This window comes from Paenibacillus sp. P4_A9 (genome assembly GCF_056402415.1).
Genome location: NZ_JBFUHL010000020.1, coordinates 1 through 89,741, shown reverse-complemented (window position 1 = coordinate 89,741; position 89,741 = coordinate 1). Strand labels below are relative to the sequence as shown.

The following is an 89,741-nucleotide window of genomic DNA, read 5'->3' as shown; positions in this document are numbered from 1 at the left end:
GATTGGAGCCGATTATGAGTACTTTTGATGTGCATTTTTGGCCAGATGATAAAAAAATTAAAGTAAGAGCTGGTACCACGTTGTTGGATGCAGGGAATAGAGCCAAAGTACATATCCGGACGCGTTGTGGTGCGAAGGCAGCCTGTTTAATGTGCAAGGTAAAGATCAATGATCAAAGTGGACTTGCGCCGTTGAATACGAATGAACAATTAAAGCTTGGCTCCCTAGCAGCTGAGGGAATTCGATTAGCATGCCAAGCGCGTGTAACGGGTGCTGTTCAGGTAACGATTCCTGAGGATCCTTTAAAGGCAGCTATTCGTGCTCAACTTGCTAGACAAAATGAGGAAGACGATTTTTCATTTTAGACAAGATAGGATGGTTGAATTGTGATTATTAAAGGAAGACGAACCCAAGGTAGAAGCTCGCTTCTGGCGCTTATCTTGGTTATTTTGCTTACAGGCTGTGCGTACCCGCAAGAACTAAGGAAAGAGAATCAAATCAATCCTGCTGAATTTATTACCGTCGTACAACAGGCCGTAGATAACTACCACGAGAAAACAGGCGTGCTTCCCATTAAAAATAGTGAGATGACAACGCCGCTCTATGAGAAGTATGTGATCGATTTTCCTAAACTGAAAAAAACGAATCTGTTGAGTACGGTACCTGCAAATGCTTTCGAGAGCGGCGGTGTGTTTATTTACGTACTCGTAGATGCAGAAACGAAGCCAGTCGTGAAGCTAATGGACTTATCCGCCTTTCAAAGTGTGGAAGATGTTCAGAAGAAAGTGAATGATTACATTGCGAAGCATGGAGGGAACATGCCTCAGGGGATTTCGCAGAATGAAGCATTTGCTTATGTAGATTTCAAGCTGTTGGGAATGAAAGAACCCGATATCAAATCAGTCTATAATCGGAAAAATGCGATTACATACATCCTGAACAAGCAAACGGGCGAAGTAGCCATTGATTATGCGATGGATCTCAACACGTTTATTCAGAACAATGCTTTAGGAAACTCGTTAAAGCCAGACCAAGATTTGCGGCAGATTCTCGTAGATAAATCCTATTTCGTGCCGATACGAAGCGTTTCATATACATGGAAAGATAATCAACCGATGCCTCAAAAGTAGTCATATAATCAACCTCTTACATCCTTGTAAGAGGTTTTTTTGTCTTTATAGAATAAGCGCAACCGACTCATCATATATTCTTTCGAAAGCCGTATGTGCTTCATAAAATATGAGCGAAAAAAAGTTGGGACGCATCTATCATATTTCTATCGAAAGTACATATATTTTTACTAGTCCAAATGAATGTACGAGTAGTCAATTGTTACCGTCATTAGCGTCAGTTGACGACCAAACTGTAGGAGGGATTCTCTTGGAGAAAGTGGATATCTTTAAGGACATTGCAGAACGAACGGGAGGGGACATTTACCTGGGGGTTGTCGGCGCAGTCCGGACAGGGAAATCAACCTTTATTAAGCGTTTTGTGGAATCTGTAGTGCTTCCGAACATTCAAAGCGAAGCGGATAGGATCCGGGCTACCGATGAACTCCCGCAGAGCGCTGCTGGCCGCACGATTATGACAACGGAGCCGAAATTCGTACCGAATAYGGCGGTTCAAATTTCTGTGGCTGAGGGGCTGAACGTAAACATTCGCCTTGTTGATTGTGTCGGATATGCAGTCGATGGCGCCAAAGGCTATGAAGACGAGAACGGACCTCGGATGATCAATACACCATGGTTCGATGAGCCGATTCCTTTCCAAGAAGCGGCTGAGATCGGGACACGGAAAGTCATTCAGGAGCACTCCACATTAGGTGTCGTGGTTACAACAGATGGTACGATTTCGGATATCCCGCGATCTTCGTATGTGTTAGCTGAAGAAAGAGTTATTAATGAACTCAAAGAGGTCGGGAAACCGTTTGTTGTGATCATTAACTCTCAGAAGCCAAACAGTGAGCCTGCACTTGAGCTGCGCAGCGAGTTGCAAAGCCGGTATGATGTTCCTGTTGTTACGATGAGTGTAGCTAGTGCTGGAGAAGAAGAGATGGTCTCCGTGCTTCGTGAAGTCCTGTATGAATTCCCGGTTCATGAAGTGAATGTGAACTTGCCTAGCTGGGTAATGGTTCTGGATGAGAATCATTGGCTGCGGACACAGTTCGAAGCATCCGTTCGCGATACAGTACAGGATATCAGGCGCTTACGTGATGTCGATCGTGTTGTCAGTCAATTTGCTGAATATGAGTTTATTGACAAGGCTGCATTAGCAGGGTTGAATATGGGGCAGGGTGTGGCAGAAATAGATCTGTTTGCACCAGATGAGCTCTATGATCGAATTCTCGTCGAGGTTGTTGGAGTCGAAATTAGAGGGAAGGATCATCTCCTCCAACTCATGCAGGAATTCACGCATGCGAAGCGAGAATATGATCAATTCGCTGAGGCCCTTGAAATGGTCAAAACAACCGGTTACGGGATAGCGCCTCCAACCTTAGCGGAGATGGCGTTAGATGAGCCGGAGTTAATCCGTCAAGGCTCCAGGTTCGGCGTTCGATTAAGAGCTACAGCGCCATCTATTCATATGATTCGTGTAGATGTCGAATCCGAGTTTTCGCCGATCATCGGAACTGAGAAGCAAAGTGAAGAGCTTGTGCGCTATCTGATGCAGGATTTCGAGGATAATCCGCTGAAGATTTGGGAGTCCGATATTTTCGGAAGATCACTGCACTCGATCGTTCGAGAAGGCATACAAGGAAAGCTTGCCCAAATGCCAGATAATGCAAGATATAAACTTCAGGAAACACTTGGACGTATTATCAATGAAGGCTCAGGCGGCCTGATCGCGATAATTTTGTAGGAAAGTGTGGACAAAAAACACTCGAAAGAGTGTTTTTTGTCGTTTCATAGCAGAAAGCTCCACATAAAATGGAAATAGCTACTTGAAATTGCTCACTGAGTGTATTACTATGAATTTATTCGTCTGCTTTCAAAGTTCATTTTGCTTAGAAAATCAACGATTTTTCAGCGGTTTATGTATAATTTCTGGGAAAACGGTGAAAACAGGAAGTAACGGAAGTGAGAAATCTTGGGGGGAGGTGAATGGCATGAATAAATCTGAATTGATCAACAAGGTTGCTGAAACATCTGAGCTTTCCAAGAAAGACGCAACAAAAGCAGTAGATGCTGTTTTTGATGCAATTTCTGAAGCATTGCAAGGTGGAGATAAAGTGCAATTGGTTGGATTTGGTAACTTCGAAGTTCGTGAACGTTCTGCTCGTAAAGGACGTAATCCACAGACTGGTGGAGAAATTGATATCCCAGCAAGCAAAATCCCAGCTTTCAAACCTGGTAAAGCACTTAAAGATGGCATTCAATAATTTGTATTTATACATAGGATTGAACGTTTCATAATTATAAAGCCGTGGCCGCGATTTGCGGGTAACGGCTTTATTTGTTTTACCTGAAAATGGCTTTACAATTTGAAATTCTCCTACTATAATTACAAAAGTGAAAGCGTTCTTCTTGGTTGTAAACGGAGTATGGCGGGGTATGGCGCAGCTCGGTAGCGCGCACCCTTGGGGTGGGTGAGGTCGCACGTTCAAATCGTGTTACTCCGATTATGAAAAAGACATCGGTGTTCGATGTCTTTTTCTGTTGAATAGAAAGGGTATGCCTATACTTTTCAACGCGTGATAGAATTTTTGTAATTCGTAGGGGGAACAAGGTTGAATAAGTTGAAACTGAAAGAACTGGTGAAGTCGCAGGATTGGACGATGTTCGGAATCATCGCCTCGATCTACTTGATCTGGCGAATAGGTACGGTTGGGAACTGGAGTACAGAATGTTGGATATTGCTATGTATCTGTTTATTAGGTGTGAGGAAGGATCAGATTGACGTAGATTGGAAACGCTTCTTTTTGATAGGAATTCCACTTTTGGGTATTTTTTATTATTTTTATGGGACAGGCAACGGATTTTGGTGGAAAATTGCGAACTGGATGTTTGAAAATAATCGCCACCCATGGCGCTGGGATAGCTATATGAACGCCATTCCGCTGAATACAGGCGGATGGGCAAGGTGGATTTCTACACCCTTTCTAGATAGAGCTATGGTGTGGGTCTACAACTATGGCTTTGTGCTTTCACTTTGGATTTGTATTGTTAGAAGCTTCTGGACACGCAGCGTCAAAAAAATGTTATCGTATGCGCTCTCCGGGCATATGTTGCAATTTCCGCTCATTTTGCCTTTCTATAACCTTATCCTGCTTCATGAAGTTTGGTATGTGAATAATCAACCCGACTTATTACATCGGACGTTTGCGGATGAGAATTCCTTACTCGTGGCCGTTATGAATTGTTTCCCAAGTATGCACACCTCTATTTCGTTTGCGATGCTCCTTCTCGCGTTACGTGAAAAGGATCGGATTTTCAAATACATGATGGTCACCTATTGTTCGGCGATTATTTTCTCAACCATGTATTTGCAGATTCACTGGGTAATCGATGTTTTCGCGGGAATGCTATTTGCCTATGGAACAGTTAAATTGACGGATCTCCTTATTCGCTTAGGCTCTCATCATGCAATACCTGAAAAATTCAAACATTTTTATCGAAAACGCACTAAATCAGCTTCTGCTGAATTATCCATCTAGCACATGTTGACTTCCGGTTACTTTTTTTGGCATCATTAGAAGTAGAAATGAAGGATAGGGAAGAACGGAGGATGGATATGGAACAATCGAAATCGAATCAGTCAAATCAATCGAACTCGAACTCGAACGGTAATGAGTATTTCGTGATTAAAGCCAAAGACAATGGCGTTCATGTGATTGGATTGACACGTGGACAGGATACACGTTTTCATCATACAGAGAAGCTGGACAAGGGTGAAGTCATGATTGCACAATTCACTGAACATACATCCGCGGTAAAGGTCAGAGGTAAGGCTTTGATTATGACCAAATTTGGCACGATCGATACAGAAGAATAATAGTAAATTGACAAAAGCAGGCATAGCCTGCTTTTTTTCTATGTACAATGGTGTATAGGACTTGTTACTATGATAACCTGTCGGTTATTTGGCTCCTGCATATGCTTAGGAGGTGTTGAATGTGAAATGGTCAATGCGCATCGTGATCACGCTAGTAATTACCGTTGTAGTCGTGATCAGTCTATCCACGCTGCCAAAGATGGATCTTTCATCAGGCTTAGGTTCCGACTACAGATGGTCCAATAATCACGGTGGTCAGCTTACGGAAACGAACTTGGCAGATCTCCTGGTACAGATTCCTCTGCAGCTGCGAATACGAAAAGTGGAGCTAAGTTCGTCTCGATTGTCACTCGATTTGAGTTTGCCCAAAAATGCTGATTCCATTGCTGTATATCGCGATTTGTATACAGTTGCACAGACAATGCTAGTTAATACCAAGAATGTAGATCAAGTGTGGGTACGTGTCATAGATTATTCAGGCGGTGCTGAAACAACTTCATCCCAACTTGTTCTCGCCATGGTAGCCCAGCGTGAATTTGGCAAAGATATGGAGAAGAAGCCAACTGAGCTTAGCTTGATTCAATTGGAACAAGAGTTGCAGAACCGCTTTCGCATCACCTACACCTCCAAATGGCAACAAAAGTACCCACTATAATTAATTGTGCTTCTATTAACGGGTTATGCTATAATAATTTGGATTGAGACATTGAAGTTCATAAATAGAGATGTGGCATACGGTTACGGAGGCTTTTGCATGAATTCTTATCGGATCCCTGAGATCGCTAAGCAATATACAGAGTATGATATGATCCAAATTCACACAGACTTGCCGGATTTTCCTGAATTGCGCACACGTCTGTTGTTTGCATTCTTGAATGAAAATAACAAACTAAGTTCATTAAGTGAATTATTTACTTTAGCAACAGCGCTTGTACAGTTAGGACTCGATACCCATGATCTTGTAACAGTATCTAATGAGGTCAAGGAGAAAAAGGCTTCTAGGTCAAGACAGCTAAAGGTGCTTGCAGGAGACTATTTTAGTGCCAGATTCTATCATCTTCTAGCTAAAACGGGACAGATCGAAATGATTAAGCAGCTCTCGAATGCGATCTGTGAAGTAAATCGTTTAAAGTTGAGCAGCTATACGAAAATGAAACAACTGAAACTGACGGCAGAAGATTACATTCACCACACGGTGGAAATCAAATCTCAGCTGTTTTTGTCTTTCTCAGAGGTCATGTCAGAGAGATATAATCAAGCATGGCCTGATATTTTGAGAGGCTACGTGAGATGTGAACTCCTATTCGATGAAATCTTCCGCATGGAGACTACTGAAAATTTTAAAGGCAGCTGGGGATATTGGCATATTAACCAGAATGGCACGAGAGACGAGAGGAAGCAGTTACAAGCTGAAGAAGCGGATACGACGAAGGTTCGTACGCTTTTAAATAAATACAACATCTCTACGCAACTGTATCAGTTGCTACACGCACAAACGAAGCAATTGCTAGATCGTGTTAATAAGCTTGAATCGGTTAAACTACAAAGTGAACTCTTTCACATGGGAGAGCCCTTTTTACGATTTACTGGGGAGCAGCCCAAAGTGTTAGAAGAAATTTAAGGGGACCTGGGCAATGAGTTTAAGCAAAACAAACAGCGACAACAAAAAAGCGAAGAGTAAAGAAGAGTTTGTACATGGTGTTTTTGAAAGTATAGCTCCAAAATATGATTTGATGAACAATATTATTAGTTTTAATAGACATAAAGCATGGCGTAAATTTGCAATGAAGAAGATGAATGTGCAGCCTGGGGATACAGCCATAGACTTGTGCTGCGGTACATGTGACTGGACGATTAGTCTTGCTCAAGCTAGTGGTACAGGAAAAATGGTTGGACTAGATTTCAGTCAGAATATGCTGGACTTTGGTGCGGCAAAAATTAAACAATTGCGTTTAGATCAGCAAATCGAGCTTATACAAGGAAATGCGATGAGTCTTCCGTTTGACGACAATTCTTTTGACTTTGCCACAATCGGGTTTGCCCTGCGTAATGTTCCCGATCTTGAGCAGGTCATCCGAGAAATGCAACGTGTCGTTAAGCCTGGGGGACTAGTTGTGTCTTTAGAGTTATCTAAACCAACATGGCAGCCGTTTAAGTCGATATACTATGTGTATTTCCGGCATATCATGCCGTTCCTTGGTAAGTTAATAGTTAAGAAATATGAGCAATACAAATGGTTGCCGGAATCATTAATTACGTTTCCTGATCATAAGCAGTTAGCGGCTATCTTCTCGAAGAATGGCTTAGATCAAGTACAAGCTTATCCACTCTTTGGTGGTGTGGCCGCGTTACATGTAGGCACTAAAGGTAAATCGAAATCAGGAGTGTAATTAGCATATGTTTACTAAACTAAAGATTTTTCTCGAAATGATTAAGTTTGAGCACAGCGTGTTTGCACTGCCATTTGCTTTCATGGGGGCAATTCTTGGCTCCGTTGTTTTGCAAGGACATTTACCTAGCTGGGCTCAGATAGGGTGGATCACTTTAGCCATGGTAGGAGCAAGAACCGCCGCGATGGCTTTGAATCGTGTAATTGATCAAGCCATTGATAAACGAAATCCACGTACAGTGAATCGGGCCATTCCTGCTGGGCTTATTTCAATCCCACAAGTTATTATCTATATCATCATCTCTTTTGCAGTTCTTTTTTGGGCAACCTATCATCTAAGTGCCTTATCGATGAAACTGCTGCCTATTGCCGTATTCTTCTTGGTGATTTATTCGTATACCAAAAGATTCACATGGACATGCCATTTCGTGCTCGGTTTGACGCTAGGCCTTGCCCCGCTTGGCGGCTGGATTGCCGTTACAGGTCAATTCACATGGTCGTCCATCATCTTTTTCTTAACTGTAGCATGCTGGAGTGCTGGTTTCGATCTCATTTATGCTTGCCAGGATGCAGAATTTGATCGCAAGGAAGGTTTGCACTCCTTTCCAAGTCGATTTGGTATTAAAGCATCTTTACATACAGCGCGGGTGCTTCATGTATTAACAGCAATCGGTTTAGTTTCCCTATTTTTTATAACGCATCTTAGTTGGCTGTATCTGGTTGGGCTTGTTATCGCTTATATCTTGTTATTTAAAGAGCATAGGCTTGTTTCACCTCAGGATTTATCCAAATTAAACACAGCTTTCTTCACGATGAATGGCGTATTAAGCTTAGTCATGTTCACATTCACATTACTTGATGTACTAGTGAGCCAACACTCATGAGCAGCGGAAACTGGGTCATTGGAATTTCAGGCGCTAGTGGAGCTCAATACGGTGTGCGATTATGCGAAGTGTTGTTGGATCTTGGCTTAGATGTGCATCTTATTATTACGGATGCTGGCTGGCGAGTGCTGCAGGATGAACTGGATTGGAACGCAACGAAGCGTCAGGATGTGTTGGAGAAGCAGTTCGGGGGACGGACAGGCTCTTTTGTGTATCATCCAGTTGCGAATATAGGAGCAACAGTCGCAAGTGGTTCTTTTCGCACCAAAGGGATGGTTGTGATTCCATGCTCGATGGGCACATTATCAGGGATCGCTCATGGTTCGTCCGATAACTTACTTGAACRTACCGCGGATGTCATGCTGAAAGAAGGAAGAAAATTAATACTGGTGCCAAGGGAAACACCCTTACATGCTATACATTTAGAAAATATGCTTACCCTAACAAGAATGGGTGTGCGAATGATACCCGCTATGCCAGCCTTCTATAATCGTCCGCGCTCAATCGATGAGATGGTTGATTTTTTGGTAGGAAAAGTGATGGATAGTATGGAGATTGAACATTCTTTGTACCGTAGATGGGGAGATATTGATGAGCAACCTAGACCCTAAAATCCGAATCGGTCGAATCAATTATACAAATGTGTGGCCGATATATTATTATTTTCCAGAACTGATGAATAGTTCTGACGTCGATATTATTGAGCAAGTACCCACATCACTTAATCAAGCAATGGCTGAGGGCCGCATTGATATGGGGCCAATTTCTTCCTTTTCATATGGACAATTTTTTGAGGATTATATGCTATTTCCGGATCTTTCTGTAAGCTCTTATGGCGAAGTCAATTCGATCCTGCTTTTCCATGACAAACCACTGCGTGAAATCGTGAATGGGAAGATTATTCTTCCAACAACGTCAGCGACTTCTGTGAATTTACTTAAAATCATTATAGAGAAATTTTATAAAGGTAAGCCGACTTATGAATATGCGAAGCCAAGCTTAGACCAAATGATGGAAGGAGCGGACGCTGCGCTTCTCATTGGGGATGATGCCATTAAGGAAAGCTGGCGGAATCAGAAGTATATGATTACAGATCTTGGTCAAGAGTGGGCCAAGTGGACTGGGAAGTGGATGTCGTTCGCTGTCTGGGCGATCCGCAAAGAAACGATTCGTAGCTATCCAGAGCTAGTGGGTTCCATTTTTGAAGCATTTAAAGCGAGTAAAGAGAAAGCCCATCAGGAGCCGCAGAACATGATCGAGGAGGCAAAAGCTGCCGTTGGCGGCACCTCTGAATTTTGGAATCATTATTTTCATACTTTGTGTTATGATTTTGCAGCTGAACAGTGGGAAGGGCTTAATTCGTATTATCAGTACTGCTACGAACTTGGTTTCCTGCCCAAACCAGTTCAAATAGGCATTTGGGAAGAGAATAAAGTGGCACGGGTGACCGAATGAAAAACTTAATGGATATTTATTCTAGAAAGAGAAGAGATATTTCAGCGATTGAAAAAGAACTTGAGGAAAGCGTAAATAACGATCATACTTTACTAAGAGAAACGTCGATACATCTGCTTAAAGCCGGAGGAAAGCGAATCAGGCCTGTTTTTGTTCTGCTTTCTGGTGAATTTGGTAGTTATCAACTTCAAACGATAAAAAATGTTGCGGTGCCATTGGAACTTATTCACATGGCCTCTCTTGTCCATGATGATGTGATTGACGATGCTAATACGCGGCGTGGACAATTGACGGTTCGTTCCAAATGGGATAATCGCATTGCTATGTTTACAGGCGATTATATTTTCGCTAGAGCTCTAGGTGTCATTACTCGGATTCCGAATCCAATCGTGCATCAAATTATGTCAAAAGCCATTGTTGAAATGTCCATTGGAGAGATGGAACAAATTCGTTTCTTTTTCCAATCGGAACAAACGATTAGAGATTATTTACTGCGAATTCGGCGGAAAACTGCTTTATTAATTGCGATCTCATGTCAATTGGGTGCGATGGCATCTGGTGCACCAGATTGGGTGAGCACTAAATTGTATAATTTTGGCTATAATGTAGGTATGGCCTTCCAAATTAGAGATGATATTCTGGATTTAATCGGGACTGAAAAGCAGATCGGGAAACCGCCTGGGAGTGATGTCAAGCAAGGGAATATCACCTTGCCGGTGTTGCTCACCATGCAAGACCCCGCTTTAAAGCCTATGATATTGACAGAACTTGATCGAATACATAAACTGGATGGACAAACGGATGTTAGTCGATTCCTAGAAATGATACGAGGCAGTGCTGGCATCAAGGAAGCCGATCGTCTTTCTCAGGTCTATATTGATAAAGCGATTTCGTCACTCCACAAGCTGCCGGATATCCAAGCGAAAAAGGATCTCATCGAAATCGCTCATTTTATCGGGAATCGATCTTATTAACGAAAACGGTAAGTGGACGCTTACGAAGTCAGTTTTCTGACGAAAACTTTAAGGAGGTAGTCTTTCAATGGAAAAAACATTTCTCATGGTTAAACCTGATGGCGTACAACGGGGACTTGTCGGCGAGATTGTAAAACGGTTTGAACAGAAAGGTTTCCAATTGATTGGCAGCAAGTTGACGGTCATTTCCCGAGAGCAAGCCGAGGTTCATTATGCGGAGCATAAAGGAAAAGATTTTTTCGATAGACTCGTGAATTTTATTACATCAGGACCTGTCTTTGCGATGGTATGGCATGGCGATCAAGTTGTTGCTTTGTCCAGGACTATGATTGGTAAAACAAATTCGCTTGAAGCCGCGCCTGGAACGATTCGCGGTGACTACGCCGTACATACGAATCTCAATCTTATTCATGGTTCCGATTCGCCTGAAAGTGCCGAACGTGAGATTAACAATTTCTTTCAGCCTAACGAAATTTTTGAGTATTCGAAGAACATTCAAGAATGGATCTAATCCGATTAAACGAAGAATCTGGTATCTAAATGGATACGGGTTCTTTTTTGTTGTTTTTTGAAGGATTTTGGTAATTCCACACAGAATGTATCAGAATAGAATATGATCAAGGTGGGTGGACAGCATGGAGGATCAAGATTTTTTATTGTTTATCAAAAAAATAAAGGAACATACGGCCATAGATCTTGCGCTGTACAAGGAAGCGCAAATGAAACGACGATTAACTACCTTGCGGATGAAGCGGGGTTACAATACATTTGTTGCTTTTTTCGATGCGATGATGAAGGATAAAGAATTATTTTATGAGTTTTTGGATCGGATGACGATCAATGTTTCAGAATTTTGGCGGAATCCGAACCGATGGGAGCTCGTGGAAAAGAAATTTATTCCCGAGATGCTAGAACGAAATCGCCGGTTGAAAATTTGGAGTGCAGCTTGCTCCACAGGAGAAGAGCCGTATACGCTAGCAATGATTTTAGCTGAGCAAGGGGCACTTAGTGAAACGAACCTACACGCTACGGATATAGATGACGGTGCCTTGGAGAAAGCTCGTAAAGGTATGTATTTGGATCGTTCGGTGCGTGATGTGCCACCTAATTATGTGAAGAAATATTTTAAACAAGATGGCGTTATGTATCATGTTTCCGATGAACTCAAAAAAACGATTAAATTTCAGAAGCAGAATTTGCTTGTCGATACATTTGACAGCGGTTTCGATCTCATTGTTTGCCGCAATGTGATTATCTATTTTACAGAAGAAGCGAAGCATTTGCTGTATCAGAAATTCGCCAAAGCTTTAAAACCAGGCGGACTCCTATTCGTTGGCTCGACAGAGCAAATTTTCTCCCCTGGTCAATATGACCTTGAGGCAACTGAAACATTCTTTTATCGGAAAAAGGGTGTATAAGAACTTCCATATCTTCCAATACTAAGATGTAGCAAAGCAAAGTGAGGTAATTGCCACGCTTTGAACAATGCAAACACGCTTAGGGGGCTATCATGGACAAACGCAAGGTGATTACCGCTTATCGCAGAGGAATGATTTCTATTCAAGAATGTGCTCAAATTCTAGGAGTCGATTCTTCACAAATTACGGGTCTAATGAATGATCCTCAGCTTTGTGAGCCTCCGAGGGTCGTCCAGAAGCAGCCTATGCACGGGTAATACTAGCTCCTGTCTAGATGATGACACGCTTACGCGGAAGGGATTGTCCCTGACACGTGAAGCGTGTTTTTGCATTTGTGTTGTTGCCAAACCTGTGTAGCTATACTATAATGACAACAGATAATCGCGCGTCAAAGCGCTAAAGTGCTTAGTGCTGCAGCTTTTTCATCGTGGCACACAAAGTAAGTATGCTCGGTTTTTCCATACTATTATGTTTATATACGGAGTTCGATTTTCTTCGTAAAATTCTTAGGGGGTAACGGATTGTGAGATATTTAACAGCTGGTGAAACGCATGGACCGCAGCTCACTGCGATTATTGAAGGGTTCCCAAGTAATGTAACCCTGAACTTTGAAGATTTAAACCATCAATTACATAGACGTCAAAAAGGCTACGGTCGCGGTCGTCGGATGCAAATTGAGAAAGATACAGCGACAATTGCAGGCGGCGTGCGTCACGGCAAAACAACTGGTGCTCCAATTGCACTCGTTGTCGTGAACAATGACTGGAAGCACTGGACATCCGTTATGGGTATTGAACCCGTTGAAGAAGATAACGAAGGCAAGCGCCGTGTGAACCGTCCTCGTCCTGGACATGCGGATTTGAACGGCGGCCTTAAATATAATCAAAAAGATTTGCGTAACATTTTGGAGAGATCAAGTGCTCGTGAAACAACGATGCGAGTGGCTACTGGAGCTGTCGCACGACAATTATTAGCTGAGTTCGGGATCAAAGTGGCTGGACAAGTTATCCGTATTGGGGATGTCGAAGTAGAGCGTCAAGAGCTTCCTGTCGATGAACTCATTCGTATTACTGAAGAATCTCCAGTACGCGTTGTTGATAAAGAAGCAGAAGCGAAAATGATCGCTGCGATCGACGCTGCCAAAGAAGATGGCGATACCTTGGGTGGTATTGTTGAAGTTATCATTGAAGGCGTACCTGTAGGACTAGGTAGTCATGTCCAATGGGATCGCAAATTGGATGGTAAAATTGCACAAGCTGTACTTTCCATTCAAGCCTTCAAAGGTGTTGAATTCGGTATCGGTTTTGAAGCAGCAGAGCGCAGAGGCTCAAATGTTCACGATGAAATCTTATTTACGCAAGAAACTGGCTTTAGACGTAGAACGAATCGTGCAGGTGGATTCGAAGGCGGAATGACAACGGGCGAGCAAATCATCGTTCGTGGTGTGATGAAGCCAATCTCGACCTTGTACAAACCGCTGCAAAGCGTTGATATTGATACGAAGGAAGTATTTACAGCGCAGGTTGAGCGTTCCGACACTTGTGCAGTGCCAGCAGCAGGCGTGATCATGGAGAACGTGATCGCTTGGGAAGTGGCCAATGCTTTCTTAGATAAATTCGGCGGAGACTCCATCGAAGAAATCCGTGCGAACCTAGCGAATTTCCTCAAGCAAGTGGAGAACTACTAAGATGAGAGAACTTACCGTAGAGCTTGGAGAACGGTCTTATCCCATTTATATTGGACAAGGCATTCTTACCAATATCGCGGCACTGTTCGATCGCGCGAAGCTCAGCCGCAAGTCGCCACTGCTCCTCGTCACCGACGAGTCGGTGGCGGCACTGCACTTGGAGCGCGTCTTGACTCTGCTCCGTGAAGGCGGCTTCGCCGCGACAGCCTGCGTTGTGCCCGCAGGCGAAACCTCCAAATCCCTCGCGCAGCTCGAGGGAATCGTCACTGCCGCCCTCCAGGCGGGCCTTGATCGCAATTCTGCGATCGTTGCCCTCGGAGGAGGCGTGGTCGGCGATCTCGCCGGCTTCGCTGCGGCGAGCTTCATGCGCGGGATCCGCTTCGTGCAGATCCCGACGACCATCCTTGCCCACGACAGTTCTGTCGGAGGCAAGGTAGCGGTCAATCACCCGATGGCGAAGAACATCATCGGCGCATTCCACCAGCCGGAGCTTGTTCTGTTCGACATCGACTTGCTATTGACGTTGCCAGAGCGCGAAGTGAAGGCAGGCCTGTCTGAAGTGATCAAGCATGGCTTGATCTGGGATGCGGCCTTTACACAGTGGTGTGATGACAACGCAGACAAGCTGTTAGCTTTAGATCCAGAAGCGTTAAGTTACGCGTTATACATAGGTTGTCAGGTAAAGGCTATCGTCGTATCACAGGATGAGCGCGAGAATGATCTCCGCGCGATTCTTAACCTGGGTCATACGATAGGTCATGCCTTAGAAGCCGTAGCTGGCTACGGTGAGTTGCTGCACGGTGAGGCCATTGCCATTGGTATGGTCGGTGCCTCGAAGCTTGCTCAGCAGTTCGGCTACAGTGTGGATATTCATACCGTGACCAAAGGTTTGTTCTTAAAATATGGCTTACCCGTGAGCATCCCGACGCATTTGGATACGGATCGCATTATGAGTGCCATGATGCATGATAAGAAGTTCAAAGAAGGTACGATGGTGTACATCATCCCAACCGAAATTGGCAAAGTCGAGATCCGCAAGGATGTAACAGCGCAGCAAGTCAGAGAGATTGTTGACCTTCTAAAAGGGGAGAAATAACCGATGTACTTAAGGGGAATTCGTGGCGCGACAACAGTTCAACAGAATGATGCAGATGAAATTCTTGCTGCAACGAGTGAGCTTCTACAAGCGATTGTAGAAGCAAATGATTTCCGTCCAGAAGATATCGGATCGGTCTTCATCACGGTAACCGAAGATATTACGGCAACATTCCCGGCAAGAGCGATTCGTACGCTAGTTGGTTGGGAGCTTGTTCCACTGATGTGTTCCTTGGAAGTGCCAGTTGAGAATGCATTGCCCAAATGTATTCGTTTGATGGTACAGGTCAACACGACCAAAACCCAAGCGGAAATAAACCATGTATATTTAAAAGAAGCCAAAGCACTTCGTCCTGATATTGTTAAATTGACAAATGAAGCTACCCGGTAGTATAGTGAAATTAGATGAGTTTAGGTTAGTAGAGCAGAGTTTAGTCGAGTAGAGCAGAGCCGAGTTGAGATGAGAAAAAGTAAATAGCTGTCGTGTGATGATAAGCTCGTTCCCACAGGGGATCGTCTATTTCCTCATACCTAGCCATCATTTTCTTTTTTTCACATTCATCCTGATCGTCTACTGAAACTAAAGTCAACCTCTACCCTAGGTAGAGGTTTTTTTGTATTCGAATAGAGTTTTGAGCGCCGCTACGTGTGAGTAGCTCACAAGCTGAGAGGGGATGTTTCCATGTATACACCTGAATTGCAAGAAGTCATTCGTTTGTCCAAAGATTATAATCTAATCCCAGTGGTGCGTCATTTACTAGCTGATACTGAGACGCCAATCCGTGTATTCCAACATTTATATCAAGAGCCTCGTGCATTTTTATTAGAAAGCGTAGAGGGAGGAGTGAAATGGGCCCGTTACTCATTCTTAGGCAGTGATCCCTTCTTGATGATAACGGCGAAGCATGGAAAAACAACGGTCGAAACGCAATCCGAGAAAAAAATCACAGATGAGAAACCGATCGAAGTATTGAAGGCTTATCTTCGCTCCTACTCTAGCCCTCAGCTAGCGGATCTACCGCGATTTACAGGCGGAGCTGTTGGATTCTTCGGATATGACTTACTGCAATACTATGAGAAACTACCCGCTCATCAAATCGATGATTTACAAATGAACGATATTCAATTCATGTTCTGCGATCAAGTCATTGTGTTTGATCATTTCAAACAACAGATTAAAGTGATCGCGAACCTACATGTGCCTCAATTCGCGACCGATGCGGATATTGCGACAGCCTATCAAGCAACCTGTGAGAAAATCGATGCGACAATCGAGAAGATCAAACGTCCGTTGAGTTCGGATACGATGACACACAATCCAATCGTCTCTGAGCCTGAGCTAGGCGACATTCGCTCTAACATCACGAAAGAAAAGTACATTGCCAATGTCAACAAAGCGAAGGAATACATTCGCGCCGGCGATATTTTCCAAGTCGTGCTCTCGCAGCGTTTTGAAATGGAAACAACGGTTTCTCCTTTGCAGGTATATCGCGTACTCCGTACGATGAATCCTTCTCCTTATATGTATGTGCTGAAAATGGACGATGAGATTATCGTTGGAACGTCTCCTGAGCTGTTAGTACGGGTTGAAGAAGAAAAAGTAGAAACGCGGCCGATAGCCGGAACAAGACCAAGAGGGAAAACACCGGAGGAAGACCAAACATTAGAGCTGGAATTGCTTGCCGACGAGAAAGAGCGTGCAGAGCATCTGATGCTAGTTGATCTGGGACGTAATGATATCGGGCGTGTTTCGGAATTCGGAACCGTTAAATGTGATACCTTTATGGATGTTGAACGCTATTCGCACGTGATGCATATCGTTTCGAACGTATCTGGTAAAATTGCCAAGGATAAGGACTTCTTCGATGCTTTCCTTTCCTGTATGCCTGCTGGAACGGTGTCTGGAGCGCCGAAACTCAGAGCAATGGGGATCATTGCAGAACTTGAACCAGAATCTCGCGGTTCGTACGCAGGAGCAATTGGGTATCTTGGGTTTTCGGGGAATTTGGATACCTGTATCACGATTCGTACGATCGTTTTCAAAAAAGGTAAAGCCTATGTGCAAGCTGGAGCAGGCATTGTATGGGATTCCGTTCCTGAGAACGAATATCAAGAAACCGTGAATAAAGCGACGGCTTTGCTGAAATCAATTCGTATGGCAGAAGCCATGTTCAGTCCTGAGCCTAGACCTGTTAGCGATATTAACAAAGATTATTTTGTTAACTCATAGAAGAAGGAGGCATGGAAGAACATGAGTGGATTGATTACGATACAGCAAGCACTTGCTAAAGTCATCGGTGGCAGTCATTTGTCCCGAGAAGAGGCCCGTAGTATTATGTCCGAGATTATGGAGGGAGCAGCTTCTCCTGCGCAAATAGGCAGTTTATTGACGGGTCTCCGCATTAAAGGGGAAACATTTGAAGAGATTACGGGCTTTGCTGAGACGATGCGCAGTAAAGCTGTGCAGGTGAAAGTACACCAAAGTGATCTCCTTGATACATGCGGAACGGGCGGAGATGGCGCAGATACGTTCAATATCTCAACTACAGCTGCCATAGTTGCATCAGCAGGCGGTATCCGAGTGGCCAAACACGGGAACAGGGCAATGTCGAGTAAAAGCGGGAGCGCTGATGTCTTAGAAGCGCTAGGCGTGAAGATTACACTGAGTGGCGAGCAAGCTGCGAAGTGTTTGGAACGAACGGGTATTTGCTTCATGTTTGCGCAAGCCTATCATCAATCCATGAAGCATGTCGCTGCTCCTCGTAAAGAGCTTGGATTTAGAACGGTTTTCAATTTGCTTGGACCGTTAACTAATCCTGCGGGCGCAGATCGCCAAGTACTTGGCGTCTTCGACAGAACCAAGACAGAGATGCTGGCACAATCCCTTCAAGCACTTGGCTTGAAGCGTGCGCTTGTTGTGGCCAGCGAGGATGGGTTGGATGAGTTCAGTATCTCCGCACCTACCAAGGTGACTGAGCTGAAATCTGATATCATCACGACCTATACGATAACGCCAGACGATTTAGGTCTTCGTGCACATAGTATCAAAGATGTAGCTGGGGGCGATGCTTCCCTAAACGCTGAAATTATTCGTCATATTTTTGCAGGTGAAAAAGGACCTTATCGTGACATCGTGCTTGCGAATGCAGCCGCTTGTTTCTATGTGACTGGCCATGTAGGCACGCTTCAACAGGGTGTTAAATTCGCAGCTGATGTGATTGATTCAGGACGTGCGGAGCAGAAATTGAATGATTTAATCCAATATACAGGAGAATTATGCCATGTTTCTTGATAAAATTGTTGCTACGAAGCGTGTAGAAGTGGAAGCAATGAGCAGCTTTTCGATCGCGGAGGCTGAGAAGCGGATCTCACAGCTTCCGCCTTGCTTAGGCTTTGAGCGGGCGCTGACGACGCGGAAGAACCGCGCGATGGGGCTTATTGCGGAAGTGAAGAAAGCATCACCTTCCAAAGGCTTAATTCGCGAGGATTTTGAACCTGTCGCTTTGGCTCAGGCTTATGAACGCGCAGGCGCGGATTGTATCTCGGTTCTGACGGATGTTTCTTATTTCCAAGGAAGCAATGACTACTTACAAGCCGTACGCAAAGCGGTTAATGTTCCTCTATTGCGGAAGGATTTTACAATTGATCCTAAGCAAATCTATGAAGCAAGGCTTCTTGGAGCAGATGCTATTCTGTTGATTGCGGCTATTCTGACGACGGACCAAATGAGATCGTATCTAACCCTTGCGAAGGACCTTGGCTTGGATGCACTCGTTGAAGTACACGATCGTGAAGAACTAGAACGCGCGCTTGAACTGGATACTCAACTGATCGGTGTAAATAACCGGAATTTGAAAACCTTCGTAACCGATCTAGGAACAACGGAAGAATTAATCCGCTTTATGCCTAAGGGTAAAACAGTGGTGAGCGAAAGCGGCATTTCTACCGTTGAAGATATGGCTTATGTAGGTCAAGTAGGTGCACAAGCTGTATTGATTGGCGAGCATTTCATGCGTCAACCAGTCGTTGAGCAAGCTGTTCATGATCTGATGGGTGAGTTGGTCGAAAAGGCGTAGTAATAGGGAAGAAAGAGGCGAATTTGATGGCTGTGGGAACGATTCCAACGGTAAAAATTTGTGGACTTCAAAGCGTTGAAGTGTTAAAATCAATCGTACATTTGCCGATAGCTCATATCGGCTTTGTTTTTGCACCGAGCAAGCGACAGGTTACGCCTGAGAAAGCTGCTGAGCTCATTGATTACTTGAAATCTGAGGAAGCGAATGGTCATACAATACCGCTTACTGTTGGAGTTTTTGTCAATCCAACGCAGGAGCAGTTGATGGAGATCTTAGCTGTAGCTCCTTTGGACATCGTACAACTTCATAGTCAGGAAACGCCGGCATTTTGCGGCTGGGTTCGTGAACATTTTGGGGTACAGGTGTTTAAATCGGTTTCCATTTCCAAAACGGAAGATTCCATGCCCACACTAGACAGTGTGGCTGCTCAGCTCGATCCATATATTGGAACCGTTGATGCGATATTGCTGGATACGTTTGACCCTATATACGGGGGCGGATCTGGTACCACTTTTGCATGGGATTGTATTCCTGTGTATCAAGAGTGGGCTCGAACCACAGGTATTCAACTGCTCGTTGCTGGTGGACTTCGACATGATAATGTAGATCAATTAGTGAATGCTTATGCTCCAGATGGCGTTGATGTATCGAGCGGCGTGGAGACAGATGGCGTGAAAGATATTGCGAAAATAACCGCGTTTGTGGAAAGGGTGACCCGTAAGTGACACAAGTACCTGATCAGCATGGTAGATTTGGCAAGTTCGGTGGCCGTTATGTGCCCGAGACATTGATGAATGCCCTACATGAGCTTGAAGAAGCTTATGCGCGATATAAAGATGATCCTGAATTTATTGCTGAGGTTCGTTATTTGCAAAAGCAGTATTCCGGCAGACCTACTCCGCTATATTATGCAGAGCGCTTAACTGAGCTGCTCGGCGGAGCTAAGATTTATTTGAAACGTGAAGATTTAAACCATACAGGTGCTCACAAGATTAACAACACCATCGGACAAGCGGTTCTTGCTAAACGTATGGGGAAAAAGAAAATCATCGCGGAAACTGGAGCAGGTCAGCATGGTGTTGCTTCTGCTACGGTCGCGGCTTTAATGGGCTTTGAATGTAAAGTGTTCATGGGGGAAGAAGACACGAAGCGTCAGCAATTGAATGTATTCCGCATGAAATTGTTAGGCTCGGAAGTTATTCCTGTTACTTCGGGAACGCGCACGTTGAAAGATGCTTGTAACGAAACACTGCGCTACTGGGTAAGTAACGTGCAAGACACGTACTATATTCTTGGATCAGTTACAGGACCACACCCGTATCCGATGATGGTTCGTGATTTCCAACGCGTGATCGGGGATGAGTCCCGTGAGCAGATCTTAGAAACAGAAGGCAGATTGCCGGATGCGGTTGTTGCTTGTGTAGGTGGAGGCAGCAATGCGATGGGGATTTTCTATCCATTCGTTCAAGATGCTTCGGTGAAATTGATTGGCGTGGAAGCAGCTGGACGCGGCGTTAACACAGAAGAACATGCAGCAACGATGACCAAAGGAACGCCAGGTGTATTCCAAGGTTCACTCAGCTACCTGCTTCAGGATGAGTATGGTCAGGTATTGCCGGCGCATTCAATCTCAGCAGGTCTTGACTACCCGGGAATTGGTCCTGAACATGCGTATCTCAAAGATTCAGAGCGTGCTTCTTATTATCCAATCACGGATCAGGAAGCGTTAGATGCTCTTCAATTGCTGAGCCGCACAGAAGGTATCATTCCTGCTTTAGAGAGCGCACATGCGATAGCACACACGTTGAAATTAGCACCAACAATGTCCAAGGATCAAATCATAATCGTAAGCTTGTCCGGACGCGGTGATAAAGATGTGGAATCCATTATTAGTTATCTTGGCGAGGGGGTATAGGCGATGAACCGTATTGACAGTCGTTTTGCAGAACTCAAAGCGCGCGGTGAAACCGCAATGATTCCCTTTCTAACAATTGGTGACCCGTCGATTGAAGCTTCCTTAGAGCTTATTCTGGAAATGGAACGCGCAGGTGCAGATTTAATCGAGCTTGGTGTGCCGTATTCGGATCCACTAGCAGATGGGCCAGTTATACAACGCTCCTCCGAGCGGGCTTTAAAACGCAAAATATCCATCTTTGATGTCATCGATGTGGCTAAACAGGCTAGGAATCGAGGATCACAGCTTCCATTCATCCTGTTTACATACTATAATCCGGTTCTGCAGATTGGTCTTGAGCGGATTTTCAAGGTGATGCAGGAGAATGAAATCAGTGGCATAATTATTCCTGATCTTCCGTTAGAGGAAGATAGTGAGACTAGAGCTATTGCTGAGCAATACGGCGTTCATTTGATTCCGCTAGTAGCACCAACATCCAATGAACGTGTTCAACGGATTGCAGCAGGTGCGCGCGGTTTCGTTTATTGTGTATCTTCACTTGGTGTAACAGGTGAGCGTGCTGAATTTTTTGGCGGGATTGAGGATTTCCTTGCAACCGTTCGTGAAGCCGCGTCAGTGCCCATTGTTGTGGGCTTCGGCATATCATCGCGTGAGCAGGTTGAACGCTTTGAGAAGCTTTGTGATGGTGTTGTCGTAGGGAGTGCGATTGTTCGCACGATTGAAAACGCATTGCCACATTTCGAAGCAGATGCTTCACATCCGGAAGGCCTTGCACAAGTAGGTAACTTTGTAGGTCAATTGAAACGTTCGAACTACTAATTGATGAGGTGACTTCATGAAACCGAAACAAACGATTATACATTTACCCGTCTACCAACCAGGAAAACCAATTGAGGAAGTAAAGCGTGAACTTGGGCTTACGGAAGTCATTAAGCTTGCTTCCAATGAGAACCCATTCGGGTCTTCTCCGCATGCAAAGGCAGCGATTGAGACGGAAATAGCGAATATTAGTCTTTATCCAGATGGTGGGGCTGTGCAGTTAACAGATGCGGTAGCAGCTTCCCTTGGTGTAGAGACAAATCAGCTCATCTTCGGCGCGGGCTCGGATGAAGTCATCCTCATGCTAGCGCGTGCTTTCTTAGTGCCAGGTGATGAGTCTGTAATGGCTTCCCATACGTTCCCACAATACAAGCACAATTGTGAGATCGAAGGTGCTATTTCCATTGAGGTACCATTGAAAGATGGTACTCATGATTTGGATGCAATGGCTGCTGCCATTACAGAACGCACGAAAATTGTTTGGATTTGTAATCCGAACAACCCAACGGGAACGATGAACACAGATGCTGAAATTAAAGCATTTCTGGCCAAAGTTCCTGCTCACACCATCGTAGTCCTTGATGAGGCCTATTGTGAGTACAACACTACAGGTGAATTCCCAGATAGTATTGAGCTTATTGGTCAATACAAGAATGTTATCTCCTTGCGCACTTTCTCCAAAATCTATGGGTTGGCGTCCCTTCGCATTGGTTACGGAATTGGGCATCCGGATGTTATTCGTTCCATCAACCAGGTGCGTGAGCCCTTCAATACAACTCGCTTCGCACAAGCTGCTGCACTAGCGGCGATCAAGGATCAGGATTTCATCGCGAGCTGCCGCGAAGCGAATACAGCGGGTCTACACTACTTAGAAGAACAATTCAAACAACTTGGGCTGCAATCGTTTCCTGCACATGGGAACTTTATTATGGTGGACGTAGCTCGTCCAGCAGCAGACGTATTCAACGGCTTATTGCGTCGAGGGTTAATCGTTCGCGGTGGACATATGCTTGGATTCCCTACATCGCTGCGTGTCACAATTGGTTCAAGCGAGCAAAATGCAAAATTCATTGCGGCTCTAACGGAAGTTCTTGCAGAGGTTCCTGTTCAAGCCTAATTCAGAGGATAAAGGTTGATTCCTGTCATGACGAAAATAGCAATATTCGGAGTAGGGCTGATCGGTGGATCACTAGCCTTATGTTTCAAAGGAAAACCAGACTACACCGTTGTCGGTCATTCGCCCAATCCGAATTCGGTTCAGAAGCTTCTGAAACGGAATGTTGTCGATTATGCAACAACAGATATGGCCGAAGCTGTGGATGGGGCTGACTATATTTTCCTATGCGTACCCGTGGGTAATCTGGAAGAATATGTTCAGAAGCTGATGAAGCTGCCCTTGAAACAAGGCTGCATCATCACGGATGTGGGGAGCACGAAGGCATCGATCACAGAAAGCGCAGCAGCACACTTGAAAGAAGGTTACTTTTTTATCGGCGGCCATCCGATGGCAGGCTCTGAGCGGCATGGGGTAGAGGCAGCTTCCTCGCACTTGTACGAGAATGCTTTCTATGTGTTGACACCTGCTGAAGGCACGCCACAGGCTGAAGTGGATCGTCTTTCAAGTCTGCTTAGTCAAACTAAAGCACAAATCGTTCAAGTCGACGCTCGCGAGCATGATGATATCGTTGGGGCTATCAGTCATTTGCCGCATATCATCGCAGTAGCGCTCGTTAACCAAGTAAGAGTGTATAACGAGAGTAATCCCTTGTATCAAAACTTGGCAGCTGGAGGCTTTCGAGATATTACCCGGATTGCATCAAGTGAGCCGACGATTTGGCGTGATATCCTAGTCAACAATCGTAATGTTTTGCTTAAGCTGCTGAAGGATTGGAATGAGGAGATTTCCCGATTCGTTCAGCTGATCGAGCAAAGCGATGGAGATGGCATTGCGGAGCAGTTCCGTATTGCAGGTGAATTCCGCAACAAGTTACCGGAACGTCGAAAAGGTGTTCTCACTTCCCTTTTTGATATTTATGTGGATGTTCCCGATCATCCTGGTATCATAGGCTCAATCACATCGCTGCTTGGAAATGAACGAATCAATTTGAGCAATATTCAAATTATAGAGAGTCGTGAAGATGTTCCTGGCGTTCTCAGATTATCCTTCCGTAACCAAGAGGAAGCAGATCGGGCTTCCGAGTTGCTAGGGAAAGAATATGCAGTGCATGTTTAATTTCGAATATTATCAATAATATGTGGGCTTTCTGCACGTTGATATCTATCAACGTGGGGAAGGTCCTTTTCTTTTATTTTTGTAAACGGATTCACAGGTCAAAAGGCTCATGCTATAATGGGTCTTATTGTTTATTTCTAAGACTATTTATTGTTATGGGGCGGTTGATCTGAAATACCGAATGCTGATAGTAAGCTTGTTAGCGGTCATGATTGTCATTCTTAATTTTTCACCTATTTTGGCTAGTGCGAAAGATGTGTATTATTCCAGTGAGGTAGCCGTTCTTGTCTATCACCACATTGACGAGCATGAACAGAGCTCAGTCACAATCACGCCGAGGCTGTTTGAGCGGCAGCTAGTATCGTTACAGCGCAAAGGCTTTCAATTCATTACCTTGGATCAATTTAAGGACTTCAAGAGCAATGGAAAAGCAATACCAGATAATGCGGTGCTCGTCACATTTGACGATGGCTACGAGAGCTTTTATACGTACGCATATCCTATTCTACAAAAACTACATATCCCAGCAGTGAATTTTGTCATCACGAAGGATCTGGATGATCCCACAAGGCCTAAGTTGGTGTCTCTATCCAAAGATGAGATTAGACAGATGCGTAGAGATGACCCCTATATTGAATTTCAAGGGCACTCTGATGAGCTTCATGCGATGAAAGATGGGAAACCAATGCTATCCAACAAGCTTATCCTCAATGGAGCGCTAGAAACTGAAGCTGAGTTTAAGAAGAGGGTTGTACAAGACACCCGCAATTGTATTGCCAAGCTCAAGGAGTTAAATGCTTCCAAGGATGTTGATTCCTACGCCTATCCGTACGGTAGTTACGATGATTTGACGATGTCCTACTTGCAAGAAGCAGGCATACAATATGCTTTTACTACGAAAGCAGGAATAGCTTCAGAATGGACGGATCCGATGCAAATTCCGCGAATCAACGGAGGAAGTCCCTTTGTTCGACCGTATTCCATTAGCAATTTGATTAAGCAAGCGAAGAGAGAGCAATCGCAATTTATAAGCTCCAAATGATTTCAAGTAAACGGTTTCAAAAAAGTGTTGACAGAATGAAACCGTATACATATAATAAAAGTACAGTATGGTTTCTCTCCACTCCTATCCGATAATCGCACCATAAGTGCAACCGCCGATTCGGCGGTTTTTTTTTGTCTTCTATTTGGTACAAACATACATATAAACCGAAAACGGTAGAACGTCGATAGTCATCCAGCACTAGAGATATGAACTTTATCCAACAATTTGTCGAATCTAGCAGGAATCTCGTGCCCAATCAAGAATAAGTAATAGGCTTATTATTTGCCAATTTCGGCATTCACATTTTTTTTACAAATACAACGCAACTTTTCACTCCAACAGAAGTAAAACATGTATGAACAGTTGGAGTGGTACCCGGTTTCGCGAGGAGGGTCGCCACGTAATGACCGATTCCCAATTGATCAGAGAAATCAAGGATGGAAATGTTCAGCTTTATGACGAGCTTATGCGTCGTTACGAGCGTAAAATCCTTGCATTTATTTATCACATGCTAAAGAGCACGCAAATGGAAGCAATCGCGGAAGATTTATGTAATGAAACATTTTATAAAGCATATCGCAGTCTGCATTCTTTCAGAGAGATCGAGGCATCTTTTTCCACGTGGTTATATACGATTGCCCGTAATACCGTATTGAGTGAGCTGCGCAAAAATAAAAGTGTCCAGGTGTCGTTGGAGCAAAGTGGTCTTACACCACATGCTTCCTTTGATGCGATGCCAGAGCAGGCCATGTTGAGGAACGAAAAGGTGTCCATGGTTCGCGATGCAATCAATAGCTTACCTGAAAAGCAGAGGTCAGCTTTGATCCTACGTGAATATGATCAAATGGATTATCAGGAAATTGCCAACATTTTAGGTCAAACCGTGAGCTCAGTGAAATCACTCTTATTTAGAGCGAGAGCATCTGTCAAGCTGCACCTAGATCCTTATTTCAGTGAACCGATATTCGAAGAATCGAAGGGATGACAAGCGATGAAGTGTAGTGAGATCCAGGAATTATTTGGAGTCTACTGGGATTTACCGAATGATGACCTGCGTCGTGCCGCCGTGGATAAGCATTTAGAAACGTGYGACTCCTGTGGAGAGGAATTTCAGATATGGGAAGAAAGCATGATTCTCATCCGGACGGCTGCAACAGACGAGGAGTTTACTGAATTTGAGCCTGTCGTTTCCTCTAAAGTGATGAGCCGGATTTACGAGGATGAATCATGGCGGATACCAGTTTCGGAACGGATGTATTCGATTTCCTATAAATTAAGACGTAACTTGACGGCAGTAATAGCTTTCTGCTTAGCTCTATTTGTTTTTAGCTTTTTGTTTGCTATCGTATATGATGGTTCGCCACAATCAACGATGGCTTCCGCGGAGAATTCACTCTACGACTTAGAAGCACCTCAAGCACTAAAATCTAGCGGTACAGAATCAATGAATGGTCATAAACTTGGTGATGCAGTGGCTAGTTTGAATCCAAGCTTCATGGAACCTTTACGCTTTCATGTAGGGCCAATTCATTCTTATCCGCACTACTTATTAGTCGTATCACTTCTTGGCTTAGTAGCAACCATTATTATCATGAATTGGTTATCACGAACGAAAACTTAATGCTCCTAATGGAGCATTTTGCATTTCTAGCGCTGGAGGTAAAGGAATGACAACAATAGGGTTCATACGCCACGGAAGCACAGAGTGGAACCGGCTAGGCAAGCTGCAGGGGCAGTTGGACACGGATTTGACAGACGAAGGCAGAGAGCAAGCTAGATTGCTAGGTCTGCGTTTGGCGCAGGAAAACTGGGATGGGATCATGAGTAGTGATCTTAAACGAGCGAGTGAAACTGCACAAATTATCTCTACCTTGTCTGGCATTCCGCTTCTGAGCTTAGATAAGCGCTTGAGAGAGCGCAAATACGGGTTGGTCGAAGGAACTACGGTCACAGAACGTGAAGAGCGCTGGGGAGCCGATTGGAAGCTCCAGGATCTGGGTCAAGAGTCGGATAACGAGCTGTGGGCTCGATGGATAGAGCTTGAGACGGAGATTTTGAAGACATACCCGAACAAGAAAGTGTTACTTATCTCTCACGGTGGCTTTATAGTTCAAGTGCTTCGTGTCTTGAAGTTGAATCAAGAGGAATTTCTGCAAAATACGTCATTGACCCTACTTTTGCGTAAGGCAGATCAATGGGATCTCCAGTTATATAATTGCTTAACCCATTTGCAAACGCCATCGGAAACGATGGTATGAAAGTAAGCATGACTCGTAAAGAGTCATGTTTTTTTGTTTTTCACGGAATATTTTCGGGAAAAAATCCCATAATGGTTACTAGAAACATTGGAGTAGAAAGCTCCGCCAGATGGGAGATGTAGGATGGAAATGAACCTAGCGGATATGCTCAGCTATGCCGATATCCATGAATTAGGCCGAATTGCACATACCTACGAGTGTGAGTGTAATGGTCATTCTAAGAATGAATTGATTCAATCGATCCTGAGCACGGCCATGCGCAAAGACATATTCGAAAAGCACATTCAAAGTCTTAGTTTGGAAAACATTCGATTTCTCAATTCCTTACTTTCCGATCCTCGCAATGCGTTTAGTATGGAGGAACTCATCGCTAGAGTTCAACTGTCACGATTTCAGAAGGAAGAGTCGTCAGAAGTTTGGAATCCGCGGGATATGATCCTCAAATTCAAGAAATTAGGTTGGCTTTTTAACGGGTATTCACAGCAAACGAAATTCCTGTTTCATGTTCCATCGGACTTAAAGCGTAGATTTAGTGATGTGCTGGCGAATCAATTCAAGCAAGTTTTGGTGAAAACAGAGGAGCCTACGGTCTATCGTGATGAGCAATTACTTCTAGTCGACGACATTTTTCATTTCTTAACTGCAGTTGCCCAGCAGGAACTGCCATTGACAACAGAAGGATTTATGTACAAAAGGCAGCTTCAGCAGCTCCTTAGTATTTTATCTGTGCAAGAGGTTATGGTGTCCAAAGGGACCTGGAGATTCGGTTACGGACGCATGTTTAAGGAATATCCAAATCGGTTTTCATTTATTTATGACTATTGCTATTACCACCAATTGATCAGTGAACATGACCTGGTGCTTCGTTTAACGGAGGCAGGTAAGTCACGATTACTGGAAGGAAAGAAAGAGTCACTAACGGATGTGTATGCATTTTGGATAAGGCTTTACAAGAATCCGATACCGAATATCCAAAGTATATCAGTTTGGATGGATCGACTCTGTGATCAATGGGTGACGATGGAGTCTATCGTTGATTTATTTAGTAAATTAGTTAAACCATTTTACTATGATAGCTCAGAATCGATTGTGGAGCAGCGTATAGTACAAATGATGATGCACTTGGGCTTGATTCGAATAGGAGAAGATCACACACATGGTGCTGTCATCCAGGTCACAAAACTAGGCTCTAAAGTCATTCGAGGGATCAGTATTGCTGAAGAAGACAAAGTAGTGATCTTCTGAGAACTAGGTATTAACACATTCCCGTTCAAACGGGCTTTTGAATGAAGCGTTGAATTAGCGTCTGAATATGATGTAAGAGGAGCATAACAACGGGTTGGCGTACACCAAAATGCAGACAGTTATTTTTGCGAAAAAGAAGCTCCTGACAAACCGCGGACAACATTTGGAGGTAGGTCTCATGGGAAAAATGAATGTATCTAACGATGCGCTGCTGGCACTTTTCGCGGAAATGATTTGGGATAATGCCTTACGCAAATATAGAGAAGAAAATCTTTATAAAGAAATTGACAGCGCCTTAGCTAAGGGAGATCAGGTATCCTTTCTGGCGCTAACTTCTGAACTAAGGATTTTACAATCACTAGGGTAATCATAGCTGCGCATGAAAAAGCAACAACGAAGACATGTGGATTTCAGTCCCATGTCTTTTTGTCTGTTTCCATTCGTTACAAAATGACAAATGATATCTTACAACTGGATTGACAGTCAAGAGAGGACGGATTAAAGTACAAGTTGAGCTAATGCTACATAGCCGATGTTGTTTTGGTAAATGATAGGRAGGCGTTAAACCTTGAAGTTTAATGATATTGCTGCACAAGAATGGACGGAATTGAAACCTTACTTAGATACGTGTCTTCTGCCGGTTACGGGATTGACAGGGTGTGAAGATCCGATGCAAGTAACCTCAGCATTGGAGCAGCTCCGGGATGTCATGGAAGTCATCGAGATTCCTTACAAGGGCAGAGTCGTCACCTATCCAGCTCTTCATTACATAGCTAGTTCAGGTACAAGTGAGCAATTGAATGAAATCGCTCATCAATTGAAGAAATCCGGATTTCGTTACATAATCGTGCTATCCATACATTCGGAAGCTATCGCTTGGAAATCCGCTGAAACGGATTTGCTGATTGTTGTCGATAAAGAGCAGTGGGCTCAGCAATCCGAGGCAATTAAATCAGGTATTTCTAAACAAGTACAGCAACTATGGTACCCTGTAGATTAACTTTGGTGATGTCGCGTATTAATGGAAAAAAAATGTGCAAGATAAGGGTAGTAATGGATGAATGTGGTTTGCAAAAAGTTGTGACAATTTCGTTAAAATTTGTTCAAAAGCGAAGATTTCAATTCAATAAAAGGAGTTATGAATTCTTGACGACCTAGTAGACGTAGGCTATTATTAGAAATGTCCTAGTAATGTAGTGTAATGTCGAACGACACGTGATAGAGGTAACTGATGTCCGAGAGGGATCGGACTTCGGACAATGTAGGAGGGTAGACCTGAGAATGAGTGATCATAACAATCACAATGAAGAACAGCATGGGAAGAAACCCGGGACCAAACGCGAAATGTCTCGTCGACAATTTCTTTCTTATACCCTTGGTGGCGCTGGTGGATTCATGGGAGCCGGAATTATCATACCGATGATTCGGTTTGCCATTGATCCAGTCCTTCAGTCAAAAGCAGCATCGGACTGGGTTAAAGTTGTCGAAGAAAGTAAAATTACAAATGTTCCACAAGCATTTACGTTTCAAGTCCATCAGGTAGATGGCTGGTACGAAAGTGATGCAGAGCTGGTAGCATGGATTTCCAAAGACAGTAAAGGTGCTCTCTTTGCGTTAAATCCGACATGTAAGCATCTTGGTTGTACCGTTAACTGGAACGATAACCCTGCTTACAAAGATCAGTATTTCTGTCCATGTCATGGTGCGCATTACACGCAAGACGGCAAGAACCTTGCTGTAGCACCTAAACCACTAGACGAATACACAACTAAAGTTGAGAATGGTTTCGTGTATGTTGGACAACTGCATGCTAACAGTAGAGTATAAGGGGGCGTCACGATCAGATGTTTAAAAACGTATACAACTGGATTGACGAACGTCTTGATATTACGCCTATGTGGAGGGATGTAGCGGATCACGAGGTGCCAGAACACGTTAACCCTGCTCATCACTTTTCTGCATTCGTTTATTGTTTTGGCGGATTGACGTTTTTCATCACAGTCATTCAAATTTTGTCAGGTATGTTTCTAACGATGTATTACACACCTGATATTATCAACGCATATGCAAGTGTTGATTACTTACAACATAAAGTAGCTTTCGGTGTTATCGTCAGAGGTATGCACCACTGGGGAGCTAGTTTAGTTATCGTAATGATGTTCTTACATACCCTGCGCGTGTTCTTCACAGGATCTTACAAAGCTCCACGTGAAATGAACTGGGTAGTAGGCATGCTCATTTTCTTCGTTATGTTAGGTCTTGGTTTTACGGGATACCTGCTTCCATGGGATAACAAAGCTTACTTTGCAACTCAAGTAGGTATGAAAATTGCAGCATCGGTACCATTCGCTGGTCCGTACATCGAAACATTGCTGCAAGGCGGAAGCATTGTTGGTGCACAAACACTAACTCGGTTCTTTGCTATTCATGTGTTCTTCCTGCCTGGCGTTCTGCTCGCTTTGCTTGCTGGACACTTCTTCATGATTCGCAAACAAGGTATTTCCGGACCGCTATAATTTAGGGAGGGGCGAATAGCGTGGCGCATGGTCATAAGTCTGATGAAAAAATCGTTTACGTTGGGGATTCCCGCGTAATTAAGAAAACGCAAGAGCAACGACTCATTCCTAAAGATTACTCTGCTTACCCAGGTAAATCAGAAGCCTTCATTCCTAACTTCTTGTTAAAAGAGTGGATGGTTGGTGTCGTTGTCTTGGTTGGTATGCTAGTACTAGTTATGTCCGACCCAGCTCCGTTAGGTTATCCTGCGGATCCGAAGAACACAGCATTTATTCCGATGCCGGACTGGTACTTCTTGTTCATGTATCAATTGCTGAAGTATCCATACACATCGGGTGATTACGTTGTTCTTGGAGCGGTTGTAGTACCAGGTTTACTATTTGGCGGTTTATTGCTGGCTCCATTCTTGGATACAGGTAAAGAGCGTCGCTTCTATAGAAGACCAATTGCTTCAAKCCTAATGATTCTATCTTTGATTGCTTGTACATTCCTAACGTACACATCTTGGGCACATTACCAAGTTGAGCTTGAAGAGAAAGGCATTATTCCAGAGCACATCAAGCGTGAAGAAGAAATGCACGCTAACAAAGGTGGCGCAGCTGGCGAGGGTGCGAAGAAAGAAACGAAAAAAGCGGCTGCAATCGTTGCTGCAGATGATCCAGGTGCTGCAATTTATGCGAAAGCAACTTGCTTATCTTGTCACGGCGCGCAACTAAAAGGAATGCCTGCTTCTGGTGTACCTGCTTTGTTAGGAACTGGCGATACGCATACGAAGGAAGACATTATGGGTATCATTAAAAATGGTAAAGGCAACATGCCTGCCATGTATAAGCCTAACATTGATAAAGGCTTAACAGATGCCGAAATCGATAAATTGGCTGATTGGTTATCCAAACAAAAAACTCAATAAAAACGGAACCTGGTCGCGAAAGTGATCAGGTTTTTTTTGGAAATATTCAAGTGTCTGCGTGTCAATCTTGATTCTTAAGGAGGAGCCTACATGTCCGTTTCCTATTTGTGGAGCAGAGACTTCTTACTTAGTAAGAAAATGCTGTGGTTGCTTTTCATTAGCAATTTGCTTGGGACTGTTTATGGCTACGAATGGTACTGGCTACAGATGGTAGACACAATTGCAGAAAGTCCAGTATGGTATGTGTTCTTCGTACCTGATAGTCCGACAGCAAGCTTGTTTTTCACACTTTCAGTTGGTTACTTGATCTTAGATCAATCCACAGCAAGACCATCGACTAAGCTTTCTAAGGCTATACGCGGCTTCATTGAAGCGCTCGGACTCATCACTTCATTTAAGTATGGGATATGGGCAGTTACAATGATCTGGGCAGGAGCCTGGCAGGGAGCAGCTGTTGGATGGGATGGATGGATGTTAACGGCTTCTCATTTGGCTATGGCCGTGGAAGCGCTGTTATTTGTTCGCTGGTTTTCTTTCCGACTGCTTGCCATTGTACTAGTGGCGGCCTGGACGTTCTGGAACGATTTCATGGACTATGAGCGTGGTGTCTTTCCGAGGTTACAGCAAGAGCTACATCCTTATTTGAGTACGATTCAGTTTTTTACCATATGCTTGAGTATCATTGGAATCTGGATTGCTATTACATCTCTGCTAGTGAGAGAGAAAAGATTGTTGAAAGATAACGCTTGATGGTCTAAAGTGGGACGAACCTCCATATGATGATGGTGAAGGAGGGGATGTCCCATGTTTTTCGTTAGATCGATAAGAGGGATAGCGGTAACATTCTTGCTTGGCGTTGTACTTTGTTTACTTGCGGCTTGCGGAGCAAACCAAAGTACAGTCGGACAAGCTAGTAAACCAATAGACCCAGCACAATTAGAGCGGATCAACTTTTTGAATCAAATCGCTGAAGAAATGTACACGTTGACCATGTCTGGCCAAGTTGCCGAGGCAAGAAATAAGTTGATTCAACTATCAGATCAAATTCCGAAAATTTCTTTTGAAGGAATTACGTCTGTTGAGGGCTTGAATGCATTGACAGAAACGGTCACTGGGGCAAAGCGGGTATATAATGCTGTCAATTACTCTCCTGCTGAAGGACAACTTGCTGTCGCCAAAATTCGCCTTGCGACTGATGCACTCTCACATAAAAACCAGCCGATGTGGCTGCAATACTATAAGGTGCTGCAAAATGATACTGAAATGCTAAGTTCGCACGTAAAGGCAAATAAGCAGCAGGAAGCGATCGAGGAATTTGGTAAGCTGTCACAGCATATCGCCGTTATTCATCCTTCACTTATCATTAGCCGAGATCCTTCTTCCGTCGAGAAGTTAGATTCACTAGTCGTTTTTATCCGAACAAATGTGAACGCAAAGCCAATGCCGATAAGACAGCTAGAAACTGGAATTGCCAATTTGAATCAGGTAGTGGATGAACTCTTTATGAAACATAAAGATGCACTGGCTTACGTGCCCTTCACAGATCCAAATCAACCAATTATCTGGTCGCTCAGCATGGGTGTCATTATTGTAGGTGTTTTATCCTATGTTGGTTGGCGTATGTACCAATCGGGCAGAGATATCGTACCTGTTAAGCAAATAAAGGAAAGCGAAAATAGATAACAGAATATAAAAAGCGAGTTAAGTAAGCTCAGAGTGAGCTGCTTAACCCGCTTTTTTGCATGTCCAGATAGAAGGGCATTAATGTGTTTTGAACCCTTCACCAATGACCTCATGCACATCACCAACGATGATGAAGGCGCGTGGATCAACCGCATGGATGATCTCCCGCATCCGCCTGGTTTCATGACGATAAACAACGCAATAAACAACTTCTTTGGTGTTACCTGAGTAAGCGCCTCTAGCAGGGAAGAGTGTCACTCCGCGATCTAAGACTTTGGTTATGGACTCGGCTAGAACACTCGGTTGTTCACTGATAATGGTAAAAGCTTTCGCGGCATACGCGCCTTCCGATATGTAATCAATAATCCGTGAAGTAACGAACACGGCAACGAGTGAATATAGCACTTTCTCTTTTGGTAAATAAAAGAGTGAAGAGCCAATGACCGCGACATCAATTACGAGAATGACTTGTCCGACGCTCCAGCCTCTTTTTTTATGACCGATGCGAGCTAAGATATCAGATCCACCGGTAGTTCCGCCGAAACGGAATACGAGCCCTAGACCAGTTCCAAGAGTAAGGCCCGCGTAGAGTGTTGCCAGAAAATAGTCCTGTGTGGTGTGAAATGGGACCAACCAACCCATATGAATCAGCCATTCCATCACCCAAAGAAAGAATGAAAGGCAAACTACGCCGAAAATCGTATACAGCATGGGTCCTTTACCGAAATTTCGCCATCCTAAGTAAAATAAAGGGATATTAAAGATCAACGTGGAGAGGGAAGGTGGGACATTTAGCACATATTTGAGCAAAAGGGAAATACCCGTTAATCCACCTTCCATCAGCTCATTCGAAATAACAAAATAGTGCAAACCAAATGCATAAATCGCGGTCCCAATCAGGATTCCCATCACATTCAGGAATTGATCGGCGAACCTTTCTTTGAAAATCATGCTTTTTCCTCCATGCCTAAGATACTTTTCTGTCTAACAAAAAATTTGTCAACTTTTCTCGTTTAGTTTAACATAAGGAGGATAACCTTTGTGAAGATGATGGAAAGAAGGATGCCAATGTCAGAGCGTACACTTAAAGACCTGCAACAAGAGGTTGATACTTATATTTCCCAGTTCAAGGAAGGATATTTCAGTCCCCTGTCAATGTTGGCGAGAATGTCGGAAGAAGTCGGTGAATTGGCGCGTGAGGTGAATCATTCTTACGGCGAAAAGCCGAAAAAGAGTACAGAAGCGGACAACTCGATCGAACTGGAGTTAGGTGATATTTTGTTCATCACGATCTGTTTTGCTAATTCACTTGGCATTGATCTGACCGAAGCTCATGATAAAATTATGCACAAGTTTAATACCCGTGACGCAGGGCGTTGGACTAAAATTAACACCGAAACAATCTGACCTTCATAAACTAAACCATCCCCACTAATCGGGAAAACCGCTTATGGCAAAGGAGGATGGGCAGATGAATGGAGAAAATCAAATACAGAAAGCATACGAATCCATACTTGGGCATGATTTTGAAAAGGCCATTGAATGGTTTGAAAAAGCGATAGCTGAAGAACCAAACAATGCTGCCTATCACCACAAATTATCCATTACTTTCGCAAGGAGTAATAAACTCATCAAAGCGGTGGAACATGCGTCAAGAGCAATTGAACTAGAACCGACGAATGAGGCGTTTCGCTTTCATTTACAAGTGTTAAATGCACGTGAGTTGGTTGAACAAGCTAGAAGACAACTCAATAGTCAATCGGCGCACGCGGAACGTGCTATTTTCCTACTGAAAGAAGCGATTGTTCTTGATCCATTAGCGATTGAAGCGTATCTTATTCTAGGTGAAGCCTTCGCCTTGCGAAAAGATTATACGAGAGCTTATCAAACCGTCATGGAGGCAGTCCGCTTAGAGCCGCATCACGAGCTAGCCAAGCAACATGCAACGATCTATCAGATGAAGATGAAATCAGAAATGGGTCCGAAACAAAGATAAAGGAGATCGTCACAATATGGAGCGTAAAATACGAGTAGCAGTCATCGGTGCAAGTGGAAGAATGGGTCGTGAGGTCGTGAAGACCGTTCTGCGAGAATCCGATATGGAATTAGTAGCAGGGGTAAGCCGTACCTCCGGCCCAATCGATCTGGGGAAAATGGTTGGAATGGATGAATGTGGTATTCTAATGGGTAATGACATCGAAAAAGTACTTACAGAATCCAAACCGGATGTATTAGTTGATTTTACAGGACCGCAAACGGCGATTTCACATACAAATCTTGCGATTCGCCTCGGGATTCGCCCTGTAATGGGGACCACAGGTTTCACCCCTCAGGCTATTGCTGACTTGGACATGCTATGCCGAGATAATAATCTGGGCGGATTAATTGCACCTAATTTTTCAATCGGGGCTATTCTGATGATGAGATTTGCTGCCCAAGCTTCGAAATATTTCCCGAACCTTGAAATTATTGAATACCACGGCGATCAGAAGCTAGATGCTCCATCTGGAACAGCAGTGAAGACGGCTGAGCTTATTTCAGAAGTACGTGAAGAAATTAAGCAGGGGAATCCGAAAGAAGAAGAAACAATTGAAGGTTCACGCGGTGGGTATTACAATGGATTCAGAATACATAGTGTGCGTTTGCCAGGTATATTTGCACAACAGGAAGTTATTATGGCTGAACAAGGTCAAGCGCTGAAAATTCGACATGACTCTTATGATCGTGCGGCATACATGCCAGGTGTGGCGATCGCGGTTCGTAAAGTTATGACATATACGGGAATGATTTATGGATTTGAGCATTTTATAGATTAAAGACCCCTAGGAGAGTGGAAGTCAGATGTTAAACATCGCACTTATTGCCCATGATCGAAAAAAAGATGAGATGGTGAATTTCGTTACTGCCTATGAGCATGTTTTCGAGGTGCACAAACTATATGCGACGGGTACGACAGGCACGCGCATTATGGAAAATACGCAATTAAGTATTCACCGTTTTATGTCTGGGCCGCTTGGTGGCGATCAACAGATAGGTGCGATGGTTGCTCAAAATGAAATGGATTTAATCATCTTCTTGCGCGATCCATTAATGGCTCAACCGCACGAGCCTGATATTATCGCTTTACTGCGCTTGTGTGACGTACAGGGGATTCCGTGTGCCACGAATATTGCATCAGCAGAGCTTCTTGTAAGAGCGCTAGATCGTGGAGATTTTGCATGGAGAGAACTCGTACATAAATATAAACCAGGTGTAGATTCGAATGAGTGATCGACTGGATATTCTCATATTTGGTGCCCATGCGGATGACGCTGAGATTGGGATGGGCGCAACCATTGCCAAGCATACCGAGCGTGGACTGCGAGTAGGACTCTGTGAACTGACATATGCGGAGATGTCTTCCAATGGGACCGTTGAAGCCCGACTTGAAGAGGCCGCTGAGGCTGCGAAAATTCTTGGGGTAACAGCTCGCACGAATCTTGGATTACCAGATCGTGGTTTGTTCGTCACCGCAGCTAATATCGAACGGATTACACAAGAGATCAGGAAGTTCCGTCCTAGAATTGTTTTCGCGCCATATTGGCAAGACCGCCATCCCGATCATATTGCGTGTTCAACGCTGGTTCAGGAAGCTGTTTTTAATGCGAAGCTGCGAAAATATTTACCGGACACAGAAGCAGTGAATGTCGAGCAAGTCTTTTTCTATTTTATAAATGATGTGTATGAAGCCAATGCAATCGTAGATGTAACAGATACTTATGATAAAAAAATGGCAGCTCTGCGTGCGTATCGGTCACAATTTGTTACGGGTACTAACACCGTTGCGACGCCACTCAATCAAGGTTATGTCGAACGTGTAGAAGCTCGTGATCGACTCATGGGTCAAAAGCGTCAACTGACGTACGCGGAAGGGTTCGTTTCCAAACTCCCCTTGGTGATAGAACATTTTGATTGATCGGAAAGAGGTGTGGAGATGAAAGACAAATTAAAGATTGGTATTACCTGTTATCCGACTCTAGGTGGATCAGGAGTTGTTGCGACAGAGCTAGGGAAGCTGCTCGCTGAAAAAGGACATGAAGTTCACTTTATTACACACAGCATGCCGTTTCGCTTGGGTAAATTTCATAAAAATATTTATTATCATGAAGTGGAAGTCAGTCAATATTACGTCTTCCGTTATCCGCCCTATGATCTTTCACTCGCTAGTAAATTAGCTCAGGTTGCCAAAATGGAGGAGCTTGATTTACTCCATGTGCATTACGCGATTCCACATGCGGTTTGTGCCTTGCTTGCGAAGCAAATGGTGGGTACGAACCTGAAGGTTGTCACAACGCTCCACGGAACAGATATTACCGTTCTCGGGCAGGATCAATCTATTTCGGATCTTATTCGTTATGCAATTAATGAGAGTGATGCCGTAACAGCTGTATCCAAGGATCTGATTAAAGAAACACGTGAATTGTTAGCCATTGATCGTGATATTGATTTGACCTATAACTTTGTTGATAAACGGGTGTACTACCCGCGAGATATATCGAAGCTAAGAGGCGAATTCGCGAGACCGGATGAGAAAATCCTCATCCATATTTCCAATTTCCGACCTGTGAAACGCGTTCAGGATGTTGTGGATATTTTCGCAAAGGTCAGCAAGGAAGTGCCGTCCCGACTTTTATTTGTAGGGGAAGGACCGGATCTTTCGAAAATAATTTCGAAGGTGAAGGAGCTAGGACTTTCGGATAAAGTAACATTCTGTGGAAAACAGGACGATGTGGCTCAAGTGATTTCCCTTGCAGACGTCATGCTGCTTCCTTCTGAGAAAGAAAGCTTCGGACTTGTCGCGCTAGAAGCGATGGCTTGCGGAGTGCCAACAATTGGATCCAATGCCGGCGGAATTCCTGAACTGATTACACATGGTGAAACTGGATATTTAGCTGAAGTGGGAGATACGACGCAAATGGCCGCTTACGCGATCAATCTGCTGAAAAATCAAGTGCTGTATGAACAAGTGGCACAAAATTGTTTGAATCGCGCGCGGTATACATTCTGTAACGATATAACCACACTTCAGTATGAAGAAATTTATTATCGTGTATTAGGGAGAGAGCTCCCTGAATCACATCGGATTTCAGCATCTTCTTGTCAATAATGATGCTTGTTGGATAGGAGAATTAAGTTGGACGGAAGTAAGGGAATGAATGATCCAGGTGCTTCGCAAGTATTGATGAGACTAATGGAAGCTGGATATGAGGCTTATTTGGTCGGAGGCTGCGTGCGCGATGCTGTACTTCAGCGGCCTATTAAGGACGTCGATATCGCGACTTCAGCACTGCCTGAGCAAGTAATTCAGATTTTTCAGCGCACAGTGCCGACGGGTCTTCAACATGGGACTGTTACAGTTCTGGTAGCTCAGGGAACCTATGAGGTAACTACCTTTCGTAAGGAGGCAGCGTACGAAGGCTTTCGCCGTCCTGCCTCTGTTGAATATATTTCGGATTTAACCGAGGATTTGAAACGAAGGGATTTCACAATGAACGCTATGGCCATGGATGGGGCTGGCGTTCTGCAGGATCCTTTCGGCGGACAGAATGATCTGGCCGCTGGTATACTCCGCTGCGTAGGCGTTGCGGAGGAACGGTTCGGCGAAGATGCGCTGCGCATGCTTCGCTGTATTCGTTTCGCCTCGACCTACGGTCTTGAGATCGAGGCTAGCACTTGGAAAGCGCTGCTGGCGAATGCGCCATTGCTGCGCCACATTGCTATGGAGCGCGTGCGCAGCGAGCTGCAGCGCATGGTCGAAGGCCCAGCCCCTGCGAGGGCTGTTCGGCTATTGCTGGCGAGCGGCCTTCTGGCCCACCTCAAAAAGCAGCTGCCGCTGCCTTTTGAGGCTTGGCTCGCCTGGAATGACGCGCTGGACGCTGTCAGCGCGCTAGAGGAGCAGCATGACCGCTGGGCCATGCTGCTAATGCTCCTGGAGGTGCCAGCGGACGTAGTCCGCGCGGCGCTCCAGGAGCTGACCTTCTCCCGCGCCGATGGCGCAGCGGTCGCGGAAGTGCTTGCCCTGCGCGACGCTGTCGCCGCGCAGGCAATGGCGGATGACCCGGCTCCGCTGGAGCGGGTCTGGAAGCTTGGCGCGGTGCGCCGCGGCGAAGCCGCAGCCCGCGCGTTACTGCGGCTGCTGCGCGAGCTGCCGCAGGTTGATGAGAAACGCGGCGAGTTAGCGCGCTTCTTGGTTAGCGCCGCGCCGGAGCTGCTGCGGCGCGGGGAGGCTTGGCTGAAGGAGGTCCCCTGCTTCAGCCTGAAGGAACTCGCCATATCCGGCCAGGATGTGGCTGGGGCACTGGATCGGCAGCCGGGCCCATGGATGGGCTTGCTACTGCAGGAACTGCTCGAGCGTGCCGCGCTCGGGGAAATCCCGAATGAGCGCGAGGCTCTAATTCACGCCGCGCAGGCTGCGAAGTAGCAGCGCTGTGCGGTTTTTCTTTTGAATGGCCTTTGAAGCCATTGAAGTTAACTTGAATTAACCTTCAAGTTCCATCGCATTCTCACCTCTCATCGAATAACTGGAAAAACTACAGTAATATTTCCTAATTCTCTCTTGGAATCGCGAATAACTGGAGAATCTCCAGTTATTTCAAGATTTTCTTGCGAAAAAGGAAGAATTGGTCAGAAATAACATCATAAAATCCAGTTATTTTTAATTTCACCACTTTTTCAGCACAAATAACTGTATGAAATCCAGTTATTTGTGAAAGGCTGGCGGCATGGGGGTAGCTTGTACGCCTTAGGGGCATTTCGACATAACTCCTATTCGTAGGTTGATTCTTTTTCTCCAGAAATCAAGCGCGCTACTATGTGGGCTGCTATAGATCAAACTAAAAGATTGCGAGTGAAATCGTATGAATGAACGAATTTTAGAACTTTTTGGGCAATCTCCGGAAACGTATGTATCCGGTGCGGAAATCAGTCGGAGGATAGGTGTGAGCCGAACTGCGATTTGGAAGCACATTGAGGAGCTCCGAGCGGAAGGCTATGCATTCGAAGCAGCTCCGCGTAAGGGCTATCGTCTGATTAGTAAGCCAGCGAAGTGGCAGGTCAGCGAGCTGATGAACGGAATGAAAACGAAGGTGCTGGGCCAGAAAATACATATCTATGATGAAGTAGACTCCACTCAGACGATCGCGCATAAGCTGGTGGCTTCAGGGGCTTCTGAGGGCACGATTGTGCTTGCGGAGAGGCAGACAGCTGGGAGAGGCCGTATGGGGCGCAGCTGGCATTCTCCGTCGGGTAAGGGGATATGGTTAAGTCTTATTTTAACACCGCGAATTCCTGTCTATTTTATGCCGCAGCTAACCCTACTTAGCGCTGTTGCCCTTTGTCGTGCGATTCAAAAGATGTGCCATGTCGAAATAGGCATTAAATGGCCTAATGATCTTCTGATTCATGGGAAGAAGGTTAGTGGTATTTTGCTGGAAAGCAGTGGTGAGGATGAGCGCTTGAAGTATGTTATCGCAGGCATTGGCATCAGTGTGAATTTGTTAGTGGAGGACTATCCGGAAGAGTTGCGCTCGATTGCTACTTCCTTAGCGATTGAGTCCGGTGGTGAGGTTTCCCGTGAAGGTTTAGTTCAAGCTTTTCTTCTGGAATTTGAGGACATGTATACCCTCTACATGGAAAAAGGATTTGCTCCGATTCGATTGCTGTGGGAGGCCTTAAGTGTGACATTGAAAAGGCCGATTCGTACACAAACGCCTTCAGGCTTGATTGAAGGTATCGCTGATTCCTTAGATGATTCAGGTGCTTTGACTGTTATCACCCCAACCGGTGAGCGGATTAAAATTTACTCCGGTGACATTGAGCTTAAGTAGTGGGAGATAAAGGGTATCCGAGAAGAGTAAGCTTTGGTATAATAGAAGCATAAGGCGGTATCCTTAAAGGAACTGCACTTGTAAGTTGATTAGTGAATAACCCGAAACAAGATGTTGGATTCTGCTCTGAGCCTTATAGGACCGAGACAGAGGGATCATTGATTCTTTCTGCATGCGCTCCTTTTAGCTCTTAGCTAAAAGGTTTTTTATTTTATATGAGGAAGCTGGGATTACTGTGGAACAACGTAAGGCGCTAACAACAGCAAAGATGAGAAAAATGAAGCAAGACGGCGTACCGATTACGATGGTGACGGCCTACGATTATCCTTCAGCACGTTTGTCGGAGGAAGCGGGTATCGATGTCATTTTAGTTGGAGATTCACTTGGGAATGTCGTGTTAGGGTATGATTCCACGTTGCCGGTAACGCTAGATGACATGGTGTATCATACACGTGCAGCCGTTCGAGGTGCCGCGAATACGTTTGTGGTCGCAGATATGCCATTCTTAACGTACCACGGCAGCTTAGACGCAACCTTGCAAGGCGTAGGACGTTTGATGCGTGAAGGCGGAGCTAAGGCGGTTAAATTGGAAGGTGGCACAGAGATCGCGGCCACGGTCAAAGCAATTACAGATGCAGGCGTACCTGTCGTGGGCCATCTAGGTTTAACCCCACAGTCGGTTCACCAACTCGGTGGTTTCCGTGTCCAAGGGCGCAGCTCAGAGCAAGCGAAGAAGCTGTTGAGTGATGCGAAGGCCATTGAAGAGGCAGGAGCTTTTGCAGTTGTGTTAGAGCTCGTGACCGATGAATTGGCCGCATGGATCACGAAACAGCTTTCGATTCCTACAATCGGAATCGGGTCTGGCGTGCATTGTGATGGGCAAGTACTCGTGTATCATGATCTGCTGCAGTATGGTTCTGACAGTGCTCCCAGAAAGTTTGTTAAAGCCTATGCAAATATCGGGGAAACTATCCGTACAGGGATTGGCGAATATGTGAAAGAAGTGAAGGCGCGGACGTTCCCAGCGCAAGAAAATACATTTCATATGGACAACGATGTTGTTCAATATCTATACGGCGATAAGGAGTGATTGGCCATGGAAGCGATCCACACAATGGAAGTGGTACAGACAATTGCTGATTTAAGGGCACGTATTAAAGATTATCGTCGCAAAAACGATCAAACCGTCGGCTTTGTGCCGACGATGGGATTTTTGCATGAGGGGCATGTCAGCCTACTCAAAAAAGCTCGTTCCCAAAGTGGATTAGTCGTGTTGAGTATCTTTGTAAATCCTTTGCAGTTCGGTCCTGGTGAGGATTTTGAACGGTATCCGCGCAATACAGAGAAGGACTTAGCGGTTGCAGAGGCCGCAGGTGTGGATTTGGTGTTCATGCCATCGGTTGACGAGATGTACCCATCACCGACACGCACCACGGTAAGTGTATCGGAAGTCACGACTAGATTGTGCGGTGCTTCACGACCTGGACATTTTGATGGTGTTGCTACGGTAGTAAGCAAATTGTTTCATATTGTACAGCCTGATCAAGCCTTCTTCGGTTTAAAAGATGCCCAACAAGTCGCTGTCATTGAGCAGATGGTACATGATTTAAATCTACCAGTTGAAATCGTGCCTTGCCCGACCTTGCGGGAAACCGATGGACTCGCGATGAGCTCACGGAATGTGTATCTATCCGATGAAGAGCGTAAGCAAGCGTTGGTTTTGTCGCAGTCCTTACAGAAGGCGAAGGAATTCATCCAAAGAAAGTCATCATCATCATTTACATCACAAGAGTTAGAAAACCTTGTCCAAGCTCATATTCAAACGGCACCATTAGCCGTTATCGACTACGCACAAGTACTGTCATACCCAACTTTAGAGCCTTTTGAACATAGCCATTCTATTTCTACTCTGATTATCGCTTTGGCTGTAAAGTTCGGAAAAACACGTTTAATTGATAATCTTATCCTACAAGTCAGGAAGTGACGTCTTATGTTTCGCACAATGATGAAAGCGAAGATTCACCGCGCCACGGTTACAGAGGCGAATTTAAACTATATCGGCAGCATCACGATTGATGAGGATTTGATCGACCTTGTAGATATGCTCCCCAATGAGAAAGTGCAAATTGTGAACAATAACAACGGTGCACGCCTTGAAACGTATATTATTCCAGGGCCGCGCGGCACGGGAGTTGTATGTTTGAACGGAGCGGCAGCTAGGCTTGTCCAAACTGGGGATACTATCATTATCGTTTCTTATGCCATGATGAGTGACGAGGAAGCCAGAAAGCATCAACCAACGGTTGCGATCATGGGTGCCAACAACAAAGTGGCTCAGCTTTTAAAAGAAGAAGAGCATTCGACTGTTCTGTAAGAGGAGCACCGTACCAACGTCCATGCATGAAATCGTCTCCGTTTACAAAGAATGAGGGTAAGCTTTCGAAGCAAAGGTGGGGATGCCAAATGTTTAAGCATTTATTTTCCACAATGAATGAGGTTTTGGAAGAAATCCAGAAGGAATATCCGAACAGTGATGTGGAGAAAAAGGCGGAGCTCGACGAACAATTGCAAGTGCTAAAAACGATGAGTGATGAATTTATCGAGGCGTGGCTGCTTTTTGAGGAGAAGCTGGGAAAGTTCTATGGGGCGGCGCCGATCAGTACCAAAACCTTACATGATGAATTGATGGAGCTCGACGTGTCCGGAAAGCAAACCGAAGAATTCATGCGTGGGCAAGGGTATTACAAGCTGTACATGTATGATCAAGCGATCAAAGAATTCGAGGTGCTGATCCAAAGGCAGCCAGATTTCTTGTTAGCTCGGGTTTATCTAGCGATGGGTCATTTGCGAAAAGGGGAGTTTGGTGATGCGTATCAGCACTTCAAATTCCTTCTGCCACTGACGGAAAATTCAAAGATGAAAGCTATCTCCTATAACGCAATGGGCTGTATTCAAGTGCAGAATCAGAACCTGGAGAAGGCTTTCGAATATTTTCAAAAAGCGTATCATACGGACCCCTCTTGTATGGAGCCGTTTATCAATCTTGATGAGTCCTAACTCGTAACGGCAAAACAAGGTATTCCCTTTTCCTAATCAGATTTGGTATGCTAGGAGAAGTGCAGGACGAAGGGATTGAAGATAGACGTTATGAAATTTGCTGTTTTGGATTTTGAAACGACAGGAAGTCAGCCTGGGGACGAAATTATTCAGGTTGGACTCGTCATCATAGATCAATTTGAAATTACAGACAGGTATACTTCTCTGGTAAACCCAGGGATTGGTATACCTTCTTCGATTACAACCTTAACGGGGATAACGAATGAGATGGTTGCTGACGCGCCGTCACTCGATTCGGTGATGACTGACATGTTTCCTTTGCTGTTTGACTGTGTGCTTGTTGCGCATCAAGCGGCATTTGACTTGTCATTCTTGCAACGAGGACTTACGAGAACGGGATATCCGCCATTCTCAGGACGCGTTCTAGACACTATGGATATGCTGCGGATCTTATTTCCGTCCATCTCCAGTCTTCAACTAAGCATGGTAGCTGCCTTATTTGGCATAGACCATGAAAGACCGCATCAAGCAGACAGTGACGCGGAAGTCACGGCCTTGATTTGGATCCAATGTCTGGATCGTTTATTGGGACTGCCTCTCTTGACCGTACAAAGGCTGAACAACATTTTCGAAAACGGTAACACCGATTTAGGTTGGTTCCTCGACGAAATTTGTTTATATAAAGAGTCCGTGATAGCTGTCGATATGGATACGAATCGTTACTTCCGTCAATTTACATTGAATGTGACAGATTGGGGGGAGGAAGAGGAGCTGCGCTCGGAATTCGAAGTAACAGAAGCGTTGGGGGCATCTTTTCAAGCGTTCCAGCAGGGATTGAAATCCGCGCTTCAGCAACGATTTGAGGTCTATGAGGATCGTGAATCACAGGATCAAATGATTCTGGAAGTGGAGAAGTCTCTTGAGGCTGATCAGCATTTGATGATCGAAGCAGGTACAGGCACGGGGAAATCACTTGGGTACTTAATCCCATCGATTTATTACGGCTTGAAATATGAGAAGAAAGTGGTCGTTTCCACACATACGATTAATTTGCAGGAGCAGCTTCGCGAGCGTGATATTCCTTTATTAAAAGAAATCTTTCCTGTGCCTTTTAAAGCCGCAGTCCTCAAGGGAAGAAGTCACTATCTGTGCCTTCGCAAATTTGAAACGAAGCTAACCACGCGGGATTATGAGAATGGCAGGGAAGACCCTATAACCGCCGCGCAAATGGTTGTCTGGCTAAGTGAAACGGAACATGGAGACGAAGAAGAATTGCATTTTGGCAACAAAGGTGCCCAATTCTGGTACACGGTTGCAAGTGATACGGATTCATGCTTAAACCGAATGTGCCCTTGGTATAAGAAGTGCTTCTATCACCGCGCTCGTAATGACGCCAACACGGCTGATGTGATCATCACGAACCATTCCCTCCTTTTTACAGATATGAAGGCTGAGAACCGCCTTCTACCGTCCTACAAGCAGCTTGTGATTGATGAAGCGCATCACTTTGAAGAAGTAGCGAGTAAGCACCTGGGAATTGAGCTGCATGCTTCAGCGTTCTATCATTCCTTATTGTGGTTGTATAAGGATAACCGAAGCGGCCAGCTTCCCATGCTGCGTTTCCGTTTGCAGAAAGCGGATGAAGCGCAAGAGCGTGTAGCAGGTTGGAGTCAAACCATCGATGGATTATTCCCGAAAATCATTTCGATCAAAGAGGATTGGGAGCGTTTAAGCGAAGCTCTGTATGAGTTGGTTTCTTCAGGCAGTGATCCTTCGCAATCGGAAACTTCACAATATGTGCTCCGGTTGAAGCCAGATACGCTGCCTTCTAATTGGCGTGAACTGCTAATTATGGAGGATAACATTTATCTGAATGCGAATGATCTTCTGCGTACCTTGGATAAATTGTTGAATGAACTGAAGGAGCATCAAGACGGACTTGGCGTACAAGGGTTAGTGACCGATCTGAATGGAACAGTGAAAGAATTGTATGCACATCGGGATGCGCTTCATTTCTTTATGAAAATGGCAGATGAAGGTTATGTTTATTGGATCGAAGCCGGCACCTATGCGAAAGCCAAATCGGTCCAGCTTATTTCCGTACCAACGGATGTAAGCAGCTTACTGCAACAGCACTTCTTTGAGACAAAAGATAGTATCATCCTGACATCTGCGACACTCTCTGTGAATAAATCGTTCCAATACTCGGCGGAGCAATTAGGGTTAGCAATTCCTGCGGATGAAGAGTCGGGCAAGCTGAAAACGGTTCAATTGCCATCTCCTTTTAACTACCGGGAGCAGGCATTGGTTGTAATTCCACGTGATTTCCCAACGATTAAAGGAGCGGGCGAATACGTTTTTATTGAAGCACTTATCGCTTCACTGAGTGATGTGGCGCAGGTGACAAAGGGTAGAATGTTAGTCCTATGTACGTCGAATCGGATGCTGAAGCTTGTTCATGCCGGTATGAAGGAGAAACTGAGTCCTCATGGCATCACAGTGCTCGGACAGGGTGTTGACAGTGGCAATCGCAGCAAGTTGACCCGTATGTTCCAAGATAACAAAATGTGCGTGCTGTTAGGTACCAGCTCGTTCTGGGAGGGTGTGGATATCCCAGGTGATGCACTTAGTTGTCTGGCGATCATACGTCTGCCCTTTCAGCCGCCAAATCATCCACTTGTTGAAGCCAAATGTGAAAATATTAAGAAACGGAATGAGAATCCGTTTATGAAATTTTCTGTGCCGCAGGCTGTTATTCGGTTTAAGCAGGGCTTTGGTCGTCTTGTGCGGAGAGCGTCAGACAAAGGGATCGTTATCATTTATGATACACGTGTTATTGAAACGTATTATGGCAAGCACTTCCTCTATTCGTTGCCTGGTCCGAAGATAGAGCACATGACGTGCGAACAAATGCTGCCGAGGATTGAGCAATGGATGGGGGGGGCCTAAATACGTGAAAACACAAAAGATTTCGGAAGCAGTCGTCCGCAGATTACCCATTTATTTACGTTATTTAAACGAATTACAATCAAATAATATATCAACCGTGTCTTCTCAGGATTTAGGTCAGAAGCTGGATCTGAATCCTGCTCAGATTCGAAAGGATTTGGCTTATTTCGGGGAGTTTGGCAAAAAAGGAATCGGATATGATATCAATTATCTGGTTGAGAAAATTCGGCAGATCCTTAAATTAGATCGACATATCCAAGTTGCGCTCGTTGGAGCAGGAAATCTAGGAAGAGCTTTATGCAATTATAATACGTACTTACGAAATGATATGAAAATTGTAGCGTTGTTCGATGCGATGCCTGCGAAGACAGGCGAAGTTATTAATAACTTGGTTGTGCTTCCCATGGATAAAATGAAGTCTGTTCTGGCTGAACTTGGCGTTCGAATCGGTATTATTACCGTGCCTGCGAACGAAGCACAAAATGTAGCCAATGAATTTGTTGCTTGTGGTATTGAAGCCATCTTGAATTTTGCGCCCGTCATCATCAAGGTACCACCAGATGTGCGCGTGCATTATGCGGATTTTACAACAGAACTACAAAGTTTGGCCTACTATCTGGATTAGCATGAAAAAGGCACGACCCGCGCAGCTTCAGCGGGTCGTGCCTTTTTCATGTTTATTACATAATTAAGCGGAAGATCGTAAAGTAAAGCGTGTAAGCCAGCACCATTGAGATCGGAATCGTAATGATCCAAGTAATTAACATTCGACCAACAGTACCCCATTGAACTTCATGGAAACGCATGACACTGCCTGTTCCGATGATCGCGGAGGAAATGACATGCGTTGTTGATAATGGTTTACCAATGAAGGTTGAGATTTGAATGACAATTGAAGACGTCAAGTCGGCGGCAAAGCCGTTAATCGGTTCAATTTTCACGATTTTACCTGAAACGGTTTTAATAATACGCCAACCACCAATCGAGGTTCCAAGTCCCATTGCAAGTGCAGCAGAGATTTTAACCCAAAGAGGTACTTCTAAATCAGTTTGATAGCCAGCTGCGACGAGACCAAATACGATAATCCCCATCGCCTTTTGTGCATCGTTACCACCATGGGAATACGAAAGTAATCCCGCAGATAGGATTTGTAAGGTGCGAAATCCACGATTTAGCTTGGATCTAGACGTATTACCTGACCAAATAACGATATATTTGATCAATACCATGATGAGATAACCTAGAACGAAAGCAATGATAGGCGATAAAATTAGAATAATAATAATTTGCGTAAAACCACTCCAATTCACGCCATTCATACCAGCTCCTGCAATAACGGCACCAGCTAAGGCACCAAGCAGAGTGTGAGAGGAGGAAGAAGGGATGGACAAATACCAAGTTAGCAAGTTCCAAATGATGGCCGCTAGTAAAGCAGCAATCACGACTTCAACACCGTTCTCGATCTTAGCGGGATTGGCAATACTTCCTCCAACCGTTTTGGCTACTTCTGAGGAAACCATAGCTCCTACAAAATTTAGAGTAGCCGCCATGATAATCGCAACACGAGGGCTTAGCGCCCGTGTAGATATCGAAGTCGCAATGGCATTGGCCGTATCATGGAATCCATTGATGAAGTCGAATAGTAGAGCTAGTGCAACGATCACTATTAAATAAGTTAACATGAATTCCTCCTTGCGTTTTCCATTGGAAAACGTTCTTCGAACACAAAGACAGTTGTCTTAGGAGTAGCGAAGGACAACACTATCTAGAATGTTGGCAACATCTTCACAAGCATCGGTTGTTTCTTCAAGACGCTCATAAATTTCTTTGAGTTTAAAATCTTCGTACACGTCTTTACGTGTGATAAAGATTTGACGGATCCCTTCGCGCATCAAGCGATCACCATCATTCTCAAGCTTGTTTATAGCAACGGTATGCTCCGGAATTTGCATATACTTTTTCTTTGCCAGCAGCTTGAAGGCATCTAACATATGTTGACAGGAGTCAACAATTACGAGTGAGAAATCTTTCATATAGGAATCTGTATGAGAAACATTCAAATAGTCGAAGCGAGCAATCGTTGCCTCAATCCCGTCTGTGACATCATCCACTTTGGAAGCCAGAACCATAATATCTTCCCGATCGATCGGGGTGATAAATACTTTATTCAGACCTCTGAAGATGTCATGCGTAATCGAGTCGCCTGCATGCTCCAAATCATGAATTGATGTAACATACTCAATCGGCGGTTTATCACCCATCATAGCGGTGCGAAACAGTTGTGCTGTTTGCAAAGCATTCTCTGCAGCACGGATAAGAAGTTGCAAGAAATCGACTTCGTTCTTTCTGCTGAATAACGTTGTCATAGAATCCTCCTAATGTTTACTATATGTACAAGTTTTTAAACGAATTTGTAAATCGAAAATGACCAAATTGTAGAAAAAACTCACAATGTTTAAAGTATCATATACATTAGGTCTAAAGCAACGAAAATTCCGTGACATTTTACAATTTCTTAACATCATTGGAATCATGCGCAGCTTCCTTGATTTTACAAGCTTGAAGATGTAAAGTTTATGGAGCAGCAGTTATTTATAGAATGAGCATAGAGAGGGTTTTTTACTATGAAAAAAACATTAATTTCGAATGGTATTTTTATTTCTAATAAGGAAGACAAAACATCCATTAAGGGCTGCATGGTTATTGAAGGCAGTCAGATTACATACATCGGCGAAGAAGTTCCGGAACCGCAAGAAAATTATGATGAAGTGATTGACGGTACGAATAAGTTGTACATGCCTGGTCTTGTGAATACACATGGTCATGCCGCGATGTCACTGTTGCGCGGATATGGTGACGACTTAGCGCTGCAAGTGTGGTTAGAAGAAAAAATGTGGCCGATGGAAGGGAAATTCACTTCTCAGGATGTCAAATGGGGAACTCGGTTGTCGATCCTCGAAATGATCAAAGGTGGAACAACGACATTTGTCGATATGTATGACCACATGAATGAAGTCGCACTAGCCGTTCAAGATTCTGGTATGCGCGGCGTATTGACCCGCGGAGTGATTGGTCTATGTCCGCCAGATGTACAAACAGCTAAGCTTATTGAAGCGACGGAATTCGCAAAGAATTGGCATGGTAAGGCGGATGGCAGAATTACTACAATGATGTCGCCACATGCACCATATACTTGTCCACCGGATTATATCGAGCGCATTGTACAAGCTGCACATGATCTTAATCTTCCGATTCATACGCATATGTCAGAAACGCGACGTGAAGTCGAGGGCAATGTGGAGCAGTACGGTGCAAGACCCGTTGCTCACCTGGAAAAGCTAGGCGTGTTCACACGTCCAACGCTTGTCGCGCATGGCGTTCATTTGAACGATGAAGAAATTGCCATTCTCCAAAAGTATGATGTTCGTGTATCCCATAACCCAGGCAGCAATCTCAAACTTGCGAGCGGTGTTGCGCGTTTACCAGAATTACTGCGTGCAGGCGTTAAGGTTTCCTTAGGTACGGATGGCGCGGCGTCCAACAATAATTTAGATATGTTTGAGGAAATGCGTCTGGCTGCTTTGATTCATAAGGGAGTTACGGGCGATCCATTAGCTGTTCCTGCAAGGGAAGCATTGCAGCTAGGAACGCGTATGGGGGCAGAATCCATTTGGTTGGAAGACGTTGGTTTACTTGAGCCTGGCATGAAGGCAGACTTCATTGCACTGGATATTGATCAACCGCATTTCTTGCCTAAAACAGACTTTGTTTCTCACATTGTATACTCCGCTTGTGCGAAGGATGTCGTTGATGTATGTGTAGATGGCAACTGGATTGTACGTAAAGGTGAGTGTTTAACGCTAGATGAAGAGAAAATTAAACGTGAATTTGAACAATGTTTTGATAAACTAATTGGCTAATGCATAGGCTGAGTTTTTGGATTTGGGGAGGTGCGCGGCGTTCATGAATGCGAAGCGAACAATTACACTTGGCGTTTTTATTGTAGCAACGCTGGGTGTTGTTCTTAGCCGATTCTACCTCAATGTGCAGAACGAACACTGGGATGAGAAGCGTGTGGCTGTTGAGAAAGCCTATGAGGGCAGTATGATGACGAAGGCTTCGAAGGTAGATTTTTTCTACGGAGATGAGGCATTTCAGATTGTATATGGGGAAAATAAACTCGGACAAAGCTTAATTGCTTGGGTTTCCGATAAAGAAGTTCATACAGAAATGACGGAAGAAGCCTTCACCGCGGAGCAAGCACGAACTGCAGTTTTGAAGAAGGCGCCTAGCAGTCAAATTGAACGTGTTATGCCAGGCAAGTTGGGAAATGACTATGTCTGGGAAGTGTTTTATAAGACGAAGGATGATAGAGGTACGCGGTATTTCTATGATTACTATGCCTTCAAAGATGGATCTTTTCTAGATACGTATCGGCTCAGCCTTCAATAGAAGGTTGAGCTTTTTCTTTCTGAAGGAAGTGTTGTTTCGTGTTTCCACTGTTTACATAAGGTTGAGTGTATACTTAAGTGATATACTAATCGTATTGCTTTTGAAGCGAAAAAATATAGCTATACAGAAAGGTGGACGCCAATCCATGAAGATGAAGCTGCGCCTTTTACCTGTTATTTTGAGCGTGATTATTTCGGCCGGAGTACTTTTTGGAGGCTGGTTCGCCTATACAAGCTTTGCTATGGAAAATCCATTATCACATATAATTAGTAATGCACCGGGTGTTAGTAGCTCAACAATGAAGCTTTCTTCCAATCAAGTGAACATTGAATTGAGTTTAAAGTCTGACGCTAATTTACGAAATGTCGTGGAACAAATAAAGGAAGAAGGCGCCTCAATTATCGGGAATCGTTCTGTAAATATATCTGTAAAGAATCAATCGTCAGAGAAGCTTGACCAGTGGTGGTCCAAAGCATTATTTGAGGTGGCTCAGGCTATGGAAACGAAGCATTATGCGGATATTCCAACAATGTTACAGAAATTTGCAGATGGTGTACCTACAATGAAAGTAGATAGTGAAATGGACGAGCATAATGTGTACATTCGACTAACAGATGGTGATGCGACGAAATTTATCATGCTGCCAAGAATCTCCCAGATCGGAGTGTGGCCGAATGAGTAAAATATATAAGGAAATTGGTATCGGATTTATTCCTGTGTTACTTGTGTTTCTAGCTTTTCAAGGAATAAACGTGCTGCCAATCATATTCGTAAGTGCGCTTGGTGTTACGTTTTTCTATATGATGAAAACCCGCGGCGGTATTGGAGCTGCTGCAGGCGGCGGAGATCGAAAGAGCAAGAATCGGACGCCTTCTTTTTTGACATTTGATGAAATTGGCGGGCAAGATCGTGCGAAGAAAGAATTGATGGAAGCTCTGGATTTCTTGATTAAGCATGAGGAAATTAAGAAGCTAGGTATTCGTCCTTTGAAAGGTTTGTTACTAACAGGTCCTCCAGGGACAGGGAAAACCTTGATGGCGAAAGCATCCGCTCACTATACGAACTCTGTCTATATGGCTGCTTCAGGTAGTGAGTTTGTCGAGATGTATGTGGGTGTCGGTGCAAGCCGAGTACGTGATTTGTTTAAAGAAGCTAGAGCTCGTGCTGTCAAAGAGGGCAAGGATAACGCCATTATTTTTATTGATGAGATCGATGTGATCGGTGGTAAAAGGGAAGGCGGACAACAGCGTGAGTATGACCAAACCTTGAATCAGCTGTTAACCGAAATGGATGGCATTCATACGAATGATGCTCCGCGCATTCTCATTATTGCTGCGACGAATCGTAAAGAAATGCTGGATAGTGCATTATTGCGTCCTGGTCGATTTGACCGTCACATTGAGGTTGATCTGCCAGACAAGAAAGGCCGTCTAGCCATCCTAGCAATTCATGCCAAAAATAAGCCGCTTGCAGAAGGTGTAACTCTAGATCAAACAGCCGATCAAACCTTTGGATTCTCTGGTGCTCAGCTTGAAGGTGTGCTTAACGAGGCAGCTATTTATGCCATGCGTGAAGATAAGCCAGCGATTGAGCAGCCTCATTTGGCTTCGGCGATTGATAAGGTCATGATGGGTGAACGAACAGATAAGGAAACGGCCAATGATGAGAAAGAACGTGTGGCTTATCATGAATTGGGCCATGCTATTATTGCAGAGCTAGTTCGTCCAGGATCCGTTTCACAGGTTACCGTTAGTCCGCGAGGGAAAGCGTTAGGGTATGTGCGTCATAATCCGCCTCAGGATCATTATTTATATACGAAGGCTTATATCGAAGATCAGATTATGATTGCCCTTGGTGGTGCAGCAGCGGAAGAAATGATCTACGGCGGTCGAAGTACTGGTTCTCGTAACGATTTTGAGCAATCCCTTTCGATGGTTCGTAATATGATGGACGCTGGTCTTACCAGCTTAGGTATTATTGATCGTGAAATGGTGACGAAGGAACAGCTTATGAAAGAAAATGCGGTCATTTTGGATGCATTGATGCTTCGTACGAAAAAAATGTTAGAGGATCAACGTGGTGTGTTTGAACATTCATTTGCCATTTTGATGAAGGAAGAAGTGCTTTCAGGAGATACATTTAGAACCTTATTTGACGCCTCGGTGTCACAAAGTGCATAATAATGACCGTTGGCCAATTAGGCCAGCGGTTCTTGTCTTTACCACAAGCAGTAATTTTACATATACTTAGTAGTGTGAATGAGATGAGGAAGATGCAAGTAAGAAGGAGAAACAGGCTATGATGTTCAGAACAATTGGTGTAATTGGCGGAGGAACGATGGGCCAAGGCATTTCAGAAATGCTTGCAGCCCGAGGACTTGATGTCATGCTTGCCGAAAAAACAACTGAAAAGCTAGACCGAGCGATCGAGCAAATAACGGTCAGCCTTGATAAACAGATTGAACGATGGGCTTTGACGGAAGCAGAGAAGAAATCCATCCTCTCGAAAATTAAGCGAGCAGACTCGATTCAGGACATGGCGTCCTGCGATCTGGTCATTGAAACGATTTCGGAAGACTTGAATGCGAAAAAGCATATCTTTTTCCAGCTCAATCAAATCTGCTCGCCTCATATTATTCTAGCAACCAATACCTCTACGTTAAGTGTAACGGAGATTGCTGCAATAACGACACATCCAGAGCGTGTGATCGGCTTGCATTTTCTGCATCCGGTAGCGAAGGTAAATCTTGTTGAAATCGTTCGGGCGATGAAAACATCTGATGAAACTTATAACCATACGCGTCAGTTTATAGATGAATTGTTGCAAAAGAAGAGCATTAAAGTAAATGAATCGCCTGGTTATATAACGACAAGACTGATTTGCACTTTGATTAATGAGGCGCTACACACCTTATCGGAAGGTGTCGCTTCCGCGGAAGATATCGATCAAGCCATGCGCATTGGCTATGACTTCAAGCGTGGGCCGCTGGAGATGTGCGACCGCTTCGGGCTTGATGCTGTATTGGCAGCACTCGAAGGGATGTTCCGTGAATACGGCGATATCAAATATCGGCCCTCGTATTTGCTGAAGCAAATGGTTCGTGCGGGGCATCTTGGCGCGAAGACAGGAGAAGGCTTCTTCCGATACGACAAGGATGGTGACCGACTATGAATATTCTTGTGATTAATGCCGGCAGTTCTTCGGTGAAATACCAGTTGTATGATATGGAAAATGCGGCTGTGCTTGCCAAAGGCAGAGTGGAACGCATTGGGATGGATACGGCTATCCTCATACATGAACCAGCAGACAAACCAGAATTTCATAAGGTTGATGAAATTCTGGAGCATACAATCGCCATCCGACGCGTGTTGGATGTGCTTGTCCATCCCGAGCATGGCGTGTTGACAGCCATCTCGCAGATTGATGCTGTCGGTCACCGTGTCGTCCACGGCGGCGAATCGTTCAAGAACTCCGTCCTCGTCACCGACGAGGTGAAGAAGGAGATCCGGCGTCTCTTCGATTTGGCGCCGCTGCATAACCCGGCGCATATGCTTGGCATTTCCGCGGTAGAGGCGAACATGCCTGGCGTGCCGCAGGCTGTCGTCTTCGACACCGCCTTCCATCAGTCGATGCCGGCGAAGGCCTACCTGTATCCGGTGCCGATGGCGCTCTACCGGAAGCACAAGGTGCGCCGTTACGGTTTCCACGGTACGTCGCACAAGTATGTCAGCGAGCGTGCCGCAGCCTTTCTAGGACGCCCGCTGGAGCAGCTGAAGCTCATTACCTGCCACATCGGTAATGGTGCTTCCTGCGCCGCTGTATTGGGCGGCCAGTCGGTTGACACGAGCATGGGGTTGACCCCGCTCGAAGGTTTGATGATGGGCACGCGCAGTGGCGATCTCGATCCGGCCATCGTGCCCTATGTGATGGGCAAGGAGGATTTGACGATCGGCGAGGTGAGCTCCATGCTGAATAAGCATAGCGGCCTGCAGGCGATCTCGGGGATCTCCAGCGATATGCGGGAGATCGTAGAAGCGATGGAAGCGGGCGATAAGAACGCTGGCCTGGCTTTTGAGATGTATGCGTATCGCCTGCGCAAATACATCGGGGCTTATGCTGCAGCGATGAATGGCGTCGATGCGATTGTCTTTACGGCAGGTGTAGGCGAGAATTCTGCGCCATTGCGTCAAGCGGTATGCGAGGGCCTAAGCTTTCTTGGAGTTGATTTGGATGGGGAAGCGAACACTCAGGGGAGAGGCATGGAGAAGCGAATTACGAAGCCTGGCTCAAGGGTTGAAGTGCTTGTGATTCCAACGAATGAGGAATGGGTTATCGCTCAGGATACGTATCGTCTCGTTCAATCGCAGCCAGACTGATTCTTTCGTGGAAATAGTGAAATAGTGTACAATAGAGAAGATCTTCAGTTCCAGAGAGGAAGGATATCCATATGAAAAGTACAATAGGTGAAGTTAAAGATCATGTCGGCGAGTCAGTCACCATCGGCTGTTGGCTAAACAAGAAACGCTCAAGCGGTAAAATTCAGTTTTTGCAGCTTCGTGACGGGTCGGGATATATACAAGGTGTAGTGGTTAAAAGTGAAGTGAGTGAAGAGGTGTGGGAAGCAGCTTCTAAGCTAACTCAAGAGAGCTCATTGTACATAACGGGAAAAGTAAAGGAAGATACGCGCAGTAAAGGCGGTTTTGAACTAGATGTGACTGGTGTAGAAATCATTCAAGTCACTGAAGAGTATCCGATTACACCGAAGGAGCACGGCGTAGATTTCCTTATGGACAATCGTCATCTGTGGATTCGGAGCCCGCGTCAGCGTGCGGTACTTGTGATTCGCGCAGAAATTATTAAAGCCATACAAGCATTCTTTAATGACCGCGGCTTTCATTTGGTGGATCCGCCGATCTTGACGCCATCTTCTTGTGAAGGAACGACCAACTTGTTCCACACGAAATATTTCGATGAAGATGCGTTCCTGACGCAAAGTGGACAGCTATACATGGAAGCAGCAGCTATGGCGCTAGGCCGCGTATATTCTTTCGGTCCTACTTTCCGTGCGGAGAAATCGAAGACGCGTAGACATCTGATCGAGTTTTGGATGATCGAGCCAGAAATGGCGTTCGTGGATCACGTGGAAAACCTTGAAGTACAGGAACAATTCGTTTCGCATATCGTGCAAACCGTTTTGGCCAATTGCCAGGCAGAGCTGGAGACATTGGAGCGGGATACGTCGAAGCTGGAGAAAATAAAAGGCAGTTTCCCACGTATTACGTACGATGAAGCTGTTGACTATTTGCAAAAAAATGGGCATGAATTCGCATGGGGTGAGGATTTCGGAGCTCCGCATGAGACAGCGATTGCCGCTCAGTATGAGACACCAGTCTTTATCACACACTGGCCGACAGAGATTAAAGCGTTCTACATGAAGCCTGATCCTAGTCGTCCGGAAGTCGTGCTCTGTGCCGATATGATCGCGCCAGAAGGCTATGGCGAAATTATCGGGGGCAGTCAACGGATCGATGATCCTGAATTGATGGAGCAGCGTTTCAAGGAGCATGAGTTATCCCAAGAGGCTTACCAATGGTACTTGGATCTTCGTAAATACGGCACTGTGCCGCATTCCGGTTTTGGTTTAGGTTTAGAGCGTACAGTTGCTTGGATTTGCGGCTTGGATCATGTGCGTGAAACGATTCCGTTCCCACGTTTGTTATACCGTCTGTACCCTTAAGTAGTGGCATTGTCCATGGGGAGAAAGGGGATCGACGCATGAGTGCTCAAACGAATACACAGATGAAGATTGAAGCGATCCTGGTGAACAGCTTTTTGGAGGGGAGTGTCGCGGTACCGAGTCTTCTTCTCAAGCATTACCGTGCGCTGCTTTTGAGCGAAGTTGACGTTATGACGCTTATCCATTTCATTTCTTTTATTGAAAAGGATAGAAACACCTTCCCGACGTTAGACGAAATTCAGGAGCGAATGTCAGCTTCACCCGATGCGGTGATTGCCAGTGTTCAGAAGCTGATTCGCGAGCAGTTTATCACGATCGACGAGGATACGCACGAAACAACAGGCTTTCGAAGTGAGCAGTACAACCTAACGCCGCTCTATAAGAAATTAGCCAAACGCGTTGCGGAGCAGCAGCTTAAAGAGTTGGCTGAGGTGGCTGCGCAAGCGCAGGCTCCGTCCGATGACCGTGTGAAGAATATCTATTCCACGATTGAAAATGAATTCGCAAGACCTTTGACGCCAATGGAACTGGAAACAATCAGCAATTGGTTAGATAAAGACATGTACAAAGAAGAGCTCATCATGACGGCTTTGAAAGAAGCGGTATTTGCCGGAAAAGTCCATTTCCGTTATATTGATCGCATCTTGCTCGATTGGAGTCGTAATCGTGTTTCAACGGTGGATCAAGCCAAAGAATATTCGCAGCGGTTCCGCCAGACGAGATAGCTTAGTAAAAAACGCCTAGTTGTTCACTCCGTAGGGAGGGAGTAATGGGCGTTTTTTTTCTTTCTCGGTGTGGTACAGCGCTTACCCCGACCCCTAACCCTCGCGGCCCCGTTTGCCTCCCCACTACGTAGATACGGAACGAGAGGACGCTATTTGAGTTAAAATAGTCAATACAAAAAAGTTGCGGAACCAGGTTCCTCTATTTCGCCAATAACGCAAGAAATGCGCTGAAATTTAACGAAATAGCGGACTGACGTTCCACAACTTTAAGGAAAAAGCTGATTCTAGGGAAATAGCGGAACCACGTTCCGTAACTGCAGGGTAGTAAGTCCGCGGTTAATCGTGGAGTTGATTATTTATGCAGCAAATGCGAGCGGTACACATATTCGAATAAAAATTCGAATGCCTCAAGATGACGCTTCGCCTCAAACGCATTGGCGCCCCAAGCGTAGATCCCGTGCTTACGAAGTACGATACCCGGAATACGAGGTACAATTGCACCTTCGACTAGCTCAGCAATGCGCGGAATTTCCGCATAGTTCGGAAGAATTGGAATTTCAATTTGAGCTTCCTCGTCCCAGATGTTAAAAGCTTTGATCAACTCAACGCCATCAACTGGAATGCTCCCACGCTCCCCATACAGCTCGGAAACTAAGTTGTTGAAGATGGTATGCACATGGAAAATAGCGCCTGCGCCTGTTAAGCGGTAAATCTCACTATGGATTAATGTTTCAGCTGAAGGCTTCAGGCTCGTAGCTTCTGTTGGCAAGCCTTTCTCATTAACGAGAAGGAAATCCTCGGGTGTTTGGACGGATTTATCTCTACCGCTAGACGTGATAGCGAAGGTGAAAGAACTCGGCTCAAAGCCGCCAACTCGCACAGATAAATTACCGCTTGTCGCAGGAAACCATCCACGCGCCGCTAGATTAGCCTTAATGTCACGTAAGTCAGCGAATGCACGCTGTTTTTCTTCTAGTAAAATACTCATTTGACCGGTTCAGCCTCCAATTGCTTAATAATATCGAAGAATGTTTCGAAGGGGTGGTAGGCATAGCCGAGTTGATCACAACGCTCAATAAGATGTGATCTGGCAAAAATCGTATCCACAAGCTTAGCACCTTCAAAATCAGTGATGCTGTCTCCGATAATAATTCGCTCATACCGTAGGGGATCATAGGACCGAATGATGCTTGTTTTACACATGCCGCAATCGGTTACGCAATGGGCATCACACGGATTCGGCCATAGGATCTCGATGGTTTCCCCATCGAAAGAGCTGGCATTGCAATAAATATGATTCTCAGGTATCGCGAACGCGCTAAGCAGCGGGTAAATAAAGAAGTCGATGCCTCCGCTTGTGATCAAAAGCTTGATTCCTTGCTCCTTGCAGTAGGAGACAAACGCTTCAAAGCCATCGCGAATCGTTGCATTATGAATGGCATAGTCGACAATCTCAGCTTTGCGTGAGGTAGGCAGCAGGGCGAACATCGCCCCAACGCCTTCACGAATGGAGATCTGCTGTGTCACGATTTGCTCGACGATGCCTTCCCAGCCTTCTGGATTGAAGTGCTTCATAATGGCTACGATGTTATCGTTAACGGTGATTGTACCGTCAAAGTCACAAAAGATAATACGTTCCTTGCTCATTCTCGAATCCCCCATGTGTCAATAGCAGATTGTAGCTCTGGATGTGTTAGGGCGTAGTCGCGCAGGGTTTTCCCTTGTAGAGTTGCGTCGATAGCTTGACGGAAGGCTTGTCCGCCAGCGATAGTTCCCATCGGGTGACCGTGGATACCGCCACCAGCGTTCACGATAACATCCTGCCCGAAATCACGCAAAATGAGTGGAACTAGACCAGGATGAATACCCGCGGACGGAACTGGGAAGCTTGGTGCCAATTTCAATGCAGCATCAGACGGAGCCTGATAAGTGTAATCTTTACGCAAATCCTGCGTTAGCAGCGCGTGCTTAATGGCTAAATTCTCTTCCTTCGGCATCACAACGGAGCCGTATGGGGAAGGGAAAAGCACCAAATCAGCACCAGCAAGACGCATTAGCTTGCCTAGAAGGACAGAAGGCGAGATGCCGTAATGCGGTGACGGGTAAGTGGCGCCAGCTAAAGCAGGATGAGCCATGATCGGAATGTTAATGTCTGGATCCGCGCTTAGTTCATGCAGAACATCAAAGCCGTAAGCCAATACATTGAAAAGTAAGGCATTTGCACCAGCCGCAATTGCTTTCTTGGCTTGGGCAGCGAGTTTAGAGGTTGATCCTGTCAAATTTACTGCATAGAGCAGCTTTTGACCCGTTTCCTTCGTCGCTTGCTCGGCTGCTTCAAGACAAATAGCAATTCGTTTCTCCATCGGTGTTAACGGATTTTCGAATAAAATCTCGTCGTCCTTAATGAGATCGACGCCACCAGCGGCTTGTAAGTAAAATTGCTCGCGAAGCGCCGGCAACTCGTATCCGACAACGGACTTGAAGATGCTCATAAGCAACGGTCGGTCATGTACGCCAAGAAGATCACGAACACCTTGCATCCCAAATTTCGGGCCAGGGAACCCGGCGAGGAAATCGGATGAGAAGGCGAGGTCGATCAGTTTGATTTTGCCATCCATAGACAGCTTGCCGAATACCGTCACTAACAGTGCAGGAATATCCCTGCTATAATTCACATCTGGATAAGAGATAGTCATATCCGCATAGCGGCCCGACGCAGGCTCACCTGGAGCAGGCTCGTGGACTTCAACGGAAACGACTTTGCCTAAGTGCTTCTCCATAGAAGCCTTCTGCGCCTCAGGCAATTCCGTCCAACTGCCAACGGTAAGACCAACGGCAATGCCTGTTGCTTTTTTATGAAAATCGGCTTTCTCATCGAAACTCCGATAGGTAGCTAAACAATAGGAACTCATAACGAACTTTCACCTGCTTTAAGTAGAATTCATACTAACTTGTAAATTGAAAAAGTGGATTAGACCGATTTGCCTACCGTACTGGTTGTAGCAATTTGCTCGCCCATTTCCTTCGCGCGTCTTGCGGAATGGAACACAGCTTGAGCGACAGCTTCGCTGAATTGATAACGATCCAAGGCTTCAATCGAAGCTTGCGTAGCTCCATTAGGCGACGTAACTTTGCGGCGTAGCTCCGCAGGATCTTCCTTCGTATGCTGCACCATGTGTGCGGCTCCGAGAAACGTTTGAAGTGTTAATTGCTTCGCATCTTCTTCCGATAGACCGCCTTCGATCCCCGCTTTAATCATCGCTTCCATGAAATAATACACGTACGCAGGACCGCTTCCAGAGACGCCAGTAAGAACTTCCAACTTATCTTCATCGACAATCGTGACCGTTCCCACTGCTTCAAACATTTGGATAGCAAACTGCTTGAATGTAGCATTAACCTTAGTGGAGAAGCTCATTCCTGTTGCGCCTAATCCAATCGTGGAAGAGGTGTTAGGCATCGTACGAACGATCGGCATATTGGTTTCCAACAGCTTTTCAGCTTTGTCGATGGACAAGCCAGCAATGACCGAAATGAGCAGTTGTTTTTCGTTCAAAAGAGGTCGAAGCTCAGCAAAGGCAGTTTCCACATCTTTAGGCTTCATGCAAAGCACAACAACGTCGGCTTCGCGGATGAAAGTATCTTTCTTCTCAGAATCCGAAGTTGCTTGCAGGCCGTATTCCGAGCGGAGAAAAGCTAATCTATCTTGATTGGAGCGATTCATCATATACACATGCTGCGGATTTGCGACTCCCGTCTGAATCAATCCTCGGACGATGGCTTCCGCCATAGAACCTGCGCCAACAAAGGCAATTTTTGCTTGTGATAACATCGTGGACATCGGGCATTCCTCCTTAGTATATACGGCTTATTCGCGTATTTGTCCGCTTCCGTAGACGCGGTATTTGGTTGAAGTTAGCGCAGGCAGCCCCATAGGACCACGTGCGTGAAGCTTCTGTGTGGAGATGCCGATCTCTGCTCCGAATCCAAACTCAAACCCATCGGTAAAGCGCGTCGAGGCATTATGGTACACCGCAGCTGCATCCACTTCCTGTAGGAATTTCTCTGCACTGGCAGCATCTTCCGTTACGATGCATTCGGAATGCATCGTACCATAGTCACGAATGTGGGCTAGTGCCTCATCTAAATCCTTGACAACTTTGATAGATAAAATATAATCTCCGTATTCCGTTCCCCAATCGGCTTGTTCAGCAACCAGCATACTTGGAACTAAGCTTCTTGCACGCTCGTCACCTCGTAGTTCAACATGGACGCCTTGGAACGCTTCGGCAATCGCTGCTAGGTGTTTCTCGGCAATGGCTTCGTGTACAAGCAAGGTTTCCATACTGTTACAAACAGAAGGACGCTGGGCCTTCGCATTTATTCCGATACGAACAGCCATATCGAGCTGTGCACTTTGATCTATAAAAGTATGACATACCCCTGCGCCTGTTTCAATGACTGGGACAGAGGCGTTATTGACAACATTTTGAATAAGTGAGTGACCGCCACGTGGAATCAGCACATCAATGAGGCCATTCAGCTTCAGCATTTCATCGACGGAGCTGCGATCCGCACTTAGAATTAATTGCAGGGCGTCAGCCGGAAGGGACGACCGCTCTAGAGCGGAATGTAATACCTCCACAATTTTCTCATTCGAAAATAGGGCAGAGGAGCCGCCACGCAGCACAACTGCGTTGCCTGTCTTGAGACATAAACCTGCGGCATCGACCGTTACGTTCGGTCTAGCTTCATAAATAATACCGATGACGCCTAGCGGTACACGGATTTTGCGAATCCGCAGCCCGTTCGGGCGGTCAATCGACTCGAGCGTATCCCCAATCGGATCAGGAAGCTCTGCAATTTGACGAAGGCCTTCTGCCATCGCCGCAATGCGCGCTTCGTTCAACGCGAGACGGTCAAGGAGAGAAGCGCTGGTGCCTAGCTCTTTGCCACGCTGCAGATCCTTGCTATTAGCTTCAATAATCGCTTGCTGCTCCGTAATTAGGGCATCTGCCATAAGAAGCAAGGCTGCATTCTTTTGTTCGGTTGTGAGATTGCCCATTACTTGGGCAGCATGCTTGGCAAGCTTGGATTTACTTATTACTTCACTCATGGGAAGACCTCCTAGTTGAAAAAGGATTGGCAATGCGCTAACAATTGTTCCACGTTAAGCTCATAAGCAGCGCCGGTAAGGCGTTCTTTACATTCGACAATACGTTCGTTCGCTTTCTTACCAACGGTTAGTCGTAATGGGAAGCCTAGTAAATCGGCATCATTAAATTTCACGCCAGGACGTTCCTCGCGATCATCCCAGAGGACAGAGTAGCCTGCGCGAGTTAATATTTGATACAGTTCTTCAGATAATTTCATCTGAGCTTCATCAGCAACATGTACGGTTAAAAGATGAATCGCAAACGGGGCGATAGTATTTGGCCAAATAATGCCTCGCTCATCCTGATGCTGCTCAATGACGGCAGCCAAGACACGCGACACGCCGATTCCATAGCAGCCCATAATCATCGACTCGGAGAGCCCATTCTCATCGGTAAATGTTGCGCCGAGGGATTCACTATATTTGGTGCCGAGCTTAAATACGTGCCCGACTTCAATACCCTTGGCAAACGCGAGATCATGACCGCAGTGGGTACAGCTTTCGCCTTGACCAACATTGCGAACATCAACATAGGTGATGTCAGGCAGATCTCGCTGAACGTCCACATGCTGAAGATGGTAATCCTCTTCATTGGCGCCGACCACAGCATTCGTTAGGCCTCTAATCGACGTATCTGCAATTAGTTTGACGGTTGATAGTCCAATGGGACCAATAAATCCAGCGATAGAACCCAGTGCAGAGATGTCGGCTTCAGAGAGCATCGTGACTTCTTGACCGCCAAGAACCTGCTTAAGCTTGATCTCATTGATTTCGAGATCTCCTCTTACAAGCACAATGACAGGGGCACCATCCGCTTGAACGGCGACAGATTTGATGATTTGCTGTGGTTCAATGTGAAGGAATTGGCTTAATTGTTTGATACTTGTTACGCCTGGCGTTTGAACTCTGATCGGAAGTGAGTTAGGCTTGTCGCTCGGTGATGATGCACCTGCGTTAGAGATGATTCCAGATGCTTTCTCTAAATTAGCCGCATACTGACAGGATGGACAATGTACGATCGTATCCTCGCCGACTTCTGCCAAAGCCATGAATTCATGCGTATCCGTACCGCCAATGGCACCGGAATCGGCTTCAACGGCACGGAATTGCAAACCGCAGCGTGTGAAAATGTTGACATAAGCATCAAACATCGCTTGATAGCTAGCATCGAGACCGCTTGCTGAGCGATCGAAGGAGTAGGCATCCTTCATCAGGAACTCACGGCCACGCAGCAGGCCGAATCGTGGTCTACGCTCATCGCGATATTTCGTTTGAATTTGATAGAGCGTAACGGGTAGTTTTTTATAAGAATGAATTTCGTCTTTGACTAGAGTAGTGATGACTTCCTCATGTGTGGCACCTAGTGCAAACTCGCGACCATTGCGGTCTTCCAGTCGCATCAATTCGGGACCATAGACATCCCATCTTCCCGATGCTTTCCATAATTCGGCAGGATGAAGAGCGGGCATGAGCATTTCTTGCGCGCCTGCGCGGTCCATTTCTTCCCGCACAATCGTTTGAATATGTTGGAGGGCCTTGAAACCCAAGGGTAAGTAGGAATAAATACCACTGGACAGCTGACGAATCAGACCTGCTCGCAGCATCAGTCGGTGACTGGCCGCTTCGGCATCTCCCGGTACATCTCGTAATGTTGGATTAAGTAATCGTTGTTGTCGCATGGTAAGGGAGATCCTCGCTTTCTATCTATTGCTATCGTTAGGTCAAAGGCACCCATTCATCTCGGTGGATGACTTCAATGCGTGACACTTCGACACGTTTCTGGACTTCGTCGGTGGATAGGCCTGCGGCGGCTTGCACTTGCCAAGCCGCATAATTGACGACGCCGCGGCCTAGCAGCGTACCTTCACTGCATATCACCTCGACGACGTCGCCGGGGTGGAAGTCGCCAACCGCTGCCGTGATGCCAGCGGGGAGCAGGCTCTTGCCACCGTTGATCAGGGCCGCTTTGGCGCCTTGATCAACGATGATTTGCCCTTGAGGCAGCGAGTGGTAGCCGACCCACTGCTTCTTGACCGGCAGATTGTTCAGCGCCGTGTCAAAGTACGTGCCCTTGCCGGTTCCGTTCACGGCAAGGTTTAGATCATCGGGCTCAAGCACGCGCCCGATGAAGACCGGCACGCCCCCGCGCATCGCGATGCGGGCGGCCTCGACCTTGGAGCGCATGCCGCCGGTGCCGACCGCGCTCCCTGAGCCTCCAGCGAAGCTGAACAGCTCATCGCTGATGGCGTCTACGCGATCAATGCGCTGCGCGTTCGCGTTTTTGCGTGGATCGTCCGTGTACAGGCCGTCCATATCGGTAATGATGATCAATTTGTTCGCTTTGACCAAATTGCCTACTAATGCCGACAACGTATCGTTGTCGCCGAATTTCAATTCATCGACGGAGACGGTATCATTCTCGTTAATGATCGGGACGACGCCGCGCTGCAACAGCTCGTCGATCGTCATCATCGCGTTCTGAACGCGCTTGCGGTTGGAGAAATCGTACCGAGTTAGCAGAATTTGCGCCACGCTTACGCCGTGGGACGCAAATGCTTCATGGTACGCCTGCATTAAGAGCGCTTGACCGACGGCTGCGGCGGCCTGCTTCTCGTGCAACACCTTGGGCCGCGTGCGGTAGCCAAGGGAAGTGAAGCCTGCGGCTACTGCGCCGGAAGTCACTAGCAGCACTTGGCTGCCGCTGCGCTGCAATTGCGCTAGCTCCGACGCAAAAAAACGTATTTTATCCGGATTTAGGCCACCAGTATCTGATGTTAACGAGGAGCTGCCAATTTTGACGACGATTCGCTGAGTCATATTCATCCCATCCTTCGGTTTCCAACTATGTAGATACAAAAAAGACTCCCGTCCTCAAACATAAGGACGAAAGTCTGTTGCTTCCGCGGTACCACCTTAGATTAGCGCACACCGATGGCGACATGAGCTCAACTCTATCCCTGTATAACAGTAGGGCTCTGTTCAACTCATCGTTGACGGTTCAGGGGCGGGTTCGGATTCGGTTCACGGCAAGCTCTCTCAGTCGGTGGAGCTTACTCCCTGGTTACGTGCGGCTCGATTCGTACTATTCCCATCATAACATTGCTGTTTGGAATTTTACCACATAAGAAAGTATAAATTTTCGGTTTCCGAAAACAGCTTTCTTATTGGCGATAAAACCTGCCTCTAAACGCGGTCGCTCATCTCTGAATGGCATCGATAGAGGTTTTCTCAATTCTATCTAGAATAGCATGGTACGCGAGACTTTGTAAAGAAGGAAAAGCCTTGATTCGTATGGATTTAACTAAAATAATTTCAACTTCCCAATCCGTTGCACTGCTTCAGCCAATCGTTCCTCGGAAGACAGGAGGCCTAGTCGGACATAACCTTCACCATGCGTTCCGAACCCAACCCCCGGCGCTACGACAACTTTAGCTTCTTCCAGAAGTAAATCGGCTAGACTTTGTGACGAATGTCCTTTCGGTACAGGCAGCCATGAGAAAAACGATCCTTGCGATGGCTTAGCGTTCCAACCAATGCCTGCAAGTGCTGTATACAGTACATTACGACGGCTTTCGTATACATCTCGAAGTTCTGTCACACAGTCCTGGGACGCGGTCAATGCTGTCGCAGCTGCTACTTGAATGCCGCCGAACAATGAGCAATAGTAGTGATCCTGCATCAAGTTGATGAGACGGATCACCTCATTGTTACCTAAAGCAAAGCCTACGCGCCAGCCGGCCATGTTGTACGTTTTGGATAGCGTATAGAACTCAATACCTACTTCCTTGGCACCTGGCGTTTGCAAGAAAGAGATAGGCTTCTGACCATCAAAGCCAATGGCCCCATAGGCGAAATCACTGGCTACAACGACCTCATTTTTTTCAGCGAATGCAACTGTTTCTTCATAAAAGGAAGCGGGAGCTGTCGCGCCTGTTGGGTTGTTCGGATAATTGATGAACATCAATTTCGCACGGTCGAGGTCAGATTGCTTCAATTGTGAATAGTCAGGCAAAAAGTTATTTTCTTCCCGCAACGGCATGAAAGCCATCTCGGCACTTGCAAGTGCTACCCCAGACCAATAGTCTGGATAACCGGGGTCAGGAACAAGGCAGACATCGCCTGGATTCAATAAGCATTGGGCAATTTCGATGAGACCTGTTTTACCGCCGAAAAGGATCGCGACTTCCGTATCCGGATCCAGATCAACATTATGATCTTCCTTATAGCGCTGTGCGATCGCTTGTTTCAAGAAGGGATAGCCGCTGAAAGGAGGGTATTTATGATATAAAGGATTGGCCGAAGCTTCTTGAATCGATGTCACAATATGCGGTGGCGTCGGGCGATCTGGATTCCCTTGACCTAAATTAATGACGTCATGGCCAGCGGCGATTTGTGCGTTTGCTTTACCAACGAGCGTTGCGAAGAATTGTGTTGGCAGGCCCTTCATTCTTTCAGCTGGTTGTATGGTAAAACGAGAGGATGTTGAAGATATGTTTGTCACGGTTTAATTCACACTCCGAAGGTCGGGATTTTAATGTATACCCTAAATGTAACATGATTAATCTTTTTTTCATAGTCGATGAAGATATTCGATTGTACATCATTTTGCCTGTGACATACAATGAAGTCATTCAAGTACTAGGGAGATGATTGAGGATGTCGGATAACACGCAAGTGGCGGATGTGTTTCTGCAGGAATCGATTCGAGCTTTTCAGAGTATGAAGAAGTTGGCGGATAAAGCTTTTGCTCAAACAGAGGATTCATTTTTCTATCAGACAATAGATGAAGAGTCGAATTCTCTTGAGGTGCTCATCAAGCATATGCATGGGAATATGTTGTCCCGTTGGACTGACTTTTTAACCTCCGATGGGGAAAAAGAGACGCGAGATCGCGATGGCGAGTTTGAGACGGAAAACCTTTCTCGTTCAGATCTGATTGCCCTTTGGGAAGAAGGCTGGCAGGTTCTCTTCGCTACACTTCACGCGCTGACCTCCGATGATGTGCTCTCTCATGTGCGTATTCGTGGCGAGAGTCATACGGTGCTGCAAGCCATCCAACGTCAAGTGTCTCACTATGGGTATCATGTCGGACAAATTGTATTGCTCTGTAAGCATTGGTCTTCTCAGGATTGGCAAACACTGAGTATTGCTAGAGGTCAGTCTAAGCTTTTTAAACCGAACGTGTAGCGAACAAGTACAAGTGCATGTTGAGTTAGACACACATTTCGACTAGTATGTACACATATAGCATTTTTCTTTGACTGGAAGGAGCTTTTCGACATGTCTTCACAATTACTTAATATTGCCCTCATTCAAATGGATATCACAATTGGGAATCCGGATGCGAACTTTGCTCATTTAGAGAAGCTGCTTTTGGAAGCCGTTGAAACGGCGCAGAAGCCGGACGTTATCATTTTTCCTGAAATGTGGAATACGGGCTATGCACTAACAGAAATACATCAACTAGCTGATGTGAACGGGGAAAGAACGAAGGCGTTTTTGAGCAGTTTTGCTCGTACACATAGCGTGAATATTATTGGCGGCTCGATTGCTGATAAAAAAGAGGATCGTGTCCTCAATACAATATACGCATGGGATCGTGAAGGTAGCGAGATCGCAGAATACTCCAAAATTCATCTGTTCCGACTCATGGATGAAGAAAAATTCCTGCACAGCGGAGAGCAATTGGGCTTGTTTGAGCTTGAAGGCGTACCTGCCGGTGCGATGATTTGTTATGATATTCGTTTTCCAGAGCTATCACGTAAATTGGCGCTGGAAGGCGCACGGATTCTATTCGTACCTGCAGAATGGCCGCATCCACGCTTGCATCACTGGCGAACTCTTCTTATGGCGCGCGCGATTGAGAATCAAATGTACGTAGTCTCTTGTAATCGTGTAGGGACGAGCGGTACGACGAATTTCTTCGGTCACTCGATGGTTATCGACCCTTGGGGCGAGGTATTGGTGGAAGGCGACGAGAGCGAAGCGATTCTTCGAGCGACGATTGATTTAGAAGAAGTTGTCCGTGTACGGGGCAAAATCCCTGTTTTCGAAGATCGTCGTCCCCATTTATATTAGGAAAGTTGATTTTTGCAGCGATATTTTGTAAACTAAAACCAATTGAATGATCAATTGTGGCTGTGAAGGATGAATAGTACTTGAAATACTTCATATTCAGCGAGTTGGGGATTGGTGTAAGCCCAGCATGAAGCTCAAGGAAAAGGCTATCCGGAGCCAATACGATAAAGGGGATACATGCTTTTCCAGATGTATCAACTAGGGTGGAACCGCGGGTGCTCAAGCTCTCGTCCCTAGGCATTATTTGATGCCTTTGGATGTTGAGCTTTTTTGATGTCTGCTCATGTCCAAACGGTCGTCATAGGGCGTTGACCCACTAACTAGAAGCTTAAGGAGCGATTGAACAATGAGTGTAACGATGGAGCAAGTTGTCGCATTAGCGAAGCACAGAGGATTTGTATTCCCAGGTTCAGAAATTTATGGTGGTTTGGCAAATACGTGGGATTACGGCCCGCTTGGTGTTGAATTGAAGAACAATATTAAACGCGCTTGGTGGAAAAAATTTATTCAAGAATCCCCGTATAACGTAGGATTAGACGCGGCAATTCTGATGAACCCGCAAGCTTGGGTAGCATCAGGTCACGTAGGTAACTTCAACGATCCGATGATCGATTGCAAAAGCTGCAAAGCCCGTCACCGTGCGGATAAATTGATCGAGAACAAGCTAGCTGAGAAGGATATTGAAATCATCGTTGATGGTATGACGTTTGATGACATGATGAAGCTGATCGTGGAGCATAACATCGTGTGTCCAGATTGCGGAAGCAAGGATTTCACAGATATTCGTCAGTTCAACCTGATGTTCAAAACATTCCAAGGCGTAACAGAAGCGAGCTCCAATGTCGTTTATCTACGTCCTGAAACCGCACAAGGGATCTTCGTTAACTTCAAAAATGCACAACGCACCATGCGCAAAAAGCTGCCATTTGGTATCGGCCAAATCGGTAAAAGCTTCCGTAACGAAATCACGCCAGGTAACTTTACGTTCCGTACACGTGAATTCGAACAAATGGAGCTTGAGTTCTTCTGTAAGCCAGGTGAGGACTTAAAATGGTTTGAGTACTGGAGAAGCTTCTGCCATAACTGGTTGCTTTCTCTAGGCGCTAAAGCTGATAATCTTCGTCTTCGTGATCATAATGATGATGAATTGTCCCATTATAGTAATGCTACAACAGATATCGAGTACAAATTCCCGTTTGGTTGGGGCGAGCTTTGGGGCATCGCGGATCGTACAGACTACGATTTGAAGCAGCATATGACGCATTCCGGTGAAGATTTCAACTACATCGATCAAGAAACGAATGAGCGTTACGTACCTTATTGCATCGAGCCATCCCTTGGTGCTGACCGTGTAACATTGGCGCTTCTAATTGATGCGTTCGAAGAACAAAAGCTCGAGGGTGACGACAGCCGTACTGTTCTTCACTTCCACCCAGCATTGGCACCAATGAAAGCAGCGATTTTCCCACTTTCCAAGAAATTGAGTGAAGGTGCACAAGCTGTATTCGCAGATCTTGCGAAGCATTTCATGGTGGATTACGATGATACAGGATCGATTGGTAAAAGATACCGTCGTCATGATGAGATCGGAACACCGTTCTGTATCACTTACGATTTCGAATCCGAAACGGATGGTCAAGTAACGGTTCGTGATCGTGATACAATGGAACAAACACGTATGCCGATTTCTGAATTAAAAGCCTATATCGAAAATTCCCTTCAATTCTAATTGGGATATTCAACTTAATTAGCTAATAGCAAACCCCTTGTAAGCACGTCGAGAGACGCATGCCTACAAGGGGTTTTTCGCTAGATCACATAGTCTAAGACTTCACTGTAAGGTAAATAGCGTCGAACTTCACGCAGCGGCGGTGTATAAACATGGATCGAAATTGCTGGTTCATGGAAAGGGTTGCTAAGCTGGTGTATTTGCTCCGCTGGCGCCGTGAAATATTCGCCAGCCTGCATGAAATCGTCTTTCTTAGCAATTGGATAACCGTCAGCGTCTAAAGAGAAGGTTGAATTCACCAGTGATCCTGCGACGAGATAAGCCGCGCCAATGGACAAGCCATGGTTATGAATAGCCGTTGAACGGGAAGCGGGAATGTGAATGATGATAACTTCCAGATATGGACTGCTATACACGACATTTCTACCATAAGGCAGCTGGTTGGGTTCGGTTTTGAAATCAGGAACGAACATAAGACTTCGCTCGATCGATTGAAGTGCCTCTTGCAATTGCTCAAGTGTTGGGTTTTGCAACTTACAGAATGTCTGTTCAATTGCTCTGATGAGCGACATTGGCTTTCGCCTCCTAAGCATTCTTATCTCTTTATCAATATTAATTGGGGAAAGGATAAGTTTTATTTATATAATATGCCTCTGAGGTATAAAGGGTTAGGGATAAATGAAGGGTTTTTGCGAAAAGGGGAAACTTGTATATGAGATATCCTACGAATGGCACATGTCAGAAATCCCATTTTATGGCTATAATTATGCAAACGCTGTCTTTTTGTAGTGCAAGTATACTATCTTCTAATAATTACTACCTTTGCACTATTTCAAGCATTCGATTTGAGCCTTATAGTTAGTGACACATGCGCGAAAAATACAACATTTTGTAAAGGTAGTGATGGAAAAACAACGGCATACGACATGAATTTCAATTCTACTCACAGCATGGATGCTATTTCAATTCAAGGTTACATAGGGAACGGGAGTGGAATTGATGAATGGATTAGCTGAAGAGACGCAAATGCATGAATTCACAGAGAGAGTCGGCATCTCACAAACAGAGATTGCCAAGCTACATGAGAAATCATTTCTTAATGGCGTTCAAAGAGATTCGACGCGCGTGAGGTTTCGCGTGCAAGGCAAAATGATGGAACRGCTACTAGCTAAAAACCAAGTACTCATGGATGTCATCCTTCGGCAAGCACATCTGAAGACGAACACCTTCTACTTTCCTAATTTATTAATGGTTACGGATAATCATGGGGTCATTTTAACAATTAATGGGGATGAAAGATCGATCTTGCAAGCAGCTAATTTAAATAATATCGGAATCGGATCTTCGCTATCTCTTTCTAGTGCAGGGRCAAATGCTGTATCTGCAGCCATTGATCTTCAACGACCGGTTTGGATCAGTGGGGAGGATCATTATCTGGATACGATGCACAACTGGGTAACGATGTGCGTTCCGATACAATTAGCTGACAATCAAATCATGGGTTACTTAGTTTTGACCGCTTTTCAGTACATTTCTGCACCATTTATGTATCCATGCATCAAATCGATTGCACTTCTCCTTGAATATGAGTTAAGGAAAACGGAGCTGCAAAGTAAAACATGGTTCGTGGAGGAAATGCTGGAAGAACGGTTGAAAGCCTTTAAGCTGACGCTGCGAGAGAAAGAAGTTGCTACGTATTGGCTGTTGGATTACGATTATAAACAAATTGGCAAAGTTTTGGGGATCAGTGAGAATACCGTACGTGTCTATGTAACGAAGATCAATCGCAAGCTGAAAGTGAATTCCAAAGCCTCTTTGATCTTAAGTGTTCTTGGCGCGATATAGAGATGATAGTATGAAGTCATACATATGCGTTACACTGGTAATAAACCGTTAGTAAGCACATGCTATATAATTAATGACGAATCAAGTTAAGAAATTGTTCAATTTGTAGAAAAAAAGCTTCTATCTCACGATGATCGTGGGGATGGGGGCTTTTTTTTTGCATGCTCAGCGCTCGTGCCGCTAGAATCCAGAATAGATAATACCGTTCAAAATCAGGATAAACCCGAGCGCATTCGGGTTTTCTTCAACAAGTAAGGCTAAACTGTCCAGGAATACTTGAAAGTGGCGACATTTTGTTTCGAAATAATGTGGAATTATTGTCGATCGACTTACGAGGAAGACCCATTTTTTAAGGAATTTGATGAAAATGCGTGTACTAGCTGATGCATATGCATGAGTTATAAAGAATGAACGATCTGTATGAGGTATATACGAGCTCCGAAAGAACTATATGAAACCGCTTCCTAAGAACGATGTTCAGCGTGAATTCCCGACTTCAGTCCTCTTGGAACGCGTCAAATAGCTTGAAATGCCTATGAAATGGCCTGATAACGACTATCGTGGCTTAAGAATTATAGTTCATGCATTAGGTCATTCGAATTAATAAATATGTATGATTTGCTCTACAGAAATTACCGTCTATATTTGAGGCATCCCACCGAAACAAGAGGGAATATGTCGAGCTTTGAAGGACGGTAGGCTATGAGACAAAGAAGAAAGGCCTTGATCCTGCAGCCTATTAAATGGATTCTTCTTCTAGGCGTTGTCGGTTCTGGAAGTGTATATGGATTATCGGCAGCAGGGTTCATCGAGTGGAATTCGGAACATAAATTGGAAAGTTTGATGTTCTGGAAAGCCACCGACAATGCTTCAACAAAAGGAATTGCGCAAGCAGCTGGCCTGGATAAAGAAAATGCGAAGGCATCGGTTAAACCGACAACGACTGCTAGTGTAGCAGCAACGACATCGCCGGCAGCTACACCTGCAAGCACACCAATAAGTTCACCAGCAACGGCATCAGGGGCGGCATCAACGGCAGGTTTGCAGGTCATATCGCAAGCTCAAAGTATTGTCACTGTGAATGCGAATGAGAAAGCGTGGCTGGAGCAAGCGGGATTGATCAAGCTTGAGCCAGGGAAGCTGTTTTCCTATCAAGCATGGTTGACCGAAGCAAGCAAAGCGAAGGTGCCTGAGAAGAAGGCAGATGAGTTATCGCATGTAGCCTCGTTATTGTATGAAGCTGCATTGCGTGCTGGGATGCAAGTTGGCGAGCGTTATGCTCATCAAGATAATCCCACCTATGCACCTGCTGGATTTGATGTTGATTTTCAAGGTGAGCAGAAAGATTTAACTTTCTATAATTCGTTAGGCGTTCCCATTACAGTAGGCGTGATTTACAACGGTGAAACACCAGTCGTTACTTTCAATGGGAAACCGAAAGCTGATTGGAAAGCTCCGAAAATTACGGTGAGTAAAGAAGTGTTCGCTCCGGAAAGCATAGTTCTTACGGATTTTACACTGGCTGGTCAAGGTGATGCTAAACGGAGTGAAGGTCAATCAGGGCTTCTAGTCAAGGTGTTCGCTGACAAGAAGAATGATGGCAATAACGAGCTGATATATAAAGATTTCTACGCACCACATCCGATTGTCATCGCGAAGGCGCCAACAGCAGAAGAACTTAAAACACATTAAAACAAAAGTCGCACAGATCCGTTACGTACTCTATCAACAGAAGGGAGGACCCCCCAATGCGCATAGGTGAACTATTTGTCATGAACGGACTCATCACGGAGGATCAGCTCGAACAAGGGCTGAAGCAGCAAGTGCACACCCGGAAGAAAATCGGTGAGATTCTCATTGATAAAGGGTTGATCACAGAAAGACAACTGGTTGAAGTGCTGGAGTTTCAGCTAGGGTTTCCTGTCGTCAATATGTTTGAGACGCAGCTTGATATGCAAACGGTTCAATTAATTCCCGAAACGCTTGCTCGTAAGCACTGTGTCATTCCAATCGAACGCAAGAATGGCAAAATTAAGGTAGCGATGGTTGATCCGCTAAACTACGGTGCCATTGAAGAAATTCGAATGGCGACGAATATGAGTGTGCAGCCCGTCATTGCAATTCGCTCCGAAGTCGAGCAAGCCATCACGAAAAACTATGGCATGAAAGATTCCGTCGATGAATTGATGGTCGACTTGGATAAGATCGAGATCAAAGACGAGGAAACGGAAGCAAATGATCAAGGCTCACCGATTGTAAAGCTGGTCAATCAAATCATTCAATCCGCTGTGCAGCAGAGGGCGTCCGATATTCATGTTGATCCTCAAGAGAAACAATTGATTGTGAAGTACCGGATCGATGGAGTGCTGCGAACAGAGAAATCATTGCCCAAGCATATGCAGGGCGTACTCACAGCGAGACTTAAAATTATTGCGAAGCTTAACATCGCGGAACGCAGACTCCCGCAGGATGGTCGCATTCAAATGCAGGTAGATAATCGCAGAATTGATATTCGGGTATCGACATTACCGACGGTACACGGAGAGAGTATTGTTCTCCGGATCTTGGATCAATCGGCAGGGGTCAAGAAAATTGCTGATTTGGGACTTAGTGAAGCGAATTTGGTGAAATTCGACAAAATGATTCAGAAGCCGAATGGCATTATGCTCATCTCGGGACCTACAGGAAGCGGTAAAACATCGACATTATATTCTGCGCTAGGACAATTAAACGGCGATGATGTGAAAATCATTACAGTTGAAGATCCAGTCGAGTATCGGATGAACGGTGTTACACAGGTGCAGGTAAATTCACAAATTGGTTTAACTTTCGCGTCAGGCTTACGTTCCATCCTCCGTCAGGACCCGAATATCGTTATGGTCGGGGAGGTTCGGGATGCGGAAACTGCTGAGATCGCGGTAAGGGCTTCATTAACAGGACATCTGGTACTCAGTACCATCCATACGAATAGCGCTGTGAGTACCATCAGCCGTCTTATCGATATGGGCATTGATTCGTATCTCATTGCTTCATCTCTGTCTTGTATAGTCGCGCAGCGGCTAGTGCGCCGAGTGTGCCGCGAATGTGCTGCACAGGTACCTGCAAGAGAAGATGAAATTAAGCTCTTATCGACACATGGTTTGCTTACGGGCCAAGAACAGCAACTAGCAGGAACAGGTACAGGTGTTGTCGTTCCAATGACGCCTCCGAAATCGACAGATAAGCCAGTGATGGTAACTAGAGGACGAGGCTGTGGAACTTGCAACAAAACGGGATACCGTGGACGGATTGCCGTACATGAAGTTCTCGTCGTAGATGAGGCCCTGCGCAGTCTGATCGTCCAGAATCGTCCAGTAAGCGAGTTAGAGCAGCATCTAATGAAGCATGGCTTCAAGAGTATGCTCTACGATGGCATGCTCAAGATTCGGCAAGGCCATACAACCATTGAGGAAGTTTTGAAAGCTGTTGCAGACGAGTAATCGTGGGCAGAAGTCAAGCAGTGAATGGKGGTGAACTAGAAGTTGGCGAACTTTACGTATGAAGCCGTTAATGAAAGCGGTAAAAAGCTGAAAGGGATGCTGAAAGCTCAGAATAAGCAATTGGCGATTACAGAACTTCGTGGTCGAGGCATGACTATTCGCAGTATTCAAGAGAAGCAAGCGACTGCGATGGATATCAATATTCATATCGGTCGTGCGGTTAAACTAGAAGATTTCGTAATCTTCTGTAGGCAGTTCGCCACGTTGATTCGAGCTGGGATTCAAATTGATCAATCGGTTGCGATACTAGAAGATCAATCGACCTCAAAGTATTTAAAAGAGGCTTTGGGGGATATTTCGGAACAAATTCGCAGTGGACATCCCTTATCGAAGGGAATGGGTGAGCATCCAAAAGTATTTCCCGATATGTTCGTTAATATGATTGCATCAGGTGAAACGGGCGGGAATTTGGATGAGGTTTTGGATCGAATGGCCGAGCATTATGAGAAAGAGCATAAGACGGTTCAGAAGGTAAAGTCAGCGATGACGTATCCGATCGTCGTCCTTTTTATCGCGGTCGGTGTCGTCATTTTCTTACTTTTGAAAATTGTCCCTACCTTTGCAAGCATGTTTCTAGATCAAGGCGCCGAATTACCACTTATTACTCGATTCGTAATGAGTTCAAGTGATGCGATTGTTCATTATTGGTGGATGTTCTTAGCAGGTCTCATTGGAGTTATTGTACTCTATCGAAGTTTTGCTGCTGGTGAAGAAGGAAAGTTCTGGATTGATACGATCAAATTCAAAATACCAGTCTTCGGTATCATTCTCAAAAAAGCAGCTGTGGCTCGAATGGCACGTACGATGTCATCCCTATTCGTCAGTGCGGTGCCGGTACTTCAGGCGCTAGATGTAACGGAGAAGGTCGTTGGAAATCGTGTGATTGCCAAAGTATTACGAGAAGCCAAAGACAGTCTGCAACAAGGTAAGATGTTATCCGAGCCGATTCAAAAAAGCGGTATTTTCCCTAAAATGGTTGTTCAAATGCTGATGATTGGAGAGGAAACAGGACAAGTCGATAATATGCTCGCGAAAATCGCAGATTTTTTTGAAGCCGATGTAGATCAGAGTGTAGATCGATTAAAGGCAGTAATTGAACCTCTCATGTTGCTGTTTATTTCCAGCATTGTCGGTGTGATTGTAGCAGCGATTATGAGTCCGATGTTCAAAATGTACGATAATTTCTTAGGCTAATTTCAAACAAGCTTGAAGGGAGGTGATAGACAAACATGTCGGCGGGTTACCAGCATCACAACATAATGTAAGACAAGATTGGCAAAAACACGTACATAACCAAAATAAACCTAGAGGTGGGAATGAAATGAACACAATGGTAATGGAAAACAAACAATCAGAAGGATTTAAAGCACCTAAAATGTCTTTCCGCGAGGCAATGAAGAATGAAAAAGGGTTGACTTTGATCGAGTTGCTTGCCGTTATCGTAATTATCGCCATTATTGCAGCTATCGCGATTCCTTCTATCGGCTCTATTCTTGAGAAGACAAGAGTTAACGCTCATCGTTCAAACGCACACATGGCAATTGACGCAGCACGTCTTTATGTAGCTAATGAAGGTGTAACATTGGCAGGAACTGGAACACAATCACTAGTGTTATCTTTAACCGATCTTAATACAGATGGGTATATGGAAAACATTCCTAAAGACCCTTCGAACAAGCCTAAAACCTATGACGCAGGTGCGGCGGCTGTTGTCACTTCTGGTGTTAGAGCTGCTGGTGATGCTACAGCATCACACGTACTTGTTACAAAGGATCCTACCACGGGTAACTTCATTTACCAAGTAACTTTAATGGGTGATGGCAATTCTCAAACTTATGCGGACGAGACTTTAGAATCCAACCTCGATCTTACAGGATATGTAGTAGAAAATGGTACGCCAACACCATAAAGTAACCCACAAGCGCGCCGTTCCCGGACGGCGCGCCCATTTAAGTCATGCATAACCGAGAGGAGTTACCGCAATGTTCGCAAAAAAAATAAGCAAATACACATACGGCATGCAAATTTCGGATACAGAAGCAAAGCTAGTAGAAATTATGAACGTGAATGGGCAGGTTACCCTGACGCAGCGCCATTCAATTGCGCTGGATAGAGGCAGTATTAAACATGGAAAATTCGTAGACGAGGATGCGGTTATTGGTCGTATCTCAACCTTAGTGAAGCAAATTGGTTTACAAGGTGCACACATTCATGTGACTGTGCCATTATCCAATGTGGTGCTTCGCAAATCGGTCTTCTCGTCGTTAAAAGATAAAGCACTTCGTAACATGATTGATGTTGAATTACATGGTGGACAGCAATTACCTTTCAAGAATCCTGTGTTCGACTTTGTTCGTCTAGGCGCTCCGAAAGATGAAGCAGCAGCGGCAATAGACGGTGTAGTGAAAGCCTCAAAAGGCGGAGCGCAAGAGGAAGTGCTTATCTTCGCAACACCTGGCGAAGTGGTTGAAAGCTACGCCCATGTGGTGAAGCAGTCGGGCTTGGTGCCTGTATCCGTTGATTTGGCTCCATTAGCCCTGCATCGCTTGTTGGTTCGTCATACACGGTTAACCGGCTCCGCGATGAAGGATCGCTTCATGCTCTTGCATGTCGAGCCTGATCATGCGGATGTTAGCATTTTCGTAGATGGGATTCCAGTGTTCTTCCGTTCCATCCAAATCAATACCAGCTTCTTCCTAGATACGGGAACCGATCAACTAGCTGCATACGGCCGAAATCTATCGATGGAGCTTGGACGTGTACTGAATTATTTTCAATACACGGTTTCTAACGATCAGAAGCATGTAGAGCTTGTGTATCTCGTAGGCGCACATGATTGGATAACAGAGCTTCCAGAACATCTAGAAAGTGCATTCACAGGCGAGATTGCGACATTCCCGCTACAGTCCATCTTGAAAGATGAAGATACAACTTGTCATGCCTTTGCGGTTCCCGTTGGGCTTGCGATGAAAGGGGCTTAAAGTACGATGAGTACAGCCGTACAGAAGCTACAGTCAATCGAGATTAATTTGCTGCAGATGCGGCAAGAAGAACAAGCAGGAACAAGTCCAATTCTAAAATATGTGTTCATTGCTGCGCTAGTTATGGTTGTTGGTGGCATGGGTTGGATGTATACAAGTGCGAAATCAGAGATCAAAAGCACGAACAAAGCGCTGGAGCAAGTCAATGCGGAGATTAAAGCAGGGCAAATGAAGTTGGCGAGTTCACCGACAGCAGGCGCAATTACCGATTTCATTGCAATGCCTAAGCAACTGATCGCAAGTAAACCTCGCGCTACAGATGTGTTAGATAAGCTATCTGCCCTTATGCCGATGGCATCGAATCTGACATCACTATCCTTCGGTGAGGGTAACAAGTTGAAGATCACGGGGAATTTCGCTTCGAGTGAAGATGTGATCACTTTTATGCAAGCAACGAAAGCCTCTAACTCTTTTATCATCCTATCGACCAGTGGGATGACAAAGGTAGTGACTGCGGCCGAGGATAAGAATGCAGCTGTCGTTACTGACCCGCCACTGCCAGCCATTCAAGCGACATTCGAACTTCAATACCAGACAGATGCGAATAAGAAAGGGTGACCGGACGAATGAATTTGCTTAGCAGCATTAGAAATCAGATCATTTTGGCGGTCATTGTTGCATTGGCGCTTGTGATGGTATATATCAATTTCGTTTCACCGGCACAAAGTGAGAAAACAACCAAATCCAACCTTCTGATACAGAAAAAAAAGGAATTGGCTGCCTTGAATAGTCGAACGAATGGCGGCAGTACATTAGGGGCTGAAGAACAAGTAAGTCTCTCGAGAACGCGCAGCCAAGTACCGGAAGTGCCGGATGTTGAAGGTCTTATCCGCGAAGTGCGGATGCTGGAAGTTATCTCGAAGATGCCAGTAGGAAGCTACAATTTTGAAGTCAGTAAAGCGGCTGATCCTGTAGCGCCCGTTAAACCAGTTGCAGCACCTAGTACTAAGACAGTAGTAGGTGGAGAGGGGGCAGCGACATCGGCGGCAGCCATAATGCCCAACCTAGCGATCCCCATTAAGCTGAACACGACAGCCAAAGGGGATTATACACAAATTCATCGCTTTCTCGATGAAATGCAAACAACGAATCGCTTGATGCAGGTGGATAAACTGACTTTCGCAGTAAAGGGTGGAGCACCTGTTAAGCTAAACACCTCAAAGCGCGAGATTACCGTTAACGTATCTTTAGTTTCGTACTATGCGCCAGGGTTACAGAAGTTTTTCAAAACGCCGGTACCGACAACCTACAGTAAGCCCGCAGGAAAAACGAACCTACTCTATTAATTCAGTCATGTACCTATAGGAGGAGATACGATGAGTATGCTGGCACCATCGAATTCTGACATATTATCACTTAAGGATCTGCTGCGTGTTTCGTACGAATCCAAGGCTTCCGATTTGCACATTAATGCAGGTACAGAGCCGCTAATGAGGTTGCACGGTAAATTAATGAAGGTTATTGATTCCGTTCTAATGCCTGAGGATACGCTCCGGATGGCACAAGAAATATTAACGAAAGAGCAGTATGACACGTTATCCAAAAAAGGGGAAGTCGATTTCTCCTTTGAACTGCCTGGGTTATCCCGCTATCGGGGAAACGTCTTCAAGCAGAAACGCAGCATCAACATGGTATTTCGGGTGTTATCGACAACAGTACCCTCCCTTTTCAGTCTTAATTTACCAGACCTGGTGCAACAATTTGCCCATAAGCATCAAGGCCTTGTGTTAGTGACGGGCCCAACGGGTAGCGGGAAGTCAACGACATTAGCATCCATAATTGATTTCATTAATGAAACGCAGAAGAAGCATATCATCACGTTGGAAGATCCAATCGAGTATATTCATCCGAGTAAGAACTGCCTCGTTGCCCAACGCGAAATCGGAATCGATACATTAACATTCTCCAACGGATTACGCGCTGCGCTTCGTCAAGATCCCGATGTCATTCTCGTTGGCGAGATGCGGGATTTGGAAACGATTAAAACCGCGATCACGGCTGCCGAAACAGGGCATCTAGTTCTCGCTACGCTTCATACTCCTGATGCGCCTCAAACCGTCGATCGGATCATCGATGTATTCCCAACTGAGCAACAGCGACAGATACGCGTACAGCTTGCCTCCGTACTGATAAGCGTCTTGTCACAGCGATTAGTACCGCGCATGGATGGCAGAGGTCGAGCGATGGCGCTAGAAATACTAATTAATACACCTGCTGTAGCGAATTTAATTCGGCAAGAGAAGATCTATCAGATCAAATCGGTCATCCAAACGAACAGACAAATCGGCATGCAAACGATGGTTTCCAGTCTCAAGCAGCTTGTTGAGGAAGGAATCATCCACCGAGATGCCATTAAAGAATACGAGATGAGTATAGGAGAGGATTAAATGAAAAAGAGAAACCATGCGATGGTTATTACTTTACTCGCTGTATCACTGATGTCATCATCTGTGATCTATGCAGCTGAGTTGCCAACGAGCGCTGTCACTGCGGTACAGAACAGCAATCCGCTGACTGCGATTCTAGGACTTGATTATGAAGCGAGGAATGAGCAGTACAAGAACATGAAATTCGCACCGGCAGGTTGGCAAGTCGGTACGATCATCTCCAAAGAGCCTTACGCCGTGGTCACGCAAGTAGATGCATCAGGTGCACACGTGAAGATCTGGACTGGCGCTATCGCCCGTGATTACAATGACCTCCTTGTATTCTGGGATGAAATCGGTGTTACCCCTTCAGGAACACTTGATTTTCATGCGACAGATGTAGAAGAGACGACACGTTCCTACTTTGAAAGCGCCACCCAAGAATCCTATCGTGTAAAAGCATATCTGGGGAAAATTCCTTGGGCCAATATCCCGACGGACGCCGAGGCTGCTCAGAATGGTGAAGCGAAAGTGACCTCGAATGGTCTAGTAAATGTGTATGGCATTGTTTTTCAAGATCCAGATCGGGCAGTCGCTGCAACACTTGGCTCTGTGAAGAAATCGACAGAAATTCCCGCAGCTATACCTACATTGAAAGCTTGGAAGCTAACGAAAGTAACATCCGTGCCTAGTGATGCCGAGACACATTGGGCGAAGGAAGACATCCTAGATTTGATGCAGAAGTCCATAATCGATGGGTATGAAGATAACACGATCCGTCCGAATCGAACGCTTTCCAAGGCTGAGTTCGTCACCCTAGTTGTGAAAGCACTCGGGATCGAACCAGTGAAAACGCCTGTATCGGGTTATGAAGACATGGCAAAGCATTGGGCGACTGGCATGGTAGCATCGGCACAAGAGATGGGTTTACTGGATAAACGTCCTGTCGATTTGAATTTCTCACCGAACATTCCCATGACGCGTATTGAAATGGTCGCTCTTGTTGATCGTATTTTACAAAAATATGCAGTAACCCTCAAAACGGGCTCAGCTGACTTCAATGACATCGCGAATGTAACGGCGACGAATAAAGCAGCCCTACAGAACGTGATTCAAGCCGGCATTGTTGGTGGATATGAAGATGGTTCATTTAGACCACAAGGGTCACTCACACGTGCTGAAGCATTCAAGGTTATTTCACGAATTATTCATCTGTTATAGGAAGGAGCTACTAAATATGTATTGGTTTCAAAAAGTGAAAAAGAAGAGTGCTGTCCTGCTTACCGGGATGCTAGTAACAAGTATGCTGCCAGCAATTATCGGTTCGAATGCCGCCTATGCGGATGTGGTAGACAATGGGTGCTTAGCCATAAGCGGGATAGGAAATGTCCCGGTCACGAACATAGAGCGTAATCAACTTGTTACCATTAATTACACGTTAGATCCAAGTGGTACACATACGGTCACTCAAACGAGGGATCCGATCGATATCGCTTTCGTAGCGGACGTTTCGGGCAGTATGGACTACCATATGAACAAAACTGACAGCAGAACGCCGATTCGTATCGATATTCTGAAGAGCGCTTCTGCGACTCTGACGAATAAATTTAGAACTGTCAACATGGGGGATCGCTTAGGACTCATTAAATTCAGTACATCAGCTTCGAAAGTACTAGACTTATCTACGAACTATACGAATGTTCAAGATGAAATTAACAGGTTTGATGCTGGCGGTAGCACTAATATTGATGATGGTTTAGCGAAAGCGAAAACCATGTTAACTGCTACTGGTACAAAGCCCGTGAAGCAAATTATATTGTTAACCGACGGTAAAGCTACCGTGTGGACAGATGAGAATGATGGTAATAAACAGAAAACAGGCGATACAAGTGCTGCGAATGCTGCGCGTGCAGATGCAGATGTGCTTGCAGGTCTAGGCATCAAGGTATACACGATTGCTTTAGCGACACAGGGCTCTGAAGAAATTGATCTTCAGCTGCTCCAGGATATCGCGACTAAGACAGGTGGAACGGCATATCAAGCGAGCTCTGCGAGCGAGCTTTCAACCATTTTCGATAACATCGCGACTACGATTGAAGCTCCTGCTCAACTCAAGAATGTCACCCTTCGTCAACCGATTCCAGAAGGCTTCGTGCTGGCACAAGGTGAGAATGCTACGAATGTGCGGTATGATGCAGCCACGCATGAAGTTGTCGTTGATGTTGGAAATATTGATTTTCCTTTCAACAATCCAGACAAGATTGATCTAGCGATCAAATTAATTCCTGATACAGCAGCAGGTGATTATCCCATACAAGATGCAAAGGTGACTTACCGTGATGCTTGCAGCACGAATCGCCAATTTAACATTAACTTCGGTACGCAATTCTCCGTTAGTATTCGTATCGTTGATAAATATGGCAATGTCTACATTGGGAATAGTGCTGGTGAAATTCAACGCTTGCGTTACAGTGATAAACAGAAGCAATGGACAGTTGATAATAAGGATGTTGCAGTATCGAATATTCGATTCGTTGATGATCTTCATTCTGTTGTACGGATTGATTACAAGGATGGTACAACGGAAGAATTGGATTTAAAACCAACGGCTCCAGCTACTTATGAGCTTGTTGATGGCAATGGTAATTCGATTAGTCAGAACGGCTGGCATCTGGGGCCAGGAACGCTTAGCTCGGTTTCTGGATCAGCTACACAGCTACCAAGTTCGACGGTCTATGCAAACGATGATTTCAAAGGAAATTACATCGCTGGATATGAGAATTCAGTAGATGGTGGAAATTGGAGAATCCAAACATCGGAAGGTTTTGTTATTCCGGATGGGAATAGTGTGAATTTCCAAACGCGTGCATTCACGAATGCCATCAGCGGTAGTTCTTCGATACCGATTGCAGGGAACGCGGCAACAGGGAGAGTGTCCTTAGACAGTACAGGGCCCATTATTAGCTGGAGTAAATCCATTGTGAACCCGACAGACGATGGCATTATTTATATCACAGCGAAGGATGAATTAAGTCCAGTTACAAGTGTCAAGGTGTGGTTTGACAATAAATCAATCTCGATTTCCTCTAGCTCACCGAAGATGACGAAGAATGGGAATACGTATGCATTCCGATTAAGCGATGTAGTAGGTTTCGAAACGGTGGAGAAACGTCAAGGATGGCATCAAATCCAATTTGAAGCGACTTCGATGGGAGGAACGACGACAACGGCACAAACGCCGGAGTATTTCGTCGTTAATCCAGGTCTGTCAGCAACACTGGTTGGTGTGAATTATACGACGGGTGATGTCTCGGATAAACCTGTAAGTGTTGTGGTTGAGAATGAGAAGTTTCCCGTCGTTGACCGGACCTTTGGCAATGTTAAAAAGGATGGTTACACGACGAAAAGTATGTATTACGTGATTAAACAATCCGCAACAGAACCTAGTGCTAGTGAATGGAAACCATTGGGGGCTAAGCGATTAACCGTAACTACCAAAACAAATACAACGTCAGGTACCTATTATGTATTCCTAAAGCTAGTGGATACGGACAATATTGAAATGGTACAGCAACCGCTAGTCATTCAATTCGATACCGAGCAGAACAATAACTAGGTTGCGAAATCGGTGAGTGGGGAGGACTAACGGTGTGCCGTAAAGAACGTGTGAAGCAAATTCAACCTAATGAAGACGGTATGTCACTCGTGGAAATCTTGATTGCCGTGACGATTATGTCAATTATTAGCGTGACATTGATGGGTTATTTCACTTCTGCTGTTGATAAATCAGCGCAAGAAAGTCGCAAAATCATTGGAGCGAACTTAGCGCGATTGAAAGCGGCTGAGCTGCGAGATACCTTTAAGGATGGCTATGATAGTGCCATTATTGCTGAGTTGATCGATAATCCTAGATTCACAGGTGATCAATCAACTAACGGGTCTGAGCTGATGAAAGGCAGGCTAGCGACAACAGATATTAATGGCACCTTGTATCACTACTTGGTGGAGCTCGATCAAAGCAAACTAAGGTGGGAGTCTTCAGATCCATTCCGCAATGATGCGGATGCTTATTTAGCCCAAATGTACGTTACGGTGTACTGGTTAGGTCAAGAGTCGCTCGACAAGCCATCAGCTAAAAACTCCACGACACTCGATACGTATCTTATTAAAAGGTGGTAACGTCACATGAAGCGCGATGAGAAAGGGATGTCCTTGATTGAATTATTGGCTGCCATAATGATCTTTGGTATGGTAGCCTCCATCCTGTACTCCTTTATGCTAATGGGCGTGTCGATGTACAAACGAGTCACGATGGAAACCCAGATGCGTAACCAAGGAGACGGGATTTACAGTCAGATTATTTCAGAGCTGAAAGAAGCGATCTACGTCCAAGATGAGGGAATAGATAAGAAGATTATCCGCTATGCCAAAAAGAGTGATAGAGCCAAAGATTACATTGACCTTTTTGAGATGGAGATTATTCCGAATCCGATCGCTGGAGGCAAGATTGTAATTAGGCAGGCAGGGACGAATAAGGTTAAGGACGAATTCCAACTTGGGAGTAAATTTACAATAAGTGAAGGAAGCTTAAGTGAAGCAAGCCAGACGCATGACCGTGTACAAGTGAAAATAGAGTATGCAAGGAGTAACGCGAATCAGTTTAAAATAGCGGATAGTCCTAAGCTTGAGATTGATTCACAAATTCCGCTATTTCGTAATGATTAAATGGAACGGATTGGAGGAGGCATGGATTGAACTCTATGAATGAAGACAATAAAGGCCTCCAACCAAGGATGCACAATGAAGAAGGATCTGCACTCGTTATCGCTTTGTTAGCTGTTGTATTGATGACCATGATGGGACTTATCCTGATGGGTGTCCTCCGAGGCGGTGCCATTCAAGCTGCGACGTCAGAGTCAAGTGTTCAAGCAGAAGCTATCGCCCAGAAGGGATTAGATGACACATTAGCGCAAATCCGGCGGGCCGTTGCCAATGGGGAATCCCTTGGAGGGACGAATTATCGGAGTCGCATGCGGAATGTTGAAAATCAATTATCCTTGATTCTCCCCTTTATTGATAATGAAGTAGGTGTCGAGGGAGACGAGAAGGATAACAATGGTGAAATGGTTAAGGCGAAGAAAGGGCAGTATCAAATTGATATTCTCTTAGCCAAAACGGTCATTAATCCAGAATCAGAATCACCTGTAAAGCCGCTAGCTAGTCCCGACTTTCCTTATGTACGGAAGTTTATCATCAACTCTCGCGGGATCATGGAAGGGAAACCTTCTACCGTTGTTTTGAAACAAATGACCGTCTATGTGAGTACGATTAATCCAGTGTTTCGTTATCCAGTTTCATCCGGAGGTGATCTGGTGTTAAACGGAACGCCATCGATTACAGGCGATATGTATGTTGCGAATCATCTTTATATTCGGGATGAGGCTCTGTTCACTGGTTTAACAACCGGAGCTAACCGAAGCAAATACGGCATCCAGACAGGACATGGCCTCCAGACAGGACTGCCTGAGATCCGTGGTTTCATTCGTGTCAAAGGTGATTCGGATACAATAGCTCCTGGTAAATTTAATTTTACTCAGTCAGATGGTGTAACCGAGTATCCACCCATAACCAGCACAAGTGAAACCGTGGAACCGCTTCATTTTGCACCACAGTATTTTCCATTGGAAGATCCTACCCTGGATGAAGACGTAGAAGTCGATGTAGAAGGGTATGTATCGAATAAAACACAAACCGATTTAGAAGCAAAGTTAGCTGATCTAGGTGGGTATAAAGTACCTGAAGCTAGCCCAGTAGAAGTAACATTGTTTGAAGATTTACCGACGAGTAAGTTGTATAACGATCAATGGGTGACCGTTGATGGGAACGTCACCGTGAAGGATGCAGCTTCAGCTGCAACGGATGCGGATCTTTTCGTGAATTACGGTGTCCTTACCATGGCCAACGACGATGCTAAGCTTTCACTTGCCAATGGCTCGGTGTATGTGAAGTCGCCAGATCCGAATCTAATTGCGGCTGATCTGCGAGGGGAACTTTCCTTGCAAGCTGGTAAATTCTTAGCTGTGGAAGGCAACGTGACATTGAATGACGGGTTTCATTTTCCGAAGGGAACCATGTATATCAAGGGTGATTTGAAGATCGTTGGTAATGTGTGGCTGGAAGGTACCGTCTATGTGGATGGCAATGTGGAGCTTAAGCAGATGACATCGATCAACAAAGATGAGAATGCGACTGAAACAGAAACCAAGCTCCAAAAACCGCTTATTATTGTCGCCTCAGGGGAAATTGTGCTAGGGAATAGCTCGAATGATGGCGTTGAGAATGTTCGTGCTTTCTTCTATACGAAACAAGGCATTCGCTTATATGGTGTCATGTCGAAGTTGAAGATTGAAGGCGGGTTGCATGGTGGTTTTGGCGGTGTTGAACTCAATGCGGTGCGAGGCGACGTGACTTCGGGTGGTGGAAGTACGGTTAACCGATATCAAGGTAGCTTAGACTGGAATGGAAAAGTTCCTGTCGTGCAATTGAACAATACAGATGAGTCAAGACTTAAAATTGTCTACGACGATAACTTATATGATTATCCGCCTGATGGCATTCCAACGACCAATAATTTCAACGTATTTGTGAAGAATGTAAAATACATCAAGAAGTAATGACAGAATTACCATTCTGGAAGGAGGTACCTGCAATGTCATTTCAAATTCTGGTCGTTGACGATACGAAGTTTATGCGCAAAATGCTAACGGATATCTTGAAACAATATGGTCACGAGGTAGTCGGTGAAGCCGAGAACGGAAGACAAGCTGTTCAGAAGTACGAGGAGCTTCAACCAGATATTGTCCTAATGGATATTACTATGCCTGAGATGGATGGTATTGAGGCGATGAAGGAAATTCGCCTTCTGAATCCTACCGCGGTCGTGCTCATCTGTTCAGCGATGAGTCAGCAAGATCTCATCTCAGATGCGCTCAAGGCAGGCGCGAATGGCTATGTGATGAAACCTTTTAAACCGAACCGCGTGAATGAAATTGTACGTAAATATGGTGTTCCCCGTGTGATCGGACAAATGATTCCTCAGGAAATGCAGCGTCAAGAGGTTGCTCCCGCGGAGCTTGAGGTCGTCCATACGATGATGGATACCGACGTGTCTGAAGATCAGGTTGCAGTTGCCATGGAGGTATCCCAGGAACCAGTTAGTCTGAATTCTGTTGATCAAGCCTATTCTGAGCGAAGTGAATTACTTCCTACAGAGATGGATAATGAAGTCCTGAAGCAAATTGATGCACATCAAGCTTCTCCACATGAGATGAGCAGTAAGCTAGTCTATGAAGAAACGAAGGAACCAGAGGTTGCTGAACTTCGATCATCTTCCATGGAACCAATTATGAAAGCGCCTTATCTGGAAGAGAAGAAACCAGCTAAGCCTTCTCAAGTCGTTAATGCCTTAGAGGTGTTACTTGCCTTTGCCGAAGTGGCCGAGACGAAAGAGTCTTCGATGGATGTAGAGTCGCTGGATAACACAGAGCCTGAGCTGTCCGCGATGACATCAGATGTGGATCGAACATTAGAGATGGAGCKTCTTGCAGC

The 89,741-nt window shown here is 45.2% G+C and carries 90 protein-coding genes, 1 tRNA gene and 1 pseudogene; 80 read left to right on the top strand and 12 right to left on the bottom strand.

What is annotated here, in order from left to right:
- The first annotated feature begins 14 nt into the window (after positions 1-14).
- The 40 genes from AC1DVJ_RS15345 to AC1DVJ_RS15150 all read left to right on the top strand — a co-directional run bounded on the left by AC1DVJ_RS15345 (position 15) and on the right by AC1DVJ_RS15150 (position 33,595).
- Positions 15-365 (top strand): 2Fe-2S iron-sulfur cluster-binding protein, encoded by a 351-nt coding sequence (locus tag AC1DVJ_RS15345; protein WP_477592107.1) that lies wholly within the window; start codon positions 15-17, stop codon positions 363-365.
- Positions 366-386: 21 nt separating this feature from the next.
- Positions 387-1,130, top strand: a complete 744-nt coding sequence (locus AC1DVJ_RS15340) for a hypothetical protein (protein WP_477592097.1) — start codon at positions 387-389, stop codon at positions 1,128-1,130.
- Between the two features lie 250 nt (positions 1,131-1,380).
- On the top strand, positions 1,381-2,859 hold the full coding sequence (spoIVA, locus tag AC1DVJ_RS15335) for a stage IV sporulation protein A (protein WP_477592095.1): 1,479 nt from the start codon (positions 1,381-1,383) through the stop codon (positions 2,857-2,859).
- A 247-nt stretch (positions 2,860-3,106) separates the two neighbouring features.
- On the top strand, positions 3,107-3,379 hold the full coding sequence (locus AC1DVJ_RS15330) for an HU family DNA-binding protein (RefSeq protein WP_056614405.1): 273 nt from the start codon (positions 3,107-3,109) through the stop codon (positions 3,377-3,379).
- Positions 3,380-3,545: 166 nt separating this feature from the next.
- Positions 3,546-3,619, top strand: a tRNA-Pro gene (locus AC1DVJ_RS15325).
- A gap of 108 nt (positions 3,620-3,727) precedes the next feature.
- The gene (locus AC1DVJ_RS15320; RefSeq protein ID WP_477592093.1) at positions 3,728-4,654 is read left to right on the top strand and encodes a phosphatase PAP2 family protein; all 927 of its coding nucleotides are present in this window, start codon (positions 3,728-3,730) and stop codon (positions 4,652-4,654) included.
- Positions 4,655-4,731: 77 nt separating this feature from the next.
- Positions 4,732-4,992 (top strand): trp RNA-binding attenuation protein MtrB, encoded by a 261-nt coding sequence (gene mtrB / locus AC1DVJ_RS15315; protein WP_477592091.1) that lies wholly within the window; start codon positions 4,732-4,734, stop codon positions 4,990-4,992.
- A 121-nt stretch (positions 4,993-5,113) separates the two neighbouring features.
- The gene (locus AC1DVJ_RS15310; RefSeq protein ID WP_477592089.1) at positions 5,114-5,647 is read left to right on the top strand and encodes a hypothetical protein; all 534 of its coding nucleotides are present in this window, start codon (positions 5,114-5,116) and stop codon (positions 5,645-5,647) included.
- A gap of 99 nt (positions 5,648-5,746) precedes the next feature.
- Positions 5,747-6,613 (top strand): heptaprenyl diphosphate synthase component 1, encoded by an 867-nt coding sequence (locus AC1DVJ_RS15305; protein WP_477592087.1) that lies wholly within the window; start codon positions 5,747-5,749, stop codon positions 6,611-6,613.
- A gap of 13 nt (positions 6,614-6,626) precedes the next feature.
- Positions 6,627-7,382, top strand: a complete 756-nt coding sequence (locus AC1DVJ_RS15300) for a demethylmenaquinone methyltransferase (RefSeq protein WP_477592085.1) — start codon at positions 6,627-6,629, stop codon at positions 7,380-7,382.
- Positions 7,383-7,389: 7 nt separating this feature from the next.
- Positions 7,390-8,265 (top strand): UbiA-like polyprenyltransferase, encoded by an 876-nt coding sequence (locus AC1DVJ_RS15295; RefSeq protein WP_477592083.1) that lies wholly within the window; start codon positions 7,390-7,392, stop codon positions 8,263-8,265.
- Positions 8,262-8,876 carry a UbiX family flavin prenyltransferase gene (locus AC1DVJ_RS15290; RefSeq protein ID WP_477592081.1) on the top strand — a complete coding sequence of 205 codons (615 nt, stop codon included), beginning with the start codon at positions 8,262-8,264 and terminating at the stop codon, positions 8,874-8,876. Before AC1DVJ_RS15295 ends, AC1DVJ_RS15290 begins: the two co-directional genes overlap by 4 nt.
- Complete coding sequence (locus tag AC1DVJ_RS15285; protein WP_477592079.1) at positions 8,857-9,720, top strand: menaquinone biosynthesis protein; 864 nt, start codon at positions 8,857-8,859, stop codon at positions 9,718-9,720. The genes AC1DVJ_RS15290 and AC1DVJ_RS15285 overlap by 20 nt, the downstream gene beginning before the upstream one ends.
- Complete coding sequence (locus AC1DVJ_RS15280; RefSeq protein ID WP_477592077.1) at positions 9,717-10,694, top strand: polyprenyl synthetase family protein; 978 nt, start codon at positions 9,717-9,719, stop codon at positions 10,692-10,694. Before AC1DVJ_RS15285 ends, AC1DVJ_RS15280 begins: the two co-directional genes overlap by 4 nt.
- Positions 10,695-10,761: 67 nt before the next feature.
- Positions 10,762-11,205, top strand: a complete 444-nt coding sequence (ndk, locus tag AC1DVJ_RS15275; RefSeq protein ID WP_477592075.1) for a nucleoside-diphosphate kinase — start codon at positions 10,762-10,764, stop codon at positions 11,203-11,205.
- Positions 11,206-11,329: 124 nt separating this feature from the next.
- Positions 11,330-12,112, top strand: a complete 783-nt coding sequence (locus tag AC1DVJ_RS15270) for a CheR family methyltransferase (RefSeq protein WP_477592073.1) — start codon at positions 11,330-11,332, stop codon at positions 12,110-12,112.
- 92 nt (positions 12,113-12,204) lie between these two features.
- On the top strand, positions 12,205-12,369 hold the full coding sequence (locus AC1DVJ_RS15265) for a hypothetical protein (protein WP_164483568.1): 165 nt from the start codon (positions 12,205-12,207) through the stop codon (positions 12,367-12,369).
- Between the two features lie 266 nt (positions 12,370-12,635).
- On the top strand, positions 12,636-13,799 hold the full coding sequence (gene aroC, locus AC1DVJ_RS15260) for a chorismate synthase (protein ID WP_477592071.1): 1,164 nt from the start codon (positions 12,636-12,638) through the stop codon (positions 13,797-13,799).
- A gap of 1 nt (position 13,800) precedes the next feature.
- Positions 13,801-14,895: a 3-dehydroquinate synthase gene (gene aroB, locus AC1DVJ_RS15255; protein WP_477592069.1), complete on the top strand. Its 1,095-nt coding sequence runs from the start codon at positions 13,801-13,803 to the stop codon at positions 14,893-14,895.
- A gap of 3 nt (positions 14,896-14,898) precedes the next feature.
- Positions 14,899-15,285 carry a chorismate mutase gene (aroH, locus tag AC1DVJ_RS15250; RefSeq protein ID WP_477592067.1) on the top strand — a complete coding sequence of 129 codons (387 nt, stop codon included), beginning with the start codon at positions 14,899-14,901 and terminating at the stop codon, positions 15,283-15,285.
- 291 nt (positions 15,286-15,576) lie between these two features.
- Positions 15,577-17,124 carry an anthranilate synthase component I gene (gene trpE / locus AC1DVJ_RS15245; RefSeq protein WP_477592065.1) on the top strand — a complete coding sequence of 516 codons (1,548 nt, stop codon included), beginning with the start codon at positions 15,577-15,579 and terminating at the stop codon, positions 17,122-17,124.
- A 21-nt stretch (positions 17,125-17,145) separates the two neighbouring features.
- Complete coding sequence (gene trpD / locus AC1DVJ_RS15240) at positions 17,146-18,186, top strand: anthranilate phosphoribosyltransferase (RefSeq protein ID WP_477592063.1); 1,041 nt, start codon at positions 17,146-17,148, stop codon at positions 18,184-18,186.
- Positions 18,176-18,970 (top strand): indole-3-glycerol phosphate synthase TrpC, encoded by a 795-nt coding sequence (gene trpC, locus AC1DVJ_RS15235; protein WP_477592061.1) that lies wholly within the window; start codon positions 18,176-18,178, stop codon positions 18,968-18,970. The genes trpD and trpC overlap by 11 nt, the downstream gene beginning before the upstream one ends.
- 26 nt (positions 18,971-18,996) lie before the next feature.
- Positions 18,997-19,695: a phosphoribosylanthranilate isomerase gene (locus AC1DVJ_RS15230; protein ID WP_477592059.1), complete on the top strand. Its 699-nt coding sequence runs from the start codon at positions 18,997-18,999 to the stop codon at positions 19,693-19,695.
- Entirely contained in the window at positions 19,692-20,885 is a 1,194-nt protein-coding gene (trpB, locus tag AC1DVJ_RS15225; protein WP_477592057.1) for a tryptophan synthase subunit beta, read from the top strand. The genes AC1DVJ_RS15230 and trpB overlap by 4 nt, the downstream gene beginning before the upstream one ends.
- A 3-nt stretch (positions 20,886-20,888) precedes the next feature.
- Entirely contained in the window at positions 20,889-21,704 is an 816-nt protein-coding gene (gene trpA, locus AC1DVJ_RS15220) for a tryptophan synthase subunit alpha (RefSeq protein ID WP_477592056.1), read from the top strand.
- Between the two features lie 16 nt (positions 21,705-21,720).
- Positions 21,721-22,821: a histidinol-phosphate transaminase gene (hisC, locus tag AC1DVJ_RS15215; protein ID WP_477592055.1), complete on the top strand. Its 1,101-nt coding sequence runs from the start codon at positions 21,721-21,723 to the stop codon at positions 22,819-22,821.
- Positions 22,822-22,848: 27 nt separating this feature from the next.
- Positions 22,849-23,937 (top strand): prephenate dehydrogenase, encoded by a 1,089-nt coding sequence (locus AC1DVJ_RS15210; RefSeq protein ID WP_477592053.1) that lies wholly within the window; start codon positions 22,849-22,851, stop codon positions 23,935-23,937.
- A gap of 181 nt (positions 23,938-24,118) precedes the next feature.
- The gene (locus AC1DVJ_RS15205) at positions 24,119-24,979 is read left to right on the top strand and encodes a polysaccharide deacetylase family protein (RefSeq protein WP_477592051.1); all 861 of its coding nucleotides are present in this window, start codon (positions 24,119-24,121) and stop codon (positions 24,977-24,979) included.
- Between the two features lie 406 nt (positions 24,980-25,385).
- Positions 25,386-25,967: an RNA polymerase sigma factor gene (locus tag AC1DVJ_RS15200; RefSeq protein ID WP_477592049.1), complete on the top strand. Its 582-nt coding sequence runs from the start codon at positions 25,386-25,388 to the stop codon at positions 25,965-25,967.
- A gap of 6 nt (positions 25,968-25,973) precedes the next feature.
- Positions 25,974-26,603 carry an anti-sigma factor family protein gene (locus AC1DVJ_RS15195; protein ID WP_477592047.1) on the top strand — a complete coding sequence of 210 codons (630 nt, stop codon included), beginning with the start codon at positions 25,974-25,976 and terminating at the stop codon, positions 26,601-26,603.
- Between the two features lie 46 nt (positions 26,604-26,649).
- Complete coding sequence (locus AC1DVJ_RS15190) at positions 26,650-27,240, top strand: histidine phosphatase family protein (protein WP_477592045.1); 591 nt, start codon at positions 26,650-26,652, stop codon at positions 27,238-27,240.
- Between the two features lie 123 nt (positions 27,241-27,363).
- Entirely contained in the window at positions 27,364-28,485 is a 1,122-nt protein-coding gene (locus AC1DVJ_RS15185) for a hypothetical protein (RefSeq protein ID WP_477592043.1), read from the top strand.
- A 178-nt stretch (positions 28,486-28,663) separates the two neighbouring features.
- The gene (locus AC1DVJ_RS15180) at positions 28,664-28,852 is read left to right on the top strand and encodes an IDEAL domain-containing protein (protein WP_477592041.1); all 189 of its coding nucleotides are present in this window, start codon (positions 28,664-28,666) and stop codon (positions 28,850-28,852) included.
- Positions 28,853-29,053: 201 nt separating this feature from the next.
- Positions 29,054-29,485, top strand: coding sequence for a DUF2487 family protein (locus tag AC1DVJ_RS15175; RefSeq protein WP_477592039.1), 432 nt, complete (start codon positions 29,054-29,056; stop codon positions 29,483-29,485).
- Positions 29,486-29,766: 281 nt separating this feature from the next.
- On the top strand, positions 29,767-30,312 hold the full coding sequence (locus AC1DVJ_RS15170; RefSeq protein WP_477592037.1) for a QcrA and Rieske domain-containing protein: 546 nt from the start codon (positions 29,767-29,769) through the stop codon (positions 30,310-30,312).
- 17 nt (positions 30,313-30,329) lie between these two features.
- Positions 30,330-31,001 carry a menaquinol-cytochrome c reductase cytochrome b subunit gene (qcrB, locus tag AC1DVJ_RS15165; RefSeq protein WP_028554311.1) on the top strand — a complete coding sequence of 224 codons (672 nt, stop codon included), beginning with the start codon at positions 30,330-30,332 and terminating at the stop codon, positions 30,999-31,001.
- A gap of 20 nt (positions 31,002-31,021) precedes the next feature.
- On the top strand, positions 31,022-31,912 hold the full coding sequence (locus AC1DVJ_RS15160) for a c-type cytochrome (RefSeq protein WP_477592035.1): 891 nt from the start codon (positions 31,022-31,024) through the stop codon (positions 31,910-31,912).
- A 90-nt stretch (positions 31,913-32,002) separates the two neighbouring features.
- Positions 32,003-32,662, top strand: a complete 660-nt coding sequence (locus tag AC1DVJ_RS15155; RefSeq protein WP_477592033.1) for a DUF1405 domain-containing protein — start codon at positions 32,003-32,005, stop codon at positions 32,660-32,662.
- A 54-nt stretch (positions 32,663-32,716) separates the two neighbouring features.
- Complete coding sequence (locus AC1DVJ_RS15150; protein WP_477592031.1) at positions 32,717-33,595, top strand: sporulation protein YpjB; 879 nt, start codon at positions 32,717-32,719, stop codon at positions 33,593-33,595.
- A gap of 78 nt (positions 33,596-33,673) precedes the next feature.
- On the opposite strand, the gene AC1DVJ_RS15145 is transcribed toward AC1DVJ_RS15150, so the two are convergent.
- Positions 33,674-34,546, bottom strand: a complete 873-nt coding sequence (locus tag AC1DVJ_RS15145) for a YitT family protein (protein ID WP_477592029.1) — start codon at positions 34,544-34,546, stop codon at positions 33,674-33,676.
- A 117-nt stretch (positions 34,547-34,663) separates the two neighbouring features.
- On the opposite strand from AC1DVJ_RS15145, the gene AC1DVJ_RS15140 reads away from it, so the two are divergent.
- From AC1DVJ_RS15140 to AC1DVJ_RS15075, 14 genes are all read left to right on the top strand, one after another.
- A complete protein-coding gene (locus tag AC1DVJ_RS15140; RefSeq protein ID WP_477592105.1) occupies positions 34,664-35,002 on the top strand; it encodes a nucleotide pyrophosphohydrolase in 339 nt (112 codons plus the stop codon).
- Positions 35,003-35,066: 64 nt separating this feature from the next.
- Positions 35,067-35,591 (top strand): tetratricopeptide repeat protein, encoded by a 525-nt coding sequence (locus tag AC1DVJ_RS15135; protein WP_477592027.1) that lies wholly within the window; start codon positions 35,067-35,069, stop codon positions 35,589-35,591.
- A 16-nt stretch (positions 35,592-35,607) separates the two neighbouring features.
- Complete coding sequence (gene dapB / locus AC1DVJ_RS15130; protein WP_477592025.1) at positions 35,608-36,411, top strand: 4-hydroxy-tetrahydrodipicolinate reductase; 804 nt, start codon at positions 35,608-35,610, stop codon at positions 36,409-36,411.
- 25 nt (positions 36,412-36,436) lie between these two features.
- Positions 36,437-36,865, top strand: a complete 429-nt coding sequence (locus AC1DVJ_RS15125) for a methylglyoxal synthase (RefSeq protein WP_477592023.1) — start codon at positions 36,437-36,439, stop codon at positions 36,863-36,865.
- The gene (gene bshB1, locus AC1DVJ_RS15120; RefSeq protein ID WP_477592021.1) at positions 36,858-37,550 is read left to right on the top strand and encodes a bacillithiol biosynthesis deacetylase BshB1; all 693 of its coding nucleotides are present in this window, start codon (positions 36,858-36,860) and stop codon (positions 37,548-37,550) included. The genes AC1DVJ_RS15125 and bshB1 overlap by 8 nt, the downstream gene beginning before the upstream one ends.
- Before the next feature lie 18 nt (positions 37,551-37,568).
- Complete coding sequence (bshA, locus tag AC1DVJ_RS15115; protein ID WP_477592019.1) at positions 37,569-38,741, top strand: N-acetyl-alpha-D-glucosaminyl L-malate synthase BshA; 1,173 nt, start codon at positions 37,569-37,571, stop codon at positions 38,739-38,741.
- Positions 38,742-38,786: 45 nt separating this feature from the next.
- Positions 38,787-40,055, top strand: coding sequence for a CCA tRNA nucleotidyltransferase (locus tag AC1DVJ_RS15110; RefSeq protein ID WP_477592017.1), 1,269 nt, complete (start codon positions 38,787-38,789; stop codon positions 40,053-40,055).
- 436 nt (positions 40,056-40,491) lie between these two features.
- On the top strand, positions 40,492-41,460 hold the full coding sequence (locus AC1DVJ_RS15105) for a biotin--[acetyl-CoA-carboxylase] ligase (RefSeq protein ID WP_477592015.1): 969 nt from the start codon (positions 40,492-40,494) through the stop codon (positions 41,458-41,460).
- A 235-nt stretch (positions 41,461-41,695) separates the two neighbouring features.
- Positions 41,696-42,550, top strand: a complete 855-nt coding sequence (panB, locus tag AC1DVJ_RS15100; protein ID WP_477592013.1) for a 3-methyl-2-oxobutanoate hydroxymethyltransferase — start codon at positions 41,696-41,698, stop codon at positions 42,548-42,550.
- A 24-nt stretch (positions 42,551-42,574) separates the two neighbouring features.
- A complete protein-coding gene (panC, locus tag AC1DVJ_RS15095) occupies positions 42,575-43,444 on the top strand; it encodes a pantoate--beta-alanine ligase (protein WP_477592103.1) in 870 nt (289 codons plus the stop codon).
- Between the two features lie 6 nt (positions 43,445-43,450).
- Complete coding sequence (gene panD / locus AC1DVJ_RS15090; RefSeq protein WP_477592011.1) at positions 43,451-43,834, top strand: aspartate 1-decarboxylase; 384 nt, start codon at positions 43,451-43,453, stop codon at positions 43,832-43,834.
- A gap of 89 nt (positions 43,835-43,923) precedes the next feature.
- A complete protein-coding gene (locus AC1DVJ_RS15085; protein ID WP_477592009.1) occupies positions 43,924-44,517 on the top strand; it encodes a tetratricopeptide repeat protein in 594 nt (197 codons plus the stop codon).
- A gap of 90 nt (positions 44,518-44,607) precedes the next feature.
- Entirely contained in the window at positions 44,608-47,466 is a 2,859-nt protein-coding gene (gene dinG / locus AC1DVJ_RS15080; RefSeq protein WP_477592101.1) for an ATP-dependent DNA helicase DinG, read from the top strand.
- A 4-nt stretch (positions 47,467-47,470) separates the two neighbouring features.
- Positions 47,471-48,091, top strand: a complete 621-nt coding sequence (locus tag AC1DVJ_RS15075; protein ID WP_477592007.1) for a redox-sensing transcriptional repressor Rex — start codon at positions 47,471-47,473, stop codon at positions 48,089-48,091.
- A 55-nt stretch (positions 48,092-48,146) separates the two neighbouring features.
- Here the strand turns inward: AC1DVJ_RS15075 and AC1DVJ_RS15070 are convergent, their stop codons facing one another.
- Positions 48,147-49,148 carry an inorganic phosphate transporter gene (locus AC1DVJ_RS15070; protein WP_477592005.1) on the bottom strand — a complete coding sequence of 334 codons (1,002 nt, stop codon included), beginning with the start codon at positions 49,146-49,148 and terminating at the stop codon, positions 48,147-48,149.
- A 57-nt stretch (positions 49,149-49,205) separates the two neighbouring features.
- Positions 49,206-49,832 (bottom strand): DUF47 domain-containing protein, encoded by a 627-nt coding sequence (locus tag AC1DVJ_RS15065; RefSeq protein ID WP_477592004.1) that lies wholly within the window; start codon positions 49,830-49,832, stop codon positions 49,206-49,208.
- A 258-nt stretch (positions 49,833-50,090) separates the two neighbouring features.
- Here AC1DVJ_RS15065 and AC1DVJ_RS15060 point away from each other — a divergent pair, with 258 nt between their 5' ends.
- From AC1DVJ_RS15060 to AC1DVJ_RS15025, 8 genes are all read left to right on the top strand, one after another.
- Positions 50,091-51,386: an amidohydrolase gene (locus AC1DVJ_RS15060; protein WP_477592002.1), complete on the top strand. Its 1,296-nt coding sequence runs from the start codon at positions 50,091-50,093 to the stop codon at positions 51,384-51,386.
- 43 nt (positions 51,387-51,429) lie between these two features.
- Entirely contained in the window at positions 51,430-51,918 is a 489-nt protein-coding gene (locus AC1DVJ_RS15055; protein ID WP_477592001.1) for a cell wall elongation regulator TseB-like domain-containing protein, read from the top strand.
- A 145-nt stretch (positions 51,919-52,063) separates the two neighbouring features.
- Positions 52,064-52,600 (top strand): hypothetical protein, encoded by a 537-nt coding sequence (locus tag AC1DVJ_RS15050; protein WP_477591999.1) that lies wholly within the window; start codon positions 52,064-52,066, stop codon positions 52,598-52,600.
- Complete coding sequence (locus AC1DVJ_RS15045; protein ID WP_477591997.1) at positions 52,593-54,098, top strand: AAA family ATPase; 1,506 nt, start codon at positions 52,593-52,595, stop codon at positions 54,096-54,098. The genes AC1DVJ_RS15050 and AC1DVJ_RS15045 overlap by 8 nt, the downstream gene beginning before the upstream one ends.
- 118 nt (positions 54,099-54,216) lie before the next feature.
- A complete protein-coding gene (locus AC1DVJ_RS15040; protein WP_477591995.1) occupies positions 54,217-55,089 on the top strand; it encodes a 3-hydroxyacyl-CoA dehydrogenase family protein in 873 nt (290 codons plus the stop codon).
- Positions 55,086-56,294, top strand: coding sequence for an acetate kinase (locus tag AC1DVJ_RS15035; RefSeq protein ID WP_477591993.1), 1,209 nt, complete (start codon positions 55,086-55,088; stop codon positions 56,292-56,294). Before AC1DVJ_RS15040 ends, AC1DVJ_RS15035 begins: the two co-directional genes overlap by 4 nt.
- Before the next feature lie 65 nt (positions 56,295-56,359).
- The gene (gene asnS, locus AC1DVJ_RS15030; protein WP_477592099.1) at positions 56,360-57,655 is read left to right on the top strand and encodes an asparagine--tRNA ligase; all 1,296 of its coding nucleotides are present in this window, start codon (positions 56,360-56,362) and stop codon (positions 57,653-57,655) included.
- A 38-nt stretch (positions 57,656-57,693) separates the two neighbouring features.
- On the top strand, positions 57,694-58,380 hold the full coding sequence (locus AC1DVJ_RS15025) for a DnaD domain-containing protein (RefSeq protein WP_477591991.1): 687 nt from the start codon (positions 57,694-57,696) through the stop codon (positions 58,378-58,380).
- Between the two features lie 352 nt (positions 58,381-58,732).
- Here the strand turns inward: AC1DVJ_RS15025 and mtnB are convergent, their stop codons facing one another.
- The 8 genes from mtnB to AC1DVJ_RS14985 form a co-directional block, all read right to left on the bottom strand.
- Positions 58,733-59,368, bottom strand: a complete 636-nt coding sequence (mtnB, locus tag AC1DVJ_RS15020) for a methylthioribulose 1-phosphate dehydratase (protein WP_477591989.1) — start codon at positions 59,366-59,368, stop codon at positions 58,733-58,735.
- Positions 59,365-60,027, bottom strand: coding sequence for a 2-hydroxy-3-keto-5-methylthiopentenyl-1-phosphate phosphatase (locus AC1DVJ_RS15015; RefSeq protein WP_477591987.1), 663 nt, complete (start codon positions 60,025-60,027; stop codon positions 59,365-59,367). Before AC1DVJ_RS15015 ends, mtnB begins: the two co-directional genes overlap by 4 nt.
- A complete protein-coding gene (locus AC1DVJ_RS15010) occupies positions 60,024-61,292 on the bottom strand; it encodes a 2,3-diketo-5-methylthiopentyl-1-phosphate enolase (protein ID WP_477591985.1) in 1,269 nt (422 codons plus the stop codon). The genes AC1DVJ_RS15015 and AC1DVJ_RS15010 overlap by 4 nt, the downstream gene beginning before the upstream one ends.
- Before the next feature lie 59 nt (positions 61,293-61,351).
- Entirely contained in the window at positions 61,352-62,221 is an 870-nt protein-coding gene (gene proC, locus AC1DVJ_RS15005) for a pyrroline-5-carboxylate reductase (RefSeq protein WP_477591983.1), read from the bottom strand.
- 27 nt (positions 62,222-62,248) lie between these two features.
- Complete coding sequence (locus AC1DVJ_RS15000; protein WP_477591981.1) at positions 62,249-63,496, bottom strand: glutamate-5-semialdehyde dehydrogenase; 1,248 nt, start codon at positions 63,494-63,496, stop codon at positions 62,249-62,251.
- 11 nt (positions 63,497-63,507) lie between these two features.
- Positions 63,508-65,214, bottom strand: a complete 1,707-nt coding sequence (locus AC1DVJ_RS14995) for a proline--tRNA ligase (protein ID WP_477591980.1) — start codon at positions 65,212-65,214, stop codon at positions 63,508-63,510.
- A 37-nt stretch (positions 65,215-65,251) separates the two neighbouring features.
- The gene (gene proB / locus AC1DVJ_RS14990) at positions 65,252-66,352 is read right to left on the bottom strand and encodes a glutamate 5-kinase (RefSeq protein ID WP_477591978.1); all 1,101 of its coding nucleotides are present in this window, start codon (positions 66,350-66,352) and stop codon (positions 65,252-65,254) included.
- A gap of 484 nt (positions 66,353-66,836) precedes the next feature.
- Positions 66,837-68,036, bottom strand: a complete 1,200-nt coding sequence (locus AC1DVJ_RS14985; RefSeq protein ID WP_477591976.1) for an aminotransferase class I/II-fold pyridoxal phosphate-dependent enzyme — start codon at positions 68,034-68,036, stop codon at positions 66,837-66,839.
- A gap of 155 nt (positions 68,037-68,191) precedes the next feature.
- Between AC1DVJ_RS14985 and AC1DVJ_RS14980 the strand changes: the two genes are divergently transcribed.
- The 3 genes from AC1DVJ_RS14980 (at position 68,192) to AC1DVJ_RS14970 (ending at position 71,342) form a co-directional block, all read left to right on the top strand.
- Complete coding sequence (locus tag AC1DVJ_RS14980; protein ID WP_477591974.1) at positions 68,192-68,722, top strand: DUF1572 family protein; 531 nt, start codon at positions 68,192-68,194, stop codon at positions 68,720-68,722.
- A 93-nt stretch (positions 68,723-68,815) separates the two neighbouring features.
- Positions 68,816-69,613, top strand: coding sequence for a carbon-nitrogen family hydrolase (locus AC1DVJ_RS14975; RefSeq protein WP_477591972.1), 798 nt, complete (start codon positions 68,816-68,818; stop codon positions 69,611-69,613).
- A 346-nt stretch (positions 69,614-69,959) separates the two neighbouring features.
- Positions 69,960-71,342 carry a glycine--tRNA ligase gene (locus AC1DVJ_RS14970; RefSeq protein WP_477591970.1) on the top strand — a complete coding sequence of 461 codons (1,383 nt, stop codon included), beginning with the start codon at positions 69,960-69,962 and terminating at the stop codon, positions 71,340-71,342.
- A gap of 80 nt (positions 71,343-71,422) precedes the next feature.
- Here the strand turns inward: AC1DVJ_RS14970 and AC1DVJ_RS14965 are convergent, their stop codons facing one another.
- Positions 71,423-71,914, bottom strand: coding sequence for a cysteine dioxygenase (locus AC1DVJ_RS14965; protein WP_477591968.1), 492 nt, complete (start codon positions 71,912-71,914; stop codon positions 71,423-71,425).
- 427 nt (positions 71,915-72,341) lie between these two features.
- Between AC1DVJ_RS14965 and AC1DVJ_RS14960 the strand changes: the two genes are divergently transcribed.
- The 15 genes and pseudogenes from AC1DVJ_RS14960 to AC1DVJ_RS14890 all read left to right on the top strand — a co-directional run.
- A complete protein-coding gene (locus tag AC1DVJ_RS14960) occupies positions 72,342-73,187 on the top strand; it encodes a helix-turn-helix transcriptional regulator (RefSeq protein WP_477591966.1) in 846 nt (281 codons plus the stop codon).
- Positions 73,188-73,889: 702 nt separating this feature from the next.
- Entirely contained in the window at positions 73,890-74,879 is a 990-nt protein-coding gene (locus AC1DVJ_RS14955) for a VanW family protein (protein ID WP_477591964.1), read from the top strand.
- Between the two features lie 56 nt (positions 74,880-74,935).
- Complete coding sequence (locus tag AC1DVJ_RS14950; RefSeq protein ID WP_477591962.1) at positions 74,936-76,666, top strand: GspE/PulE family protein; 1,731 nt, start codon at positions 74,936-74,938, stop codon at positions 76,664-76,666.
- Between the two features lie 42 nt (positions 76,667-76,708).
- Positions 76,709-77,920, top strand: coding sequence for a type II secretion system F family protein (locus AC1DVJ_RS14945; RefSeq protein WP_477591960.1), 1,212 nt, complete (start codon positions 76,709-76,711; stop codon positions 77,918-77,920).
- 127 nt (positions 77,921-78,047) lie between these two features.
- Entirely contained in the window at positions 78,048-78,635 is a 588-nt protein-coding gene (locus AC1DVJ_RS14940; protein ID WP_477591958.1) for a prepilin-type N-terminal cleavage/methylation domain-containing protein, read from the top strand.
- Positions 78,636-78,708: 73 nt separating this feature from the next.
- A complete protein-coding gene (gene pilM, locus AC1DVJ_RS14935) occupies positions 78,709-79,707 on the top strand; it encodes a type IV pilus biogenesis protein PilM (protein WP_477591956.1) in 999 nt (332 codons plus the stop codon).
- A gap of 6 nt (positions 79,708-79,713) precedes the next feature.
- Entirely contained in the window at positions 79,714-80,325 is a 612-nt protein-coding gene (locus tag AC1DVJ_RS14930; RefSeq protein ID WP_477591954.1) for a PilN domain-containing protein, read from the top strand.
- Positions 80,322-81,053 carry a hypothetical protein gene (locus AC1DVJ_RS14925; protein ID WP_477591952.1) on the top strand — a complete coding sequence of 244 codons (732 nt, stop codon included), beginning with the start codon at positions 80,322-80,324 and terminating at the stop codon, positions 81,051-81,053. Before AC1DVJ_RS14930 ends, AC1DVJ_RS14925 begins: the two co-directional genes overlap by 4 nt.
- A gap of 30 nt (positions 81,054-81,083) precedes the next feature.
- On the top strand, positions 81,084-82,154 hold the full coding sequence (locus AC1DVJ_RS14920; protein ID WP_477591950.1) for a type IV pilus twitching motility protein PilT: 1,071 nt from the start codon (positions 81,084-81,086) through the stop codon (positions 82,152-82,154).
- The gene (locus AC1DVJ_RS14915) at positions 82,155-83,354 is read left to right on the top strand and encodes an S-layer homology domain-containing protein (protein WP_477591948.1); all 1,200 of its coding nucleotides are present in this window, start codon (positions 82,155-82,157) and stop codon (positions 83,352-83,354) included. It begins immediately after the preceding gene.
- A gap of 16 nt (positions 83,355-83,370) precedes the next feature.
- Positions 83,371-85,749, top strand: coding sequence for a vWA domain-containing protein (locus AC1DVJ_RS14910; protein ID WP_477591947.1), 2,379 nt, complete (start codon positions 83,371-83,373; stop codon positions 85,747-85,749).
- A 32-nt stretch (positions 85,750-85,781) separates the two neighbouring features.
- Entirely contained in the window at positions 85,782-86,312 is a 531-nt protein-coding gene (locus AC1DVJ_RS14905; RefSeq protein WP_477591945.1) for a type IV pilus modification PilV family protein, read from the top strand.
- 6 nt (positions 86,313-86,318) lie between these two features.
- The gene (locus AC1DVJ_RS14900; protein WP_477591943.1) at positions 86,319-86,858 is read left to right on the top strand and encodes a PulJ/GspJ family protein; all 540 of its coding nucleotides are present in this window, start codon (positions 86,319-86,321) and stop codon (positions 86,856-86,858) included.
- A 35-nt stretch (positions 86,859-86,893) separates the two neighbouring features.
- A complete protein-coding gene (locus AC1DVJ_RS14895; RefSeq protein WP_477591941.1) occupies positions 86,894-88,807 on the top strand; it encodes a hypothetical protein in 1,914 nt (637 codons plus the stop codon).
- 35 nt (positions 88,808-88,842) lie between these two features.
- A pseudogene (locus AC1DVJ_RS14890) lies at positions 88,843-89,193 on the top strand (response regulator); the annotation flags it as partial.
- Positions 89,194-89,741: the final 548 nt, after the last annotated feature.

Bases quoted from the DNA above. Each gene is read 5' to 3' on its own strand.
- AC1DVJ_RS15345 (WP_477592107.1), top strand. From the start codon at position 15: ATGAGTACTTTTGATGTGCATTTTTGGCCAGATGATAAAAAAATTAAA.
- AC1DVJ_RS15330 (WP_056614405.1), top strand. From the start codon at position 3,107: ATGAATAAATCTGAATTGATCAACAAGGTTGCTGAAACATCTGAGCTT.
- mtrB (WP_477592091.1), top strand. From the start codon at position 4,732: ATGGAACAATCGAAATCGAATCAGTCAAATCAATCGAACTCGAACTCG.
- AC1DVJ_RS15305 (WP_477592087.1), top strand. From the start codon at position 5,747: ATGAATTCTTATCGGATCCCTGAGATCGCTAAGCAATATACAGAGTAT.
- AC1DVJ_RS15300 (WP_477592085.1), top strand. From the start codon at position 6,627: ATGAGTTTAAGCAAAACAAACAGCGACAACAAAAAAGCGAAGAGTAAA.
- AC1DVJ_RS15295 (WP_477592083.1), top strand. From the start codon at position 7,390: ATGTTTACTAAACTAAAGATTTTTCTCGAAATGATTAAGTTTGAGCAC.
- AC1DVJ_RS15285 (WP_477592079.1), top strand. From the start codon at position 8,857: ATGAGCAACCTAGACCCTAAAATCCGAATCGGTCGAATCAATTATACA.
- AC1DVJ_RS15280 (WP_477592077.1), top strand. From the start codon at position 9,717: ATGAAAAACTTAATGGATATTTATTCTAGAAAGAGAAGAGATATTTCA.
- ndk (WP_477592075.1), top strand. From the start codon at position 10,762: ATGGAAAAAACATTTCTCATGGTTAAACCTGATGGCGTACAACGGGGA.
- AC1DVJ_RS15270 (WP_477592073.1), top strand. From the start codon at position 11,330: ATGGAGGATCAAGATTTTTTATTGTTTATCAAAAAAATAAAGGAACAT.
- AC1DVJ_RS15265 (WP_164483568.1), top strand. From the start codon at position 12,205: ATGGACAAACGCAAGGTGATTACCGCTTATCGCAGAGGAATGATTTCT.
- aroB (WP_477592069.1), top strand. From the start codon at position 13,801: ATGAGAGAACTTACCGTAGAGCTTGGAGAACGGTCTTATCCCATTTAT.
- aroH (WP_477592067.1), top strand. From the start codon at position 14,899: ATGTACTTAAGGGGAATTCGTGGCGCGACAACAGTTCAACAGAATGAT.
- trpE (WP_477592065.1), top strand. From the start codon at position 15,577: ATGTATACACCTGAATTGCAAGAAGTCATTCGTTTGTCCAAAGATTAT.
- trpD (WP_477592063.1), top strand. From the start codon at position 17,146: ATGAGTGGATTGATTACGATACAGCAAGCACTTGCTAAAGTCATCGGT.
- trpC (WP_477592061.1), top strand. From the start codon at position 18,176: ATGTTTCTTGATAAAATTGTTGCTACGAAGCGTGTAGAAGTGGAAGCA.
- AC1DVJ_RS15230 (WP_477592059.1), top strand. From the start codon at position 18,997: ATGGCTGTGGGAACGATTCCAACGGTAAAAATTTGTGGACTTCAAAGC.
- trpA (WP_477592056.1), top strand. From the start codon at position 20,889: ATGAACCGTATTGACAGTCGTTTTGCAGAACTCAAAGCGCGCGGTGAA.
- hisC (WP_477592055.1), top strand. From the start codon at position 21,721: ATGAAACCGAAACAAACGATTATACATTTACCCGTCTACCAACCAGGA.
- AC1DVJ_RS15210 (WP_477592053.1), top strand. From the start codon at position 22,849: ATGACGAAAATAGCAATATTCGGAGTAGGGCTGATCGGTGGATCACTA.
- AC1DVJ_RS15205 (WP_477592051.1), top strand. From the start codon at position 24,119: ATGCTGATAGTAAGCTTGTTAGCGGTCATGATTGTCATTCTTAATTTT.
- AC1DVJ_RS15200 (WP_477592049.1), top strand. From the start codon at position 25,386: ATGACCGATTCCCAATTGATCAGAGAAATCAAGGATGGAAATGTTCAG.
- AC1DVJ_RS15190 (WP_477592045.1), top strand. From the start codon at position 26,650: ATGACAACAATAGGGTTCATACGCCACGGAAGCACAGAGTGGAACCGG.
- AC1DVJ_RS15185 (WP_477592043.1), top strand. From the start codon at position 27,364: ATGGAAATGAACCTAGCGGATATGCTCAGCTATGCCGATATCCATGAA.
- AC1DVJ_RS15180 (WP_477592041.1), top strand. From the start codon at position 28,664: ATGGGAAAAATGAATGTATCTAACGATGCGCTGCTGGCACTTTTCGCG.
- AC1DVJ_RS15170 (WP_477592037.1), top strand. From the start codon at position 29,767: ATGAGTGATCATAACAATCACAATGAAGAACAGCATGGGAAGAAACCC.
- qcrB (WP_028554311.1), top strand. From the start codon at position 30,330: ATGTTTAAAAACGTATACAACTGGATTGACGAACGTCTTGATATTACG.
- AC1DVJ_RS15155 (WP_477592033.1), top strand. From the start codon at position 32,003: ATGTCCGTTTCCTATTTGTGGAGCAGAGACTTCTTACTTAGTAAGAAA.
- AC1DVJ_RS15150 (WP_477592031.1), top strand. From the start codon at position 32,717: ATGTTTTTCGTTAGATCGATAAGAGGGATAGCGGTAACATTCTTGCTT.
- AC1DVJ_RS15145 (WP_477592029.1), bottom strand. From the start codon at position 34,546: ATGATTTTCAAAGAAAGGTTCGCCGATCAATTCCTGAATGTGATGGGA.
- AC1DVJ_RS15140 (WP_477592105.1), top strand. From the start codon at position 34,664: ATGTCAGAGCGTACACTTAAAGACCTGCAACAAGAGGTTGATACTTAT.
- AC1DVJ_RS15135 (WP_477592027.1), top strand. From the start codon at position 35,067: ATGAATGGAGAAAATCAAATACAGAAAGCATACGAATCCATACTTGGG.
- dapB (WP_477592025.1), top strand. From the start codon at position 35,608: ATGGAGCGTAAAATACGAGTAGCAGTCATCGGTGCAAGTGGAAGAATG.
- AC1DVJ_RS15125 (WP_477592023.1), top strand. From the start codon at position 36,437: ATGTTAAACATCGCACTTATTGCCCATGATCGAAAAAAAGATGAGATG.
- bshB1 (WP_477592021.1), top strand. From the start codon at position 36,858: ATGAGTGATCGACTGGATATTCTCATATTTGGTGCCCATGCGGATGAC.
- bshA (WP_477592019.1), top strand. From the start codon at position 37,569: ATGAAAGACAAATTAAAGATTGGTATTACCTGTTATCCGACTCTAGGT.
- AC1DVJ_RS15110 (WP_477592017.1), top strand. From the start codon at position 38,787: ATGAATGATCCAGGTGCTTCGCAAGTATTGATGAGACTAATGGAAGCT.
- AC1DVJ_RS15105 (WP_477592015.1), top strand. From the start codon at position 40,492: ATGAATGAACGAATTTTAGAACTTTTTGGGCAATCTCCGGAAACGTAT.
- panC (WP_477592103.1), top strand. From the start codon at position 42,575: ATGGAAGTGGTACAGACAATTGCTGATTTAAGGGCACGTATTAAAGAT.
- panD (WP_477592011.1), top strand. From the start codon at position 43,451: ATGTTTCGCACAATGATGAAAGCGAAGATTCACCGCGCCACGGTTACA.
- AC1DVJ_RS15085 (WP_477592009.1), top strand. From the start codon at position 43,924: ATGTTTAAGCATTTATTTTCCACAATGAATGAGGTTTTGGAAGAAATC.
- dinG (WP_477592101.1), top strand. From the start codon at position 44,608: ATGAAATTTGCTGTTTTGGATTTTGAAACGACAGGAAGTCAGCCTGGG.
- AC1DVJ_RS15070 (WP_477592005.1), bottom strand. From the start codon at position 49,148: ATGTTAACTTATTTAATAGTGATCGTTGCACTAGCTCTACTATTCGAC.
- AC1DVJ_RS15065 (WP_477592004.1), bottom strand. From the start codon at position 49,832: ATGACAACGTTATTCAGCAGAAAGAACGAAGTCGATTTCTTGCAACTT.
- AC1DVJ_RS15060 (WP_477592002.1), top strand. From the start codon at position 50,091: ATGAAAAAAACATTAATTTCGAATGGTATTTTTATTTCTAATAAGGAA.
- AC1DVJ_RS15055 (WP_477592001.1), top strand. From the start codon at position 51,430: ATGAATGCGAAGCGAACAATTACACTTGGCGTTTTTATTGTAGCAACG.
- AC1DVJ_RS15050 (WP_477591999.1), top strand. From the start codon at position 52,064: ATGAAGATGAAGCTGCGCCTTTTACCTGTTATTTTGAGCGTGATTATT.
- AC1DVJ_RS15045 (WP_477591997.1), top strand. From the start codon at position 52,593: ATGAGTAAAATATATAAGGAAATTGGTATCGGATTTATTCCTGTGTTA.
- AC1DVJ_RS15040 (WP_477591995.1), top strand. From the start codon at position 54,217: ATGATGTTCAGAACAATTGGTGTAATTGGCGGAGGAACGATGGGCCAA.
- AC1DVJ_RS15035 (WP_477591993.1), top strand. From the start codon at position 55,086: ATGAATATTCTTGTGATTAATGCCGGCAGTTCTTCGGTGAAATACCAG.
- AC1DVJ_RS15025 (WP_477591991.1), top strand. From the start codon at position 57,694: ATGAGTGCTCAAACGAATACACAGATGAAGATTGAAGCGATCCTGGTG.
- mtnB (WP_477591989.1), bottom strand. From the start codon at position 59,368: ATGAGTATTTTACTAGAAGAAAAACAGCGTGCATTCGCTGACTTACGT.
- AC1DVJ_RS15015 (WP_477591987.1), bottom strand. From the start codon at position 60,027: ATGAGCAAGGAACGTATTATCTTTTGTGACTTTGACGGTACAATCACC.
- AC1DVJ_RS15010 (WP_477591985.1), bottom strand. From the start codon at position 61,292: ATGAGTTCCTATTGTTTAGCTACCTATCGGAGTTTCGATGAGAAAGCC.
- proC (WP_477591983.1), bottom strand. From the start codon at position 62,221: ATGTCCACGATGTTATCACAAGCAAAAATTGCCTTTGTTGGCGCAGGT.
- AC1DVJ_RS15000 (WP_477591981.1), bottom strand. From the start codon at position 63,496: ATGAGTGAAGTAATAAGTAAATCCAAGCTTGCCAAGCATGCTGCCCAA.
- AC1DVJ_RS14995 (WP_477591980.1), bottom strand. From the start codon at position 65,214: ATGCGACAACAACGATTACTTAATCCAACATTACGAGATGTACCGGGA.
- proB (WP_477591978.1), bottom strand. From the start codon at position 66,352: ATGACTCAGCGAATCGTCGTCAAAATTGGCAGCTCCTCGTTAACATCA.
- AC1DVJ_RS14980 (WP_477591974.1), top strand. From the start codon at position 68,192: ATGTCGGATAACACGCAAGTGGCGGATGTGTTTCTGCAGGAATCGATT.
- AC1DVJ_RS14975 (WP_477591972.1), top strand. From the start codon at position 68,816: ATGTCTTCACAATTACTTAATATTGCCCTCATTCAAATGGATATCACA.
- AC1DVJ_RS14970 (WP_477591970.1), top strand. From the start codon at position 69,960: ATGAGTGTAACGATGGAGCAAGTTGTCGCATTAGCGAAGCACAGAGGA.
- AC1DVJ_RS14965 (WP_477591968.1), bottom strand. From the start codon at position 71,914: ATGTCGCTCATCAGAGCAATTGAACAGACATTCTGTAAGTTGCAAAAC.
- AC1DVJ_RS14955 (WP_477591964.1), top strand. From the start codon at position 73,890: ATGAGACAAAGAAGAAAGGCCTTGATCCTGCAGCCTATTAAATGGATT.
- AC1DVJ_RS14950 (WP_477591962.1), top strand. From the start codon at position 74,936: ATGCGCATAGGTGAACTATTTGTCATGAACGGACTCATCACGGAGGAT.
- AC1DVJ_RS14940 (WP_477591958.1), top strand. From the start codon at position 78,048: ATGAACACAATGGTAATGGAAAACAAACAATCAGAAGGATTTAAAGCA.
- pilM (WP_477591956.1), top strand. From the start codon at position 78,709: ATGTTCGCAAAAAAAATAAGCAAATACACATACGGCATGCAAATTTCG.
- AC1DVJ_RS14930 (WP_477591954.1), top strand. From the start codon at position 79,714: ATGAGTACAGCCGTACAGAAGCTACAGTCAATCGAGATTAATTTGCTG.
- AC1DVJ_RS14920 (WP_477591950.1), top strand. From the start codon at position 81,084: ATGAGTATGCTGGCACCATCGAATTCTGACATATTATCACTTAAGGAT.
- AC1DVJ_RS14915 (WP_477591948.1), top strand. From the start codon at position 82,155: ATGAAAAAGAGAAACCATGCGATGGTTATTACTTTACTCGCTGTATCA.
- AC1DVJ_RS14910 (WP_477591947.1), top strand. From the start codon at position 83,371: ATGTATTGGTTTCAAAAAGTGAAAAAGAAGAGTGCTGTCCTGCTTACC.
- AC1DVJ_RS14900 (WP_477591943.1), top strand. From the start codon at position 86,319: ATGAAGCGCGATGAGAAAGGGATGTCCTTGATTGAATTATTGGCTGCC.
- AC1DVJ_RS14895 (WP_477591941.1), top strand. From the start codon at position 86,894: ATGAATGAAGACAATAAAGGCCTCCAACCAAGGATGCACAATGAAGAA.